Below are 113,313 nucleotides of genomic sequence, written 5' to 3' on the forward strand. Positions count from 1 at the left end.
GCGCGGGCGTTTTTTTGTGGGTCGAGCTGCTCACTCGTGCCAGTGCTCGGCCACCCAGGTGGCAGGCCGGATATAGCGAAAGCGCCGATTGCGCCGGCCGGCCAACGCGTCAGGCGGGTTGCATTCGCCGTGGAAGATCACCACGCGCGCACCATCCGGCACGAAGGGCGGCTTCCAGTAGTTCGTCGGCCATGCGGGAATGCAGTGGTACTTGAAGCTGGGGCACCAAGCCTGCGGCCAGTACTTGAGCTTGCCCTGCTTGTGCAGCATGTCGGACAGATAGGCCTGCTCATTGCGAAAGTTGCGGCGTATCTCTTCGAAATGCGTGCGGAAGTAGTCCAGCACCTCGGGGTGGGCACCCAGCTCGAAGCGGTACACCGAGGAATTGCCCGTGATGCGCCACGGACGCTTGTAGTCGTGGATGATCAGGAACTCGCCGGGCTCGGTGAAAAAATCGTCCAGCGGCCCGGTGATGACCACGTCCACGTCAAGAAACAGCGCCGTGCCGCGCAGGCCGTGCAGGTCGGCACTGAAGGTGGCGAGCTTGTTCCAGCCGCGTTCCGGAATGCCCGCGGGCAGGTTCAGCGGAGGAATCGGCAGGCATTCGACCTCGTCGCGAATCCCCACGCCGTCATCGGTCAGGCAGACAAGGCGAAAATCGCCCTTCAGATGCCGACGCACCATGGCGTAGAGCCTGTTGACATACTCCGGACCGTACTTCTTGCCCCACTTCATGCAGATCACGAAGCGCTGCTGCGCAGAGGGGGAGGCGGAGGGCGGTTGCGCGGCCTGGGCCACGCTGGCGGCATGGGATGCTACGGTCATGGATGCGGCGGACTCAGTCTGCCTGACGCTTCTTGACCGACTTCTGCTTGGGCTTGGCGCGCTTGACCTGGCCACCTGCCGTCAGGCGCTGGTTGCCCAGCACGCGGATCTGCTTGACCTCGGGCTTCTGGCCCGAGCGCTTGCTGAACTTGAGCATCTTGACATCGCGAGGGCCGGGCATGCGGTTCTCGTCGATGGCTTTTTCCTTTTCCGGCATGGGGCGCCAGAGCACCAGCAGCTTGCCGATGTGCTGAATGGGTGCAGCGCCAAGCTCGTCGCACAGCTGCAGATACATCTGCTCGCGTGCGGCGCGGTCGTCGTTGAAGACACGGACCTTGATCAGGCCATGTGCGTTAAGGCCGGCGTTGACCTCCTTTTGCACGGCAGCCGTCAGGCCGTCACCCCCGATGAGGACCACGGGGTCCAGGTGGTGTGCGTTGGCGCGGTGTTCCCGGCGCTCGGCGGGAGTCAATTGAATTTGGGGCATGGCCGTATTATCGAGGCTGAAAGAATCCAGCATGAAAGTCAATAGTAGTAGCCGTCACAGATGGCGACTACTCGTCGAGGTACTTGCGCAACACCGGCAGCTTGCCGGTGTTTCTTTTCCCGCTCGCTTCGTCCGAGATGCGGCGAACGACGATCACGGACACGTCGAAATGGCGCGCTGTTGCTGACTTGGTCCAGCCCTCGGCCAGCATGCGCAGAACCTGCGCTTCTTGCTCATCATCCAGCTTCTTCGGTCGGCCGAATACGCGCCCGCGCTTGATCGCCGCGACCTGTCCAGCAACCGTGCGTTCGCGAATGATGCCGCGCTCCAGTTGGGCCACCGCGCCGAGAATCTGAACCATAAAGACGCCCAGCGGCCCGGTTGTATCCAGCGGCTCGGTGAGGGAGCGCACTGCAGCACCAGAGGCTTTGATCCGGTCGAGGATCATCAGAAGATCGAGCAGCGATCTGGCGATGCGGTCCATCTTGTAGACCACCAGAGTATCGCCCGACTGCAGCGCTGCAAGACAGCGTTGCAACTCCGGGCGCGCGCTCACTGAACTGGTTTTCTCTTGATAGATCTTTGTGACGCCTGCGCGGTTCAGCGCGTCGAGCTGGAGGTGTGTCTCTTGGTCCCGTGTCGAGACACGAGCGTAACCAATCAGCATGTTCTGTTTCCGTTATTGCGACCGGCCAGATGCTATTGAGCTGGGGTGTGGCCGTGCGTGTGTGTTTGAGTGAGAGAGCAGGGCACAGGGCGTTCGCAATGTGAGCCAGGGCTGCACACGGCAGCCGAGGCGCTACGCGCAACAGCCGTTGTCTTTTAGGGCGGCGGTTTGCGGCCCGCTGAGTCCAGGCGCTGCGCTTCGCGGACCTGGGCCGGCGCGGCCGTGGATGCAACGACGCGGCAGTGTTCGACCTGGTCGAGCTGGAAGCTCGCGCAGGCGCGCTGGGAAGATCGTGAGCACATCGCCGGGTACGTCGCGCGGGACAAGTTGATCATCAGGGGCTTCGCCCCCGATACCCCCGTGCTACCCGTGCAGAGATAGTGCCCAGCTCCCGCGCTGCGGTTTCCCAGTGAAGACTGTTCCAGTCTCCCCTGTGAAATCCTCTCGCTCCCGCAAAAATGCCGTGATACCGCCTCTCGGCAAAATGCCGTCCGTGCCCTGCTGCGCCCTGCGGTTTCAACGTGAAAAACTACGTTTTCCTCGTCGAAATCCTCTGGCTTCGCTAAGAACCAGGGGTTATAGAAATTGCTCTGCATTCATTGGTCATGTCATTCAGCCAGCGTGGCCAGGCCGCTCCTGCCCTGCGGTTTGCCCGTGAAAACCTGGCGGTTTCCCCGTGCAAATCCTCTGGCCTGCGCTCAGTTGAGCAGCGTCGATCGCACCTGCGCATTGCGCCGCGCCAGGCTCTGCAGGTAGCCCTCGGGCTCGGGCTGCTGCTGGGCCAACTGCTGCACCTGGTGCTGCAGCGACGGCGCCGGCACGAGCTGGACCATGGGCAGTGCCGGCACCGGCTGTGCGCCATGCGCTGGCTGCTCGGCCCTGGCCTGGCGCTGCGATGGCTGCTCGCGCTGCGGCATGCGCCAGTCAACGAAATAGCCTTTGCGCACGATCTGCAGGCAGACGTCCTTAGGCACCGTCATCTGCGTGGCCTGCTGGGTGTAGCAGTCGCAGCGCTTGCCCATGGCAACGCACGCAGCCGGGTACGGTGCTTCGACCGGCTGCGTGACCTGGTCGTAGGCCGGGGCGCTGTGTGGGAAGCCCGGGATGCGGGGCTTGTAGTCTGCGACGTACTGCGCGGGGGTCTTGGGCTCCCGTGCCCCCGAGCCTCCAGGACCTGCCCCGCCGCTGGCGGCCGCGGAGCTTGGCGGCTGCGCGCCAGGCGCGGTGGCCGCGGCGGAGGCGGAGGCGGCACCGCCTCGGGCCTTGTCCAGCACGCCGCCGAACAGCTTGATGCCGCCCCAAATCGCCAGCACAGCCAGTAGCGCAGCGCCCGGAATTGCCCAGACCTTCAGCGGGATCTGGCGCTTGATGTTGTGCACGTCGGCGCTTTTGTACCAGGGCTTGGTGATCCAATTGCCAGCCTTGTCCTTCTTGCCGAACGCTTGTTTGGGATAACGCCAGGGCAGCTTTTCGGACTTGCTTTTGACCTTCTCTGGGTCGGTCTGCATGCGCGGCCACTTGTGCACCATCGCGTTCTCGCTGCCGAAGGCGCGGACGACGTGGTAGTGGGTCTCACAGAGCTTGCGCGGGGTCTGGTGCACCAACGTCGGGTCCTGCGTGATGAAGTAGAAGTCGATGCCGCGCTTGCCGTGCTTGGACAGCTCCAGGATGGGGAGCGGCACCCGCGCGCCGCTGCTGGCCATGCCCCAGAAGTCCTGCAGCTCGTCCACGACGATGATCGAATCGTTGGGCAACTCCATCCACTTATCGGGGTGATCGATCTCCTGCCAACCCTCTATCGTGACCTCGGGGATGTTGCATGTGTAGACGGTACGGCTCTCGGCCTTGGCGCGGTCCTGGACGTGCTGCAGCGTCCAGAGCGTCTTGCCCTGGCGCGGCAGGCCGGTGACGAAGTTGATGGGCATGCCGGCCTCCTATCGCTGCACCAGGCGGCGCACCTTGTCGCCGCCGAGCGCGTTGAGCATGACCTTGACGCCGATGGCGCTCAGGATGATCGACAGGTGGACGTCGATGCGAAAGAACCCGGCCCACTCGGCCAAGCTGGATGTGCCCACGGCGCCGATCAGGCCTGTGGCCTGCTGCTTCACATTGTCGAGCAATGTGCTGATGCCAACGTACTCGACAAAGCCAAAGCCCAGGGCAAGCAGGACGCGGCCGACCAGGCTGCCTGCGATCTGCAGGAGGCCACCCAGGAGATAGGAAACGATCAATGGCATGAGGACCCCTTATGCAGATGACTTTTTGCCGCCCAGCACCCACACCATGCAACCGAGCAAGGTGATGCCGACGCCGGCCGAGGACAGGATGCTCAGCGGCCCACAGATGCGGCTGAAGGGAATCTTGAATTCGGAGCTCGTGCCGCCGAAATTCAGAGGAATGGATGGGTCCGCTGGGCAACTGCTAGACCAACCAAGCCCGGCCTGGTCGAAAGTGCCTACGCTGACCTGCTGCGCACGATCCCTCATGGCATCGGCGCTCTTGTCATCGCTGCCGTTGATGGCCCGGTTGGTCAGACTGTTGGCGTCGGTGTCCTTTTCGAACAGCTCGCAGTTGCGCCTGTGCTGCTCGCGCGCCATGGCGCACTGCAGTGCGTCCCCCTCGCACGTAAAGCCTGCCTGGCAGCTACCGCCAAAACTGCTCTTGTCACCGTCGTCTTCGCCGTTCCCATTGCCGCCAGTACCGTTCCCGCCGCCCGTGCCACCCGTGCCGCCTGTGCCTGTGCCGTTACCCGATCCCTTGTCGTTCGGGTTGAGCCCTTTGCACACGGCACTGGCCGTGTTGCGCGCGCAGTATTCATCCTTCGGAGCGTTCACGACGGTTGTGCTTGTGCCCGTGGTGTTGCCGTTCTTGTCCTTGTCTACCACCTTCGTCTCTGTGGTGCATTGGCTGTACGTGCATGTGGTCTTCGTCGTGGTTTCCTTCTTGGAGCCATCGGCGCCGGTCTCCGTTTTCGACTTGTCGTCGCCGGTAACCTTCTCGTATGGCAAGCAAACCTCAACGCCGTTGTAGGTGCCCTGCTGCCCGTTGCACTTACCAGGTGGTTTCGTGCTCGGCGGCTTGACTTCCTTTTCCTCGGGCGTGCCCTCATTGAGCTTGTTGATGACGTCAGGATCGCAGGTCGAACCAACGAATTTACCCGAGCCCTTGGTCCACCACTGGCCCGAGTTGTCCTGTGCCGATATTGTGGTGCTCCCCGAACTGATCATGCAGCCCTTACTGCAGCCCGGAAACTCTGGCTCCCACGACGACCCTCCACCGCCAGCGCCCGCGATGAATTTCTCAGCGGCATGGCAGAAGAAATCTGCCCCCTGGCCGCGTCCCTCGAACTCGGTGGGGAATCCTTTCTTATCGCTGCACCATTGGGGTAGCCCACTACATTTATCGTCAGGATTAGGTTGGCAAACCCCGTCTTTTTCCTTAAAACCTAACTTGCATTGACAAGAGTTATTAACCCTCTCCGCGTTCATGCCGCACTGAGGCTCTGCGAAACACATACGCTGGAAATACCCACTACTTCCTGCGGAGCCCCCTATATATTCCCAGCCACATGCATCGCCAAAGCAGCGCCACGACTTAGATACCTGCGGTTCGTTAGCGTGATTCGTGGATGGATAGTTTCCTGGGCTGCAGAAAGGCGCAGCTATAGAGGCAGACTGTAGAAAAGAAAGAAAAAATGTGAGCGCAATTACGCGGTAAATATGAGCCATAGCACCCTCACGGCCAAAAGATGATGCCGCCACAGAGCAGCATCGTCAGAAGCACCCAGAAACCGTTCATTGCGTTCTCCATCCATGCATAAAAAAAGGGCGCTCACACAGCCGCATGAGCGCCCCTAACCAGCTGGCCGTCAGGGCCTGCTGCACGCGCTTACAGCACGCGTTGAACCCACTTGTAGAGCTTGATCACGACCACCAGCGAGATCACGGCCACTCCGATAGCGGAGATGGCCGTCACGCCGCCCGTGATGGTCGACACGATGTCAGTCGTGTCGATCGTCACGCCAGCGGCATGCGCACCAGAGGCCAATGCCAAGGTCGAGCCAGCGACCAGCACTTTTGCAGCGGTTGCCACATCGGAGCCAGCGGCTTGGGCGCGGCGCTTCACAGCGTTGATGAGGTTCATTCTTCTTCCTTCGATTCCAGGTATTTACGGACCTGGCGGAGCACAAACGCCACCGCCATAGCCATCAGCATGGCCCCTGAGATTTCCACCGCCGATTCGAGATCCAGGTAGAACGGCGACAGCTGCGCCAGTTCCAGCCTGGTGATGACCAGCAGCGCGCCGGGCGTGTCGCATGACACCTCGATTTGCTGCTGGGCACCGGGTTGTATGCAGTACATCAGGCACCTGCGCCGGCGTCGCCGCCGCGCTCGCAGGCTCGCGCCACAGCGCCGCCAGCGGGAGCGCCCTGTGCTTGCTCCTGCGCTGCCTGCAGCTTGTCGAGCTCGGCCTGCGCGCCACGTGCCAGGCGCGAGAACAGCGCTGCACGCTTGCGGGCATGGGCGATGCGGTTGCGCCGGGCCAGGAAGTCGCCCACAACCTGGAACACAACGGCCAGGGCGCCGAAGAAGGCGTGGTACAACGCCGCGCCCATGACGCCGCCGCCGATGGCCAGCAGGACGATGGTTTCGCTGAAGCGCTCAGGCTGCGTTGCAAGCTGCTGCCACATGTCAGGCCTCGATCGCGTCCAGCGTGAGATCCACCGGTGTGACCATCACCGTCTCGCCAGTCTCTTGGTTCGTGCTGCGGAACGGCTTGCGCGTGAAGCCGCCCAGCTGGGCCACCACGGTGATTTCGTCACCCTGGGAACCCAGAGACTGCTTGCTGCGGATTTCGACCGTCTGGGGGCGGCTGTAGGGGTCGGGAGCGGGCGTCACGATGCGCGTATAGCGTGTCTTGTCGTGCTTGCGCGATGCGTCGATGCGGCCGCGCACGACCACCTGCATCACATTGAGTTTTCCGGAAGCGGGGGATGCGCCTGGCGCGGTCTGTGTCGTCATGATTTCAGCCTTTCCATCTGGGCCTGCAGCTCGGGCCATGCGAGTCCGGCAACAACGCCGGAAGGTTCAACCTTCTTGGGGATGCCCACCACGCGCACCTCTTCGACCAGGTCAGCGATGCTGCAACTGGTGGTCTCTATGGCCTGGTGGATGTATTTGCCGTAGCAGCGCTGCAGGTGATGCAGGCCGTGGGCCAAACTGCCCTTGACCTCTTCGCGCACGGTCGGGATTTCCTCCGCCGCCGCTTCGAGCATGTGGGCCAGGGCCGGGTATGCGCCCGCGAAGTACTTGTCCGGGTTCGTGAGCACGTCCAGCGGAATCACGCGGTCGCGGTTGCCCAGGCGGACTTCGTAGCGGGTCCAGTCGCTGTCCGGCATGTTGAGCTGCCGGCCCTTCTCGTAGACGCACAGCGTCTTGCCGTTCTTGAGCTTGCCCACGTACATCGTGCGTCCCTTCGTGCCTGATTCGTGCCAAGCGCCCTGCGTGTCAAGCTCAGGGTTTCGCCCACGATTGATGAATGCGCCCTGATCCCAGAGCGTCAATGCGTCATCGACGGTGTATTCGCCATCGAGGAAGTCCACGGCCAGGTCCACGCGGCTGATCGTCGCGTCCAGGCCCTCCAGCAGCTCCTGCAGGCTGGCCCAATCCGTGACCAGGCCGCAGCCCTTGCCGTTGAGCTGCAGCAGCCAGCGGCCCTTTTGCGACTCGCCGCCCAAGGCGATGGAGCCAATCTCTACCTTGGCGCCATCGTCCAAGCGCGCCGTGACCCTGTGGCGCTCCGTGAAGCCGAACAAACCGCCGTCGAGCTGGGCCGTCAGCGGCCGGCCCATGAGCTGCCCGACAAAGCTGATGAGCCCGTGAACGCTCATTGCGGGCTGATCGAACGTGGCATTGAGCCAGTCGATCTTTGCGGCGCGCGAGCGCGCCTCAGGGGATTCCGAAGTGGACGTGGTGGAAGAACTTTCCACCCGTGTTACAGCACGGGCGGAAGGCGCTGCCGCGCCAATAGTGCGCAGACGCCAGCTAACACCCCGTGCGGATGAGGGGGAGTCGATCAATGCGATGCTCATGCGGGAATCTCCCCAGCTTGGGGAATGCGATGAGGTGCATAGCGAAGGCGGTACACCTCAGGACTGACGAAGAGCACATTGCGACTGCCGGAGTCCCCAACTTGGGGACTGAAGCTCAGACGCATCTGACGCTCCATGAAGGCCACTTGCTCGCCAGACGGGGCCATGTGATCGGCGCAGATACCGCCACTCGTGACCTCCAGGTCATGCCGCGTGCATGCCGTGCGGGGGGCAATCACCGGCGAGTCATGGCGCGTGACTTCGAAGTGCACGCAATTGCGGCAGCCAGGCCGCTGGCCCGGCGTCTGGTAGCCCACCTGGGTATGTTTGGCGACGAGCCTCATGCGACACTCCCCAAGATAGGGAAAGGAGAGTCGCAATGCTGCAAAGAACCGTGCTGGCCGTGCTCATATGTGTCGGAGCCGGCGTATCCGCCCAAACTGTTTATCGATGCGGAAACGCGTACAGCGACGAGCCCTGTAAGGGCGGAGCAGTCGTTGATGTGCGGCCAACCGAGGGGGCCCATAGCATGAGTGGCCAGAAACGCGTGAGCAATGAGGCCACGACGCGCCAAATGTGGCGCAACGTTGATAAGGCGTTGCAGCCGCTCACTGGCATCTCTCCTGAAGAGGGTGAGCGGCAGCGTGAAGAACGTCGCTACAAATCGATTCCCAGAATCAAGATTGATCCTTGAACTGGTGCCCACCCCCTGCCCGGCGGCTGGAGCCGGCAAGCTGGCCGCCGTTTGTGCGACAGGGGATGGACGTTCGAAAAAGGGGGGCATGCCGGCTCCTGTGTGAAAATTAGCATCGATGTACAGATGTACAACGGTGTAAACATGCCGCGAAGTGTACATCAATGTAAAACACAACACCAGGAGTGCGCCGTGTCGATGTACGACCTCAAAGAAACGATTGAAATGGCCGCAGCCCAAGTGGGGAGCCAGCGAGCGCTAGCAAAACTGCTCGGAGAGCAGGATTCAACGATCAGCGCCTTCAAGAATGGCCGAGCGTGCAGCTATCAGAAACATGCGCAGATCGCGGCTGCAGCGGGCTTGCAAGACCGTGCCGTTCGCATCCTCTTGGAAGGTATGGCTTCCACATTGAGCGATGATCTCGCCCATGAGGCTCAGGCCAAGGCGGGCATGCTGGCCATGCTGAGCGCCTTCCCGCCGGAAGAAGCCCCCACTTCGGAATCAGAAGAAATGAAAGTCAACACAAAAAGCAAGAAGGTCAACAAGGCTTGGCTCAACAGCCACGTCAACGATCCTTACGTCAAGGCCGCCCAGAAGGACGGCTACCGCGCGCGCGCGGCCTACAAACTCAAGGAGATCGACGAGCAGCTCAAGCTCATCCGGCCGGGTGCCACGGTGGTGGACCTGGGCTGCGCACCCGGGGCTTGGAGCCAGTATGTGCGCCGTTGCCTGTCGCCCAACGGGGCGGCCGTCGGCGCTCTCAACGGCCGCATCATCTCGCTGGATCTGCTGCCCATGGAGCCCATTGAGGGCGTGCAGTACATCCAGGGCGATTTCCGCGAGGAGCCGGTTCTGGCCCAGCTCCAGGAGGCCCTGGGCGGGGGCAAGGCCGACGTGGTGGTCTCCGACATGGCTCCCAACCTGTCGGGCAACGGCACGACGGATGCGGCGCGCATTGCGCTGCTGGTCGAACTGGCGGTTGATTTTTCCATCCACCATATGAAACCTGAAGGGGCCTTGGTCGTGAAGCTCTTCCACGGCGGGGCCTACGACGACCTGGTGGCGCTGTTCCGGCAGACCTTCAAGGTGGTCAAGCCGATCAAGCCCAAGTCCTCGCGTGACAAGTCTTCGGAGACGTTTTTGGTGGGCATGGGGCTCAAGTAGGCCTGTGCAGCCGCCCGGCGCTGCCCTGACCCGGGTCAAGACCGTATTCAAGCTATGGCTGCTATAGAGGGATATAGGCGACCAGCCAGCTTGAAACACCTAAAATGGACCGCAAATACGCTTCGAGCACGCTGGAAGTCGTTTTATCTGTATCCCCCATTGGAGCCCCGCTTGAACAATCAGTGGTTTTCAAAAATTGCCGTCTGGCTGGTCATCGCCATGGTGCTGTTTACGGTGTTCAAGCAATTTGACACCCGTGGCGGCGCTGGCGCGTCCCATGTCGGTTACTCCGAGTTCCTGGAAGAGGTGCGAAGCAATCGCATCAAGAGCGCCACCATCCAGGAAAGCCCCGGCGGCACCGAGATCGTGGCCACGACCAACGATGACCGCAAGGTGCGCACCACCGCCACCTACCTGGATCGCGGGCTCGTGGGTGACCTGATCAACAACAACGTCAAGTTCGACGTCAAGCCCCGCGAAGAAGGCTCGGTCCTCATGACCCTGCTCGTCAGCTGGGGGCCCATGCTGCTGTTGATCGGCGTGTGGGTGTACTTCATGCGCCAGATGCAGGGCGGCGGCAAGGGCGGTGCCTTCAGCTTCGGCAAGAGCAAGGCCCGCATGCTGGACGAGAACAACAACACCGTGACCTTTGCCGACGTCGCAGGCTGCGACGAAGCCAAGGAAGAGGTCAAGGAAGTCGTGGACTTCCTCAAGGACCCCAACAAGTTCCAGAAGCTCGGCGGGCGCATTCCGCGCGGCCTGCTGCTGGTCGGTCCTCCGGGTACCGGCAAGACGCTGCTGGCCAAGTCCATCGCTGGTGAAGCCAAGGTTCCGTTCTTCAGCATCTCGGGCTCCGACTTCGTGGAAATGTTCGTCGGCGTGGGCGCGGCCCGCGTGCGCGACATGTTCGAGAACGCCAAGAAGAATGCACCCTGCATCATCTTCATCGATGAAATCGATGCCGTGGGCCGCCAGCGTGGCGCAGGCCTGGGCGGTGGCAACGATGAGCGTGAACAGACCCTGAACCAGATGCTGGTCGAGATGGACGGCTTCGAGACCAACCTCGGCGTGATCGTCGTGGCTGCAACCAACCGTCCCGACATCCTGGATGCGGCGCTGCTGCGCCCCGGCCGTTTCGACCGCCAAGTGTATGTGACGCTGCCCGACATCCGTGGCCGCGAGCAGATCCTCAATGTGCACATGCGCAAGATCCCTGTAGGCCAGGACGTGAACCCGGGCGTGATCGCGCGCGGCACGCCCGGCATGTCGGGCGCCGATCTGGCCAACCTCTGCAACGAAGCAGCCCTGATGGCCGCGCGCCGCAATGCGCGCACCGTCGAGATGCAGGACTTCGAGAAGGCCAAGGACAAGATCATCATGGGCCCCGAGCGCAAGAGCATGGTCATGCCCGAGGAAGAGCGCCGCAACACGGCCTACCACGAGGCAGGCCACGCGCTGATCGGTAAGCTGTTGCCCAAGTGCGATCCCGTGCACAAGGTCACCATCATCCCGCGCGGCCGTGCGCTGGGCGTGACCATGAGCCTGCCCGAGAAGGACCGCTACTCCTACGACAAGGAGTTCATGCTCAACCAGATCGCCATGCTGTTCGGTGGACGCATTGCCGAAGAAGTGTTCATGAACCAGATGACCACGGGCGCGAGCAACGACTTCGAGCGGGCCACGCAGATCGCACGCGACATGGTCACCCGCTACGGCATGACCGACGCGCTGGGTCCCATGGTCTATGCGGAACAGGAAGGCGAGCCTTTCCTGGGCCGCTCGATGAGCAAGACCAACAGCATGAGCGAGCAGACGATGCAGAAGGTGGACCAGGAGGTTCGCCGCATCATCGACGAGCAGTACGGACTGGCGCGCAAGCTGATCGAGGACAACTCCGACAAGATGCATGCCATGGCCAAGGCCATGCTCGACTGGGAAACCATCGACGCCGAGCAGCTCGATGACATCATGGCCGGCCGTGAGCCGCGTCCTCCCAAGGACTGGGTGCCGCGCAACCCGCCGTCGTCCGACGGTGGCAATTCGTCCGGCGGCACGCCGGCAGTGGATGCCGACCCTGCGCCCACCACGGCCTGAGCTGCTTGCCGCAGAATCGGTCAATCCCATGCAAAGGGCCCTGAGGGGCCCTTTTGCTTTGCTTGCAGGATGTGTTCAATTGCCCGCAACGGCCAGCGATGAACCCGGTCCGGCAGGCGCCTACCTTCAGGAAATCCCATGCCGCATCAATGGCAGACTTCGCGCTTTGTTCTAGACCTTCAGCGTCCACTGGTCATGGGCATCGTCAATGTGACGCCCGACTCGTTTTCCGACGGCGGGCGGCACAACACGGTGGAGCAGGCCTTGCGGCATGCAGAGCAACTGGTCAGTGAGGGCACGCACATCCTCGATATTGGCGGCGAGTCCACCAGGCCCGGCTCACCGGCTGTTCCGCTGGATGAGGAGTTGCGGCGCGTGCTGCCTGTTGTGCAGGGCGCAGTGCAACTGGGCGTGCCTGTCTCCGTCGATACCTACAAGCCCGAGGTCATGCAGGCCGTGCTCGATCTGGGGGCTGACATCGTCAACGACATCTGGGCGTTGCGCCAGCCGGGCGCGCAGCAGGTGGTGGCCGCGCACCCGAGCTGCGGCATCTGTCTCATGCACATGCATGGCACGCCGCAGGACATGCAGACCACGCCCATGCAAGGCGATGCCGTGCCCGCCGTGCGCGATTTCCTGCAGTTGCACAGCGATGCCCTGCTGGCCCGGGGCGTGGCGCGGGAGCGCATCGTCTGGGACTATGGCATCGGCTTCGGCAAAAGCGTGGCACAGAATTTTTCCCTGCTTGCACGCCAGCATGAATTGCTGGGCCTAGACTTCCCGCTGCTGGCCGGCTGGTCGCGCAAGGGCTCGCTCGGGCAGGTCAGTGGCCGTCCACAGGGCCAGCGCATGGTGCCCAGCGTGGCGGCGGCACTGCTGGCGGTGGAGCGTGGCGCGCGCGTGGTGCGCGTGCACGACGTGGCCGATACGGTGGCGGCATTGACGGTCTGGCAGACCATGCACGACAACGACTGAACAACAAAGGAGCACTATGGCACGCACATATTTTGGTACCGATGGAATTCGCGGCCTGGTGGGCCGTTCGCCCATCACCCCCGACTTCGCGCTGCGTCTGGCGCATGCCGTGGGCCGTGTGCTGCGGCGCAAGGAAGCCCGTCCCATGGTGCTGATCGGCAAGGACACGCGGATCTCGGGCTACATGCTGGAGAGCGCGCTGGAGTCCGGGTTCAACTCTGCCGGCGTGGACGTGATGCTGCTGGGCCCCCTGCCCACGCCGGGCGTGGCCTATCTGACGCGAGCCCAGCGCGCCAGCCTGGGCGTGGTCATCAGCGCCAGCCACAACCCTTATTACGACAACGGCATCAAGTTCTTCAGCGCACAGGGCACCAAGCTGCCCGATGCCTGGGAGGAAGAGGTCGAGCAGGCCTTGACCGAAGATCCCGTATGGGTCGACTCTGCCGCTCTGGGAAAGGCCCGGCGCCTTGAAGACGCGGCAGGGCGCTACATCGAGTTCTGCAAGAGCACCTTCGACCATGCGCTCACGCTCAAGGGTGTGAAGATCGTGGTCGATGCGGCCCATGGCGCGGCCTACCAGATCGCCCCCAAGGTCTTCCATGAACTGGGGGCCGATGTGGTGGCCATTGGCTGTGCGCCCGATGGACTGAACATCAACGAAGGCGTGGGTGCCACCCATCCCGAGGCCCTGGTGCTGGCCGTGCGAGCGAACAAGGCCGACTTCGGTGTGGCGCTGGATGGTGATGCCGACCGGCTGCTGCTGGTCGATGCGGCAGGCCGGCTCTACAACGGCGACGAACTGCTGTACCTGATGGCGGCCGATCGGCTGGCGCGTGGCGAGGCCGTGCCGGGCGCCGTGGGCACACTGATGACCAATATGGCCGTGGAGGTGGCGCTGAAGTCCCAGGGTGTGGGCTTTGTGCGCGCCAAGGTCGGCGACCGCTATGTGCTGGAGGAGCTGCACCGCCAGGGCTGGACCCTGGGGGGCGAGGGCTCGGGCCATCTGCTGGCGCTGGACAAGCACACCACGGGCGATGGCCTGGTCAGCGCGCTGCAGGTGCTGCAGGCCTGCGTGCGTTCGGGCAAGAGCCTGTCGCAGTGGCTGTCTTCGGTCCAGCTGTTTCCCCAGGTATTGCTCAACGTGCGGCTGCAGCCGGGCCAGGACTGGAAGCGCAACACCCAGCTGGAGGAAGCCACCGAGGCCGTCAAGGCCGAATTGGGTGATACGGGGCGCGTGCTTATCCGCGCCAGCGGCACCGAGCCTTTGCTGCGCGTGATGGTGGAGGCACGCGATGGCGACCAGGCCAGCCGCTGCGCCGAGCGCCTGGCCAGCGTGGCGAAGAATTCACCCATGCCCTGAGCGGCGGGCGGCACGTTCCCGGCCATGGAAAGCCGACGCTGCAGGCTTCGGCTTTTTCGTCTGCAGACCGTGGCGCGGTGAGCTGTTCAGCCCTGGCTGCGCAGAAAGGCCTCCAGCGCCTGGGGCGGCAGCGGGCGGCTGAAATGGTAGCCCTGGGCTTCATCGCAGCCTTGCTCGCGCAGGAACTCCAGCTGTGCCTCCGTTTCCACGCCTTCGGCCGTGGTCTGCATGCCCAGGGCCTGGGCCATGCGGATGATGGCGCTGACTATGGCGCGGTCATTGCTGTCGTGGTCCAGGTCCTGGATGAAGGACTGGTCGATCTTGAGTTTGTAGATCTGAAAGCGCTTGAGCTGGCTCAGGGATGAATAGCCGGTGCCGAAGTCATCCATGGCCAGGCGCACGCCATGCTCGCGCAGCCGGTCCATGGTGGCCGTGGCCTGGCGCGGATCATGGATGGCCACGCCCTCGGTCAGCTCCAGCTCCAGAGAATCTGCCGGCAGGTCGCTGTCGAGCAGGATGCGGTTGATGATTTCGGGCAGTTGCTGCTGGTGGAACTGGATGGCCGACAGGTTCACGGCCACCTTCAGGTCCCGCAGCCCCGCATTGCGCCAGGCCTGCAGTTGCTGCATGGCGCTGCGCAGCACCCATTCGCCGATCTGCAGGATCTGGCCGCTGTCCTCGGCGACGGGGATGAACTCCGCGGGCGAGACCGAGCCCAGCTCGGGGTGCTCCCATCGCAGCAGTGCCTCCACGCTGCGCACGCGCCCGGTGCTCAGGGTGATCTGCGGCTGGTAGTGCAGATACAGCTGATTGCGCTCCAGCGCCCGCCGCAAGGCGTTCTCCAGCTGCAGGGCGCGCAGGGACTGGGCCTGCATCTGCGGAGTGAAGAAGCGGTAGGTGTTGCGGCCGGCCTGCTTGGCGTGGTACATGGCCGCATCGGCGGCCTGTGTCAGCGAGTCGATGTCGTGGCCGTCGCGCGGGTACAGCGCGATGCCCATGGACGGCGCAATGGTCAGTTCGTGGCGGTCGATCTGGTAGGCCTGGCGCGACGCCTCCTGCAGCTTGCCTGCCACGCGGGCCGCACCCTGGGCATTGGCGCCGGGCAGCAGCAGCACGAATTCGTCGCCGCCGATGCGGGCCACCGTATCGCGGTCACGCACGACGGCACGCAGGCGGCGGGCAATCTCCACCAGCAGGGCATCGCCCACGCGATGGCCCAGCGAATCATTGACATGCTTGAAATGGTCCAGGTCCAGGAACATCACGGCCAATGGCGTGTCGTTGACCTTGGCCAGCTCGATGGCGCGGGCGCTGCGCTCGGCCAGCAGCGTGCGATTGGGCAGGCCGGTGAGCGCGTCGTAGTGCGCCATCCAGTAGATGCGTTCCTGGTCCAGCTTGCGGTCGGCGATCTCGCGGTGCAGGTTCTCCACCGTGGCGCTGAGTTCGCGTGTACGGTCGCGCACCTGCTGCTCCAGCAGTTCGTGGGCCTGGCTCAGGGCCTGCTGGGCGCGCAGACGGTCGTCGATGTCGCTGACGATCCAGATGGAGCCTTCGCGTGCATCGCCCGGATTGATGAGCCGGCCCGTCAGTTCACCCCAGAACAGGCTGCCATCCTTGCGGCGCAGGCGGCGCTGCGTGCGAAAGGACAGGCCCGCGCTCAGCGTGCGATAGGCCTCGCGCCCCAGACTGCGCAGCTCGTCGCGGCTGGGGTGCAGGTGCTCGCTGTTGATGCCGACCAGCGCATGCTCGCCCGCGTAGCCGAAGATGTCGGCATAGCACTGGTTGCATCGGACGATGACGCGCTGGCGGATGAAGACGATGCCCACGCCGGCATTGTCGAGCAGTGCCTGCTGCTCGCGCAGGCTGCGCTGCAGCGACGCCGCCATCATCGAAGACGGACGTTCGAGTACAGGGTCGTACGCAATCGTCGGCGCGGACATGGCGAAGCGTTAGGGCGGTGGTAAAGGGATGAGGGGGAACTTACAAAGTGTAGCACTTGCGCGCAAAACAGCATTTTGTCGTTCCCTGGCGAGGGCAGGGCCTTGGTTTTCAGGTGCCGGTGGACTGTCGTTGCCGGCCCTTGGCCTGCGCATCGAGCTTGTGGGCCAATTCATAGAGCACGCCATGGCGCAGGGCGCCGTGCGTGACGCGCATGCGCTCGATGCCCAGGCTGGAGAAGATGCCCCGCATCACGCTCATACCGCCGCCGATCATGGGGCGCAACTCTTCCTTGAGTCCGTCCATGTTCACACGGTCGACATGGCCTGCGCGCAGCAACTGCGCATGCAGCCAGTCCAGTCCCTGCCGCGTGATCCAGCCGGCCGTGCCCCCGGGCGCATGGGCCAGGACCTTGACAATGGCACCGGCCGTGCCCGAGGAGCCATAGGCATGGCTCCATTGCCCGGCAGCGAAAAGTCCTGCTTCGGGCGCAATGATGTCGGCCACGGCTGCTTCGGCCTGGGACAGGGCCTGGGCCGACAGCTCGCCATCGGGGAAGTGGCGCAAGGCCCAGGTCACGCTGCCGAAGGCGAAGGAGCGTGCCTGCAGTACTTGCCGCTGCTGACCCAGGCACAGCTCGGTCGAGCGGCCGCCGATGTCCACCACCAGCCTCCGCTGGGCGCCGGGCGGCAGCAACTGGGCGACGCCGCGATAGATCAGGCGTGCTTCCTCCTCGCCGTCAATGACCTCGATGGGGCAGCCCAGGATGCGCTGGCCTTCGTCCAGGAAGATCTGGCGATTCGATGCCTCTCTCAGCGTCTGCGTGGCCACTGCACGTACGCGGTGGCGGGGCAAATCACCCAGCACCTGCGCATAGCGCTCCAGGCAGGCCCAGCCGCGCTGCATGGCCTCCAGGCTCAAGGCGCCCTGGGCGTCGAGGGCGCTGCCCAGGCGTATGGCTTCCTTGCGATGGCTGAGCAGCTGTACCTTTGCGCCGTCGCTGCGGGCCATGGCCAGCAGGCAGCTGTTGGAGCCAATGTCGATGGCGGCCAGGCGGCTTTCGGGGGGATTGGAAGAGGACATGCGCGAAAGGCGGACGACGGCACGGCTGCGGCAGGTTTGCAGCAGCCAACGGCATCCAGGGGAAGGCGGCTAGCTTAGCACCCCGGCGATGTCGCGTCGCTCTCGTGCCGGTGTGACTGGGTCATGACCTTTGCGTGACGGTTTCTGCGCCGTTGCTTGCGCCTGGCTTGGCTTGTATGACAGATGTCATGAACAGAGGAATGTATGTCATGAACATGTCACAAATCCGGGGCAGACTGCCCGAATCCCCGGCTAGCGGGGTGACTACCGGGTCCTGCCCAGGCCGGGCCCCTGCATCCATGCCCCAGACATTCACGCCGATTCCCGGTGGCGCCTCTGCCGCACCTGCCGAACCAGAACATGAACAGGGAGCGCGTGCCGTGCCCGCAGGGCCGGCTTCGCTGGGCATGGCCCGCCAGACAGCTCCCATACCCGTCTCTGCACCCCTGAATGTCCCGATGATGCCTCTGGCGAAAAGCCTCTCCACCGCCTTGTCGGAGCTGCAGGGCCAGGCCATTGCGGCTTCTGCCTCTGCTTCTTCTGCAAGGCTTCCCGCCCCCGAATACACTGGACTGCACGCCACAGCCGAAAGCGGTGAAGTGCAAGAGCAGCAGCAACAGTTTCTTGACCGTGACCATTGCATCCTGGCCTTCAATGAGCGCGTGCTGGACTGGGCCGTGCGTGAAGATGTGCCGCTGCTGGAGCGTTTGCGCTATCTGTGCATCGTCTCCTCGAATCTCGACGAATGGTTCGAGGTGCGTTGCGCCCCGCATGTGACGGCCGCCAAGGCCGGCGACGCCAAGGGCCTGTACACCCTGCAGAGCTTCCGCTCGCTGATGGACAAGGCGCATGAGCTGGTATTGCGCCAATACACGCTGTACAACCAGTCGCTGATTCCCGCCTTTGCGGGGCAGGGCATACGCGTGGTATCCCATGGCGAGCGCAGCAGCGCCCAGCGCAAATGGGTGCGCGAGTACTTCCTGCGCGAAGTCCAGCCGCTGCTCATGCCCGTGGGCCTGGACCCATCCCATCCATTCCCCCAGGTGGCCAACAAGGCGCTGAACTTCATCGTGCGCCTCAAAGGTGTCGATGCCTTTGGCCGTGCCAACGAGGTGGCCATCGTCAAGGTGCCGCGTGTCTTGCCGCGCCTGGTGCGCCTGCCCGAGAAGATCGCGGGCAAGCAGCGCCTGTTCGTGAGCATCTCCAGCATCGTGCGTGCTCATCTCGTCGAGTTGTTCCCGGGGCGTGAGGTGGCGGAGTTTGCGCAATTCCGTGTCACGCGCCATTCGGACCTGGCAGTGGATGAGGAAGACGTCAGCGACCTGCGCACGGCCCTGCGCCAGGGTCTGCACCATCGCCACTACGGCCAGGCGGTGAGGCTGGAGGTGTCCTTTGCCTGCTCGCCCATGCTGTCCGACCTGCTGCTGGGCCAGTTCGGCCTGCCGACCGAGGCACTGTTCCGCGTCAAGGGGCCCGTGAACCTGGTGCGCCAGTCGCAGCTGGTGGATCTGGTCGATGACCCCGCGCTGCTGTTTCCGCCTTGGCGTCCGGCATGGCCGCGCCAGCTGCAGCCGGGCCGCTCGGTGATGGCCCAGATCCGCAAGCGTGATGTGCTGATCCACCAGCCCTTCGAGAGCTTCGACGGCGTGCTGGAGCTGCTGCGCGAGGCCGTCAACGACCCCGAGGTGCTGGCCATCAAGCAGACCATCTACCGCACGGGATCGGACTCCGAGATCATGCAGTTGCTGGCCGAGGCGGTTCGCCGCGGCAAGGAAGTGCTGGCCGTGCTGGAACTCAAGGCCCGCTTTGACGAAGAGGCCAACATCAACTCCGCCGAAAAGCTGGAGGCCTTGGGCGCCCAGGTGGTCTACGGCGTGCTGGGCCTGAAGACGCACGCCAAGATGCTGCTGATTACCCGGCGCGAAAAGCGCAGCGGCCAGCTCAAGCGCTACGGCCACCTGTCCACCGGCAATTACAACGTGCGCACGGCGCGCCTGTACACGGACATCAGCCAGCTGACCTGCGATGCGCAGATCACGGCCGACATGGATGCCGTGTTCAGCCACCTGTCCAGCCACAACCGCTTGCCCAAGCTGCACCAGCTTGTGATTGCGCCGTTCCAGCTGCACGATCGCATGCTGGCGCTGATTGCCCAGGTGGGCGAGGCCGCACAGCGCGGCGAAGAGGCGCGGATTGTGCTGAAGATGAATGCGCTGACTGACGAGCTGCTCATGCAGGCCCTGGTGCGTGCCGGTCAGCAGGGCGCACGCATCGATCTCATCGTGCGCAGCGCCTGCATGCTGCCGCCGCAGCGCAAGGGCTGGACGGACAACATCCGCGTGCGCTCCATCATCGGCCGCTTCCTGGAGCATTCGCGCGTCTTCTACTTCGCCTGGGGCAATCAGCAGGAGTTGCTGCTGTCCAGTGCGGACTGGATGAACCGCAACATGATGCGCCGGGTGGAGCTGGCCTGGCCTGTGCGCGATCCGGCGTTGCGCCAGCAGGTGATAGACGAATGTCTTGTCGCCAGCCTGCATGACAACCGCGACGCCTGGACGCTGGAAGCCAATGGCGCCTACCAGCGCGCACCCTATCCGACCACGGGCCTGGGGGCGCAGAACGCCTTGATGGAGCGTTACGGCTCTCGGGCCTGAGCCGTATCCTGTCAGGGCGCCGCGCGCCTGCCCTGTGCAATCGAAAAAGCCCCGCCAACGCATTGCGCTGGCAGGGCTTTTTGCTTGTCGCTGCGGCAGCCGGAGACGTTCGGTGTTCAGTGCAGATGCAACTGCAGCGTCCAGGGCGTCTTCTGCCAGGCCACGGCTTCGGTGCGCAGCAACTGGGCGGACTGGGGGTAGCTCCTGGTCCAGCCTTCCGGCACGGTCAGGTGAAAGACGCTGTCCGAGCGGTGCAGGCGCATGCCCTGCAGATCGGGATCGCGCCGGGCGTGGCACAGCTGCACGGCCAGGCGCAGCGCCAGCAATGGCCAGGCCACGGCCCGGTCCTCGATGGCAGCCTCGAGCTTGCGCAGCTTGCCCTGGTGGCCAAGCACCAGCTGGGTGATGCGTTCGCGCAGCTCCACGGGCCAGGTGGCGGCACTGCAGTGTTCGGTGATGTAGGCGCCGTGGCGGTGGTAGGCGCTCAGAGAGATGCGCATGCCGATCTCATGCAGGCTGGCAGCCGTGTCCAGTGCGTGCGTGGCCAGTGCATCGGGCGGCTGCTGCGCCTGCAGCGATTGCCAGGCCCAGCGTGCCACCTTGCGAACACGCAGTGCGTGGGATGCGTCAATGCCGAAGTCCTGTTGCAGCGCCGCGATCTCGGCGGCTTCGCGGTCAGCAGGCGGCTCGTGTTCCAGCAGATCGTGCAGCACGCCCTGGCGCAGCGCGCCCTGTGCAACCTCCAATTCGTCGATGCCCAGCAGGCCCAGGGCGGCCATCAGAATGCTCAGGCCGCCGGCGATGACGGCTCGCCGGTCTTCCTTGAGTCCGGCCAGGCGGATGCGGTCCACGTGGCCGGCGTCCATCAACTGCTCATGCAGCCAGCGCAGGCTGTCGGGCGTGATCAGCCGCCCGGAGTAGCCGTTGGCCGCCAGGATGTCGCCCACGGCGTTGGCCGTGCCTGACGATGCATAGGCGCAGTCCCAGGCGGTGGCTGGATAGGCCGATACGGTCTGGGTGAGGGCTGCCTGCGCCGCCTTGATGGCGGCCGAGAAGTGCGCGCGCGACAGCGTGCCCTCGCCAAAGAACTGCGTGCTCCAGGCCACGCTGCCTATGGGGTAGGAGGCCACCTGGCGCGCTTCGCCATGCTGGCCGATGATGACTTCGGTGGAGCGCCCGCCAATGTCCACCACCAGACGCCGTTGAGACGATGGCGGCAGCAGGCTGGAGACGCCGCGATAGATCAGCCGGGCCTCTTCCTCGCCCGAGATGACTTCGATGGGAAAGCCCAGCAGGGTGCTGCCTCGCGCGATGAAGACATCGCGGTTGCGGGCCTCGCGCAGGGTCTGTGTGGCCACGGCGCGGACCTGGTCGGCCGCAAAGCCGGCCAGCCGTTCGCCAAAGCGTGCCAGGCAGTCCCAGCCGCGTTGCATGGCTTCGTCAGTCAGTTCATGGCGCTCGTTGAGTCCATTGCCCTGGCGCACGGTTTCCTTGAGGTATTCCACGCGCTCTATGCGCTGGTGGCTGCCGACGCGGCCTATTTCGAGGCGAAAGCTGTTGGACCCGAGGTCAACGGCAGCGAGCAGGGATTCTGGTGCCATGAAAGAAACGCCAATCAAGATTCGTCGAGCACGATTGCACAGCGATGTCCGAGGGGGCAGGGCTGCACCTGTCTGGTGCCTGCTCGTGCGACACACAAGACTAAGACGGAATTGTGACATCGCGATGACCGGGTTCTTACATGGGAAGGCCTGCTGTTTGTGACGCCTTTTTTCCATGTCACATCAATGTCACAAAGCCTTCTTACAGTCCAGCCATCGCATCTTTCAACCCCTAAGAGGTCTGTACATGAAGTTGTCTGTGATTCACATTCTGGTGGCTGGTGCTCTGTCTGCGGGCGGCGTGGGCCAGGCCCTGGCTCAGCAGGAAGCCACCGGTGCAGGCGCCAGCTTCCCGGCTCCGCTGTACTCCAAGTGGGCTGCGGACTACAACAAGGCCACCGGCGTGAAGATCAACTACCAGTCCGTGGGCTCCAGCGCCGGCATCAAGCAGATCGAAGCCAAGACCGTGGACTTCGGCGCCTCCGACGAGCCGCTCAAGGATGAAGAACTGGCCAAGAAGGGTCTGGTGCAATTTCCCACCGTGATCGGCGGCATCGTGCCCGTGGTCAACATCAAGGGCATCCAGCCCGGCCAGCTCAAGCTGACCGGCCAGGTGCTGGGCGACATCTACCTGGGCAAGATCAGCAAGTGGAATGACGAGGCCATCAAGGCCCTGAATCCGGGCGTGAACCTGCCTGATGCCACCATCGCTCCCGTGCGCCGCGCTGACGGCTCGGGCACCACCTTCGGCTTCACCAACTACCTGTCCAAGGTCAATGCCGAGTGGAAGGAAAAGGTTGGCGAAGGCAAGGCCGTGAACTGGCCCACGGGCGCAGGCGGCAAGGGCAACGAAGGCGTGGCCGCCTTCGTGGGTCGCCTGCCCAACTCCATCGGCTACGTCGAGTACGCCTACGTCAAGCAAAACAAGCTGACCTACACCCAGCTGCAGACCGCAGGCGGCACCTTCGTGTCCCCTGATGACGCCACCTTCAAGGCCGCTGCTGCCGGTGCCGACTGGGCCAAGAGCTTCTACCAGATCCTGACCAACCAGCCTGGCAAGGAGGCATGGCCCATCACCTCGGCCACCTTCATCATCATGCACAAGGCCCAGGACAAGCCTGCACAGGCCGCTGCCTCGCTGAAGTTCTTCGAGTGGGCCTACAAGTCCGGCGACAAGACCGCCACCGACCTGGACTACGTGCCCATGCCTGACGCCGTCAAGAACGTGATCTTCCAATCCTGGGGCCAGATCAAGGACACCTCCGGCACTGCCATTTCCCTGAAGTAAACCCTGAAAAGGGGGCCATGGCGCACCGCCGGCAGGTGCATCATGGCTCCCCTGATCCCTTCACAAACCGCGAATAAAGGCGCCTCACGTGTCCACAACGTCGCCCTCGAACTCGCTGGCCGCCTCTGCACAGGCTTCCCAGCGACGCACACCTTCTCCGCTACGCCCCCCGATGCTGTCGGGGCGCGTGGCGGATCGCTTGTTTGGCGCTCTCGCGCGTCTGGCCGCGCTGCTGACGCTGGGCCTGCTGCTGGCCATCCTGGCCTCGCTGCTGGTCGGTGCCTGGCCCGCCATCTATGAATACGGCCTGAGTTTCCTCGGCCGCAGTGTCTGGGACCCCGTTCGCAACGAATTCGGCGGCCTGGTCATGATCTACGGCACGCTGGCCACCTCGGCCATCGCATTGCTGATTGCGGTGCCCGTGAGCTTCGGCATCGCGCTGTTCCTCACCGAGCTGTCGCCGGCCTGGCTCAAGCGCCCGCTGGGCACGGCCGTGGAGCTGCTGGCCGCCGTGCCTTCCATCGTCTACGGCATGTGGGGCCTGATGGTGTTCGGCCCCGTGCTGTCCACCTATGTGCAGCAGCCCCTGCAAAAGCTGTTCCAGGGCGTTCCCTATCTGGAGGCCTTCGTGTCCGGCCCGCCGGTGGGCATCGGCATCCTGTCGGCCGGCATCATCCTGGCCATCATGATCATTCCCTTCATCGCCTCCGTGATGCGCGATGTGTTCGAGGTCACTCCGGCCCTGCTCAAGGAGTCCGCCTATGGCCTGGGTTCCACGACCTGGGAAGTGGTCTGGAAGGTGGTTCTGCCCTACACCAAGACCGGCGTGCTCGGCGGCGTGATGCTGGGCCTGGGCCGTGCATTGGGCGAGACCATGGCCGTGACCTTCGTGATCGGCAACATGAACCAGCTCAACTCGCTGTCGGTCTTCGAGGCTGCCAACAGCATCACCTCGGCCCTGGCCAACGAGTTCGCCGAAGCGGGCGAGGGCTTGCACCAGGCTTCGCTGATCTATCTGGGTCTGGTGCTGTTCTTCATCACCTTCGTGGTGCTGGCTTGCTCCAAGGTCCTGCTCAACCGCCTGCAAAAGAATGAAGGAGCACGCTCGTGAGCAGCACCTCCACCAAGATGATCAATGCCGCCGAGCTGTCGCGCGTGCGCCAGGCCAAGTATGCCCAGCGCAAGCGTGTAAACCAGGTGGCGCTGACCCTGTCCCTGGCTGCCATGGCCTTCGGCGTGTTCTGGCTGATCTGGATTCTGTGGGAGACCATCACCCTGGGCATCGGCGGCCTGAGCCTGGCACTGTTCAGCGAGATGACGCCTCCGCCCAATGAGGCCGGTGGCATTGCCAACGCCATCTTCGGCTCGCTGATCATGGTGGCGCTGGCCACGTTCGTGGGCACGCCCATCGGCGTGATGGCCGGTGTCTACCTGGCTGAATACGATGCGCGTGGCTGGCTGGCCAATACCACACGCTTCGTCAACGACATCCTGCTGTCGGCGCCGTCCATCGTGATCGGCCTGTTCGTCTACACCGTGGTCGTGGCGCGCTTCAAGAGCTTTTCCGGCTATGCGGGCGTGGTGGCGCTGGCGCTGATCGTGATTCCCGTGGTCATCCGCACCACCGAGAACATGCTGGTGCTGGTGCCTGCCAGCCTGCGCGAAGCCGCCTACGCGCTGGGCACGCCCAAGTGGAAGGTCATCATCATGGTGACGCTGCGTGCAGCGCGCGCCGGCGTGATCACCGGCGTGCTGCTGGCCGTGGCCCGCATTGCCGGCGAGACCGCCCCGCTGCTGTTCACGGCGCTGAACAACCAGTTCTGGAATGCCGACCTGTCCAAACCCATGGCCAGCCTGCCGGTGACCATCTTCAAGTTCGCGATGAGCCCTTACGAGAATTGGCAGCAACTGGCCTGGGCCGGTGTGTTCCTGATCACCGTGGCGGTGCTCGGTCTCAATATCCTGGCGCGTTTCCTGACACGCCAGAAGTAATGCAGCAACAAGCAATCAACCAGGACAAGGATTCCGCAATGACTGCGACCTCTTCCAGCGCGCTGACCTCTTCCAAGCTGACGGTGCGCGACCTGAACTTCTACTACGGCAAGTTCCACGCCTTGAAGGGCATCAACCTGGACATTCCCGAAAAGAAGGTCACGGCTTTCATCGGCCCGTCGGGCTGCGGCAAGTCCACGCTGCTGCGCACCTTCAACCGCATGTTCGAGCTGTATCCCGAGCAGCGCGCCGAAGGCCAGATCTTGCTGGACGGCGAGAACCTGCTGACCAGCAAGCAGGACGTGGCGCTGATCCGTGCCAAGGTCGGCATGGTGTTCCAGAAGCCCACGCCGTTTCCCATGTCCATCTACGACAACATCGCCTTCGGCGTGAAGCTGTTTGAAAACCTCAGCTCCTCCGACATGGACGACCGTGTGGAATGGGCACTGCGCAAGGCGGCCCTGTGGGGCGAGGTCAAGGACAAGCTGCAGCAAAGCGGCTCGGGCCTGTCCGGCGGCCAGCAGCAGCGCCTGTGCATTGCACGCGGCATTGCCATCAAGCCCGAAGTGCTGCTGCTCGACGAGCCCTGCTCGGCCCTGGACCCGATCTCCACGGCCAAGATCGAGGAGCTGATTGCCGAACTGAAGAACGACTACACCGTCGTCATCGTCACGCACAACATGCAGCAGGCGGCCCGCTGCAGCGACTACACGGCCTACATGTACCTGGGCGACCTGGTGGAATTCGGAGACACCGAGCAGATGTTCTTCAAGCCCCAGCGCAAGGAAACGGAAGACTACATCACCGGCCGCTTCGGCTGAGCAGGAGCCATCGATGACCGAAAAACACCTTTCCAGCCAGTTCGACAGCGAACTCAACCGCGTCTCGGCGCGCGTCATGGAACTCGGCGGCCTGGTCGAGTCCCAGATCCGCCAGGCCGTCTATGCGCTGTCGCGCTTCAGCATCGAGGCCGTGGAGCAGGTCGATGCCGCAGAAAAGCGCGTCAATGCCATGGAAGTGGAGATCGACCACGAACTGTCGTCCATCATTGCCCGGCGCCAGCCCACGGCGCGCGATCTGCGCCTGCTGATCGCCTTCTCCAAGGCCACGGCCAACCTGGAGCGCATGGGCGACGAAGCGCACAAGATGGCGCGCATGGTCAAGTCCATCATCGAAAGCGGCGCCGCACGCTCCCTGCCCACGGGCGACCTGCGCACTGCGGCCGAGATGGCCTCGGGCCTGCTGCGCAAGACGCTGGACGCCTTTGCGCGCCTGGACACCAAGGCGGCCGTGGCCATCCTCAAGGAAGATGACCTGATCGACCAGGAGTTCGACGGCTTCGTGCGCAAGCTCATCACCTACATGATGGAAGATCCGCGCACCATCTCGGCCAGCCTGGACCTGCTGTTCCTGGCCAAGGCCATCGAGCGCATCGGTGACCACTCCAAGAATGTGGCCGAGCTGATCATCTATCTGGTGGAGGGCAAGGATGTCCGCCACCAGACCATGGATGCCATCGAGTCGGCAGTGCTGTAAGTGCCGGAGGCGAACAACGGATGAAGAAGATGCCCATGGTCCTTATCGTCGAGGACGAGCCCGCCATCGCGGAGCTGATCGCTGTCAACCTGCGGCACAACGGCTTCCAGCCGGTCTGGGCCGAGGACGGCGTGACCGCGCAGCGCGAGCTCGATGCCGTGCTGCCCGACGTGATCCTGCTCGACTGGATGCTGCCCGGTGCCAGCGGTCTGGCCCTGGCGCGCAAGTGGCGCGCCGACAGCCGCACCAAGGCCGTGCCCATCCTGATGCTCACGGCGCGCGGCGATGAGCCGGACAAGGTGGCGGGGCTCGATGCGGGTGCCGATGACTACATCACCAAGCCCTTCTCGACCCAGGAGCTGCTGGCACGCATCCGTGCCGTGCTGCGGCGCCGCGCGCCCGAGCAGATCCAGGACAAGGTCAGCATCGGCGAGCTGGTGCTCGACGCCGCCGCGCACCGCGTGAGCTGGCAGGGCGACATGATCAAGGTGGGCCCCACCGAGTTCAAGCTGCTGCACTATCTGATGAAGCACCCCGAGCGTGTGCACAGCCGTGCCCAGTTGCTGGACAAGGTCTGGGGCGATCACGTCTTCATCGAGGAGCGCACGGTGGACGTCCACGTCAAGCGGCTGCGCGAGGCGCTGGGCATGGCCGGTGCATTGATCGAAACGGTGCGGGGCGCCGGCTACCGGCTCAGCGCGCAGGCGCTGGCCTGAGGCGGTCCTGCGTTCCAATGAATCCACGCATGGCCCCCGCAGGCCATGCCCGGGCGCCGCTGCCCCAGGCAGCGAATACAACGCAAAGAAGGCGCAAGTATGGGTTGGCGAGGTTTTCGCTTGTTGGCGTCCCAGATCGCGGGCGCATTGCTGGGATGGTGGCTGTGGGGCGCCATGGCGGCCTCCAGCCCCGGCATGGCGTCACAGGCCGTGGCGGCCCTGGCGGGTGCGTTGTGCGCGGGCTGGATCTGGTGGCTGGTGGACAGCTGGAACGCCATGCGCCTGCTGTCCTGGCTGCGCCAGTCGGAGCTGCGGGAGGCGCCTGAACTCAGCGGCATCTGGGGAGAAGCCAGCGTGCGCATGCGCCGCTGGCTGCGCCAGAGCGTGCAGCAGGTGCAGCAGGGCGACCAGCGGCTCAATGACATTCTTTCTGCCCTGCAGGCCAGTCCCAACGGCGTGGTCCTGCTGGATGCCGACGGCCGCATCGAATGGTGCAACCAGATCGCGGCGCGCCAGTTCGGCTTCGATGCCGAACGCGACCTGCTGCAAAGCATTGGCAACCTGGTGCGCGACCCCGAGTTCAGCGCCTATTTCGCCACCCAGGATTTCTCGCGCGATCTGGTCATGCAGGGCCGCGAAAGCACGGCCTCGCGCCCCGTCAAGCTGTCGGTGCAACTGTACGGCTATGGCGAAGGGCGCAAGCTGCTGCTGGCGCGCGATGTGACCGCGGTGGAGCAGGCCGAGGCCATGCGCCGTGACTTCGTGGCCAACGTCTCGCATGAAATCCGCACGCCGCTGACCGTGCTCGTGGGCTTTGTCGAGACGCTGCAGAACCTGCCGCTGGAGCCCGAGGAACGCAACCGCTACCTGGGCCTGATGGCCCAGCAGGCCGAGCGCATGCAGCATCTGGTGGAAGACCTGCTGGCGCTGTCGCGCCTGGAGGGCAGTCCGCTGCCCAGCAGCAACGAATGGGTGCCCGTGGCCCAGCTCATGCAGCGCTGCGAAAACGAGGCGCGCGGCCTGTCGTCCATGCTGACGCGCAAGCAATCCCTGCCGCATGCGCTGAGCTTTCCGTCGGCCGAGATGCTGGCGCAGGCCGGCGAGGTGGCCGGCGCCAGCGCCGAGCTGCAAAGCGCCTTCTCCAACCTGCTGGCCAACGCCATGCGCTACACACCGGCAGGCGGGCGCATCGACGTCACCTGGGAGACCTTGCCCGATGGATCGGCACGCTTTGCCGTGCAGGACTCCGGGCCAGGGATCGAGCCCAAGCACCTGGCGCGCCTGACTGAACGCTTTTACCGCGTGGACCGCAGCCGTTCGCGCGATACCGGCGGCACGGGCCTGGGCCTGGCCATCGTCAAGCATGTGCTGCAGCGCCATGGTGCCAAGCTGGGCATCACCAGCGCGCCGGGCCAGGGATCGGAGTTTTCGGTGACCTTTCCGGCCAGCCGGGTACGCATTCCTGCGCCCGAGGCCCGTGACAGCAGCGACAGCCGGGGCAGCCGCGCCGCATAGCGCGCTCTGACGGGTGGCCGCTACCCGCTCAGCGGTTTGTGGCCTTGCGTACGACCGCGCTGAACACCACGGCGGTCACCAGCAGCGCACAGGCGCTGCCGGCCCAGAAGGGGGCGGGCGTGCCCGGGTGCAGCCAGGCGGGCAGGACGCTGTCCGTGCCATAGGCCAGCCAGTATCCGCCGGCCAGACCGCCACCCCATAGCAGCAGGCAATAGATGACCAGCGGCGCCACGGTGATGCGGTAGCAGCGCAGCACGAAGATGCAGAAAGTCTGGATGGCGTCCGCCACATGGTAGGCAGCCACCCAGGCCAGCAGGCTGGCGGTGATGGCCACCACTTCGGGGTTGCCGCTGTAGATGCGGGCCAGGCCCTCGCGGGAAAGAAACAGTGCACAGGCCAGCACCAATCCGCCCATTGCCGCCAGTCGCCAGCCCATGGCGACCAGGCGCCGCGCCGTGACCTCGTCGCCGGCGCCGCGCCAGTAGCTGACCCGTGCGCTGGTGGCAATGGCCAGTGACAGAGGCACCATGTAGCACAGCGCCGCAAGGTTGGCGGCGATCTGGTGGCTGGCCGAGGCCAGCGTGCCCTGGCGCGCCACGAACAAGGCCATCAGCGTGAACGATGTCACCTCCACCAGAATCGCCAGTCCCGCAGGAATGCCCAGGCGCGCGAACTGCGCCAGCTGGGGCCAGTCCGGCGGCTCCATGCGCTGCCACAGCGCCAGCGGTGCGTACAGGCGTTGGCTGCGCATCAAAGACAAGGCCAGCGCGACCATGGCGTAGTTCACGATCAGCGTGGCCCAGGCGCAGCCTTCGGCGCCCAAGGCCGGCAGGCCGGCTCCGCCAAAGGCCAGCCAGATGGACAAAGGGATCTTGATCAGCAGCGACACCAGCTGCAGCCAGGTCACCAGCAAGGGGTGGCCCAGCGCCTGGTTGAGCGTGCTGTAGATGCGAAACAGCAGGGCGGCCGGCAGGCTCCAGGCCAGCACCGAGAGATAGGCCCGCACCTGCACCTGCAGCGGCAGCGGAACATCGGCCCAGCGCAGCAGTGCATCGGGAAACAGCAGCACGCCCATGCCCACGGTGCAGGCCGCCAGCAGCATGTACATGGCCTGCCGCAGCGTGCGGCCTATGTCCTGGGGCTGTCCGGCGCCGCGGTGCTCGGCCCACAGCGGCAGCAGGGCCTGGAAGATGCCCATCAGCGAGACGTAGACGCTCACGAAGATGGCCGATCCCACGGACAGCGCCGCCAGCGCCTCTTCTGAATAGCGGCCCGCCACGATGGTGTCGGTCACGCCGAAGGCCATCACGGCCAGCTGCCCGGCCAGCACGGTCAAGGCATGCTGGGCAATGGTGCGTCGCTCAGCGCTCAGGGGGGCGTGCGCTGGCAGGTTCATGGCTTGACCTGGACGGGCCTCGCCTCAGGCCTGCGTTTCAAGACCAGAAGGAAGTCCTTGCGGTCGGTGGGGCGTACCACGCGGGCCACGGTCTCCCAGGTGGCCTGCAGACGTGCGCTGTGAGGATCCAGCCAGGTTTCTTCCTCGGCCACCATCCAGTCGCAGCGCGCGGCACCGGCCATGCTCAGGCGCTGGGTATCGATGTCACCGTAGTAGCGCAGCGCGGCAATGTGGGCGCGCGGCAGGCCATAGGTTTGAACGCAGCTGCCGTCCCTGGGCAGTTCGGCCAGTACCAGGCGCATCTGTGGCTCGAAGCTGCGCGCATGGTCCATCAGCGGCAGCCACAGCGTCATCAGCAGCAGCCAGGCCAGCGTGGCGCCACTGGCGGGCAGCACCAGGCTCTTCCAGATGGCCGCACGGTTGCGCGAGGTGCGCCAGGCCACGAGCACACACCAGGCCAGGGTGGCGGCCACCGCCACGGCGAAGGACAGCACCGAGAATTCCGGCGTGAACTGCGGGGCCAGCCTTGCCACATTGGCGGCGGGCTTGGCGGGAATGCCGGTCTGCAGCGAAAGCCAGATCACCCAGATGGCAATGGCCGCGGCGCTGAAGAACAGCAGGGTGAACCAGTCGATCAGGGCGCTGATGCTGCGGCGCAGCGTGGGCAGGGCAAAGGCCGCCAGCGTGGCGATGGCGGGCAGGCCCAGCAGCAGGGCGCGGTCTGCTGGCAGCGTGCTCAACGAAGCGATCACCGGAATGATGGCAAACCACAGCGGCAGCGCCAGATGGGGATAGCGCCGGGGCGTGGCGATCTGGCGACGCCAGACCCACAGCGTCCACAGTGCCAGCGGCCAGGCGGGCCAGCTGAACCACAGCAGCAGCCTGACCAGGCTTTGCCATTCCTTGGCAGTGCCGCTGTCCACCACGCGCCAGGCCCACTGGTCCAGCCACCAGGACAGTGCGGCCGCCAAGATCGTCACCGCCAGCCACAGCACGGTCCACAGGCGTGATGCGCGTGGGGCGGGCGTGGCTTCGTCGCCCCAGGTGCGCGAGAAGAAAGCCATGGCGGTACCGCCCAGGCCGAACAGCGTGGCCACGGTCGGCGCGCCGCTCAGTGCCAGGCCGGGCAGGCCCAGCAGCAATGCCAGCGTGGCCGTGCGGCCGTGGTAGGGCATGGCGGCGGCGGCAAAGAACAGCAGGGCCGCGCAGCCCAGCTGGGTCATGTAGCTGGTGGTTTCGTGGGAGAGCTGGGCCAGGCCCAGGCAGGCCACCAGGGCCAGCAACCCTCCGTCGGCCATGGCGCGCGCATAGTCGGTAGGCTGGGCCTCACCGCCAAAGGCAAAGGCCACGGGGCGTGCGCCCGGTGTGCGCGCCAGGTAGTACACGCCCCACCAGGTGGCCGCCAGCGTGATCACCAGCATGGCGATGAAGGGCAGGCGTGCCGCCATCTCCGGGTGCAGCCAGGAAGGTGCTCCCTGCATGGCCAGCGCACCGAGCCAGTACGAGAGCAGGCCTTCGGATTCGGGCAGCAGCCCCGCCATGCGCGGTGCCAGCCAGGAGGTATGGCCCAGGGCCAGCTCCCGCATGTAGCCGAAGGCCTCCATGTCGGCCATGCGCCAGGGGCTGCGCCCCACATATCCGGGCACGACATAGGCCAGGCACAGCAGCAGCAGCGACCAGCGCGGCAGGCGGCGCACGGCGCTTTGGGCAACGATGGCAGGGGTGGGCTGGTTCACTCACAGGACTTTCTGCAACGGAGGGCGCAAGAATACGCGAAGCAAGGGCCTCGAAAAGAATGGGGCATGCCTGGCCGGCATGGATTGGCCGGACTGCGAAAAACAAAAGGGCAGCGCGGTTGCCCGTGCTGCCCTTCTGGCCGGAGAAGCAGGATTTACTTCTTGCCGAAACGGTTGCGGAAGCGCTCCACACGGCCGCCCATGTTGTCCACCGACTTTTGCGTGCCGGTGTAGAAGGGGTGCGACTCGGACGAGGTGTCCAGCTTGAACAGGGGGTAGTCCTTGCCTTCGAAGGTTTCGGTTTCCTTCGTGTTCACGCAGGAGCGGGTCACGAACTTGAAGCCGTTGGACAGGTCCACGAACAGCACTTCGCGGTAGTTGGGGTGGATGCCTTCTTTCATGATCTTTCCTTCTGATGCAAGTGCGGTAGCCGTGCCTGACCCGCTGCAACCTTTGTAGCGGTTCAAATCAAGCGTACTTTCCGCAAGAAAAAGCCCTGCATTATCGCATAGTGCTCAGTTCCGTGCCAAACCCGCAGGCCTGGGGCCCGTGTACGCCGCGCGCGGACGGATGATTTGCCGGGTGGCGCGCTGCTCCAGCGCCTGCGCCAGCCAGCCGGCGCAGCGGCCCAGCGCGAACAGGCCGAAGGCGCTGCCCGGCGGCAGCTGCAGATGCCGTCGCAGGGCCACCAGCGCGAAATCGACCGAAGGCGCCTGCCCCGTCAGCGCCATCACCTCCTTGGCCAGCATCGTTGCCGGGCCATGCGCCGGCAGCATGTCAAGCAGCAGGGCGGCACGCACGTCGCCATCAGGGTAGAGGTGGTGGCCGAAGCCGGGCAGGGATTCGCCGCGCGCCAGACGCTGGCGCAGGCGGGTGGCGATCTGCTGCTCGCCCACCTCGTCCCACAGCGCTTCCACGCGCGCGGTCGTGCCGCCGTGGCGCCCGCCTGTCAAAGCGGCAAGGCCTCCCACCACGGCAGCGCGCAGGCTTGCGCCCGTGGAGGCCACGCAGCGCGCCGTGAAGCCTGATGCGTTGAGTTCATGGTCGGCGCACAGCACCAGAGCCATGCGCACGAGGTCCGCGCCTGGCGCATCCAGCTTCCAGGCCCGTGCGCATTGCAGATGGATGGCGGCCTTGTCCGGCACGGTGCCCAGCAGGCAGGCAGCCAGCAGGCGCAACAGCGCACCGCAGCCTGCCGCCAGCCGTTCGGGTGATTGCTGCCAGGCAGCGGTGGCCGTGTCATCGCTGGCGACGGTGAACAGGGGCAGCAATGTGTTTTCGCACGGTTGGCCTGCCATGCGCTGCTGCAGGTCGGACAGCAAAGGCGCGGCCTCCACGGCGTTTGCAGCGAAGGCTGCCTGGGTCGGGCATTGCCACAGGAGGGCGGCTGTCTCCTCCAGCGTGCGGGTTCGCGCCCAGTGCACGGCGTCCTCGCCCCGGTAGTACAGGCGGCCCTTTTCTATCAATGTGATCGAGGACTCCAGCACCGGCAGGCCCCAGCTGAGCGCGGCCTGCGCCACTTCGCGCGGCTTGCGGCCCTGGCCGCGCTGGCGTGCGAGCTGCTCGACCTCTTCGCGCAGATAGCGGCTTTGGCGCGGCGTGTCTGCCGCGTGGGCCTGCAGCAGGCCTCGGCTGACATAGGCGTACAGCGTGGCACGGCTCACGCCCAGCAGCGCGGTGGCCTCGGTGGAGTTCAGGTAGTCGGGCATGGGTCGATCATATGTTGATTAATTGAATCAATATTGACAATATTTACCAGGAACCTATGGTGCGAGCTCCAAGCCTTGTTTCAGCTGCCAGGAGTGCTCCATGTCCCGTCTCCCTTTTCCCTGCGCTTTCGACCATTGCACCGGCCAGATCTGGGAGGCGCTGGATGGTGATCCGGCGGCGCTCCAACGTCTGGAGCAGCGAGGTCGTGGGTCCTTGGCCTCCGTGTTCCCGGTCTCCGATCTGGCGGCCGCCAGCCTGGGGGTGGCAGGCCTTTGCCTATCCGAGTTGATCGCGCAGCTCGACGCTGCAGCGCCGCGTGTGGTGGTGGATCGCAGGCTTGCCTCCTTGTGGTTTGGCCATAGCCTGCATCCGCAGGGCTGGGAGATGCCCGCGCTGTGGGATTCCGTGGCCGGCGACTACCGCACGGCGGACGGCTGGATTCGCCTGCATACCAATGCGCCCCATCACCGTGCAGCGGCACTGGCCGTTCTGGATGCGCCCGCCGAACGCGAGGCCGTGGCTGCCGCGGTCGAGCGCTGGGCAGCACAAGAGCTGGAGTCGGCCGTTGTGGCGCAAGGCGGCTGTGCTGCAGCCATGCGCGGGCTGTCTGAATGGGCCGCGCACCCGCAGGGTCGCGCAGTGCAGCGGGAGCCCTTGCTGGCGTGGCAGATGCATCCACATCCGCATCCGCAATCGAGCCGGCATGCGGGTGCCTGGCAGCCATCGGCCAGGCGGCCGCTGCAGGGGCTGCGCGTGCTGGACCTGACGCGCATTCTGGCCGGCCCCGCTGCCACGCGATGGCTGGCGGGTCACGGCGCCGAGGTATTGCGCATCGATCCGCCGGGCTGGGAGGAGCCCGGCACGGTGCCCGAGGTCACGCTGGGCAAGCGCTGTGCCCGGCTGGATCTGCGGGCGCCACAGCATCGTGCCGTGTTCGAGCAACTGCTGGCCGGGGCCGATGCGCTGGTCCATGGCTACCGGGACGGCGCGCTGGAAGGCCTGGGATTCGATGCCGCGTGGCGTCGGCAGGTGAATCCTTTGCTCATCGACGTGTCGCTCAATGCCTATGGCTGGAGCGGGCCCTGGCAGCAGCGGCGCGGTTTCGACAGTCTGGTGCAGATGAGCGCCGGCATTGCCGATGCGGGCATGCACCGGCTGGGCCGCGACCGGCCCATGCCGTTGCCGCTGCAGGCGTTGGATCATGCAACGGGTTATCTGATGGCGGCCGCCGTGGTGATGGCGCTGGTGCGGCGCAGCCAGGGGCTGGGCGGAAGCACGGTGCGCGCCTCGCTGGCGCGCACGGCCCATCTCCTGGCGGGGCAGGGCGTCGGTGATCCGGACCCCTGCACGCTGGCGCCGGTGGACGGTTGTGCGGATTTCGGCGCGGCCGTCGAGGCCACTTCCTGGGGGCCCGCGCGGCGCCTGCGGGCGCCGGTGGAGGTGGCGGGCGCCCCCATGCACTGGGAGCGTGCGGCTTGCGCCCTGGGTACGGCTGCCGCTGCATGGTGAGTTGAATGCAAAACGCCCCGCGTGAGCGAGGCGTTCGCAGGTGCCGTGGGCTGGATCTCTGAGATCAGCCGCCGCGGCGCATCATGTCGAAGAAGTCCACGTTGGTCTTGGTGGCCCGCATGTTCTTGATCATCAGCTCCATGGCCTCGATCTCGTCCATGTTGTACATGAACTGGCGCAGGATGCGCGTCTTCTGCAGGATCTCGGGAGCCAGCAGCAGTTCTTCGCGGCGCGTGCCGCTCTTGTTGAGTTCGATGGCGGGGAACACGCGCTTTTCGTAGAGGCGGCGGTTCAGGGCCAGTTCGCTGTTGCCCGTGCCCTTGAACTCTTCGAAGATCACTTCGTCCATGCGGCTGCCGGTATCGACCAGGGCCGTGGCGATGATGGTCAGCGAGCCGCCTTCTTCCACATTGCGCGCCGCGCCGAAGAAGCGCTTGGGGCGCTGCAGCGCGTTGGAGTCCACGCCGCCCGACAGCACCTTGCCCGACGAGGGCACGACGTTGTTGTAGGCGCGGGCCAGGCGGGTGATGGAGTCCAGCAGGATGACCACGTCCTTCTTGAGTTCGACCAGGCGCTTGGCGCGCTCGATCACCATCTCGGCCACGTGCACGTGGCGCGTGGCGGGCTCGTCGAAGGTGGAGGCGATGATCTCGCCCTTGACCGAGCGCTGCATCTCGGTCACTTCTTCGGGGCGCTCATCGACCAGCAGCACCATCAGGTGAACGTCGGGATGGTTGGCCGTGATGGCGTGGGCGATGCTCTGCATCATCATGGTCTTGCCGCTCTTGGGCGGCGCGACGATCAGCGCGCGCTGGCCGCGGCCGATGGGGGCGATGATGTCGATGATGCGGCCGGTGATGTTCTCCTCGCCCTTGATCTCGCGCTCCAGGCGCAGCTGCTGGGTGGGGAACAGGGGGGTCAGATTCTCGAACAGCACCTTGTGCTTGTTCTGCTCGGGCGAGCCGCCATTGACGGAGTCGAGCTTGGTCAGGGCAAAGTAGCGCTCGCCATCCTTGGGCGTGCGCACTTCGCCTTCAATCATGTCGCCGGTGTGCAGGTTGAAGCGGCGGACCTGGCTGGGCGAGATGTAGATGTCGTCGGTGCTGGCCGTGTAGCTGGTGTCGGGGCTGCGCAGGAAGCCGAAACCATCCGGCAGGATTTCCAGCACGCCGTCGGCGAACACTTGTTCCCCGGCCTTGGCGCGCTTTTTGATGATGGCGAACATCAACTCTTGCTTGCGCATGCGACCGACGTTTTCGATCTCAAGCGCTTCGGCCTGCTTCAGGACTTCAGACACGTGCAGTGCCTTGAGTTCATTAAGGTGCATGGAGAGACTCCAGAACGGAGTGGAAAGAAACCAGGGGGAGGCGTTGAGCCAAGCGAAACACTGTGGAAGTGGGCTGGCTTGCCTGAGGGTCTCAGCGCGGCCTTCGATGCATAAGGCCGGTGATGAAGGGCATTATGACAGGAAAAAATCCGCAGGTCATAGGGAAATTTGCGCTGGCGCAGGGTTTGTGCGCCAGTGCGATGCGGTGCAGCGGTCAGCGCCGGGCCGCATGTTTGGCTGCCCCGGTGTAGGGGGCAGCCAGGAGAATCAGGCCAGGTGCTGGTCCAGGAAAGCAGACAGCTGTGCCTTGTTGAGGGCGCCGACCTTGGTGGCAGCCAGCTGGCCGTCCTTGAACAGCATCAGCGTGGGGATGCCGCGGATGCCGAACTTGGCCGGGATCTCGCGGTTCTCGTCCACATTCATCTTGGCGATGGACAGCTTGTCCTTGTAGGTCTGGGCTGCTTCGTCGAGGATGGGGGCGATCATCTTGCAGGGACCGCACCATTCGGCCCAGTAATCGACCAGCACCGTGGAGCCGGGTTGCAAGACGTCAGCTTCAAAGCTTGCGTCGGAGATGTGTTTGATCAGTTCGCTGGCCATGGGTGATGTCCTTGATTTTTCGCAATGAGGAAGGCGCAGGAAAATCCGCACCGCGAAATGATTGTGACAGAAACCTATCACCTGCTGCACCGTATGGGCGGTAGCTGGATGCTATGACTGTCATAGCTGTTTACGGGGCGGCAGCAGGGTTGCGGGGTCATCGGGAATTAGTGGCGCCTGCGCGCAGGACGGCCTGCGGCAGGGTATTCTGCGCGCCCGCGCTGCAGGCATATGAGTCTGCCGGCAGCGCAAAGTTGAATGCGAGCTTGGAATGGGAACTGATGTGATGGATGCTTTTGAACACAGCGCGGCGGCGCGCACAATGGACTGCGATGTGGCGGTGATCGGCGCCGGGCCTGCGGGCCTGATGGCGGCCGAAGGGCTGGCCGGCAAGGGGCTGACTGTCCATGTGTTCGAGGCCAAGTCCTCCGCAGGACGCAAGTTCCTCATGGCCGGCAAGGGCGGGCTCAACCTGACCCATTCCGAAAACCTGCCCGCCTTTGTCTCCCGCTATGGCGAGCGCAGTGCCGAGGTGTCGCGCTGGCTGGAGCTGCTGCCCCCGGATCAGCTGCGTGCCTGGGCCGGCGAGCTGGGCGTGGAAACCTTTGTGGGCAGTTCGGGCCGCGTATTCCCCAAGGACATGAAGGCTGCGCCCTTGCTGCGTGCCTGGCTGGTGCGTCTGCAGACCCAGGGCGTGGTCCTGCACACGCGCCACCGCTGGCTGGGTTGGGAGGATGGCGATGCGCTGGGCTTTGATACCCCCGAAGGGCGGCTGCAGGTGCACGCGAAGGCCGTGGTGCTGGCGCTGGGCGGCGGCAGCTGGGCGCGGCTGGGCTCGGATGGCGCCTGGATGCCCTGGCTGGAGCAGCGCGGCGTGGAAGTCGCTGCGTTGAAGCCCTCCAACTGCGGGTTCGATGTGGGCCTGGGCGGTGCGGCGCCGGGCGGGCAGATCGATCGCAGGGAATTCATGGCCGAGCTGCTGGGGGCCAGCCCCCAGCCTGCGCGCGGCTGGAGCCCCTATTTCACCGAGCGCTTTGCCGGCCAGCCTTTCAAGTCGGTGGCGCTGTCCTTTGATGATGGCCAGGGCAACGTTTTCTCGCGCAAGGGCGAATTCGTGGCCACGACCACGGGCGTGGAGGGCAGCCTGGTCTATGCCGTCTCTGCCGCGCTGCGCGAAGCCATTGCGCGCGACGGGCATGCCACCGTCCATCTCGACCTGCTGCCCCAGTTGACACCCGAACGCGTGCTGGCGGAGGTGCTCCATCCGCGTGGCTCACGCAGCCTGGCCAGCCATCTGAAGGGGCGCCTGGGCCTGGACGGCATCAAGGCCGCCGTGCTGCATGAGGTGCTGGGCAAGGACGGCGTGGCCGATCCCGCGCGGCTGGCCCAGGCCATCAAGGCCCTGCCCATCACCTTGGTGGCGTCCCGGCCCATCGACGAGGCCATCAGCACCGCAGGTGGCGTGCGGCTGCAGGCGCTGGATGCCAATGGCATGTGCGTGGCTGCGCCCGGCGTTTTCTGTGCCGGCGAAATGCTGGACTGGGAGGCTCCCACGGGTGGCTACCTGCTGACGGCATGCATGGCCAGCGGCGTGCACGCGGCACAGGGCGTCGCCCGCTATCTGAAGGTGGATGGCGAGACGCGTTGAGGAGAGAAGGGGCCGCTGCGGGCGTGGACGGGGCAGGCGCCCGCAGGGCCTGCTGTTCAATGGAAGGTGACGAGCCTTGCCCTCGGCACTGGTTTCACGGTTAGGGCTGCTTGGTTCCCCACCTGACCCGGTTGGCCGCTTCCCCATGCGAGGAGGCCCGTCACTCTCGATTATAGGGGCAAACACCGGGCTGCCCGGGCGACAAGGCCGCTCAAACCCGGGGCGCACCGGGCGAGGGTGCTCAGCCCCGTAGAATCGCGGGATGTCTTATCTTGTGCTGGCCCGCAAATACCGCCCCCGCAATTTCTCCGAAATGGTGGGGCAGGAGCATGTCGTTCAGGCGCTCACCAATGCCCTGACGCAGCAGCGCCTGCACCATGCCTATCTGTTCACCGGCACGCGCGGCGTGGGCAAGACCACGGTCTCGCGCATTCTGGCCAAGTCGCTCAACTGCCAGGGCGCCGATGGCCAGGGCGGCATCACGGCAACGCCCTGCGGCGTCTGTGCGGCCTGTACCGAAATCGACAGCGGCCGCTTTCCCGATTACACCGAGCTGGACGCCGCCTCCAACCGCGGGGTGGACGAGGTGCAAAGCCTGCTGGAGCAGGCCGTCTACAAGCCGGTGCAGGGACGCTTCAAGGTCTTCATGATCGACGAAGTGCACATGCTCACGAACACGGCCTTCAACGCCATGCTCAAGACGCTGGAGGAGCCGCCCGAATACCTGAAGTTCGTGCTGGCCACCACCGATCCGCAGAAGGTGCCCGTGACCGTGCTCAGCCGCTGCCTGCAGTTCAACCTGCGGCCCATGGCGCCCGAGACCGTGCTGGAGCATCTGGGCCAGGTGCTCGGCCAGGAAGGCGTGGCTTCCGAACCCCAGGCCCTGCGCCTGCTGTCTCGCGCCGCGCGCGGCTCCATGCGCGATGCGCTGTCGCTGACCGACCAGGCCATTGCCTTTGGCAGCGGCCAGCTGCAGGAGTCCATGGTGCGCCAGATGCTGGGCAGCGTGGACCGCAGCCATGTGTTCCGCCTGATCGAGGCACTCGCCCAGGCCGATGGCCAGGTGGTGGTGGAAACCTCCGAGGCGCTGCGCCGCAATGGCCTGTCTGCAGCCTCCACGCTGGAGGAAATGTGCGCCGTGCTGCAACGCATGGCTGTGGCGCAGGCTGTGCCACAGATGGCCGCCGACGCCAGCGATCCGGAGGCCGCTGAAATTGCCCGTCTTGCGCTGCTGATGCCGCGCGACGAAACCCAGCTGCTCTACAGCATCTGCCTGCACGGCCGGGCCGAACTGGGCCTGGCACCCGACGAGTACGCGGCGCTGACCATGGCGCTGCTGCGGCTGCTGGCGTTCAAGCCGCAATCTGCAGAGCCCGCCCCGGGCGCGGCTGAAAAAAAAACTCCAGCGCTGACCCCCTCCACGGCGAAGCCTGAATCTCCCGCGCCCGTTGCGCAGACGCGGCCTGCACAGCCCGCTGTGCCCGAGGCCCCCGCTGTCCCAGCCAAGGCGGCCATGCCCGTCCCGGTCGCGCCTCCTGCTCCTGTCGCGCCTGTCGCATCTCCCGTGACCGCTGCGCCCGCCGTGGTCGCTCCCGTGGTGCAAGCCGTTGCGGCTCCAGCGCCTGTTCAGGCGCCCGTGGCCGTGGCCGCAGTTGCCAGGCCGGAACCTGTGCTTGCGCCTGTCCAAGAGGCCAGGCCTTCCGCTGCTCCAGAGGTGAAGCCGGCCGCCGGTGTCGCCCAAGAGCCCCTGGACGAGCCTGTGGATGAGCCCGTGGACGATGTGCAGGAAGACGCAGACTCTTCTGCCGATGAGGCGCCGCAGGTGCAGGATGCCGATGCGCCGGACGAGGGTGCCTGGGCCGGGATGCCCGATGAGGGCTGGGCCGACGAAGGCCGCTGGAGCGATGACGGAGATCTGGCCCTGGAGCCGCCTGCCGCTGCCGTGGCACGGCAGGCCGAACCGCAGATCGACACTCAGATCGATGTGCAGGACTTCGCTCCCGAACGTGGCCGCCAGTCCCCGGATGCGCCTCCCGCGCCGACCGTGGAGCGCACGGCCGAGGGCGATGTCTGGCACGCTGCCGTCCAGCAACTGGTGCAGGCCGAGGCCGTCACTGCGCTGGCGCGCCAGCTGGCGCTGCAGTCGCAGCTGGTGGCGCGCGAGGGCGATACTTGGACGCTGCGTGTGGAAAGCAGCTCGCTGGCCCAGCCCGCCACGCGCGAGCGCCTGCGTGCGGCGCTGGAGGCTGCCGGCCTGGCCCGGCAACTGCATGTCGAGCAGGGCGCCGTGGTGGACAGCCCCGCGCGGCGCAATGCGGTGGCCAGCCATGAGCGCCAGCGCATTGCCGAAGACATCGTGATGAATCATTCTCTGGTGCAGACCCTGATCCGCAGCCATGGCGCGAAAATCGTGCCTGGCAGTATCAAGCCCGTATCCATTCAGCCCTGACACGCTCTAGAGCGTTTCGTTTTTACCCTACAGAAGAAGGAACTCACATGTTCAACAAAGGACAACTGGCCGGCCTGATGAAGCAAGCCCAGGCCATGCAGGACAACCTCAAGAAGGCCCAGGATGAACTGGGCAACATCGAGGTGGAAGGCGAGTCCGGCGCGGGCCTGGTGAAGGTGGTCATGACCTGCAAGCACGACGTCAAGCGCATCACCATCGACCCCAGCCTGCTGGCCGAAGACAAGGACATGCTGGAAGACCTGGTGGCTGCCGCCTTCAACGCTGCCGTGCGCAAGGCAGAAGAAACCTCCAACGAAAAGATGGGCAAGCTCACGGCCGGCATGCCCGGCCTGCCGGGCGGCATGAAGTTCCCTTTCTGAGGCTGGCCCCGAGAGGTTGTGCCGAACAGCCAGGAGAGGCTGTGACGGTTTCCCCAGCCACTCAATTGCGTTGAGCGGCCATCGAGCGATCTGCCCTTGCAGGTCGCTTTTTTTCTGAGAATCTTCTTCATTGAAAGGAAGCCGCCATGTCGGATGTGCAATCGCTCGATGGTCTGATCGAAGCCCTGCGCAGGCTCCCGGGCGTGGGCATCAAGTCTGCGCAGCGCATGGCCTTTCACCTGCTGCAGCGCGACCAGGACGGCGCGCGGCAGCTGGCCCGTGCCCTGACCACGGCCGTGGAGTCGGTAAGCCATTGCGAGCGCTGCCATACCTTCACCGAAGGCCGCATCTGCTCCATCTGCCAGGACGAAGGGCGCGACTCGGCCCGGCTGTGCGTGGTGGAGGCGCCTGCCGACATGGGGGCCATGGAACGCACGGGGGCCTACAACGGCTACTACTACGTGCTGATGGGGCGGCTGTCGCCGCTCGACGGCATAGGTCCGCGCGACCTGAATCTGTCATCCCTGCTGGAGCGCGCCGGCGACGGCAAGGTGCAGGAGGTGATCCTGGCCACCAGTTTCACGGCCGAGGGCGAGGCCACGGCCCATGCGATCAGCGAGGCGCTGAAAGCGCGCGGCATCCATGTGACGCGGCTGGCGCGCGGCGTGCCCATCGGCAGCGAACTCGAGTACGTGGACCTGGGTACGATCGCCCATGCGCTGGTGGATCGCCGGTAGTGGTGGAGGCGGCCAGCATTCCTTGTCTTTTCATCAGGAGCCCGTATGCCGACCTCTGTCGTCCTGCCGCCCGGCGGTTTTTCCCTTGCCCATTGGTGCCTGCTGGTGGCGGCCCTGCTGCCGCTGGCCTGCGCCTACATCGCCAAGGCGCCCGGAATGAAGCACCGGCCGGGGCAGCGCGGCTTCGACAACCACGACCCCCGCGCCTGGCTCGCCCAGCAGACCGGCTACCAGGCGCGGGCGAATGCGGCGCAGGCCAACAGTTTCGAGTGCCTGCCGTTCTTCATTGGCGCCTTGCTGGTTGCCTGGCAACTGGGCGCGCCAGCTGCGCGGGTCGATGGCCTTGCCGTGGCCTTCGTGGTGTTGCGCATCGCCTACATCGCCTTCTATGTGATGGACCGCGCCACGCTGCGCAGTCTGGCCTGGGCCCTGGCCCTGGTGGTGAATCTGCTGCTGTTTTTCGCAGGCTACCGCTGAGGCCTGCGGCCGCATCCGGCGCCCTCGTCCCGCGCAGGGCCTGCACCACAGGCCCTGCGGTGTTTCACGTACGGGCAAGCACCGATGCTGCGTATGCGGGCTCTGGGCATGATCGTGTTGCACTGCAGCAAAATAACCATCATGTCTTCCCACGTGCTTGATCGCCGAACCTTGTTGAGCCTTCTGGGGCTGGCTCCTCTTTGGTCGCTCCCTGTGCTCGGCTCGGCCGAGCTGCTGACGATTGCCGTGGGCGGCCAGGGCCTGCTGTACTACCTGCCACTGGTGATTGCGCAGCAGCTGGGTTATTTCGAGGCCGAAGGCCTGGCCGTGCGCATTGAGGACTATCCAGGCGGATCGCAGTCGCTGCAGGCCCTGGAGTCGGGCGCCGCCGATGTCTGCGCGGGCGCCTATGAACACACGCTTCTTGCCCAGCAGCGCGGCAGCCAGCTGCGGGCCTTCGTCGTGCAGGGGCGTGCACCCCAGATCGCGCTGGGCGTGGCTGCGCGCTGGATGCCGCGCTACCAGACGCTGGCCGATCTGCGCGGGCGGCGCGTGGGTGTTTCCTCGCTGGGCGCATCCACGGCCCGGGCCATGCAGCTGATGCTGCTGGGCGATGGCCTGGATCCCGCTGCGGTGCAACTGGTGGGCGTGGGCTCTGGGCCCGATGCCATGGAGGCGCTGCGCACCGGGCGTGTGCATGCGCTGTGCCATGCGGACCCGCTGATGAGCGTGCTGGAGGACAAGGGCGCCGTGCGCATCGTGCGGGACCTGCGTGATCTGCGCAGCAGCGCGCAGTTGTACGGCGGCTCCATGCCCTCGGGCACGCTGTATGCGACACAGGCCTTCTTGCGCAGGAACCCGGCCAAGGCGCAGGCGCTCAGCAACGCCATGGTGCGCTCGCTCAAGTGGCTGCAGACTGCCGCGCCCATGGATGTGCTGCGGGCCGTGCCTGCGCCCTATCTGCTGGGCTCCCGGCGCGCCTATCTGTCGGCATTCGAGCACATGCGCACCACGATTTCGCCCGATGGGATGATGCCCGATGACGGCCCCGCCACGGCCCTGCGTGCGCTGGTCCGGCTCGACCCTGCGCTGGCGCGCGGCGGCATTGACCTGGAGCGCTCGTACACCAACGAATTCGTGCGCCAGTCCCGCCAGCGCTTTCACACCTGAGCCCGGCGGCCGCACGCAAAAAAGCCCGCGAAAGCGGGCTCCGTGACGCGGGTGCCAGAGGGATTCCTCAGCGCTTTTTCACCTTGGATGGCTTGCCTCCGCGCTGTGCCGTGGTGACGGCCGTCTTGGCGTTGCGGCTTTGCGGCTGAACGGCCACCTTGCGTGCGGTTCCCGTGGACTTGGCTGCGCGGGCGTTGCCGCCGCTGCTGGCGCGTACCGGCAGATAGGCCACCAGCGACTGGCCTGCATGCAGCGTGGCCGAGGACTTCAGGTCATTCCAGTCCGCCAGGTTGGACACGCTGACGCCGTAGCGGTTGGCCACGCTGATCAGCGTGTCGCGCTTGCGTGCCTTGATGGTGGTGCGGCGCGTGATGATCTCGGGGGCAAAGCTGATCTGGCCGTTGTCGGCCACGTGGCCGGCCACGTCGGCACGCACGTTGGCGCCGCGCGGCACCATGAGTGCGGAGCCGGCCTTGATCAGCATGCGCGGCGGAATGTTGTTGAGGGCGCGCAGGTCGGACTCGCCCAGGCCCACGCGCTGGGCCGCCTCGGCCACGCTGATGGTGGAGGGCACGGTCCAGACGGTCCAGCTCGCGTACTGGCCTTCGTCGAAGGCCTGCATGTTGCGGCGAAACACCTTGGCGTTGTCCCAGGGCAGCAGGATCTCCGGCGTGCCGGCCGCAAAGATCACCGGCTTGCGAAAGCTGGGATTCAGCGCCTTGAAGTCCTCGGTCGATACGTCGGCCAGCTTGGCCACCAGTTCCACGTCGATGTCGCGGGTGATGGTGACGGTCTGGAAGTAGGGGTGGTTTTCGATCACCGGCAGCTCGGTGTTGAACGCATCGGGGTTGGCCACGATGTTCTTGACGGCCTGCAGCTTGGGCACGTACATGCGGGTCTCGGCCGGCATCTGCAGGTCGGTGTAGCCCGTGGGCAGCCCCAGCTTCTCGTTGCGCTTGATGGCGCGGCCCACGCTGCCTTCGCCCCAGTTGTAGGCGGCCAGGGCCAGGTGCCAGTCGCCGAACATGTCATAGAGCTTTTGCAGGTAGTCCAGCGCGGCGCGCGTGGAGGCCAGCACGTCGCGGCGGTCGTCGCGGAAGGCGTTCTGCTTGAGGTCGAAATAGGTGCCGGTGGCCGGCATGAACTGCCACATGCCGGCCGCCTTGGCGGTGGAGACGGCCTGCGGGTTGAAGGCACTCTCGATATAGGGCAGCAGCGCCAGCTCGGTGGGCATGTTGCGCCGCTCCAGTTCCTCGACGATGTGGAACAGGTATTTGCTGGAGCGCTCGGTCATGCGCTGTATGTAGTCGGGACGGCTGGCGTACCACTGCTCGCGGTCCTTGACCAGATCCTGGTCCAGGTCGGGCATGGCAAAGCCCTGGCGGATGCGTACCCACAGATCGCCCGTGGTCTCCAGCGAGGCCACGTCTCCGTTGCTGGCACTGCCTGTGCCCAGCGGGCTCAGCGGCCCTTTGGGATACATGGGGGAGTGGGGTGCGGGGCTGGGGGAGGGATCCGTCGTACCGGCCAAGTCCGGGCCGCTGGTGGTGGCGCAGCCGGCAAGAACCAGCAGGCTGCCCAGCAGCAGGGTGTGTAGCAGTTTCATCAGAAGACGTTTTTCCATTGGCGCAGGCCGGCCAGCACGCTGGCAGGGTCCTGCTGTCTCACCTGTGCGTCGAAGCCTGCGGCGGCCGCGGCCACCGCGGATTCGCGCGTTCTCAGAAAGGGATTGATGGAGCGCTCGGTCTCCATCAGGGATGGCAGCGTGGGCCGACCGGCCTCGCGCAACGCCTGACAATGCCGCTGGTAGTGAGCCAGGGTTTCGTTGTTTGGTTCCACGGCCTGAGCAAAGCGCAGGTTGGACATTGTGTACTCATGTGCGCAGCACACCAGTGTATTGCCCGGCAGCGAGGCCAGATCGTCCAGCGATTGCTGCATCTGCTGCGCAGTGCCCTCGAACAGGCGGCCGCATCCCCCGGAAAACAGCGTGTCGCCGCAAAACAGCACGGGCTGTGCCTGTGCCGCCGTGCTGTAGAAGGCAATGTGGCCGCTGGTATGGCCTGGCACATCGATGACCTGCCAGGGGCCGCCCAGCGCCTGCACGGCATCGCCTCCCTGCACGCGCTGAACGGGTTCGGGCAACTGCTCGTAGGCAGGACCCCAGACCTGGGCGCCCGTGGCCTGGTGCAGCTGGGCCACGCCACCGACATGATCGGCATGGTGGTGGGTGACTAAAATGCCCTGCAGCTGCAGGCCCAGCCGGTGCAACGTGGCGAGCACGGGCGCTGCATCGCCGGGATCGACGACCAGGGCCTGCCCGGCGTCATGCAGCAGCCAGATGTAGTTGTCGGAAAAAGCAGGAATGGGCAACAGGTTCATGAGCAGCAAAATTATAGGGATGCATCACTGGACGCAATCTGCCCTCGGCCACTACCTGCTGGAATGGGAGCAGCAGCGCTGCGACGAGGCGGTGGCCGATATTTTCGGCTATCACAGCCTGCAGCTGGGCATGCCCATGCTCCAGGGGCTGCGTGCCAACCGCATGCCGCACCGCTGGCTGGCGCTGGATTCCACGCAGGATGCGGCGCCAGCGGACGGCGCCGCCCCGCTGGAGGTTCCCGTGGCGCTGCTGGCCGATCCCGCCGCGCTGCCATTTCCCGAGGCCAGCCTCGACCTGGTCGTGATGCCCCATACGCTGGAGACCTCGCCGGACCCGCATGCCGTGCTGCGCGAGGCGGCCAGGGTGCTGATGCCTGAAGGCCGCATCGTGGTGTGCGGACTCAACCCTGCCAGTTTGCTGGGCGTGCAGCGGCGTGCCGAGCGTGGCGTGTACCTGCCCGATGTGGGCTGGGGCGTGGGTTACTGGCGGCTGCGCGACTGGCTGCGATTGCTGGCCTTCGAGATCGAGGCCGTGCAATTCGGCTGTTATCGTCCCGCCGTGCAGACGGATCGCTGGCTGCGCCGCTGGCAGTTCATGGACCGCGTGGGACGGCTGGGCTGGCCCATGCTGGGCGGCGTGTACTGCGTGGTGGCCGTCAAGCGTGTGCCGGGTGCGCGCATGCTGGAGCCTGCCTGGCGCGGCCGCGCGGTCGTGTCGGGCGCCACGGTGCCGGTCGCCCGTCGCATGCCGGCACAGGCCGCGCCGGACGGTGATCTGCATTCCAACCGGCCTGACGGCCGGGCCATTCATATCAAGGATTTTTTTTGAATCAAGTTGTTATCTATACGGACGGTGCCTGCAAGGGCAATCCGGGTCCTGGCGGCTGGGGCGTGGTGCTGGAGGCTGGCAGCGCCAGGAAGGAGCTGTTCGGCGGCGAGCTGAACACCACCAACAATCGCATGGAGATGATGGCCGTGATCGAGGCGCTGTCTGCGCTCAGGCGGCCCTGCGACGTGGTGCTCTACATCGACAGCCAGTACGTGCTCAAGGGCATCACCGAGTGGATCCACGGCTGGAAGGCCAAGGGCTGGAAGACGGCCTCCAAGGAGCCCGTCAAGAACGTGGAGCTGTGGCAGCGGCTGGACGCCCTGGTGCAGGGTGGCGGGCACCGCATCGACTGGCGCTGGGTCAAGGGCCATGCGGGCGATCCCGGCAACGAGCGCGCCGACGCGCTGGCCAACATGGGCGTGGATCAGGCGCTGGGACGCTGAACGCCTTGTGCGGGACAGGTGCAATGCCTGTCCCTTGCTCCTCTTCCCGAGGACTACCTCAAACGCGGTAGATGAAAACCCCAGACACAGGACTCGATGGGTGCAGCTAATATTTCCATAAGTGGAAATTAATGCGCGCCCTGCCAGGCATCTTCCGTGGCGTGGTGTTTGAAATTGCCACTTGTGGAATTTTTAAACCATCTCACGATGAAAGAGCCTTGCGATGAATTATGTGGAATGCCGTCAGTCGTCAACAGCACATCATTGCTATCAGCAGAACATGCAGCCGAAGTTGGCTTGAAGTCAATCAATACGTCCTGGACGGCTGAGCGGTGAGACTCGTGTAGCCCCTGTCCGCACGCGATGCCGGCGCTAGTTTGGGCTTGAAGCTCATGTTTATGTGCTTTAATCACATTAAATTATGAGTCAACTGCGGCATGACCTACGAAGATTTTCTTGGTGAGCTGAACAAGGCTGGCCTTAGTGTCAAGCGTTTCGCTGACTTGATCGGCATGCAGCCCAACTCGGTTTCCAACAACAAGAAGAGGGGCGAGGTCCCCATCCATCTCGCATTGATCGCCAGTCTCCTCGCTGAAATGTCCACCCGTCAGATAGATTACGAACCCGTCATGGCACGGGTACAGCCGATAAAGAAGCGGCCACGCGGTGCTGCAGTGGAAGGGCGGTTTGCAAGCGACAAGCAGAACACGCTGGGGGTTGTCAATGAATGAGCGTCGAAGTGCGCGCGCGCCGGGCCGCATGAAAACCTCGGCGCAACCAGGACGGCACGGCTCATGAGTGCAGTGATCGAATCCCGCTGGGTCAGCGCCCTGGCACTAGACCGACGTCGGCCCCCCGAGTTCTATGCGGCGGGCAGCAGCGTCGCTGCAGGCGCGCATGCCGACGCGATTCGCTTCGCGCTGGGCGAGTTGGGGCTGTCGGCTGTTAGCTGCATCAACGGCGTTCCCACGATTGGATTTCTAAGCGATCCGAACGTTTCCGTGGAGCGTGTCAATGAGCTCCATCGAATCCTTTGGAACCAGGGATTGATGAGCTTGCTGCTCGTCATTCGCGATGACGAGCTGACGGCGTATTCACTGGTCCAGCGGCCGTTGTACCGCGACGAGAGCCGGGGCAAGGATCCGCGGCTGGTCAAGACACTCAGCCTTTTGACCGACGCGCTTGCGCTGCGCGAACTGCTCGATGCCACGGAGTCTGGACGGTTCTGGTTCGAGAACGACGGCTACTTCAATCCAGAAAATCGGGTCGACACCGTTCTGTTGGTCAATCTGCTGACAGCGTTTCAAGGGCTCAAGGACGAACTGGGTGCAGAACCGACCCAGGCTCTGCTGATGCAGACGATGTTCGTGGCCTACCTGGAAGACCGGCAGATCATCGGAGAGGCGGTCTTCCGTGCCGCTTCGCAGGATAGCTACGGAAATCTCCAGGAACTGCTCGACGCAGGAAAGCCAGCGCCTTTTGAGAAGCTGTTTGTTTGGCTGCATGAGGCGTTCAACGGCAACCTCTTCAAGGCGCCGTGTGCCTTCGAAACAGGGGACGGGTCCCCGCCTAAGCTGAAGCCCGCTCACTTGGCCGTACTCGCACGGTTCCGTCATGGCCGCGAGGACATGGCCACCCGGCAGCTTCGGTTCTGGGGGTACGACTTCCGGTACATGTCGATCGGGCTGATCAGTGCGGTCTACGACCGATTCCTGAAGGAGGAGGCCGCCAAGAAGAACGCGGATGGAGCGTTCTACACCCCGATGTTCTTGGCTGACATCGTCGTCAACCAGATCTGGGACGAACTGACCGACGATCAGAGGGCCACCGGAATCTATTGCGATCCAGCATGCGGCTCCGGCATCTTCCTGGTGCGGTTGTTCCAGCGCCTGGTTGCGCACCACTGTCACGTCAAGGGCAAGCGACATGCCACCTGGACAGAGCTCAAGGGCTTCGCCAGTCGGCTGCATGGCGGCGACATCAACTCATCTGCCGTGCGTGTTGCGGCATTTTCGCTCTACATCGCGCTTCTTGAACTTTCCAGCCCTTCTGATCTACCCAGGCTCATCAAGGCCGGGAAATTGCTGCCACCGCTGTACGGCGAGACGCTGCAGCCGGGAGCAGACTTCTTCAGCCTCAAAGAGGTGCCGACGTATGACGTGATCATTGGCAATCCTCCCTGGAAGGGGCGCGCAGGAATGGAGACGACCGCTCAGAACTGGGCCAAGGTCAAGGGATATCTCCTACCGGCTAAAGACATCGCATGGGGTTTTGTGTGGAAAGCGCTGGCGAGCGTAAAGACCACCGGGCTCGTGGCGTTCCTGCTACCGGCCATGGGCACTCTGCACAACACCGACAGCCAAGCCGCACGAAAGATGCTGCTGGAGCGGTCCAGGATCCGGCGGATCATCAATCTGTCGGATTTGTGCTTCCAGCTTTTCGATGGAGCAGCACGACCAACCGCCTTTGTGCTGTACAGCCCACAACAGCAGAAGACCCCCTACCGGTTCGAGTACTGGGTTCCCAAGGCTGACCTCAACCTTCGACTCAAGCGGCTGGTGACGCTGTCTCGAGCGGATCGCCTGACGTTCCGCTCCGACCTGGTCGCAAGTGATCCGACCGCGTTCAAGCGTCGGTTGTGGGCGCGGGCTCCGGAGGAGCGGTTGCTGCAATACCTTCGGACGATCCCATCCTTGGCATCGTTCGTTCACGAGTTCAAGGCGTTCAAACGTGCCAAGCTTGAATTCAACCGTGACGAGCATTGGGTGATCGGGCAGGGCTTTAAACCTGCGCAGGAAGATCGCCTGGATGATGATGACTACCAGACGAGTACGGCCGAGATCGTGACCCGTCTGCCGTATCTGCACGCGAGCCAGTTTCAGTCCGTCGCGCTGCCGAAGGTAGAAAGCCCACCATGGCCGAGTTCTCTCGTGCATCGGGCAGGCTTCGAAGAGGGGTTTGGCGGACCTCACATCATGATTCCGCAAGGGGTGGAGCGCGCCGTGGGTCGAGTGCGCGCAGCGTTCAGCGATCAGGATTTCGTGTTTCAGCACTCGCTTCAGGCCCTGACAGTGCCACCAGCGCAACGGCGATTGGGCATGGTGCTTACTGCTGTGCTGAACAGCAGTTTGGCAGCCTGGTTTTATTTCCATGACACGGCAAACTTCGGCGCCGATCGAGCCAAGGTGCATCAGGGTGAACTGCTGAAGCTTCCATTCGACGTCCCAGAGAACATGCCGGATCCGGAGAAAGCCCTGAAGGCGGAAAAGGAGCTCGCCGCGCTGATCAAGCGGGAGATGGCGAACGCGCAGAAGCTGCTTGTTGCCCAAGATGACGTCTTGAGCAAAGTCGACCGCCTAGTGTTCGATTACTACGGCCTCGACGCCAGCGACGTGGCCATCGTCGAGGACACGGTCAGCGCAGTCATACCTGCCATGCAGCCCAGGCGCAGCGCCGGATTGCAACCCATCTGGGCTGCAGCTTCCCCGGTCCAGCGCGAGGCCTATGCGACCATGCTGTGCAAAGCCCTCTCACCACACTTCCGCGCCCCCGTCAGCGCCTCGTTAGCGGCACTCGCCACGGACGTTGCCGTACTGAAACTGACGATTGGTGATGCGGTTACGCCGTACGCGGAGAACACCTCGAGCGAGTTCAACGAATTTCTCATACCGATCACCGCGAAGCTTTCGATGGAGATGCCTGGCAACGTGCAACTGATACCTGATCTGCGCATCGTCGACGGCCGCGACATGTATCTCGTGAAGCCCGCAGCGGTCCGGCACTGGCTTCGGTCCACTGCACTGGCGGATGCAGAGCAAATCGCCGCGGAGCTGGCGGCGGCCGCTGCCCGCGATGGACAGGAAGGGTTGGTTCATGCTCGCGGGTAGCCCTGGAGTCTGGCTCGCGCATTTCCGAGACCTTGGCGAGCAGATGGCCGAAGCGATCGAGGACGCATGGCCGGTCTGCATCAAGCCCTTGCAATCCAGGAAGGGGGCGATGACGCATGAGGATCACATAACCGTGCATCTCGTAAATGCCCTCAGAAGGACTAAGAAGGTGCCTGGTCGCATTGAATACCAGTATTCACTGCAGGAAGAGCACACCGACGGCTACGTGACGACGCCGAGCAGCATCGACTTCGTGCTAACGGTGGGGGACGATGAAGAGGTCTATCTGGCCTACGAATGCAAGCGGCTGAACGTGACCTATGGGACTCGAGTCCGCAACTATTGCGGGCCGTACGTCGACGACGGCCTGATGCGTTTCGTATCGGGTCAATACGCCAAAGGGCTCCCGATGGCGACGATGATCGGCTATGTCATGAACGGCGACAACACCACCGCGCGCCGAGGACTGCGCCGGGTGATGAAGTTGCGCACTGCTGCCCTGCGACTGACCGCTGAGCAGGATAGTCTCTCGACAGCAGGGCGTCCCACGCGATTCACTTCCACGCACGATTGCGGTTCCGGGGGGCACAGCATGAGCGTCGAGCACCATCTCCTGCCTTGGCCGTGATCGTTCACGAAACCTCTGAGCCCAACCTAAACGATCTTCATGAGTTCTGTGACTCCCCTTGACATTTGGCGAGGAGGGCAGCGAAAGCTAAGGACTGCTTGGCGCGAGCTAGTGTGAGCTCGGCTCGTAAAAGCGACGGTCTGCAACCGCTGCAAAGGCGCCCCCTGCGGGTGAACGTTGAAAGTTTGAATTCACCATCGCAAGCAGCCACTCGGGCTATGCTGCTTGAACCGCGCAGTCACTTGAGACCACCGACAGCTTGTCTGCTATGACCGCCGGTACCCCCGCACCGGTCACGGGCAGACCGGCCTTGATGCGGGCAGCCACAGTTGCATTTAAGGCAAGGAGCTGGGCTACCACGTCCTTCTTGCTGTCAAACCCGTAGACCGCCATCACAGCCTTGTCGAGAGCATCGTGAGCATCTCGCAGCGGGTTTCTCCCTGGCAGCGCCAGGGTGTCATAGAGCATTCGCAGTCCAGCCTTCGCCGTCTTGAGAGCGGTGGTCCGGACGGCTTGAAGTTTGCGCGACGCTTCGACGACTACTTTGACTTGCGCTGCCGTGGGGCTCTGCGGCCAAGGGAATGTGCCAAAAACGTTGGTTGAGGAGTAACGAGGGTCCGACTTCATGTTCGAGCGCTTGCTCATGAACCACTCGATGTGCACCTTCGACTGCAATACACCAAAGCTGTAGTCGTCATCAAAGGCAAACACCTGCAACGCGTCGCCAGGCTTCACTCCCGAGTTCACGAAGAACAAGATGGGTCGAGAGGTCACTCGAGAGCAGGCGAGGTACCGCGGCAAACCCGCAATGGCCTTAAGCAAGTCGGTGCGGCGGTAGGACAGCTGCCACCATTTCTCCAGGAACTGCACATGATGGGAGCGCTCTTTCTCGTCGCCCTCTCCCTTCTCGGCTGCTTGCTGCCGCTTTGGCAGAACGTTTTCTTTGACGAGAGAGAGGGCCTTGGGAAACTGCTGTGCTGCGAGCAAGTCTCGCTCGCCGAAGTCCAAGATCATGCGGCTTGGTTTCGTGGCGCCTCCAAGCACTTCCTTGCCGACCACGTACGGCGTCAGGAGCTGAGCGGCGTCTGCCTCCTTGGCGACAAGCGCCTGAGCTGCGTCGAGCTTGAGAACGAAGTCTTCGTGACCCGGAGTTACACCTTGGAAGGTGCGCTTGGGCTTGGTGTTGCAGGCAAGGGTGACTGCGGTCTTCGTGTCGGTCTTATCCGAGAGAGATGAGCTAATGTAGGACACCGCTCGCATATCCAAGTCGTACTCTTTTGCAGCCCGAACCGTTCCTTTGGCGCTCTTGGGCTTGCGCAAGGCCTTCTTTGTCTTGAACCAAAGCCGCTTGAGGGGAGGCAGCACCGCATCTTCTTGGGACTTTACCCAGTTGACTATAGAGACGTGGACGTTGGCGTCGCCAGACCAGGGCTGGTTGTCGACCGCCTCGATAACGGTGCCGCTGAGGGTCACGTGATCGAGGCCGCCTATACGTGATTCGTTGCTGCGGATGTTCTGGGTGCCGACAAGACCAGCGCGGCCCTGTAGCGGTTCTGCTGGCGTGCAGGGTGGAAGTGCGTCATGTGCCCGCCTTATCCAGTAGACGCAAAAGTCGGCCATCCCAGGCACTTCAGGGTAGGCCTTGCGGATCCGCTCGATGTAGGCTTGGCCTAGCTCGGGCTTCATCTTTTTCACCCCGAGGAAGGGTGGATTGCCGATGATGACGTCAGCCGTGGGCCAGTCAGTCCTCGCACCAGTATCGGAGACCAAGGCATCTCGGTGCACGAAGTTGCCGTCCAAGTTGTCCAGCGGCAGGGCTGACTCCGAGACGTGGAGCTCGTCGATGCTGAGCTTGTGGGCCAGCATCATCGTGACCTTAGCAATCTCCACCGCAAACGGATTGACGTCCATGCCGTAGAAGTTGGTCGTCGTTACGAAGCCGAGGGTGCGCTGATTGACGTCTACGGACCTTGGAAAGCGCTCTGCCATCCGGTTGTAGAGCTGGGCTTCGAGGCGCTTGAGCTCGCGGTATGCTGTGAAGAGGAAATTGCCGCTGCCGCACGCAGGGTCCAGGACCTTGAAGGTCTGCATGCGGTGCGCCAACGCCTGCATCTCAGTGAGGCTCTTGGTTCCCTCAATGGCTGCTCGCCAGGGCTCAACTATGGTCGGGCCAACAATCTTCATGATGTCAACGGGCGACGTGAAGTGCGCTCCCTGAGCGTGTCGCTCCGCTTTGCCAAGCGAGTGCTCGAACAGGGTGCCGAAGATTTCCGGACGAACCTTGGACCAGTCAAAGTTGCAGGCCTCCTTCAGCATGACCCGCTCCTCGTCGACCAGTTCAACTTTGGCAGGGTTGGCGTACAGGCCGCCATTGAAGTAGGCCACGCCCTTGTATCGGCCGCCCGGGTTACCTGATGCACGGTTCATCGCTTCGAACAGCCCGCCCAGAATGTCATACGTATCCTCAGGCGACTTGCACTCATCGAGCAGCCGCTTCACCAGGTACTTCTCCAGCAGCCCAATGTCTTCTGCAAAGAAGGCCATCAAGATTTGCAGGATGAAGCGCTGGGCCAGCGGACGCTCGATGCCGCGCTTTACCAAGGCGTTGAAGCACCTGGCGAGCTTGTTGGCGGCTTCCCGAGTGACCTCTTCGTGATGGTTGCCGAAAACCGGAGCGACGTCGCCCGGGAAAAGGAAGTTCAGTGCACCATAGCGGTACGGGAGGTCAGCGAGCTTGATCGTCTCGACCGGCGTGTCCATCTGGGTCTCGAAGTCGTAGACCCAGAACTCGTCGAAGTTGCACAAAACCGCATATCTGGGACGGTTGGGCACCAGGTACGTCCAGTACTCAAAGGCCTGTCGGTAGTGCTTCCTGAGGTCAATACCCCGCTTCTTCATCTCGACGAGAACGCGGGGCTTCCAAACCAAATCCGCAAATGAGGTACCACCGGTGTCTTTCTTCTTCACGCGCTCTTCGCAAGTCGCGCCCGCCTCCAGCAATCCCTTGTGGCCAAAGGCTTGGAAGAGATAGTTCAGAAAGATCTGGGCCTCGCCCTTTTCATCTCCCTTGATGTGCCCGCCGACCCAAGCAACGAACTCTTCAAACTTCTTCGCCTTCTCGCTCATGCGCGTGTCTTCCCTCTGCTTCGTCTATTCACTGCATCGTAAAGCAACCGGTGGTGGATCTCGCTTAGACCCGCCGGAGTGCTGATGGTAGGGTATCGCGACCCGTAGGATGAAATGCGGCTGAGTTCCTCAGTCGGCTGACCGTGCACCAGATGTGTCGCCGTCGCGGCGAGCGACCGCTTCGAGCCATCAGCGTGAGTTCGCCCAGCCGGGTTCGCCGGCTGTAACCGCTGCAGTGCGGGCCTTGACCGAGGTCCTACGAACGACCGCAATGGGTCGCCAGCCGACTGCTTGCCGATAGAGTCCATCGCAGCGTGCGGCAGTTATGAGTTCAAATGCAACGCTCATTTATCACCGCAATGCATTCGTTGCCACCCAACAGCAGCGAGTTCTCCAGGTGTTCGCCCGTCAGGTGTGGGGGTATTGCGCAGGCTGTTCGCCAGCTTGGCCATGGCCTCAATGCCATCCTCCACTGCTGCCCGCTCCCCGTCCTGCAACGGGATCTCTTGAAGCATGCGGGATAGGTTGGCACTCGCCTCCAGCGCTTGAGCTTTGGACGATTCTTTGGGCAGGTAAAACGAGCACTTGGCGCAGGCCATGCGGTGCGGGCATTGGTCGAAGAAATCGTAGGTGCACAGCCCATGCCCAAGGTCGTAGTAGCGCCAGGGCTCTCCGCGTGCAGCACTCCCGTCGCACACCGCGTCTTTGTCAACGAGCACTGCAATGGTCCGCATATTGCGTGCGAAGTAGCCAGCCCGCTCGATCGCACCGGCCAGCTTCGTCGGCGTCACGTTGACGTAGTGGCGGGTCGATTCAACTGATCGATGCCCAAGCCATGCCTGAAGCTCGAACAGGCTCAGTGGTTCCCTGGCGTTGAACAACTGGCTGGCGATCGTTACACGGGCGCGATGACTGGTGATACGACCACGTGCGTCCTGGAGCGGCACGCCAGCTTTCCTGCACAGGAGCGGAATGACGGTCTTATTGAGATAGGCCAGCCCTACACGTCGGCCGCGGTGAACAAAAAGGTAATCAACCAGGCCCCCTGTCTTGGTATCGGGCATACCTGGGTGCTGCAGACGTTGCCGCTCCCAAGCTTCGACCGCCTGCCCAATCACAGCGTCAACAGGTTTGGTGAAAGCCGTTGATGTCTTGTTGACCGGCACGTCGAGCAGGCAGGACGGGGCGGCGGCAACATCGCCTGCATGCGGTTGCCATCGGATGCAGCCGACCGGCAACCGCAATAGTTCGTCGCGACGCAAGCCTGCGAACAGCCAAAGCATTGCGACTGCCCGGACCATGGCAAGAGGGTAACGTGGAGGTTGCTTGGTACAGCCCTCATGACCAAGCGCAGGTTGCAGATCCTCGTCAGCCAGATTGAGACCGGCCCAAACCAGCTTCGCCCAAGCGTCGTCGGCAACCACCCGGGCGTTGGGGCCAATGCTCGCGCCAATAGTGCGAGGCAATCCGAGTGCCCGCGCTGGATCGAAGCGCAGCGGAATCCACTCCCACTCCTGCAAGTCACGGAAGAAGCTGCGAATGCTGCGCAAGTGTGCCGCCTTGGAGGCAGGCTTGAGGGAACAGCCGTGTTTGCCCAGGTACATACCACCGGGATGCGACCACTGGCCAATCGTCATGCGGGCGACGGCCGCAGCGTATTCGAGCGCCGTCGCACGGCTCCAGTCCGCGGGACTCTCGAGTTCGGGATGCATTGTCGCCAGCCAGCGGCCGCACTTCAGGAGAGCGTAGTAGCTTGTGATGATCGATGATGCCGCGCCCACCGAGGTCGCTCTCCAGCGCTCGCACCAGTCCAGCCAATGCGCAGAAATGCCAACAATCGCCCGATACTCACCCTCGGGGCGGCGACGGCCGTGACGGCGGTGATCGAGAGCATGGTCGAGCAAGCCCACCCGCACCAGCGCGCCTGACAAGGTCGCTGCCCCGCCGCGAACGTATGCCGTTCCACTGACGGCAACGTGCTGCAGCGTGTTCAGGGTCAGATCTTCGAGACGCGCGCTGCGCTGCACTAGTAGCGCCATGCAGAGCGCATTCGAGACATCGGACCGATCGGTGAGACTGAAGCCGACCTTTGTCATGTCGTCGAAAACGACGCTGAGTGCATGGTCCACGGCCTCACGGCCGAACACCTTGATGGCCAACCGGTACTGAAAGTAGCGGCCGATCTCCGCGAGTCGGTCAAAGCCGCACAAGAGATAAGCCACCGCAATGACGTACTGTCGGCAGTTGCCACTGCCGCCATACCTCTCCTTGAAAGCGCCCTCGCTGCCGCACAGTACCTCGAGCCACTGATCTCTCGACCATCCCCAGTAGGCAAGGCGGAGACGGTCCATCTCGGCAACGACGATGTGAACGACAGCGTTGCGTGGCACATGGGCCGCATGCATCCAGTCGAGCATGGTGCAGAGAGGCTGTATCAGACGGTCTAGTGCCACACGAGATCCGGCCGGCCACTGGCGCTGATGATTGGAGAAGCGCGTGCCCAGGATTTGGAGCGTTGCATACTCGATTGCGGAAAGATCAGGCGCGCGATTCCACTCCGGAAAGGGTACAAGCGGTGAGGCATTCGCTGGTGCGACGGTATAGGCCACCATGCTCATGGCGCACTTCCTCGAAGCTGATGCAATCGTTCTTCATGTACAGCCGCCATGCTGCGAGCGAACCTGTCCGCGAGATCCTGAGCACTCAAGTGGATGTAGAGCAGGGTCGACTGAATGCTTCGATGACCGGCGAAGCTCGCGATCTCCTCAATGTCCCACCCGGCGCGGGCCAGATCGGTGAGGCACAGATGTCGAAAGCTGTGCGTCGTCAGCTTTGGAACCCCTGCGCGCAACGCCAGCCTTCGGACAACCTTCGACCAAGTCCACTTGGTCATCGGTGCTGCGCGATTGCGTGTGGATTCCGACAGGAACAGGGGTCCGCGCGCACTGCCCAAACGACGGCGCTCCGCGAGGTAGGCTATGTAGAGATCGGAGCTCACAACCGAGTAGGGCACGACACGGTCCCGCTTGGTCTTGGTTGTCTCTGCGCGCACCCGAAGCAGGCGTCGTGCTGGATCGATATCGCCGGTGGCCAGCGAACACAGTTCTTCCCGGCGCAACGCACAGTCGTATGCGAAAGCAAGCATCAAACGGTTGCGTACGGGCTCGCGGGCGGCTGCGCTCAACAGTGCGCGCCACTGCGCATCGTCCGGAATCCAGGGCAGTCTGCGTTGCACGGGGATCAGCCCTCGCTCTCCGACACCTCGACCGCCGACAACCGCACCGCGACGTCCACGGGCCACCGGATTCGTCGTCCTAACACCCTCTTCGATCAGATAGTCGTAGAACAACCGGACGATGGTGAGTCGATGACGTATCGAGGCGTTGGACAGGCCTGCGATGCCTGCTGCGGTGGATTGTGGCTGAACCAATGCACGTGTGTAACTGGCAATCTGCGCCCGGCCGGCGTTCGTCATAGTGATGTCAGTGCGACAACAAAAACCGAGATAGTGGTCGAGGCCTCGGGCGTATGCATTGACGGTGTTCGAAGCAAGCAACAGGTCCGCCTGCAATGACACCCACGCGCGCGCATGGGCGTCATTGCAGATGTTGCTCAGCGCCTGCCACGGTGGTACTGAAAGCATCAGTGCGTCTCCTGACCGAGATACACACACTACTCCGATCAGACGCGATCGTCAGCAGTGCATTCCACGTAACTGATAATACAAAGCAATTGCCGCATTGGCGATGCTGGGCGGCGCGGGAGCGGCGCTTGCCCAGAGTTCGGTGACGCTGTACGGCAGCATGGACCTGACCATGCCCTGGATCAGCGATGTGCGAGGGAGCCGGCTCACGCGCATGGATTCGGCAATCTCCCAGCCTGACCTCTGGGGCCTGCGCGGCTCCGAGGACCTGGGGGGCGGCCTGAAGGCCTCGTTCCAGCTGGAAAACGGATTCCTCACGGACATCGGCTCGCCGATCTCGCCCACCAGCTACTTCAACCGGGCTTCCTGGGTGGGCCTGGACAGTGCTTCGCTGGGCACGCTGCGGCTGGGGCGCCAGGTCGATTTCACGGCCGGCACGCTGAGCCAATGGGGCAATGGCTACCAGCTCTACAACTTCTATCTGTACCACCCGGGCAACCTGGACGGCCTGTCCAGCCAGTTCCCCGTGGACAACTCCGTGGTCTACCTGACGCCGCGCATGGGCGGGATGCAGTTCGGCGCGCAGTATGGATTTGGCGAGGTGCCGGGCCGCTCGCAGGCCAACCGCACCTACAGCGTCATGGGCAGCTATTCCAGTGCCAAGCTCAATCTGGCCGTGGCCTACACCGATGCGCGTGGCCGTGCCTTCGATATCGCCGGGCGCACGGGCCTGGCGAACGCGCTGGGCCAGGACCTGGTGGCGGGCCGGCCGCTGGTGCTCGATACCTTCCAGGTGCTGGGCATCGGCGGCGGTTACCAGCTCGATGCGCTTCCGGTACGGCTCAACGCGCTGCTGACGCGCTCCACGCTCAAGTATGGCGCAGCCTCCAGCCACATGAGCGCGCTCGACCTGGGCCTTGCCTGGCAGACCAGCCAGGCGGTGACCATCAACACCGGCTACTCCTTCAGCCGTTTCGAGCAGACGAAGTGGAACCAGGTCCACCTGGGCGCGCGCTACGCCTTCTCCAAGCGCACGCAGCTGCATGCCTCGGTCACGCACCAGCGCGCCTCCGATGGCGTGGCGGCGATGAATTCCGTGGGCGTTGCCAGCGGGCGCACGCAGACCGTGATTGCAGCAGGCATACACCACTCGTTCTGAGAGGCATGAGACATGCAGCCCGGTCGATGCGGGCGCATTGGAGACCCCACGATGAAATTCACCCTCAATTCCCGAAGCGTGGCCTTTGACGGCGACGGGCAGACCCCCTTGCTGTGGGTGCTGCGCGACCACTTCAAGCTGCCGGGCACCAAGTTCGGCTGCGGCATCAGCATGTGCGGGGCCTGCACGGTCCATGTCGATGGCGAGCCCGTGCGTTCCTGCGTGCTGCCCGTCTCGACGGTGGGCGGCAAGGCGGTCACGACCATCGAAGGACTGTCCAGCAACCGCTCCCACCCCATCCAGAAGGCCTGGATGGACAAGGACGTGCCGCAGTGCGGCTACTGCCAGTCCGGCATGGTCATGGCCGCTGCCGCACTGCTCAAGGCCCATCCGCAGCCCACCGATGCGCAGATCGACGAGGCCATGACCAATCTGTGCCGCTGCGCCACCTACCACCGTATCCGGGAGGCCATCCATGCCGCAGCGTCCAAGCAATGAACGGGGCCGCGTGGCCGATTCGGCCATCTCGCTGCGGCGCAGGCACCTGCTCCAGAGCGCTGCTGCGCTGCTGGTGGCGCCTGCTGCAGGCAGCCTGCTGATTCCGCTGGCGCAGGCCGCGCCAGCGGAGGCCGGTGCAGCGGCAGCAACGGCCTCCTCCATCGGCGACTGGGTCTGGATCGAGCCTTCGGGCCAGGTGGTGATCGGCGTTTCGCAGTGCGAGGTCGGCCAGGGTATCTACACAGGCCTGCCCCAGGTGCTGGCCGATGAACTGGATGCCGACTGGGCCAGCGTGACCGTGCGCTTCGTCACGGGGCGCGACGCCTACCGCAACGATGCGGGCGAGATGCCGTTCCAGCAGTTCGTGGGTGCGTCGATGTCGATGAACTATTTCTATGAACGCATGCGCCTGGCCGGCGCCCAGGCGCGCGATGTGCTGCTGCGCGCCGGCGCAAGCCGCCTGGGTGTGCGTGCCTCCCAGTGCATGACGCGTGCCGGCCGCGTGCTGCACCCCGCGACGGGCCGCAGCGTGGGGTATGGCGAGATCGTGGCCGATGCCTCCAGGCTGCCCCTGGCCGCGCGGCCGCGCATGAAGTCGGCTTCCGAGCAGGGCCTGATCGGCCGCAACCTGCGCCGTGTGGATACGCCTTCCAAGGTCGACGGCAGCGCGGTGTTCGGCATCGATGTCGAGGTGCCCGGCATGCTGATCGGCGCCGTGCGCATGGCGCCCAGCGTGACGGGGCGCATCGTGCGCATCCGCAACGAGGCAGAGGTGCGCGCGCGCCCCGGCGTGCATGCCGTCGTGCGCACCACGCAGTGGCCCGACCCCGAGCCCAGCACCGTGGTCGTGGTGGCCGATTCGTACTGGATTGCCAAGCAGGCTGCCGATGCGCTGGACATCGAATTCGACGCCGGCGCGGCGGCCGGTGTGGACAGCGAGCGCATCCATGCGCAGTTCGTCGCAGGCTTGTCGAACGACAAGGCCGTCGTGGCCCGCAGCCTGGGCAAGCCGCGTGAAGTGCTGGCGGCCGGCAAGACCATCACGGCCGACTACCACTCGCCCTACATCACGCACGCCACCATGGAGCCGCTGGCCGCCACTGTCCATGTGCGCGACGCCGAGGTCGAGACCTGGGGCCCCTACCAGGGCCAGGACTTCCTGCGCGGCGAACTCGGCAAGGCCTGCGGCGTGCCTGCAGACAAGGTGATCGTGCACACCACGTTCCTGGGCGGCAGCTTCGGGCGCAAGTACATGCCCGACTTCGCCTTGCATGCGGCAGCGGCATCCAAGGCCGTGGGCCGGCCCGTCAAGGTCATCCGCTCGCGTGAGGACGACATACGGCATTCCTACTACCGGCCCGGTGCCTCGGGGCGGCTGAGTGCCGTGCTGGGCGCCGACGGCCTGCCTGCCGCGCTGCATGCACGCATCTCGGGCCAGTCGCTGTACGGGGCCATCAACCCCAAGAAGATGGCCGATGCAGGCGGCTGGGACGAGACCATGGTCGAGTCCATCTACGACCTGATCTACGGCGTGCCCAACCTGCTGGTGGATGCCGTGGACGTGCAGCAGCCCATACCGCTGAGCTATCTGCGCAGCGTGGGCACCACGTCCAGCGTGTTCTTCCTGGAAAGCTTCATCAGCGAGCTGGCCCACACCGCAGGCGTGGACGACTACCAGTACCGGCGCCGCCTGCTGGCCGGCCAGCCGCTGGCGCTGGGCGTGCTGGATGCGGCGGCGCGCGCCGCGCGCTGGGAGCAGCCCGCGCCGGCAGGCCTGCACCGCGCCATGACCTTCAACGTCTACACGGGGCGGGGCGAGAGCTTCCAGACCTTCGTCGCACTGGTCATGGAATTGCGTGTTGTGCAAGGCCGCGTGCGGCTGGAGCGTGCCATCTGCGCGATTGATGCGGGCCGCGTGGTCAATCCGGGCCTGGTCAAGGCCAATGTGGAAGGCGGCATCGGCTTTGCGCTGACCAACACCTTCAAGAGCCGGCTGGACTTCGACAAGGGCGCGGTACAGCAAAGCAACTTCCACGACTACCCGCTGCTGCAACTGTCCGAAATGCCCCGCGTGGAGGTGGTCCTGGTCGAAAGCGACCGGCCGCCCCAGGGCTGCGGCGAAGTGGCCCTGGGCCCCACGGCGCCTGCCGTGGCCACGGCCATGTTCCATGCCACGGGCCGCCGGTTCCGCTCCATGCCGCTGCCGCAGGACATCGCGTCCACCTGATCACCACCCCAACCCCGGCTTTTTTTGAGAAAAGGAATTTCATGCAAGTCGAACACATCACCCCGTGCATAGGATCGGAGATATACGGCATCGATCTCTCGGACCCGGCGCAGGTGCATGACCATGCGGACGCGCTGCGCAAGCTGCTGGCCGAGCGCCAGGTCATCTTCTTCCGCGACCAGACGCTGGACCCTGCGCAGCAGGTGCGCGTGGCCCAGGTGTTCGGCAAGGTCGAGCCCGTGTCCTCCACCTTTCCCTCGCACCCGGACGATCCCCATGTCGAGCTGCTGATCAGCCAGGGCACGCGCACCGGCACCGACATCTGGCATGCCGACCTGACCTGGCAGACCAAGCCGCCCGCCGGTGCCTGCCTCTACGCCGTGGACGTGCCGCCCACGGGCGGCGACACCATGTGGGCCAGCATGACCACGGCCTTCGCCTCGCTGGCGCCCGAGCTGCAGGCCTATCTGCGCACGCTGCGCGCCACCCACAACTGGGAGGCGCCGGCCCTGAGGCAAAGCCTGATGCGCCGCAATCCCTCGGGCGAGGCCTATCGGGCCACGCGCCTCAAGCATCCGCCGCTTGAGCAGCCCGTGGTCCTGGAGCACCCGGTCACCGGGCTGCCCGTGGCCTTTGTGAACTCGCTCTACACCACGCACATAGAAGGCGTGACCAGCGACGAGAGCGCGGCCCTGATCGCCATGCTCAGCGGCCTGGCCAAGGTGCCTGAATGGCAGGTGCGCTTTCGCTGGCGCAAGGGCTCGGTGGCCATCTGGGACAACCTGGCCACGCAGCATTACGCGGTCAACGACTACCACCCCGCAGCGCGGCGCATGCACCGTGTGGCGATACGCCAGGCGTGAGCCCGGCCCCGGCCTTTGCTGAAAATGACAAAACCCACGATGAAAGCCCACCCCATGAAAGCGAAACGCAAAACGCTTGCCCTAGGCATGGCCCTGGCCATGGCCCTGCTGGCCGGTCCTGCCCAGGCGCAGGCCTATCCCCACAAGCCCGTCACCATCGTCGTGGCCTATCCCGCAGGCGGTGACACCGATGCGCTGGCGCGCCTGCTGGGCGAGAAGCTGTCGGCCCGCATCGGACAGTCGGTGCTTGTGGACAACCGCGCGGGCGCCAGCGGCACCATCGGCAGCAGCTATGTGGCCAAGGCGCCGGCCGATGGCTATACGCTGCTGCTGGCGCCCAATACCTTTGCCATGGCCCAGCTGGTGCTCAAGCTGGGCGCAGGCCACGGATATGACGTGCTCAACGGATTCACGCCCGTGATCGAGGTCGGCTCCACATCGCTGTTCCTTGTCGCCGGACCCGGCGCGGGCGTGCGCACGCTCAAGGAGGCCGTGTCCGCGAGCCAGGGCCGTTCGCTGGGCTACGCCACCCCTGGCAATGGCTCGCCCATGCACTTTCTGGGCGAGATGGTCCGGCGCGCCACGGGCGCCCGCTTCGAGTCCATTCCCTACAAGGGCGTGGCGCCGGCCGTCACCGATGTGGTGGGCGGCCATGTGCCCTTCACCTACAGCACGCTGGGCTCCATTGCTCCCTACCTGCCCGGCGGCAAGCTGGTGGCGCTGGCCGTGGCCGATGCCCAGCGCTCACCGCTGGCGCCCGACGTGCCCACGCTGGCCGAGCTGGGCTACAAGGACGTGGAGCTGACCGCCTGGTATGGCCTGTTCGGCCCCAGGAACATGCCCACCGAGGTGGTCAAGCTGCTGAACACGCAGCTCAACGAGATCCTCAGGATGCCCGACGTGGTGGCACGCATGGCCACGCTGGGAACCGTCCCTGTGGGCGGCCCGCCGCAGCGCCTGGGCAAGACCAATGCCAGCGACTTCGAGCGCTTCGGGCGGCTGGTCAAGGAGCTGGGCATACAGTCCGACTGAGGGCGGCGCACCGGACGAAAGGAGGGAGCAGCGGGCGCCGGCGCAAGTCAATCCGGGTGGTGGCCCGGGTGTGGTGGGTGGTCTTGCGCCGGCGCATCCTGCCTGATGCGCTCGGCCAGCAGGTGGGACATGAAGCGCAGATAGTGCTCGACCTGCTGGTCTGCCTGCGGCCCTTCCCCGAACAGTTCGGCCAGCAGCGGCCGTGCCGTGGGCAGGAAGGCCGAAATGCTGAGGATGGCCAGGTGGATGAAGCGCGGGTCCACCTGTGCCGGGTGGCTGGCCTGCGCTCCGTCCATCAGCATGGTCGAGGTCAGCTCCAGCCCGCGCCGCGTGATGCGCTGCAGCGGCGTGCCCGAGGGCGGAGGCTCTTCTTCGCTTTCATAGTGGTAGATCTCGGACAGCGCCAGCCGCTCGAACTGCGGGTGCTCGCGCATGAAATCCAGCCGCAGCAGCAGGCGCTGGTAGACGCGCTCTTCCACCGTGCCCTGCGTCCTGAGCGCCACTTCCATGCGGTTTTGCAGCTCCTGCATCAGGGACTCCGTCACTTCCTGCAGCAGTCCCTTGAGGCTGCTGAAGTAGTAGCGCACCAGCGCCCGCGTGACGCCCGCCGCCGCCGCGATTTCCAGAATGCTCAGTTGCTCCGGCGTGCGGGTCTTGAGCAGGTTGACCGTGGTCTGCAGGATGATGTCCCGGCCGACGGCATCGTCAGCCAGCGGGCGGCCGCTGTTGCGGCGGGGCTTCTTGGGCGCGGAATCGGCAGGCTTCTTTTGGGACGGCATGCGGGCCATTGTCGGCGATACACAGGCAGCGGCTGCGCCGCAAGTGTCAGGGTTGGGCGGTGATGCGGGCCAGCGCGTCCTCGATCTCGCGGGCCTGCTGGGGCCGCACCAGCCTTTGCATCTCCTGCCCGTCACGCAGAAAGACCAGGGTGGGCCAGAGCTTGACGCGGTAGCTGCGTCCCAGGGCCCTGCCGGGGCCGTCTTCCACCTTGATGTGGGCCACCTGCGGGGCGGCATCCAGCGCCTGGGCAATCAGCGGTTGCGCGCGCTGGCAGTGGCCGCACCAGGCGGTGCCGAACTCCAGCAAGGTAGCGCCGGGCAGCGTATCGACGGTGCTGCGATCGGGGGCGTCGGTCAGGTGCTTGGACTGGAAGGGCATGGGGCAATCTCCTGTCAGGGAAAGGCCTGCAGCGGCAGGATGGACACGGTTTCGCCGGCTTGCACGGCAGCGCGCTCATGTTCGAGCACGATGAGGCAGTCGGCCTCGGCCATGGAACTGAGTACGCCCGAGCCCTGCGGCCCCGTGGTGCGCACCATGCAGCGGCCATCGGCGCCCTTGGACAGAATGCCGCGCTGGTACTCGGTGCGGCCGGGCCGCTTGGACAGGGCCTGCGCAGCCACAGCCTGGGGCAGGGCGGCCGATTCACCGTCCACGGCGGCGGCGCCCATGAGCTGCAGCAGCGCCGGCCGTACAAAGACCAGAAAGCTCACCATGGCAGCCACGGGATTGCCGGGCAGGCCGATCAGTACCGTGGTGCGTGCCGGTGGCCGGCTGGCGGCAAATGGCGTGCCTGCATCGGGCTGCAACAGGCCCACGGCCAGCGGCCGGCCCGGCCGCATGGCCAGGCGCCAGAAATGAACGCTGCCCATGCGTTGCAGCATGGCGCGCGTATGGTCGGCCTCGCCCGCGCTGATGCCGCCGCTGGTCAGCACCACGTCGGCCAGGGAGGCGGCTTCGCGCAGGCGCTCCTGCAAGGCTTCGGGCTGGTCGGCCACCACGCCCAGGTCCAGCACCTTGACGCCCATGCGCTGCAGCAGGCCGATGAGGCTGAAGCGGTTGCTGTCGTAGACCGCCCCTTCGCGCAGCGCCGTGCCGGGGTGCAGGATTTCATCGCCCGTGGAGAAATAGGCCACGCGCAGCCGCCTGCGAACATGCACCTGAGACTGGCCCAGGCTGGCGATCAGGCCCAGGGCTGCCGGATGCAGGCGCTGGCCCGCCGCCAGCGCCACGCAGCCCTGGCTCAGATCCTCGCCGCGCCTGCGGCGGTTGTCTCCGGTGCGCACGCTGCCGGCGGGGATGCGTACATGGTCGGGCGAGGCCGCATCGGCGGGCTCGGTGCGTTCGTGCGCGATCACCGTGTCCAGACCGGGCGGCAGCACGGCACCCGTCATGATCTTGATGCACTCGCCCGCCCGCACCGTGCCATGCCAGGGCTTGCCGGCCAGGGCCTGGCCGACCACGCGCAGCACCAGCGGGGCGCCGGCCTGCAGCTGGCTGCCGTCGAAGGCATAGCCATCCATGGCGGCGTTGTCATGTGCGGGCACGTCGATGGGGGAGACGATGTCTTCGGCCAGCATGCGGTCCAGCGCGTCGGCCAGCGCCAGTGTTTCCACATCCGCCACCGGGCCCAGGGGCTGCAGCAGGCTGGCCAGCTGGGACAGTGCCTGATCAACGCTCAGGTCCTGGGCGGAGGCGATGGGGGCGGAGGCGGGCTGGAAGGTGGCGGTCATCAGAACGGAATCCGGTGGGGCAAGGCCGGTCACGGCGGCGTCACGGGCACACAGGCCGCGGCCTGCGCCAGGGCCTGCAGCTCCTGCTGCGTGTTGGCGTTGGCAAAGGCCAGCGGGCTGTCGTCCGCGCGATCGAAGAGGGCGGTGGCGCAGCGGTGCTGGCCCGTCCAGGCATCGATCTTGCGGCCGCCCGAACGTATGAAGGACTGCAGGCTATCACGCAGCGATGACCGCATCAGGCAGAACACGGGCTGGGCACGCAGCCTGGATTGATCTGTATCAAGCGAGCGTTCCCAGCCATGGGCGACGACGATGTCGGCCGCAGGCTGCTGCGCCAGCGCAGCCTGCGCGAGCCGCTGTACAAGGTCCTGGGGGAACAGCGGCGTGTCGCAGGGCACGCAGACCAGCCAGGGTGTCTGGCAATGGGTGAGGCCGCTCAGAAAGCCGGCCAGCGGGCCGGGGTAGTCGGGTTCGGCATCGGGCCAGACCGGGGCGCCATAGGGGGCGCCCAGTTGCGCATAGGCCTCGGCATGGCGATTGGCGTTGAGCATCAGATGCCCGACCTGGGGCGCAAGGCGGTCCAGCGCATGGGCTGCCAGCGGCTGGCCCAGAAAGGGCTGCAGGCCCTTGTCGATGCCGCCCATGCGCATGCCGCGCCCGCCTGCCAGCACGCAGCCCGTGATGTCGCTCAAGGGCAGGGTGTCGGGCAGGGAGGAAACGGGCATGTGTGGCTTGTGATGGAGAAACCGAGGGGAAGGGGAAAGGGAGCCGCGCGCGACGCGCGGGCTCAGCCGCCGATGTAGCTCATCTCTATGCGCCTGCGCTGCGTGTCCGTGCTGGACGGCAGGCTGGCGCGCAGTTCGGAATAGCGGTCGGTGCGCTGCTGCCAGATGGGGGCCAGCGCGGCTGCCACTTCCTCGTCGCTGGCGCCGCTGCGCAGCAGGCTGCGCAGGTCCCAGCCTTCGGAGGCGAACAGGCACAGGTACAGCCGGCCCTCGGTGGACAGGCGCGCACGGTTGCAGTCGCCGCAAAAGGCGTGGGTGACGCTGCTGATCACGCCGACCTCGCCCAGCGAGGGATCGTGCAGGCCCTGCGCATCGGCATATCCCCAGCGCACGGCGGTCTCGCCCAGGCTGCTGGCCTGCAGCGGCACCAGGGGCAGCTCGGCGCGCAGCCGGGCGATGACTTCGTCGGAGGGCAGGACCTCGTTCATGCGCCAGCCGTTGGTCGCGCCCACGTCCATGTATTCGATGAAGCGCAAGGTCACGCCCGTGCCCTGGAAGTGGCGCGCCATGGGCAGGATCTGGTCCTCGTTGGTGCCGCGCTTGACCACCATGTTGACCTTGATGTTGCCCAGGCCTGCCGCCTGGGCCGCCTCGATGCCGGCCAGCACGTCGGAGACCGGAAAGTCCACGTCGTTCATGCTGCGGAACACCGCGTCGTCCAGCCCGTCCAGGCTGACGGTGACGCGGTTCAGGCCGGCCGCCTTGAGCGCCCGGGCCTTGCGCGCCAGCAGCGAGCCGTTGGTGGTCAGCGTCAGGTCCAGCGGATGGCCGTCGGGCGTGCGCAGGGCAGACAGCTGCTCCACCAGCGTTTCCACGTTCTTGCGCAGCAGCGGCTCGCCGCCGGTCAGGCGGATCTTGCGCACGCCATGCTGCACGAACAGGCGGGCCGTGCGCGTGATCTCCTCGAAGCTCAGCAGCGAGCCGTGCGGCAGGTAGCGGTAGTTCTTGTCGAAGACTTCCTTGGGCATGCAGTAGCTGCAGCGGAAATTGCAGCGGTCGGTGATGCTGATGCGCAGGTCGCGCAGCGGCCGGCCAAGCCTGTCACGCAGATCGCCGGTGGGCGCCTGCAGCAGTCTTGGCACGGTGGCCGGGCGCGTCGGGGCGCGCTCGTCGACCAGGGGGATCACTCGTTCTGCCATGCCCGCGATTTTGCCCGAATGCCTATGTCCAGGCTCTGCGCAAGCCTGCAGATCTTGATCTGCGTCTAGACGCAGCGCGCTCCGTCCACCTCGATGCAGGTGCCGCTGATGAAGGCCGCCTCGTCGCTGGTCAGATACAGCGCGGCATTGGCCACGTCCAGCGCCGTGGAAAAGCGGCCCAGCGGAATCGTCGCGCGAAAGCGCGCGCGGCGCTCCTCGTCCACGGGGCCGCCGGCAAACTCGGCGGCCAGGCCTGTGTCGGGGTTGAAGACGGGGTTGATGCAGTTGACGCGGATGTTCTCCGGGCCCAGTTCTGCGGCCATGGACTTGCTGGTCACGATGACGGCGCCCTTGGAGCCGTTGTACCAGGTCAGCCCCGGGCGCGGGCGCAGGCCTGCCGTGGAGGCGATGTTGATGAAGCTGCCGCCGCCGGGGCGGCCATCGGCCATCGGCGGATTGGCGCGCATGGCCGGCACGCCGTGGATGGCCGAGAGATAAATGCTCTTGACGTTGATGGCATAGACCCGGTCGAACTCGGCCTCGCTGACTTCGAGCATGGGACGGTTGCGGTGCGTCCAGCCCGCGTTGTTGACGAAGACATCGAGCCGGCCGTGGGCCTGCAGTGTGGCGGCCACCAGGGCCTTGACCTGTTCGCCCTGCGTCATGTCCGCCTGCACATAGAGCGCGCGGCCGCCCACGGCGTTGATGGCCTGTGCCACGCGCGTGCCGGCCTCGCGGTCGATGTCGTTGACGACGATATGCGCGCCTTCGGCGGCCAGCCGCATGGCGATGCCGGCTCCTATGCCGCTGCCGGCGCCTGTGACGATGATGGATTTGTCCTGGACACGCATCGGGCTTTGCTCCTCGGTCGGGGGTCAGGCCCCCTGGGTTTCGGTGGTTGCTGTGGTCGCCGGGGTCGGGGCCACGCCGCCTGTGCCGGGCTGCCAGCTCACGAACTGCGGGTAGTAGCGCGCCACGCCGGGGCCATTGAAGTCCCAGCCCAGGCACTGGCCCAGGTGGCGTGGCGGCTGGCTGGGGTCGGCATCGCCAAAGACGCCGGGCACGGACTGGAAGGCTGCCGTGGCCATGTTGAACAGCAGTTCGCGCAGATGCGTGCAGCTGGCCACGCCGCCCAGGTTCTCGTTGATGGCCTTGCGCCATCCGCGCGCCATGCTGCAGCCGACCATTTTCTGCAGGGCCCGCATGGCCTCGGGGCAGTGGCCCAGCGGATGGGAGTCCATGACGACCTCGATGGCCTGCACCGCCAGGCGGGCATCGACCGTGGTGCGTATCCACATGTGGTGTATGGCCGTGCCGGCCGGCATGTGGCGGCCGCCGCTCAGTTCGATGTCATGGGTCTTGCTGTCGCGCAGCTCGCCTTCGATGTCCCAGAGGCCATCGGCGCGGGCGTAGCTGCGGTAGCGCACGTCGCGTTCATGCTGGGGCGTGCGGTCGGGAACGGGAGACAAGGGCATGGGGAATTCTTCTTTCTGTCGCGTGCGGCCGGCTGGCGCCGGGCACCTTGCGATTTTCCGTCATGCGCCAGGATCAGCCATGCCGTATGGCGACGGTCTTCAGCGTGGTGAAGCCATAGAGCGCCTCGAAGCCCTTTTCGCGGCCATGGCCGCTGGACTTGACGCCGCCGAAGGGCAGCTCCACGCCGCCACCCGCCCCGTAGTTGTTGACGAAGACCTGGCCGCAGCGCAGGCGCCGCGCCAGGCGCAGCTGGCGCGCGCCGTCACGGGTCCACAGGCCGGCCACCAGGCCGTAGGCCGTGCCGTTGGCCAGTTGCACGGCATGGTCCTCGTCATGGAAGGGCATGGCGCAGAGCACGGGGCCGAAGATCTCTTCCTGCGCCAGCCGGTGCTCGGGTGGCACGTCGCGCAGCAGGGTGGGCGCCTGGTAGAAGCCGCTGTCGGGCGCATGCTCCACGATCTGGCCCTGCGCCACCACGGCAATGCCTGCCACCTGGGCGTCGGACAGGAAATCCCAGACACGCTGCTGCTGGCTGGCGCGGATCAGCGGACCCAGGTCCAGGTCCATGGCGGCCGGACCCACGCGCAGCGCCTCGAAGGCCTGGCCCAGGCGTTCGAGCAGCGGCTCGTAGATCAGCGAGTCGATCAGCACGCGCGAGCCTGCCGAGCAGGTCTGGCCGGCGTTCTGCACGATGGCGTTGACGATGGCCGGCACGGCGGCGTCCAGGTCCGCATCCGCGAACACGATCTGCGGACTCTTGCCGCCCAGCTCCAGCGTGACGGGGCAGTGCCGTTCGGCCGCAGCCTGCTGGATCAGCGTGCCCACGCCGGGGCTGCCCGTGAAGCTCAGGTGGTCCACTCCTGGATGGCGCGCCAGGGCCTCGCCCACCTCGTGCCCCAGGCCGGTGACCACGTTGAAGGCGCCTGCCGGAAAGCCGACCTCGGTGGCCAGCCGCGCCACGCGCAGCACGGACAGGCAGGCGTCTTCCGAGGGCTTGACCACGCAGGTATTGCCCGCGGCCAGCGCCGCGCCCACGCTGCGGCCCAGGATTTGCATGGGGTAGTTCCAGGGGACGATATGGCCGGTCACTCCGTGGGGTTCGCGCCAGGTCAGGGCGCTGTAGCCTTGCTGGTAGGGCAGGGTCTCGCCGTGCAGCTTGTCGCAGGCGCCTGCATAGAACTCGAAGTAGCGCGCCAGCGCCAGCGCATCGGCGCGGGCCTGGCGCGTGGGCTTGCCGCAGTCGCGCTGCTCGATGGCCGTGAGTTCATCGGCATGCTGCAGCACGCTGCCCGACAGGCGCATCAGCAGGCGCCCGCGTTCGGCGGCCGAGAGCTTGCTCCAGACGCTGTCCTGGCATTCGCGCGCAGAGCGCACGGCCAGGTCGATGTCCTGGGGCGAGCCGCGTTGGAGCTCGTCGAAAGCCTGCCCGTCCGACGGGTCCAGCACGGGGATCGTGCGTCCCGATTCCGTAGGCACGGACGCATTGCCGATGTGGTGGTATTGCATGGAGCCCGATTGTGGGGCGCCCGGGACGCTTGTCCAGTCCCGGGCGTTGCAGCGCGCCTGCCTACTGCGCAGGCCAGCCCGCGTCGCGCAGGCCTTGACGGTCCAGCACCTCCATCTTGCCGCGCCGCAACTGCAGGCAGCCGGCCAGTTGCAGCTCCTGCAGGATCTGGTTGGTGGTCTGGCGTGACAGGCCCAGCATGCGCGCCAGCTGCTCCTGGGATACATCCAGCTCGCGCCGCCAACGCTGGCGGCCCTGGCCGTCGGGCTGCCACTGGTCAAAGCCTTCGGCCATGCGCACCAGGCGCCGCGCCAGGCGCTGGGGGGCCGGCAGCAGCGTGTGCTCTTCCAGCGCCACCAGGCACACGCGCAGCTTGTCCGTCAGCAGCAACGCCAGCGCTTGCCAGTGTCCGGGGTGGGCGGCCAGCCACTCCATCAGCGGTGCCTGGGGCACGTGAAGCACGATGCAGTCCGTGGCGGCCTGGGCATCGTGCGTGCGTTGTGCGCCATCGAACAGGGCAATCTCTCCCAGCCACATCGGCGGCTCCACCAGGGCCAGCAGCGCCGTGCGGGCCTGCTCGCCGCAGGCGGCCGTGCCCGAAATGCTGAGGGCGCCACGCGCCACCGCGTACAGGCCACAGGGCGGGTCGCCCCGGCGAAACAGCCAGTCGCCTGCGGCCAGCGTGCGGGGCTGGGCCAGTGCCTTGAGCTGCGCGGCCAGCTCTGGCGGCAGGGCGTGGAACCAGCGGCCTGCCTCGACGGTGGCCCAGAGATCGGCCATGCCCGGCGGACCGGCCACTGCGCGGCGCCGTACGCCGCGCGTGGCGGCGGCAGTTGCCGTGGCTGCCGGAGCTGCCGGTGCGGGTAAGCCCGAGGTGTGCGATGAGGCTTGTGTCGGATCCATGACAGACGCCAATCCTTGATGACACCACCATGGTTGCGCAACATCCACTGCCGGTGCAGCCTATGAAAACCCTCATCGACCAACTGTCCCAGTACGCGGACTATCACCGTGATCCACGCAACATCCTCACGCACTTCTTTGGCGTGCCGCTGATCATGTGGGCCGTGGTGATCCTGCTGGCACGTCTGCAATGGGCGATGCCATTGGGCGACGGCCTGCCTGCCCTGCCGCTGAGCCTGGCCTTGCTGGCGGCGCTGGCGGCAGGCATCTACTACTGTTTGCTGGACCTGCGCTACGGCATTGCCATGGCTGTGGTGCTTGCCCTGATGCTGGCCTTGGCACAGCCCATCGCCATGCTGCCATTGGGGGCTTGGCTGGGATGGGGGCTGGGCATCTTTGCCGTGGGCTGGGTGATCCAGTTCGTGGGCCACTACTACGAGGGCCGCAAGCCAGCCTTCCTGGACGACATCCTGGGCCTGGTCATCGGACCCCTGTTCGTGCTGGCCGAGCTGGGCTTTGCATTGGGCCTGCGCCGCGAAGTGCAGCATGCGGTGGAGCAGCGCAGCGGCCCCGTGCGCCGGCGCGCGGGCGGGGCACACGCCTGAGACCGGGCGCTGCAAGCTTGGCGCAGGCTTGCGCCCTTAGCATGGCGGGCGTTCCTGCGGAGCCATCCGTGGGGGCGTGTGCCTGCGCCTAAAATCACGCTGCTATCCCCTGCTGGGGCTCTTTCGTTTCAACTCTGCTTATCCATCATGTCTTTCGACAAAGTCACACCGGGCAAGAACGCTCCTGAATCCTTCAACGTCGTGATCGAGATCTCGGCCAACTCCGATCCCATCAAGTACGAAGTGGACAAGGAAAGCGGCGCCGTCTTCGTGGACCGCTTCATGGGCACGGCCATGCACTACCCGGCCAACTACGGCTATGTGCCCCAGACGCTGTCCGGCGACGGCGATCCGGTGGACGTGCTGGTGATGACGCCCTTCCCGCTGCCCCCGGGCGTGGTCGTGGCCTGCCGCCCCATCGGCATCCTGCTCATGGAAGACGAGTCCGGCGTGGATGGCAAGGTCCTGGCCGTGCCCACGCAAAAGCTGCTGCCCGCCTACGACAAGATCAACACGCTGGAAGACATCCACGAGATCACCCTCAAGCAGATCCAGCATTTCTTCGAGCACTACAAGGACCTGGAAAAGGGCAAGTGGGTCAAGGTTCTGGGCTGGAAGGGCGTGGACGAGGCCAAGAAGGAAGTCGTGGACGGCATCGCCAACTACAAGGGCTGATCCCTTTCACTCCCGTCGAGGGAGTCTCAACTGCGCTGAGGTAAATGCCCGCTTCGCAGTTGATACAATTTGAAACGCACCCGGTGCCTAGGCGCCGGGTGCGTTTTTTGTTTTGTCATGGATCAGGGTTTGGACAGATCAATCAGGCGCTGATGGGGACATCGGCCCGGGAGCGAGCAAATGAAGGTGGCAGATTGGCGCATGGGCACGAAGCTGGGCATGGGATTCCTCGTCATGGTCCTGTTCTCGGCGGTTCTGGGGGCGGTAGCCTGGTTGCAACTGGCGCAGATGCACCGCAACGCATTGCATTTGTCGGATGTGGCCCTGCCCAGCATGTTCCATGCGGGCGCCATGCGATCCGAATACAACCGCCTGCGCCGCCACGAGGCCGGCATTGCCTCCGCGCGCAGCCTGGCCGAGGTCGATGGCTTTGCCAAGCAGGTGCAGGACCGGCTGCAGACCATTGGCGAGCATGAGACGGCCCTGCGTTCGCTGATCGACCAGCAGGCCCTGCGCGCGGCCTTCGACGACTACCTCGGCTTCAAGCAACAGTTCCTGGCCATGCATGCGCGATTGCTGGAGCGTGCGCGCGCCGGCAACTATTCCACCACCGAGGAGCAGGCCTTCATGGCCGACGAGATGGGGTTGATGTTCGCCGGCGAGTCCGAGGCGCAGTTCGGCAAGCTGGCCGAAAGCGCCGGCCGCCTGCTGACCCTGCAGCGCGAGGCGGGCGAGCAGGCGCGGCAGCAGGCGCAGGCAGGCTTTGACCTGGCCCGCATCTGGGTGCTGGGCACGCTGGCCGCGGTGGTGGCGATTGCGGCCCTGGTGGGCTGGGCCATCACGCGTGCTGTCACCGGCCCGGTGGCCCAGGCCGTGGCCGTGGCGCGCAATGTGGCGGCCGGCCATCTGGAAAAGCCGGTCACCAGCCGGCGCCGGGATGAAATGGGCCAGCTCATCAACGCACAGGAGGACATGCGCCGCAAGCTCGCCGAGCTGGTGGGCGATGTGCGCGGCAATGCGCACGGCGTGGCGCTGGCCGCTGGCGAGATCGCCCAGGGCAATGCGGACCTGTCGGCGCGCACCGAAAGCCAGGCCAGTGCTCTGGAAGAAACCGCAGCCTCCATGGAGCAGCTGGGCGCCACCGTGCGCCAGAACGCGGACAACGCGCGCCAGGCCAACCAGATGGCAGCCTCCGCCTCGGGCATTGCCGCGCGTGGCGGCGAGGTTGTGGCCCAGGTGGTGGACACCATGAAGGGCATCAACGACAGCAGCCGCCAGATCGCCGACATCATCGGCGTGATCGACGGCATTGCCTTCCAGACCAATATCCTGGCGCTGAACGCCGCCGTGGAGGCGGCCCGCGCTGGCGAGCAGGGCCGGGGCTTTGCCGTGGTGGCCGGCGAGGTGCGCACGCTGGCCCAGCGCAGTGCCGAGGCGGCCAAGGAGATCAAGGCCTTGATCCAGGCCAGCGAGCAGCGTGTGGAGCAGGGCACGCAGCTGGTGGACAAGGCCGGCGAGACCATGTCCGAAATCGTCGCCGCCATCCGGCGCGTGACCGACATCATGGGCGAGATCAGCGCCGCCAGCAGCGAGCAGAGCGCGGGCGTGGCCCAGGTGGGCGATGCCATCACGCAAATGGACCAGGCCACCCAGCAGAACGCCGCCCTGGTCGAGCAAAGTGCGGCCGCTGCCCAGTCGCTGCAGCAGCAGGCGCGGGCCATGGTGGCATCGGTATCGGTGTTTCGCACGGCGCCGGGAGACTCGACAGCGGTCCCCGAGGCGGCTGAGGCCGCCAAGGCGGCCGTGGCGGCGCCGCGCGCAACGGCGGCCGCCCCTTTGGCATCACCGCCGGTCCTGGCGCCCATCGCAGCCCGGCCAGCGAAACATGCCACGCCAGCCCAGGTCAGCAGGACCGCGACCGCCGACGACGAGGAGTGGGCCGCGTTCTGAGGCCTTGCCCGCAGCTGCGCCCCATCCTCTGGCGGCCCCATGCCCTGCATGGGGCCGCTTTCTTTTTGCGTGCTGCGTTGAGCTTGCGCACGCCGGGTGGCAGGAGGCTGTGGCGCAAATCCTCCAGTGAAGGTTTCTGCCTACTGCAAGTACCTGAACTTGTCCTGAACAATTCTTGGATACTGGCAGAATGTAAATAGATGTAGTCCTATTCTTACAGATTGAGGAACGGCCGCTCCTGGCCTCGTTCGCTCGGAACGAAGGGATATCCCATGATTACCTTGTTCTCATGGCCGCCTGGCCTGGCGGCCATCGGCCATCCAGCAGACCACGCTCCCGCGGGGTCCCGTCCTCCCCCTCTCCAAGCCTTGCCTGCCAGCTGCCATCGGCCGGTGCGGCTGGCCTGTTTCTGCAAGGTTCGCGCCGGGCCTGGCTGATAGCCTGCCCATGGCGCGAGACAGAGCAAGACGCAACAAGATGACGGGACCTCTACAAGAGAGATGAATGTGAAAAACCTCAAGATTTCAACGCGCATGCTGGGCACCTTCGGCCTGCTGGTGCTGCTGCTGCTGGCCGTGGTGGCCGCGGCCCTGGTGCAACTGCGCTCCATGCGCACCAGCATGGAAGTCATTGCCGGCAATGTCGTGCCCAGCGTGGAAGTGATCAATCAGATAGGCACCGATGTCGTGCGTGCCCGTTTGCTGGAGGTGCGCCACGTCAACAATGATGATGCTGCCTACAAGACCGATTCGGAAAAGCAGCTGGAGCAACTGCAGCGCCGCCTGGCCGAGCGCAAGAAGGTCTATGAGCCGCTGCTGTCCTCCGACGAAGAGCGAAGGCTCTACGCCCAACTGCTCCAGGAACGCGAGCGCTACCAGCAACTGAGCCAGCAGGTGCTGGCGCTGTCACGCCAGGGCGAAAAGGAAAAGGCCCAGGCCGTGCTGGGCGGCGAGTCGCTGAAGCTCTACAACGATTCGTCGAACACGCTGGACCTGCTGGTCAAGCTCAACAGCGATGCGGCCGTGCAGGAAAGCCGCAATGCCGAGGCTGTCTATGGGCGCTCGGTCGTCGTCCTCAGCGTGGCGGCGCTGGCCGCCGTGCTGCTGGCCGTGCTGGCCGGCCTGTGGCTGACGCGCTCCATCCGCACGCCGCTGGCCCATGCGGTCGATGCCGCAGACCGCGTGGCCAATGGCGATCTGGGCGGGACCATTCACATCGACCGCCATGACGAAACCGGCCTGCTGCTGGGCGCGCTGCAGCGCATGCAATCGAGCCTGGTGCAGACCGTGCGCAGCGTGCGCCAGAACGCCGAAGGCGTGGCCTCGGCCAGTGCGCAGATTGCCTCCGGCAATGCCGACCTGTCCAGCCGCACGGAAGAGCAGGCCAGCGCGCTGGAGCAGACGGCGGCATCCATGGAAGAGCTGGGCTCCACCGTGCGCCAGAACGCCGACAACGCACGCCAGGCCAATCAGCTGGCGCTCAATGCATCGAGCGTTGCGCGCCGCGGCGGCGACGTGGTGGCCGAGGCCGTGGAAACCATGAAGGGCATCAATGACAGCAGCCGGCGCATCGGCGACATCATCGGCGTGATCGACGGCATTGCCTTTCAGACCAACATCCTCGCGCTCAATGCCGCGGTGGAGGCTGCGCGTGCCGGTGAGCAGGGCCGGGGCTTTGCCGTGGTCGCGGGCGAGGTGCGCTCGCTGGCGCAGCGCAGCGCCGAGGCGGCCAAGGAAATCAAGGCGCTGATCACGGCCAGCGTGGAGCGTGTGGAGCAGGGCTCGCAACTGGTGGACCGCGCAGGCACGACCATGACCGAAGTGGTGGCTGCCATCGGCCAGGTCACCGACATCATGGGCGAGATCAGCGCGGCCAGTACCGAGCAGAGCTCCGGCGTCGCCCAGGTCAGCGAAGCCGTCACGCAAATGGACCAGACCACGCAGCAAAACGCTGCCCTGGTCGAGGAAAGCGCGGCCGCCGCTGCCTCGCTGCGCAAGCAGGCGCAGGACCTGGTCGAGGCCGTGGCCGTGTTCCAGCTGCCGCGCGGTGCCATGGACAGCCATGCGCATGTGCCCAACAGGATGGTGGCGCAGGCCGGCGCCGCGCCACGCGCCGCAGCGCAGCCTGTCCGGCCGAACCCGCCGGCCAGCCCCGCACGGCCTGCGGCCTTGGGGGGCGGCGGTGCTGCAGCGGGTGGCGAGACACTGGCCCGCCGGCTTGAACGCGATGCCACGCCTCCCATCCAGCCACGCCCTGGGCCCGCAGCAACAGGCAAGCCGGCTCCGCGCCAGCCCGGTCAGGGCGATGACGACTGGGAAACCTTCTGAGCCTCAGTCCTGGCGCAGCGGGCTGTGCGCCTGCAGCTCCTGCAGGTAGCCGGCCATGCCTTCGCCCTCGCGGTCCAGAAAGCGCGAGATGGCGTCGGCGAAGGACGGGTGGGCAATCCAGTGGGCGCTGGGCGTCACCACGGGCAGCAGCGCCCGCGCCATCTTGTGTTCGCCCTGGGCGCCTCCCTCGAAGTGCGCAATCCCGCGTTCTATGCACCAGGCGATAGGCTGGTAGTAGCAGGCCTCGAAATGCAGGCAGTCCACGCGCTCCAGCGCGCCCCAGTAGCGGCCGTAGGCCGTGCCCTGCGGGATGTGCGGGATCTGCGGCGTGTCGCGGTCGCAACTGCCGGCCGAAAGCCGTGCGGCTGCCGCATCGAGTGCGATCAGGCTGCAGGCCATGGGTTGGCCGTCGCGCTCGGCGACGAACATCAGCCAGTTCTCGGGCATCTGGTGCGCCATGGCCTCGAAGAAGGCCGGCTGGAGGTACGGGGCGTTGCCGTGTTCCAGATAGGTGCGTTCGTGGCAGCGATAGAAGAAGGCCCAGTCCTGGGCGCTCATGTCGGGGCCGTGCACTGCTCGAAAGCGCACGCCGGCCTCGTGCACCTTGCGCCGTTCCTGGCGAATCTTCTTGCGCTTTTCCTGGTTCAGCGTGGACAGAAAGTGGTCGAAGTCCCGGTGGCCCGCGCCCCCGGCGTTCTGGTTGCTCCAGTGGAACTGCACGGTGCTGCGCTGCATCCAGCCGTCGGCGTCGCAGGCTGCCAGATCCTCGGCATCGCTGAACAGCAAATGCAGGGAAGACAGCTGCTGCGCCTGGGCCCATTCGCGCACGGCGCGCACCAGGGCCGCACGCAGCAGCGGCGTGCGTGCCAGCAGCCGGCTGCCCGGCACAGGCGTGAAAGGCACGGCGAGCACGCCCTTGGGGTAGTAATCCAGCCCATGCTGGGCGTAGGCGCGCGCCCAGGCAAAGTCGAACACGTACTCGCCATAGGAATGCGCCTTGGCGTAGACCGGGCAGGCGGCGACCAGCTCGCCGCCCTGCCAGAGCGTGACCACGCGGGCGGCCCAGCCGGTTTGCGGCACGGCGCTGCCGCTGGATTCCAGCGCGCTCAGGTACTCGTGGCGCATGAAGGGGGTGGGCGCAGCCTGCGATGCCAGCAGCGCATTCCAGGCCTGGGCATCGAGCTGCTGCACGCTGTCCAGCACGCGGGTGATAATTGCGGTTTCAGCCATGCCATTCCTTGCAGGCCCGTGTGACGCGCGCTGCCGCCTTGCGCTGTGGGGTGGCCTTGTCGGCCCTGTTGGCTCCATTGCATTCCATGACGCTCTCCATCTGCACTGCCCAGCTCAACTTTGTCGTGGGCGATCTGCCCGGCAATGTCCAGAAAATCATTGCCGCAGCCCGTGAAGCTTATGCCACGGGAGCGCGCTTGCTGCTGACTCCCGAGCTTGCCCTGTGCGGCTATGCGGCCGAAGACCTCTATCTGCGTCCCGCCTTTCTGGACGCCTGCGATCAGGCCGTGCAGCAGCTGGCGCTGGAGACCGCGCAATGGCCGGGCCTGGCGCTGGTGCTGGGCCATCCCTGGCGCGACCCCGGCGCTGGTGGCGCGTTGCGCAATGCAGCCAGCGTGCTGCGCGACGGGCGCGTGGAATGCAGCTACGCCAAGCAATGCCTGCCCAACTACGGCGTGTTCGACGAGCAGCGCTACTTTGTGGCCGGCCAGTCGCCTTGCGTGGTCGAGGTCCAGGCAGTTCGCGTGGGCTTGCTGATCTGCGAGGACGCCTGGCATCCCGGGCCGGCAAGCGCGGCTGCCGCGGCGGGTGCGCAATTGCTGGCCGTGATCAATGCTTCACCCTTTCATGAGGGCAAGCAGGCCGAACGTGAAGCCACGCTGGCTGCACGTGCGCGTGAGACCGGCCTGCCCCTGGTCTACGCACATCTGGTCGGTGGCCAGGATGAAATTGTCTTCGATGGCAGCTCCTTTGCCGTACACGCCGACGGCAGCATTGCCGCACGCGCGGCGGCCTTTGCCGAGGCGCTGCCGTTGGTGGAAGTGCGTGCCGGCGCGCAGGAATTGACGCTGGCCGCCGATGTGCAGCCACCGGTGGAGCACCTGCCGGCGCTGTGGTCCGCCCTGGTGCTGGCCGTGCGCGACTACGTGGGCAAGAACCGTTTCCCCGGCGCGCTGCTGGGCCTGTCGGGCGGGATCGACTCTGCGCTGGTGCTGGCGATTGCGGTCGATGCGCTGGGCGCGGACAAGGTGCACACGGTGATGATGCCTTCGCCCTATACGGCGGACATCAGCTGGATCGATGCGCGCGACATGGCCGAGCGTGTGGGCGTGCGCTATGACGAAATCTCCATCGCGCCCCAGTTCGAGGCCTTCAAGGCCGCCCTGGCTCCGGCCTTTGCGGGCCGCGCCGAGGACACGACCGAAGAGAACCTGCAGGCCCGCATCCGCGGCACCTTGCTGATGGGCCTGTCCAACAAGTTCGGCTCCGTGGTGCTGACCACCGGCAACAAGAGCGAGATGTCCACCGGCTACTGCACGCTCTATGGCGACATGGCCGGCGGCTTTGCCGTGATCAAGGACGTGCTCAAGACCGAGGTTTTTGCGCTGGCGCGCTGGCGCAATGCCAACGATCCGTTCGGCACGGGGCTGGACCCCATTCCGGATCGCATCATCACGCGCCCGCCCAGCGCCGAACTGCGCCCGGACCAGAAAGACCAGGACAGCCTGCCCGCTTATGAGGTGCTCGACGCCATCGTGCGCCGATACATGGAAAATAACGAAAGCATCGCCTCCATCGTGGCCGACGGATATGCCGGCGCCGATGTGGAGCGAGTGACGCGCCTCATCCAGATCAACGAATACAAACGCCGCCAGGCGCCCGTGGGGCCGCGGCTGACGCGCCGCAGCTTCGGCAAGGACTGGCGCTACCCGATCACCAACCGCTTTCGCGCTTGAAGCACCTGAGGCGGCGGGGTTTCCTGGCCGGCCGTCTTGCCCCGTATTGCATGCACTGAGGAGTTCACCCCATGAAAATGATCACCGCCATCATCAAGCCGTTCAAGCTGGAAGAGGTCCGCGAGGCACTGGCCGACTGCGGCGTCAACGGCCTGACCGTCACCGAGGTCAAGGGCTTTGGTCGCCAGAAGGGCCATACCGAGCTCTACCGTGGCGCCGAGTACGTGGTGGACTTCCTGCCCAAGGTGAAGATCGAGGTGGTGGTCCGCACGGAAGACGTGGACCGCTGCGTGGATGCCATCGTCAACGTGGCCCGCACGGGCAAGATCGGTGACGGGAAGATCTTCGTCACCGCCGTGGAGCGCGTGGTGCGCATCCGTACTGGCGAACTCGACGACGGAGCCATCTGAACCCGGCAGCAGTGCAGGGCGCACGCGGCGCCCTGGGCTCGACATCCGGATTCCAGCGGCCACCCCTGAACGGGTGGCCGTTTCCGTTTCAGATCACGGCGCGCAAGGGGGCCGTTTCCAGGCCCGTGCCGGCGTTCTGCACCAGGGATTGCAGCAGTGCGGGGATGTCGCTGCCGCTTTCTATCAGTCCCATCTGCCACTCGCCCATGAAGCCATGGCCCACGCAGGTCTGCAGGAACTGCAGCATGCTGTCGTAGTAGCCGTCCACATTGAGCAGGCCGATGGGCTTGTCGTGGTAGCGCAGCTGGCGCCAGGTCCAGACCTCGAACAATTCCTCGAAGGTGCCTATGCCGCCGGGCAGGGCGACGAAGGCATCGCTGCGCTCGGCCATCATGGCCTTGCGCTCGTGCATGGTCTGGACGATGTGCAGTTCGTCGCAGGCATGGTTGGCCAGCTCCTTGTCCACCAGCGCCTGCGGGATCACTCCCACGACGCGGCCACCGGCCTGCCGCGTGGCCTCGGCCACCTCGCCCATCAGGCCGCTGCGCCCGCCGCCGTAGACCAACTGGCCGCCGTGCTCGCCAATCCAGCGGCCGGTGGCGCGGGCGGCCTCGATGAATCCGGGCTGGTCGCCTGGGCGCGAGCCGCAATACACACAAATGGAAAACGTGGGATTTGTCATGCAATGAACCGTTGATAGAGAGCCGCCAGCCAGACGCCCGTGCACAGCAGCAGCGCCAGCAGCACGGCGGCGCTGCCCATGTCCTTGGCTTGCTTGGACAGGGCGTGCCATTCGGGGCCTATGCGATCGACCACGGCCTCGATGCCGCTGTTGAGCAATTCCACGATCAGCACCAGCAAGACCGTGCCCGCCAGCAGCGAGACCTCGATCCAGCTGCGTCCCAGCCAGAAAGCGGCAGGGATCAGCACGATGGCGGCCAGCGCTTCCTGGCGGAAGGCTTTCTCATTCCATCCGGCACGAAGGCCGGACAGCGAATAACCCGCAGCGTGCCAGACACGGTTCAGGCCCGTGCGGCTTTTCTGGGGATTGACAGGCGTGCTGTCGTTGGACTTTGGTGAAGCGGCGGGCATGCTGGGGAGTGTAGGAGATGCGATGCTGCCTTTGCCGCTCAGCGTTTTTTCCTGGGCGGCGGGGCCTGGTGGATCAGCTGTGTGCCGGCCCAGGCGTCATGCCAGAACTGGCGGCGCGGATGAAGGCGGCTGAGCAGGGCCCAAAGTGCCACCCACAGCACCAGCAGCACCAAGGTGGTCAAGGCCGGCACGCCGGTGGAGTAGGCCGCCAGCGGTGGCAGCAGCCAGATCCAGCTCAGCACATAGCGCCGCAGGGCGCGCAGCTGGCTGACGGGCTGGCCTGCAGCATCCACCAGGCGGATGTGCCAGGTCTTCATGGCCAATGTCTGCCCCTTGGACCAGAACCAGACGAAATAGATGCCCAGCACCACGAACATGAAGGCCTGCAGCGCATGGCGGTTGTCCATGGCGTTGCGCGTCTGAGACAAGGTGCCAAACAGATATCCGGCGATGAAGACCACGCCGAACAGCAGCATGCCCTCATATAGCCAGCAGGCCATGCGCCGGGCCAGGCGCGGGGCCATCCGTGGATCGGCGGCGGAGCCGGCTGCCGTGGAGGCGGGGGAGGTGGCGTTCGTCATGCGGGCGTGTCGGGGCGCTGCATCAATGCGAAGGGGCTGCTTCGCCGTGCGAGGGCTGTGGGGTGGCCTCGGCGCCGTCATGCAGTTCCATGGGCGGCAAGGGCATGGGTGTGGCCGAAGGCACTTCCACCGGGGCTGTCTCCACCAGCGCAGGCGGGCGCACGGGATGGGTTTCCACGGCCGAAGGCGGCGCGACCGGTGGAACCGGAGGCGGCGGATTGTAGATGGTGGCTGGTGGAATCTTGGGGGGATTCGGAATGGTGGCCGGTGCCACCGAGGCCGCAGGAATCCGCGCCAGACGCTTGGGCGCCACGGGCTGTATGGCGTTGGCGGCGCCCTTGACCTTGGGCGCGGCGCGTGCAGCCAGAAGGCGTTTTTCTTCGTCGCTGAGCGCCTGGTAGGCCTCCCACTGGGCTCGCTTGTCCGTGGCAAGGCGGTTGGTCAGGGCGAAATTCAGGCGGGCCTGGCTGCGCTGCTGGGCGCTGAGGCTGGACCAGGTCTGCATGCGGTCGCGCAGCTTTTCCTGCTCCTTTTCGCTGAGCTTGTCCCAGCCTTCGGCCAATGCCATCCAGCGGCGCTTTTGCAGCGCGTCCATCATGGACCAGCGCTCGGAAAGGGGCTCGAGTACCCTGCTTTGCGCAGGCGTCAGCTCGGCCCAGCGCGGGCCGGAGGCCAGGGCCGTGGCGCGCTGGCGCGTGGCTGCGTCGCCATGCAGGGTCTTGGAGGCCGCAATGGTGGCCGGCGACACCGTGCTGGGCGCCAGCCGCACCTGTTGCACGACGCGCCAGCCGGTCCAGGCCAGCGCCATCAACAGCACCGCCGCCAGGATGGCGGCGGGTGATCGGTGGAACGCGGCGCGTGAATCAGTGGGCATGCAGGCAGGCAAGGCGGGTATCAGCGTTCCGTGTTGGTGGCCGAAGTCTTCAGGTACTGGATGAAACCGGGGTCGGCATAGGCGGCAGGGGGCAGGTCATCGGTCAGCAGGGCTGTATCGACCTCGGCAACCTCGGTCAGGCCAATCTGATCGGTCTGCACGTTGACGACCACCAGGCCAATGATGAGTGCCAGCACCGGCACGGCCGAGATCAGCGCGCGCCACCAGGTGCCGCCCTCGTCGCCAGAGCCCAGCGTCATGGCGCCACCCTGAGCCTGGGTTGCGCTGGCAGCCTGCACGGGCGCAGCGCGCAGTTCGCGCCGGCGAACGGACAGGGCGCGCTCGCGCCCAGCGCGCAGCCGCTCGGTGATGTCGTATGGCAGCAACGCCTCGCCGTCACCCAGGCGCGCGGTGATCCGGCGTGCGATGCGGTCGGCCGCCATTTCGCTGTGGAGAGTGAGAGTGGGCGCAGTCTTCATAGCTCGATTCCTTTGGCCTTCAGTGCCTTGCTCAATGTCTGGATGGCGCGGAAACAATGTGTTTTTACACTTCCTTCGGAACACCCCATCGCGGCAGCGGTCTCCGCAACGTCCATCTCTTCCCAATAACGCATCAGGAATGCTTCGCGTTGACGCGCCGGCAGCTCCTGTATCTCTTTTTCAATGCTTTGCAAAATCTGCGCCCGCTCGGTCAGATCCTCGGCGCTGCGGGCGGTTTCGCCGTTCTGTGCGGAGTCGGCGTAGGTCTCGAGCCAGTCGAAGTCCGCATCGTCGCCGGCCGAGGCCTCCAGATCGCTCATGCGGGTGAAGAGGGCGTTCTGCGTCTTTTGCCTGCGAAACCAGTCCAGGGTGCTGTTGGACAGGATGCGCTGGAAGAGCATGGGCAGCTCGGTGATGGGCTTGTCGCCATAGTGCTGCGCCAGCTTGAGCATGCTGTCCTGCACGATGTCCAGCGCCGCCTCCTCGTCCCGGACGTGGAAAAAGCTGCGCTTGAAGGCACGCTTTTCTACGCTTTTGAGGAAGTCGGATAGTTCTTGCTCGGTTGCCAAAAGGAACGCAGGCCCGGATGAGGGGCTCGTTGAGGGGGCTGAACGGACGCGGGACCCGATTATCGCACCGCAGTGTCAATTTTTTTCGCACGATGGCGCACAGGCTTGTTGCAGTGCGATAATGTCTGCTGCAATTCAAAAAGGCAAACGGGTCACGGTCCGGCGTTTACTCACTCGCCCATGTCTGTTGGTCCTAAGTCCCGCACCGGCCTCACAAGGGCTTCAGGCAAGGGGCACCCAAGGTTTTTCGTTAGAGAAATTCACAAAGGTTGATCATGGAAATTTCCAAAGCCGAGTACTCCAGCGCGGCAGCAGCGGCGTCGCAGTCCCATGCATCCCAGGAGCTGATGGGCTCCGAGATCCTCGTCAAGTCCCTGCAGGCCGAAGGCGTCAAGCAGCTTTGGGGCTATCCGGGCGGTGCGGTCCTGTACATCTACGACGCCCTCTACAAGCAAGACACCATTCAGCATGTGCTGGTGCGCCACGAGCAGGCGGCTGTGCATGCGGCAGACGGTTTTGCCCGTGCCACGGGTGAAGTCGGCGTGGCCCTGGTGACCTCGGGTCCCGGCCTGACCAACGCCGTCACCGGCATTGCCACCGCCTACACCGATTCCATTCCCCTGGTCGTGATCAGCGGCCAGACCTCGACGGCCTACATCGGCACCGATGCATTCCAGGAGTGCGACACCGTCGGCATCACCCGCCCCATCGTCAAGCACAACTTCCTGGTCAAGGATGTGCGCGAGCTGGCGGACACCATGAAGAAGGCCTTCCACATCGCGCGCACCGGCCGCCCCGGCCCCGTGGTGGTGGACATCCCCAAGGATGTGTCCTTCAAGAAGGCTCTCTACACCGGTTACCCCGAAAAGGTGGAGATGCGCTCCTACAACCCGGTGCGCAAGGGCCATGCCGGCCAGATCCGCAAGGCGCTGCAGTTGCTGCTGGCTGCCAAGCGTCCCTATATCTACACGGGTGGCGGCGTGCTGCTGGGCAATGCCTGCAACGAGCTGCGCACCCTGGTCGACATGCTGGGCTACCCGGTCACGCATACGCTGCTGGGCCTGGGTGCCTATCCGGCCAGCGACCGCAAGTTCCTGGGCATGCTGGGCATGCACGGCACCATCGAAGCCAACAACGCCATGCAGAACTGCGATGTGCTGCTGGCCGTGGGTGCGCGCTTTGACGACCGGGTGATCGGCAACCCCAAGCATTTCATGTCGGTGGAGCGCAAGATCATCCATATCGACATCGATCCCTCCTCCATCTCCAAGCGCGTGAAGGTGGACGTGCCCATCGTCGGCGACGTCAAGGAAGTGCTGACCGAGCTGATCTCCATGATCCGCGAGGCCAGCGCCCGTCCCGACGCTGCGGCCCTGGGCCAGTGGTGGGAGACCATCGAAGGCTGGCGCAGCCGCGACTGCCTGCAGTACAGCCGTGGCGACGGCTCGGTCATCAAGCCCCAGTACGTGGTGGAGACGCTGTGGAACATGACCCGCGACGCCGATGCCTACATCACGTCCGACGTGGGCCAGCACCAGATGTGGGCTGCGCAGTACTATCGCTTTGACGAGCCGCGCCGCTGGATCAACTCCGGCGGCCTGGGCACCATGGGCGTGGGCCTGCCCTACGCCATGGGCATCAAGCTGGCCAAGCCTGAATCCGAGGTGTTCTGCATCACGGGCGAAGGTTCCATCCAGATGAACATCCAGGAGCTGGCCACCTGCCTGCAGTACAACACGCCGGTCAAGGTGGTGTCGCTTAACAACCGCTACCTGGGCATGGTGCGCCAGTGGCAGGAGATCGAGTACTCGGGCCGCTACAGCAGCAGCTACATGGACTCGCTGCCCAACTTCGTGAAGCTGGCCGAGGCCTATGGCCACGTGGGCATGCTGATCGAGCGCCCCGAGGACGTGGAGCCCGCCCTGCGCGAGGCCCGCAAGCTCAAGGATCGGACGGTGTTCATGGACTTCCGCACCGATCCCACCGAGAATGTGTTCCCCATGGTGCAGGCCGGCCGTGGGATCACCGAGATGCTGCTGGGAGCTGACGACCTCTGAGCGAGCCCTTGGCTGGGTTCGCCAGGGCCTGTTCCTGCCGCATCTTCTTCAGTAGCCGCCCTCAAGGCGGCAACCCCTTGACGAATCTATTGCCTGCCAAGCCCGACGTTTACCGGCGCCGGGGGAGGGCAGCGAAAAGAGGAATCTTTCTTTCATGAAACACATCATTGCCGTGCTGCTCGAAAACGAGCCGGGAGCCTTGTCGCGCGTGGTGGGCCTGTTCTCGGCCCGCGGCTACAACATCGAATCGCTGACCGTGGCTCCCACGGAAGACGCATCGCTGTCGCGCATGACCATTCAGACGAATGGCTCCGAAGACGTGATCGAGCAGATCACCAAGCACCTGAACCGCCTGATCGAGGTCGTCAAGGTCGTGGACCTGACGGAAGGCTCCTATACCGAGCGCGAGCTCATGATGGTCAAGGTCCGCGCCGTGGGCAAGGAACGCGAGGAGATGAAGCGCATGGCCGACATCTTCCGCGGCCGCATCATCGACGTGACCGAAAAGAGCTACACGGTCGAGCTGACCGGCGACCAATCCAAGAACGACGCCTTCCTGCAGGCGCTGGACCGCACGGCCATTCTTGAAACCGTGCGTACCGGCTCCTGCGGCATCGGCCGCGGTGAGCGCATCCTGCGCGTTTGATGCGCTGCCAAGCGTCTGAACCTGAAACCTGTCCCCTTCCCCTTTCAACCCCTACACACACGAAGCCTGGAGCCAACATGAAAGTTTTCTACGACAAGGACTGTGACCTGAGCCTGATCAAGGGCAAGACCGTTGCCATCATCGGCTACGGCAGCCAGGGCCACGCACACGCTCAAAACCTGAACGAAAGCGGCGTGAAGGTCGTGGTCGGCCTGCGCAAGGGCGGCGCTTCCTGGGACAAGGTCGCCAAGGCTGGCCTGACCGTCGCTGAAGTCGACGACGCCGTGAAGGCCGCCGATCTGGTCATGATCCTGCTGCCGGATGAGAACATCCCCGAGGTCTACAACAACAACGTGGCCCCCAACATCAAGCAAGGCGCCACGCTGGCCTTTGCCCACGGCTTCAACATCCACTACAACCAGGTTGTGCCGCGCGCCGATCTGGACGTGATCATGGTCGCCCCCAAGGGCCCTGGCCACACCGTGCGCTCCGAATACCTCAAGGGCGGCGGCGTGCCTTCGCTGATCGCCGTGTACCAGGACAAGTCCGGCAAGGCCCGTGACCTGGCCCTGTCCTATGCCATGGCCAACGGTGGCGGCAAGGGCGGCATCATCGAAACCAACTTCAAGGAAGAAACCGAGACCGACCTGTTCGGCGAGCAGGCCGTTCTGTGCGGCGGCGCGGTGGAACTGGTGAAGATGGGCTTCGAGACCCTGACCGAAGCCGGCTACGCTCCCGAAATGGCCTACTTCGAGTGCCTGCATGAGCTCAAGCTCATCGTGGACCTGATGTACGAAGGCGGCATCGCCAACATGAACTACTCGATCTCGAACAACGCCGAATACGGCGAGTACGTGACGGGTACAGAAGTCATCAACGACAAGTCGCGCGAAGCCATGCGTGCTGCCCTCAAGCGCATCCAGACCGGCGAATACGCCAAGATGTTCATTCAGGAAGGCCGCACCAACTACCCGAGCATGACGGCCCGCCGCCGCATGAACGCCGAACACGCCATCGAAAAGGTGGGCGGCCAGCTGCGCGCCATGATGCCCTGGATCTCCAAGAACAAGCTGGTTGACCAGAGCCGCAACTGAGATTGCTGCATTCCATCTTGCATGGGTCGCGCATGCGGCCTACGCAAGGTGCAGGACAAGGCCACCCCGACGGGTGGCCTTTTTCGTGCAGAGAAGGGGGGCGGTGCGCAGGTACACTGACCCTTTCGGGGCGGCACTGTCCGCTCCCTTAGAATACTATCGTTTTAATAGCTGCTCACGCTTGCGTGCGCTGTGCTGGAGGCCGGATTGATGCAAAACCACAATGAGTCCAACGAAATCGAAGGCGTGGTGGTGCGCAAGCGCCGCAAGGGTATCTACATCCTGCCCAACCTGTTCACGCTGGCTGCGCTGTTCGGTGGCTTCTACGCCATCGTGATGGCCATGAACGGCCGCTTCGAACTGGCTGCTGCAGGCGTGTTCTGCGCCATGGTGCTCGACAGCCTTGACGGCCGTGTGGCGCGCATGACCAATACGCAGAGCGCTTTCGGGGAGCAGATGGATTCGCTGTCAGACATGGTGTCCTTCGGCGCCGCTCCCGCCTTGATCGCCTATGAGTGGGCGCTCAAGGGCATTGGCCGCTGGGGCTGGATTGCAGCCTTCGTCTATTGCGCCTGCGCTGCGCTGCGGCTGGCGCGCTTCAACGTCAACACCGGCACCGTGGACAAGCGCTGGTTCCAGGGCCTGCCTTCGCCCGCCGCTGCAGCGCTGGTCACCGGCTTCATCTGGCTGCTGGACGAGGCGGGCCTGCTGCGCGGCCAGGATGCCTGGCTGAGCTGGACGCAGATCACCTGGATCATGTTCTTCCTGACGCTGTACGCGGGCCTGACCATGGTCACCAACGTGCCTTTCTACAGCTTCAAGGACGTGCATTTCAAGAAGAGCGTGCCCTTTGCGGCCATCGTACTGATCGCCCTGGGCATCGCCATCATCAATATCCATCCGCCCATCGTGCTGTTCGGCGTGTTCCTGCTCTACGGTTTCTCGGGCTACGGCGTCTATGCATGGCGCAAGGCCAAGGGCCAGCGCACCAGCGTCATCAGCACCTCGACCGATGAGCCTGAAGAGCGCGGCCTGCACAAATGATGCGCCGCAGCATCTTCACAGCGCCTGAGAACCTGTGCTAAAGTGACCCGCATGCAATACCTGTCGCTAGCTCTACTACTGATGTCCCACGGGCAGAGACAGTAGCGCGCGCGTACATTCCTACTTTCACGGCCCGTTTGCACCAGCGACGGGCCGTTTTGCGTTTGTGGGGTCGCTGGAGCAGGTGGGTCTTGTTTTTACCTAGACGATAGAAAGCACTTCAGCCATGTTGCAAAACCCTTCGACCAAGTACCGTCCGTTCGCTCCGGTCCGCCTGCAAGACCGCCGCTGGCCCGATGCGGTGATCACCCAGGCCCCGGTCTGGTGCAGCGTGGACCTGCGCGATGGCAACCAGGCGCTGATCGAGCCCATGGACATCGATCGCAAGATGCGCATGTTCGAGCAGCTGGTGAAGATCGGCTTCAAGGAAATCGAGGTCGGCTTTCCTTCCGCGTCCCAGGTCGAGTTCGACTTCATGCGCAAGCTCATCGAGGAAAACCGCATTCCCGATGACGTGACCGTCCAGGTGCTGACCCAGGCGCGCGAGCACCTCATCCGCCGTACCTTCGAGGCGCTCGAAGGCGTGCCCCGGGCCATCGTCCACCTCTACAACGCCACCGCGCCCGTGATGCGCCGCGTGGTATTGAACATGAGCGAGGACGAGATCGTCGAGCTGGCCACCACCAATGCCCGCATGTTCAACGAGATCGCTGCCGGCTATCCCCAGACGCAGTGGACCTTCCAGTACTCGCCCGAGATGTATTCGGACACCGAGCTGGAGTTTTCCAAGCGCGTCATCGATGCCGTCACCGATGTATGGCAGCCCACGCCCGAGCGCAAGTGCATCATCAACCTGCCCACCACCGTGGAGCACTCCACGCCCAACATCTTCGCCGACATGGTGGAGTGGACGCATCGCCACATCCAGCGCCGCGACTCCATCGTGCTGTCCGTGCATCCGCACAATGACCGCGGCACGGGCACGGCCACAGCCGAGCTGGCGTTGATGGCCGGTGCGGACCGCCTTGAAGGCTGCCTGTTCGGCAATGGCGAGCGCACGGGCAACCTCGATGTGGTCAACGTGGCGTTGAACATGTACATCCAGGGCGTGTCGCCTGGCCTGGATTTCTCCGATATCGACGGCATCCGCAGCACGGTCGAGCATTGCAACCAGCTGCCCGTGCATCCGCGCCATCCCTATGTGGGCGATCTGGTCTACACCTCGTTCTCGGGCTCGCACCAGGACGCCATCAAGAAGGCCTTCGCCGATCGCAAGGACGGCGACATCTGGGACATGCCCTATCTGCCCATCGACCCCAAGGACCTGGGCCGCAGCTACGAGGCCGTGATCCGCGTCAACAGCCAGTCCGGCAAGGGCGGCATCGCCTATCTGCTTGAAAGCGAGTATGGCCTCCAGTTGCCGCGTCGCCTGCAGATCGAGTTCAGCCAGGTGGTGCAGCGCGAGATGGACGCCAGCGGCAAGGAGCTGGCCGCGGCCGACCTGTGGGCGCTGTTCCAGCGCGAGTACGGCCTGCAATCCGTGCAGGCACCGCATTACCGCCTGAGCGAGAACGACGGCGTGGTCAGCCTGTCGGCCGATCTGTCCGTTGGCGGCGGCAAGCGCACGGTCGAGGCGCAAGGCACGGGGCCCATCGATGCCTTCGTGCAGGCGCTGAGCGAGCACAGCGGCCGGGCCGTGCGCGTGCTGGACTACAACGAGCATGCCATCGGCGAGGGGGCCAATGCCAAGGCCATTGCCTACGTGGAACTGCGCGTGGACGAGTTGCACGTGTGCTACGGCGTCGGGGTTGATGCGAATATCGTCTCCGCTTCGTTCCGGGCCATCATGTCGGGCTTGCAGCGCGTGCCCTCTGCCGAGAAGGTGACGGTGCAGGAGGCGGTTGCCGCTTAAATTCCATTGCCTAGCCGGTGCAGCCACAAGCGCACCGGCTTTTTTCATCACCTGCCCGTGGGCAGGAGATTCGCATCCACAAGAAAGACGAGACTCCCATGACCGACCAATTGATCATTTTCGACACCACCTTGCGTGACGGCGAGCAGTCGCCCGGTGCCTCCATGACCCGCGACGAAAAGCTGCGCATCGCGCGCCAGCTCGAGCGGCTGAAGGTCGATGTGATCGAGGCCGGTTTTGCGGCGAGTTCCAATGGCGACTTCGAGTCGGTGCAGGCCATTGCGCGCGCCATCAAGGACTCCACCATCTGCTCGCTGGCCCGTGCCAATGACCGCGACATCGCCCGTGCGGCCGAGGCTCTGAAGGACGCCAGCCGCGCGCGCATCCACACCTTCATCGCCACCAGTGCGCTGCACATGGAGAAAAAGCTGCGCATGACGCCCGAGCAGGTGCTGGAGCAGGCGCGCCAGTCGGTGCGATTTGCGCGCAACCTGATCGCCGACATCGAGTTCAGCCCCGAAGACGGCTACCGCAGCGACCCGGACTTTCTGTGCCGCGTCATCGAGACAGTGATTGCCGAAGGTGCGACCACCATCAACGTGCCCGACACCGTGGGCTACGCCATTCCGGAGCTGTACGGCGCCTTCATCAAGAACCTGCGCGAGCGCGTGCCCAACAGCGACAAGGCCGTCTGGAGCGTGCATTGCCACAACGACCTGGGCATGGCCGTGGCCAACTCGCTGGCCGGCGTCAAGCTTGGCGGGGCGCGCCAGATCGAGTGCACCATCAACGGCCTGGGCGAACGCGCGGGCAACTGCTCGCTCGAGGAGGTGGTGATGGCCATCAAGACGCGCAAGGACTACTTTGGCCTTGACGTCAACATCGACGCCCAGCACATCGTGGCCGCCAGCCGCATGGTCAGCCAGACCACGGGCTTCGTGGTGCAGCCCAACAAGGCCGTCGTGGGCGCCAACGCCTTCGCCCACGCCTCGGGCATCCATCAGGATGGCGTGCTCAAGGCGCGCGACACCTACGAAATCATGCGTGCCGAGGATGTGGGCTGGAGCGCCAACAAGATCGTGCTGGGCAAGCTCAGCGGCCGCAATGCCTTCAAGCAGCGCCTGCAGGAGCTGGGCGTGGAACTCGACAGCGAAGCCGCGATCAACACTGCCTTTGCGGCCTTCAAGGAACTGGCCGACCGCAAGAGTGAAATCTTCGACGAGGACATCCTGGCCCTGGTGACCGAGCAGGATGCGCATCAGCAGGCCGATTCCTTCCAGTTCATCTCGCTGGCCCAGCAAAGCGAAACGGGTGAGCGCCCACACGCGTCGGTGGTGTTCAGCCGCGATGGCCGTGAGATCAAGGCCCAGTCCGACGGCAATGGCCCGGTCGATGCCTCGTTCAAGGCCATCGAGTCCGAGGTGAAGAGCGGTGCCGAGATGCTGCTGTACTCGGTCAACGCCATCAGCGGCTCCACCGAGAGCCAGGGCGAAGTGACCGTTCGCCTGCAGCGCAGCGGGCGCGTGGTCAACGGCGTGGGAGCGGACCCGGACATCGTCGTGGCCTCGGCCAAGGCCTATCTGAGCGCGTTGAACAAATTACACAGCAATGCAGAGGTCGTGGCTGCGCAGGGGTGAGCACTCGCCTTATAATTTCATTTAAATTATCGAAAAGTCGCACAAGTTATTGTCACAGTGCGACTTTTTCGATTAATGTAAGGTCTAGTCACAAATTCTTGCTGCTTGGAGCATTTCTCATGCCCACCCTACGCCGTGCCCGCCTCGGTCGATTTGCTCAGGTTCTCTCGTTGCTGGCCCTGAGTTGTGCTCTCACTGCCCCGGGCGCGCATGCCGCACCGGCCAAGAAAGTTGCCAAGAAACAGGTGGCCGTGGCCCCTGTCAAGAAGAAGGCCGTGAAGGAGCGCGCCACGGCGGCTCCCCAGGGCAAGCGCGTTGCCAAGAGCGCGCGCCAGCCCAGCCGCGTGGCCGCCCGCAGCGCTGCCAGCCCCATTCGTGCCGTTGCCTACGAGCCACGCCTGTCGTTCGGGCAGATGGCCGGGCTGCATGCAGTGGCCGATCCTCTTGATCTCAAGAGCAGCGTGGCCCTGGTCATGGACCAGGACACCCACGAAGTGCTGCTCAGCAAGAACGACCATGCCGTGTTGCCCATCGCCTCGCTGACCAAGCTGATGACGGGTCTGCTGATTTCCCAGGCCCATCTGCCCATGGATGAATCCATCACCATCACGCAGGATGATGTGGATACCGAAAAGGGCAGCAGTTCGCGCCTGGCCGTGGGCACCACGCTCACCCGTGCCGAAATGCTGCACCTGGCCCTGATGTCCAGCGAAAACCGTGCTGCCCATGCGCTGGGTCGCACCTTCCCAGGTGGCCTGGATGCCTTCGTCCAGCAGATGAATGCCAAGGCGCGCCTGCTGGGCATGACCGATACCCGTTACGTGGAGCCCACCGGGCTGTCCAGCCGCAACCAGTCCAGCGCCCGTGATCTGGCCGTGCTCGTGAATGTGGCGCACAGTGATCCACTGGTGCGCGAGTACACCACTTCGCCCGGCTATGAAGTGGCCGTGGGCCGCCGCACGCTGCAGTACAACAACACCAACCGCCTGGTGCTGAGCCCGACCTGGGATATCGGCCTGCAAAAGACCGGCTACATCTCCGAAGCGGGTCGCTGCCTGGTCATGCAGGCGCAGGTGGCTGGCCGCAAGATCATCATGGTCTTCCTGGACTCCGCCGGAAAGTTCAGCCGCCTGGGCGATGCCGAGCGCGTACGCCACTGGGTGGAATCCATGGGGCAGGTGGCCGGCGATTCCATGATCCACAAGGTCAAGGGCTGAGTTTCTTCCCCTCAACAACAAAGGCGCCCTGGGCGCCTTTGTTGTTTTTGATGACCGGTCTTGCTGCTTGCGGATGGCTGCTTGCAGATCAGTGGCTGCTGCGCGCGTAGGGATTGGGGGGCGGGGCTGCAGGGCGGACCGCATTGAAGCCCAGGGCGCCCGAGATCTCCTGCGCGGTGGCCTGGAGCTTGGACAACCAGCTTTCGTCCAGCCGGTCGGCGGGAGCGGAGATGGACAGGCCGGCCACCAGCTTGCCCTGGTCGTCATAGATGCCGGCGGCCATGCAGCGCACGCCCAGCTCCAGCTCCTCGTTGTCGCGGGCGACGCCATGGTGGCGTACCTTGTCCAGCTCGTTTTCCATGTCGGCAAGCCGCGTGATGCTGAAGTGCGTCTTGCCGGGAAGGCCGGTTCGTGTGGCGTAGGCGCGCACCTGCTGCGCATCATCGGCCGCCAGAAACAGCTTGCCATTGGATGTGAGGTGCAGCGGCGCATGGCCGCCGATGGCGCGCACCACCTGCATGCCCGAGCGCTCGCTGTAGGCGCGTTCCACATAGACGATTTCATCGCCCTGGCGCACGCTGAGGCTGACCGGCTGCTGGATCTGCTTGTGCAGCTGGCGCATGGGAATCAGGGCCGCTTCGCGCACGCTCAGGCGGGCCTTGACCAGGTTGCCCAGCTCCAGGAAACGCATGCCCAGCCGGTAGCTGCCCGATTCGGGGCGGTCGACAAAGCGGCCGATGGCCAGGTCGTTGAGAATGCGGTGCGTGGTGGAGGGGTGCAGGCCGGTGCGCTCGCTGATCTCCTTGAGCGATACCGCTTCCTCACGCGAGGCCAACACGTCGATCAACGTGAACATGCGTTCCAGGACCTGGACGCTGGGCTTGGGCGAGGCCGCGTTATCGTCTTTTTTCATGAGGCGCAAGGGGATTTCGGGATTCGGTCATTCTAGCGGCGGGCATGGCTTGGCGGCATATGTGCCGCCTGCAAACAGCGGCCATGTGCATAAGAAATGTCGCTGAAAAGGGCGCGGTGGCGCCATATCAGCGTGGGAGCTGATCCACGCGCTGCCAGCGCTCGTCCACGCGCACTTCATGGGGAAGAAAGCGCGCCTTGTAATTCATCTTCTGGCTGTCGGCGATCCAGTAGCCCAGATAGACATAGGGCAGGCTCATGGAGCGTGCCTGATCGATCTGCCACAGCACGTTGAACGTGCCGTAGCTGGCCTGGTCATCGGGCTCGTAGAAGGTGTAGACGGCGGACAGCCCGTCTTCCAGCACATCGAGGATGGAGACCATCTTCAGCCTGCCGACTGCGCCGTCGGCCGCCGGTGCGCGGAACTCCACAAGCCGTGAGTTGACGCGGCTTTGCAGCAGGAACTGCGTGTACTGGTCCACGCTGTCGTGGTCCATGCCGCCGCCGCTGTGACGGCTTTGCTGGTAGCGCAGGTACAGCTGGTAATGCTCGTTCGAGTAATGCAGGCGCTGGATCGATGCCGTGAGATCGGCGTGGCGCACGGCGGCACGGCGCTGGCTGCGGTCCGGGCGGAAATCGTGGACCAGGATGCGCATGGGCACGCAGGCCCGGCAACCATCGCAATACGGCCGGTAGGTGAACATTCCGCTGCGGCGAAACCCCAGGGAGACCAGCTCCGAATAGGCGCTGTTCTGGATCAGGTGGCTGGGCGTGGCCACTTGCGAACGCGCCAGCCGGCCATCCAGGTAGCTGCAGGGATAGGCGGCTGTGGCGTAGAACTGCAGGGCCTGCAGCGGAAGATCGTTCGGGTGCGTCATGGTGTGCTGGCGGCAGCCGGTGATGTGCTGCCGGCGTCACCGGACGGCGGCAGCAACTCGTTCCAGTATACGTTTTCGAATTGCCAGTGCATGGGCGGCAGCTGGCTTTGCTCTGCCACGGTGCGCAGGAACTGGGAGCGGGGCATCTCGCGCGCGCCCAGCGAAGCCAGGTGCTGCGTGGCCTGCTGGCAATCGATTTGCGCGGCGCCTTGGTGCCGGCACAGCGCCACCAGTGCCGACAGTGCGATCTTGGATGCGTCTGTGGCATGCGCGAACATGGACTCGCCGAATACGGCGCGGCCCAGCGCCACGCAGTACAGGCCGCCCACCAGGCGCCCGTCGATCCAGGTTTCCACGCTGTGGGCTGCACCCTGGCGGTGCAGTTCGGTATAGGCGTCAAGAATTTCCTGCACGATCCAGGTGCCATCCTGGTCACGGCGCACCGTTTGGGCGCAGTGCTGCATCACGGCCTCGAAAGCGCTGTCGATGCGGATCTCGCAGCCGGCGGTGGAGCGAAAGCGCTGCAATGTCTTGCGCAGGCTGCGGTGCAGCCGGAACTGCGATGTCTGCAGCACCATGCGTGGATCGGGCGACCACCATAGCGTGGGCTGGCCTTCGCTGAACCAGGGAAAAATGCCCTGGCTGTAGGCGATGCGCAGGTGCGCCGCATCCAGCGTGCCGCCTGCGGCCAGCAGGCCCGGAATCGGGTCGTTGGGGCCCCATGCCGTTTCCACAGGAGGGAAGGCCTGGTGGGGAATGAGCCATGGGAGGGGGTGGGACATGATCGGGTGCGGACTGAAAAATAATGGATTCGTGCTTCTCTGCAGCCGCAGTCTTGCACAAACCATGGTGAAGAGGGTTGCGTGGATGCGAGAGCATCGCCTGGCCGGGGTAAGTGAACCTCCTACGCGGCCTTGTCCCGCCAGGGGACAGCGCCGCCAGGCCGGGTTGGCTATCCTGGGCTTGTCTTCTTGCGGATGCATGGCTTTCGCTGCGAAGACATCGAAGGAGGATGAGCGATGTTTTTCAGCAAAATCTTTGGCGCAAGCCTTGCCGAGCCGCGCTATATCCGTCGCACCCGGGCCTACCTGCAGGAGGCACGCATGGCGATGCTGGAGCACACCATTGCTGCCGAATACTACAAGTCCTCTGCGGACATGTATGCGGAGCGGGCTGCGCGGCTGGAAGAAGAGCTGCGTGCATGGGAAGAGGGCGTGGAGCAAGCGCGCGCTGCGCACGGTGCGCGTCGCGCACATGCCAAGCACGGCAAGCCTGTCACCGTGGAGTCGGCCGCCCCTGCCGCAGCGCCGAGCACGCCGACTGTCGGCATGGTGCGCGCAGCCTGAGCAAACAAAAAAGCCCGCATGCGCTGGCATGCGGGCTTTTCATCTGGCTCCTCAACCTGGGCTCGAACCAGGGACCTACGGATTAACAGTCCGGCGCTCTACCAACTGAGCTATTGAGGAATATGTTGGTGCTGGGCCCTGTGCGATTGCAAGGCCGCTGAAATTTGGCTCCTCAACCTGGGCTCGAACCAGGGACCTACGGATTAACAGTCCGGCGCTCTACCAACTGAGCTATTGAGGAATACGTGTCTATCGACAAAGATCCTGTGCGATTGCAGGGTCTTGAAATTCTTTGGCTCCTCAACCTGGGCTCGAACCAGGGACCTACGGATTAACAGTCCGGCGCTCTACCAACTGAGCTATTGAGGAACAAGACCTAGATTATATGACGTAAAAAACACGTCACAGAAAACTCGGGGAATTTTTTTCAGCAGGCCTGCCGCAGGCCTTCATTCTCAGGGCTCTGGCCTGAACCACAGCCACACCAGCACGCAGCCCATGGACGTCAGCGCCACGGCCTGTACCCAGGCGGGCGGGCGTGTCCACAGCAGGAGGACGGCGCACAGGCTCATCATGGCGCTGGCGCTCCATTTGGCGCGCCGGCTCACGCAGCCACCTCGCGCCCAATTGCGCAGCATGGGCCCGAACAGGCGATGGCGCCACAGCCAGGTGTGCATGCGATGCGAGCTGCGCGCCGCGGCCCATCCGGCCATGAGCACGAACACCGTGGTGGGCAATCCTGGAATGAAGATGCCGGCAATGCCCGTCGCCAGGCTCAGGCAGGCAAACAGCTGCAGCGCCCAGCGCAACGGCGCGGCCGGCATGCGGTGCAGGGGAGGGGGATCATCATCATTGAAGGCCTGCGCCTGCGCCATGCCTGCCTGCGCAGTGGCATCCGGCTGCCTGGCCTGTGCCGCGGGTGTTTGCTGCGCGCCTGTGTCACGGTCCTCTGAGGACGCGGCGGATGACTCTCTGGCGGTGCTGGGCATGCTGCGATTGTGCCAGCGCGGTGTAGCCATGGCGGCCAAGGGGGGCGAGAGGGGGGGATCGGGGGGCGAAGCAGGTGGGTGTGGTCACGGTGCGCGGTCGCCCGCTATGCTTGGCGACCCGCATTTCCTGCATCACCGTGCACTGCCATGACTGTACGCACCATATTGAAAATGGGTGATCCGCGCCTGCTGCGCGTCGCCCAGCCCGTGACCGAATTCGACACCGACGAACTGCACCTGCTGCTCAGCGACCTGCTGGACACCATGCATGCCGCCAATGGCGCGGGGCTGGCCGCGCCGCAGATTGGCGTGGACCTGCAGATGGTGGTGTTCGGCTCCGGCCTGCCCAATCCGCGCTACCCCGATGCACCGGTGGTGCCGCGCACCGTGCTCATCAATCCGGTCATCACGCCCATGGGCGAGGACGAGCAACTGGATTGGGAAGGCTGCCTGTCCGTACCCGGCATGCGTGGCATGGTGCCGCGCTGGAGCCGTATCCGCTACACGGGCTTCGATGTCTTTGGCGATGCGATCGATCGCACGGTGGATGGCTTTCATGCGCGGGTGGTCCAGCATGAGTGCGACCACCTCTGGGGAAAGCTCTATCCCATGCGCATGCGCGACTTCCGCCAGTTCGGCTTCACCGATGTGCTGTTCCCCGGCATCAGCGCTGCCGAGGATGACTGAGCGGACTTGCTTGCCGCTGTAATTCCAGGATCTGCGGTCAGGTCTTTGTATACAAATCGGTAGACAATTTTTCCATGCTGGCGCCGTACAGTGGCACTTCCCGCGAAGGCGGGGATTGTGTGCGTGCGCCCGCCAAGAGCTGCCAAGCAGCCACCGGGCTTCGCGATGCAGGATGCAGGAGAGCGCGGCCTATCGGGTCGGCGGCAAAGGGTGCGCGGGGGCGTGCCTGCCGCCATCCGGCTGCCGCGTACTTGTCCGGCGTTCTGTGAACAAGAGGACAAGGAGACAGCGATGGAAAAAAGTTCTGGCAATGCGCCGGCCCTGGGCGCAGACATCCGCCCGGAGGACGAGCAACTCGGCCTCACGGCCAACACCCTCTATGGTTTGCAGCATGTGCTGACCATGTACGGCGGCATCGTGGCCGTGCCCCTGGTCATGGCCAATGCGGCGGGCATGTCGGCGGCCGACACGGGCCTGCTGATCACGGCCTGCCTTTTCATGGGCGGGCTGGCCACGCTGCTGCAGACGCTGGGCATTCCGTTCTTCGGCTCGCGCCTGCCGCTGGTGCAGGGCGTGTCCTTCTCGGGCGTGGCCACCATGGTCAGCATCCTGCATACGGGCGGCGGCATGCAGGGGGTGCTGGGCGCCGTGCTCTTTGCCTCGGTGTTCGGCCTGATCATTGCGCCCATCTTCTCCAAGCTCACGCGCTTTTTTCCTCCGCTGGTCAATGGCTGCGTGATCACCATCATCGGCCTGTCGCTGATGCCGGTGGCCGCCCACTGGGCCATGGGTGGCAATCCCCAGGCGGCCGACTACGGAAGCATGGGCAACATCGGCCTGGCCGGGCTGTCCCTGGTCATCGTGCTGGCGCTGAGCAAGCTGGGCAACGCCATGATCTCGCGCCTGTCCATCCTGCTGGCCATCGTCATCGGCACGGCGGTGGCGGCCATGATCGGCAAGTCCGACTTTTCCGAGGTGGGCAGCGGTGCGTGGTTCGCCGTGCCCATGCCGCTGCACTTCGGCTGGCCGACCTTCAGCCTGGCGGCGACGCTTTCCATGTCCATCGTGATCCTGGTGACCTTGGTGGAGACCTCGGCCGACATCCTGGCCGTGGGCGACATCGTGGGCACCCGCGTGGATTCGCGCCGCCTGGCCGACGGCCTGCGTGCCGACATGCTGTCCAGCGTGGTGGCCCCGTTCTTCGGTTCGTTCACGCAGAGCGCCTTTGCCCAGAACGTGGGCCTGGTCGCGGTCACGGGCATCAAGAGCCGCTATGTGGTGGCCTTCAGCGGGCTGATCCTGATCGCCTTCGGACTGCTGCCCATCATGGGGCGCATCGTGGCCTGCGTGCCGCCCTCGGTGCTGGGCGGCGCGGGCCTGGTGCTCTTTGGCACGGTGGCAGCCAGCGGCATCCGCACGCTGGCCAAGGTGGACTATCACAACAACATGAACCTGATCATCGTGGCGGCGTCCATCGGCATGGGCGTGCTGCCCATGGTCAAGCCGGACTTCTATCACCACTTCCCGGACTGGTTCGCCACCATGTTCCATTCGGGCATCAGCTCCACTGCGGTGACCGTGCTGCTGCTGAACCTGGTCTTCAACCACTTCAAGCAGGGCAACCCCGAAGAGCCATCGGTGTTCGGCGCCGGATCGGAGCGCGTGCTCAGCGAGGCCGTGCTGTCTGCCCTGGCCGATGGCGACCGGGTGGTCGATGGCAAGCTCTATGACCGCGAGGGCAAGCAAGTGGCCACGGTGTCGGCGCCTGCGTCCGCCATGCACTGATGGCTGTATCCCCGCCTGCCAGCGCATGAACCCGACGAGCCCGCCCTGCACAACAGGGCGGGTTTTTTTTCGCAATCGGCTCAGACTGCCAGGGCCTGCAAAAGCTCGGTCTCTATGAGCAGCTGGCGCTGGTTGTTCTGCAGCTCGGCACCCTCGATGAGGAAGCTGTCCTCCACGCGCTCGCCCAGCGTGCTGACCTTGGCCAACTGCACGCTCAGGTGGTGCTGGGCCAGGATGCGCGCCACGGTGTAGAGCAGGCCGGCGCGGTCCGTGGCCGAGATGGACAGCAGCCAGTGCTGGGCCTTGTCGTCGGGTCGCAGCGTGACGCGCGGCGCGAAGGGGAAGCTCTTGACGCGGCGCGACAGGCGCCGGGGCGAGGGCTCGCGCAGCGGTCCGCCCTCCATCAGGGCGGCGACCAGGTCGTTCTCGACCATGTGCATGAGTTCGCGGTACTGCTCCTGCATGGCGGGCGCCACCACCTGGAAGGTGTCCAGCGCATAGCTGTTGTGGGCCGTGTGCACGCGCGCATCCAGGATGGAAAACGCTGCGCGGTCGAAGTAGCCGCAGATGCGCGCGAACAGATCGGGCTGGTCGGGTGCGTAGACCAGCACCTGCAGTCCCTCGCCCGCCAGTGAGCGGCGCGCACGCACCACGGGGCGGGTGGTGCCCACGTGGCGCGACAGGTGGCGTGTGTGCCAGGCGATGTCGGCCGCCTCGTGGCGCATGAAGTAGTCCACGCCCAGCGTGTCCCAGAGCTTCTTGTGGGACTCGAAGGGCTGGGCCGTCAGCGCCAGCTGCACCAGCGCCTCGCGCCGGCGCGCCTCGATCTCGGCGGCCGCGTCGGGCGCGCGGCCACCCATCACGCGCAGGGTCAGGCGATAGGTGTCCTCCAGCAGCTTGCCCTTCCAGGCGCTCCACACCTTGGGGCTGGTGCCACGGATGTCGGCCACGGTGAGCAGGTACAGCGCCGTAAGGTTGCGCTCGTTGCCCACGCGCTCGGCAAAGGCCTGGATCACCTCGGGGTCCGACAGATCCTGCTTTTGTGCGACCTGGCTCATGGTCAGGTGCTCGCGCACGAGGAACTCGATCAGCTCGGCGTCGGCGCGCGCAATGCCGTGGGCACGGCAAAAGCGCTTGGCCTCCACGGCGCCGATGATGGAGTGGTCGCCGCCGCGGCCCTTGCCGATGTCGTGGAACAGCGCGGCCACGTACAGCAGCCAGGGCTTGTCCCAGCCGCTGGCCAGCTGGGAGCAGAACGGGTACTCATGCGCATGCTCGGCCATGAAAAAGCGCCGCACATTGCGCAGCACCATGAGAATGTGCTGGTCCACCGTGTAGACGTGGAACAGGTCGTGCTGCATCTGGCCCACGATGCGCCGGAAGGGCCACAGGTAGCGCCCCAGCACCGAGGTCTGGTTCATCAGCCGCATGGCATGCGTGATGCCGCTGGGCTGCTGCAGGATCTTCATGAACGTGGCGCGGTTGACGGGGTCGCGCCGGAAGGCCGCATCCATCAGGTCCCGCGCGCCGTACAGCGCGCGCAGCGTGCGTGCCGACAGGTCGGTGAGGCCCACATGGGTCTCGTACATCAGGAAGGTTTCGAGGATGGCATGCGGCTCGCGCTCGTACAGATCGTCGCTGGCCACTTCGATGGTGCCGGCCTTCTCGTAGAAGCGCGAGTTCAGCCGGATCCGCGGCGTGGGGCGCGGGTTCAGGCGCTCCTCGATGTTCAGCCGCAGGATCTGGCACAGCTGGGTCACGGCCTTGGCTGCCCAGTAGTAGTGGCGCATCAGCGTCTCGCTGGCGCGCATGGCCAGCTTGCGGCCCTCGGCCGAGGTGGAGCGGTAGCCAAAGGCCTCGGCCACGGCGGTCTGCTGGTCGAAAACCAGGCGGTCCTCGTGCCGGCCCGCCACGGCGTGCAGGCGCGCGCGTATCAGGCTGAGCATGGCCTCGTTGTCTTCGAGCTGCTGGCGCTCGAAATCGGTGATCAGTCCCTTTTCCGCCAGGGCCTGCCAGCTGTGGCCCAGGCCTGCGGCGCGGGCCAGCCAGATCATGGTGTGCAGATCGCGCAGGCCGCCGGGCGATTCCTTGCAGTTGGGCTCCAGCGAGTAGGGCGTGCTCTCGTACTTGTTGTGGCGCTGGCGCATTTCCAGCAGCTTGCCGGACAGAAAGGCGCGCGCATTCATCTGTGCCTGGTAGCGCTGCTGGAACTCGCCGAACAGCGGCTCGTTTCCGCAGATGCGGCGCGACTCCAGCAAGGCGGTCTGCACGGTGAGGTCGCGCCCGGACTCTTGCAGGCATTCGGCCAGCGTGCGCACGCTGGAGCCGATCTCCAGGCCCGCGTCCCAGCAGCTGCCGATGAACTTTTCTATGCGCGAGGTCAGCTCAGGGTCTGCCGTGCCGGTGGCCGGCAGCAGCACCAGCACGTCGATGTCGGAGTAGGGAAACAGCTGGGCGCGGCCATAGCCTCCCACGGCGGCCAGGCAGGCCTCGGCAGGCATGCCGGCGCGGTGCCACAGCGCGCGCAGCAGCGTGTCGGCCAGATCGCTCAGGTGCTGCAGCACCAGGCGCACGCCGCGCCGGCCCATGGTGGGCGCCAGCAGCGAGCCTATCCAGCGTCCGCGATCGAGGGCGTACTGCGCGCGCAACTGCTCCAGCGAATCCGGGGCTGCGGGCGCAGAGTTGGAAGGAGTGTGGTCAGTGGTCTGTTTCATGCGCGGCCAGGGCAGGGGAGGCGCCTGGAGCGGGTGCCCCGGGCGCAGTGCCATTTTGCCTGCGCATCACGCAAGAAACATGCCGAGCCTCAGCAGCTCGTGGCGGTCACGAAGGGCGGGAGCGCGGGCGAGCCGGCCGACAGGGTCATGACTTCGTAGCCCGTCTTGGTGACCACCAGGGTGTGTTCCCACTGGGCCGAGAGGCTGTGGTCCTTGGTCACGATGGTCCAGCCATCCTTGCCCAGTTCCTTGATCTCGCGCCTGCCCAGGTTGAGCATGGGCTCGACGGTGAAGACCATGCCCTCTTCGAGAACGGTGCCCGTGCCGGGGCGGCCATAGTGCAGGATCTGCGGCTCTTCGTGGAACTTCTGGCCGATGCCGTGGCCGCAGAACTCGCGCACCACCGACAGGCCGTGGCCTTCGGCAAAGGTCTGGATGGCGTTGCCGATGTCGCCCAGCGTGGCGCCGGGCCTGACCTGCTGGATGCCCAGCCACATGGCGTCGAAGGTCAGCGCCGACAGGCGCTTGGCCGCGATGGAGCACTCGCCGATCAGGAACATGCGGCTGTTGTCGCCGTACCAGCCGTCCTTGGTGATGACCGTGACATCCACATTGACGATGTCGCCCTTCTTGAGCGGCTTGTCATTGGGGATGCCGTGGCAGACCACATGGTTGACCGAGGTGCACAGGTGCCCGGGATAGGGCGGGTATCCAGGCGGCTGGTAGCCGATGGTGGCGGAGACCGTGCCCTGCTGCGCCATGCATTCGGCGCCCAGCCGGTCGATCTCGGCCGTGGTGATGCCGGGCTTGATGTGGGGGGTGATGTAGTCCAGCACTTCCGAAGCCAGGCGGCATGCCACGCGCATGGCTGCGATGTCTTCGGCGCTCTTGATGGTGATGCTCATGCCCGCAATTATCCCATTGCGCCTTTGGACGTGCAGGGGTAAGGGGCGGCTGTCGCCACCGGGACGGCGCAGCCCGGTAAAATGGCGGCCTCACCGATTCAGCGCCTTGCGGCCTGCCCCCAGCCGGGCGGGGCCGCAGGGCGCTTTTCACAAGCCTCCTCACCCAACAGGCCGCCACGTGACCTTGCATCTGACACAGTTCGAGGGTGGAAACGCTCTCAGCTCGTTCCGCGCCCAGCAGCTTCTGACCGACCTGGTCGCCATCCATCCCAAAATCACCGGCATTGCCGCGCGCTTCGTGCACCTGGTGGCCACGGACGCCGCACCCACGCCCGCATTGCAAGAGCGCCTCCAGGCGCTCTTGACCTATGGAGATCCCTACGAAGGCCCGCAAGGCCCGGCCGATGGCACCGCCCTGGTGGTCACCCCGCGCCTGGGCACGATCTCGCCCTGGGCCTCCAAGGCCACCGATATCGCGCGCAACTGCGGCCTTGAAGTCTTCCGCGTCGAGCGCATCACCGAGTACCGCGTGATCCTCAAGAGCGGCCTGCTCGGTGGCAAGCCCGAGCTGTCGGCCGAGCAGACCGCGCAGATCGCGGCCCTGCTGCACGACCGCATGACCGAATCGGTCTTCGCCACGCGCGCCGAGGCCGAGCAGCTGTTCTCCGCCCTGGAAGCCGCTCCCATGGAGTTCGTCGATGTGCTGGGCGGCGGCCGCGCGGCGCTGGAGACTGCCAACCGCCAATGGGGCCTGGCACTGGCCGACGACGAGATCGACTACCTGGTCGACGCCTTCAAGGGCCTGCAGCGCAATCCCACGGACGTGGAACTGATGATGTTCGCGCAGGCCAACAGCGAGCACTGCCGCCACAAGATCTTCAACGCCCAGTTCACCATCGACGGCGTGGCCCAGGACAAGAGCCTGTTCGGCATGATCCGCCACACGCACCAGGTCTCGCCCCAGCACACGGTGGTCGCGTACTCGGACAACGCCTCCATCATGGAAGGCCATGAGGTCGAGCGCTTCGTCGCCACCTTCGAGGCGGCCCTGGACAAGATCAAGGCCCCCAGCTACCAGAAGAAGAAGGCCGTCAACCACGTCCTCATGAAGGTGGAGACGCACAACCACCCCACGGCCATCTCTCCCTTCCCCGGCGCATCGACCGGCGCGGGCGGCGAGATCCGCGACGAGGGCGCCACGGGCCGCGGCTCCAAGCCCAAGGCCGGCCTGTCGGGCTTCACGGTCTCCAAGCTGTGGGGCAGCGAAGTGGGCAAGCCCGAGCACATCGCCAGCCCGCTGCAGATCATGATCGAGGGCCCGCTCGGTGGCGCGGCCTTCAACAACGAGTTCGGCCGTCCCAACCTGACCGGCTATTTCCGCGAGTACGAGCAGCAGGTCGGCGTGGGTGCCGATGCCGTGATGCGCGGCTACCACAAGCCCATCATGATCGCGGGCGGCCTGGGCGTGATCGACTCCGAGCTGACGCGCAAGATCGAATTCCCCGCCGGCACCCTGCTGATCCAGCTGGGCGGCCCCGGCATGCGCATCGGCATGGGCGGCGGCGCTGCCAGCTCCATGGCCAGCGGCACGAACGCGGCCGAGCTGGACTTCGACTCCGTGCAGCGCGGCAACCCCGAGATCGAGCGCCGCGCCCAGGAAGTCATCAACCACTGCTGGGCCCAGGGTGACAAGAACCCCATCCTGGCCATCCACGACGTGGGTGCCGGCGGCCTGTCCAATGCCTTCCCCGAGCTGACCAACGATGCGGGCCGTGGCGCGCGCTTCGATCTGCGCGCCGTCAACCTGGAGGAATCCGGCCTGGCGCCCAAGGAAATCTGGTCCAACGAAAGCCAGGAACGCTATGTGCTGGCCATCGCGCCCGAATCGCTGGCCGAATTCACGGCCTTCTGCGAGCGCGAGCGTTGCCCGTTTGCCGTGATCGGCACGGCCACCGAGGAGCGCCAGCTGGTGCTGGAGGACACGGCTGTGGCCTCGGGCGACCAGAAGTTCCCCGTGGACATGCCCATGAACGTGCTGCTGGGCAAGCCGCCCAAGATGCACCGCGACGTGGCCACCGTGCAGCGCGAGCTGCCCCCCATGGACCTGACCGGCGTGCCCCTGGAAAAGGCCGTGATCGACGTGCTGGCCCACCCCACCGTGGCCTCCAAGCGCTTCCTGATCACCATCGGCGACCGCGCCGTGGGCGGCCTGACCCACCGCGACCAGATGGTCGGCCCCTGGCAGGTGCCCGTGGCCGACGTGGCCGTCACGCTGGCCGATTTCCAGGGCTTCAAGGGCGAGGCCATGGCCATGGGCGAGCGCACGCCGCTGGCGGCCATCAACGCGCCGGCGTCGGGCCGTATGGCCGTGGCCGAGGCCATCACCAACATGCTGGCCGCGCCCATCGAACTGTCCAGGGTCAAGATGTCGGCCAACTGGATGGCGGCCTGCGGCGAGCCCGGCGAAGACGCGGCGCTCTACGCCACCGTCAAGGCCGTGGGCATGGAGCTGTGCCCGCAGCTGGACATCTCGATCCCCGTGGGCAAGGACAGCCTGTCCATGCGCACCCAGTGGAACGAGGGCGGCCAGGTCAAGAAGGTGACCTCGCCGGTCAGCCTGATCATCACGGGCTTTGCCTCCATCGACGATGTGCGCGGCACGCTCACGCCCCAGCTGGACGCCTCGGAAGACGACAGCACCCTGGTGCTGGTGGACCTGGGTCGCGGCAAGATGCGCATGGGCGGCTCCATCCTGGGCCAGGTGCTGGGCCAGACCGGCAACGAGACGCCCGACCTCGATGACGCCAAGGACCTGATTGCCCTGGTCGATGCCGTCAACGACCTGCGCGCCAAGGGCCAGATCCTGGCCTACCACGACAAGGGCGACGGCGGCCTGCTGGCCACCGTGGCCGAGATGGCCTTTGCCGGCCATGTGGGCGTAGCCATCAACGTGGACATGCTGGTCACCGAAGGCGACGGCATCAGCGACAGCCGCATGGACTCGGGCGAAGGCAAGAACTGGGCCTCCCAGATCAGCGGCCGCCGCGACGACATGACGCTGCGCGCGCTGTTCAACGAAGAACTGGGCGCCGTGCTGCAGATCCGCACGGCCGACCGCGCCGCCGTGCTGCAGACCCTGCGCGAGCATGGCCTGTCCACCTGCAGCCACATCATCGGCAAGACGCGCCCCGTCTCGTCCAAGGTCGATGCGGGCAAGGGCGAGCTGCAGGTCTGGCGCGATGCCAAATCCGTCTTCGGCGCCTCGCTCAGCGACCTGCACCAGGTCTGGGATGCCGTCAGCTGGAAGATCGCCCAGCAGCGCGACAACCCGGCCTGCGCCGACAGCGAGCACGCCGCAGCCGGCGAGCCTGCCGACCCCGGCATGCACCTGCACCTGACGTTCGACCCGGCCGAGAACCCGGCCGCACCCTTCCTGAACCTGGGCGCGCGGCCCCGCGTGGCCGTGCTGCGCGAGCAGGGCGTGAACTCCCATGTGGAAATGGCCTACGCCTTCACCGAGGCCGGCTTCGACGCCGTGGACGTGCACATGACCGACCTGCAAAGCGGCCGCGCGCAGCTGCAGGACTTCGCCGGCGTGGTGGCCTGCGGCGGCTTCAGCTACGGCGACACGCTGGGCGCCGGCATCGGCTGGGCGCGCTCCATCACCTTCAACGACAGCCTGTCCGCGCAGTTCCAGCAGTTCTTCGGCCGCAGCGACACCTTCGGCCTGGGCGTGTGCAACGGCTGCCAGATGTTTGCCGAGCTGGCCGACATCATTCCCGGTGCCCAGGACTGGCCGCGTTTCACGCAGAACCAGAGCAACCGCTTCGAGGCGCGCCTGTCCATGGTGGAAGTGCTGGAGTCGCCCAGCCTGTTCCTGCAGGGCATGGCCGGCAGCCGCCTGCCCATCGCCGTGGCCCACGGCGAAGGCTTTGCCAACTTCCGCTTCCGCGGCAATGCGGACAAGGCCATCGCCTCCATGCGCTATGTGGACAACCACGGCAAGGCCACCGAGCAGTACCCGTTCAATCCCAACGGATCGGCCGGCGGCCTGACGGCAGTGACCACGGCCGATGGCCGCTTCACGGCCATGATGCCCCACCCCGAGCGCGTGTTCCGCAACGTGCAGATGAGCTGGACCAACGGCGACAAGTCGGAATTCAGCCCCTGGATGCGCGTGTGGCGCAACGCCCGCAAGTGGCTGGGCTGATGCACTGAGCGACGCTGCAAAGCAGACAAAGGCCCTTCGGGGCCTTTTCTTTTTTCTGTTTCTTTTTGGCGGCTGCCGTTACGGCGCCAGCATCTGCGCCGTGCGCGCGCGGGCCTGCTGGACCAGGGTGGAGATCAGCACCGTCTCGGGCAGGTTGTGCCAGTAGCGGCGCGGCATCTCGCGCAGCATGGCCTGCTCCTTCAGGCGTGCCGGATTGAAGGTGCTGGCGTAGTAGGTCAGCCACAGGGCCTCGCCCGCGTCGGCTGGCGGGGCATCGCTGCGGCGCGCGCCGGGCGCCAGGCGCAGCGCATGGCCGTCCCAGTGCGCGCTGCATTGCGGCGTGAGGATGGCCCAGTGCATGTTGGCAAAGCGCTTGCAGAAGAAGGGCGCCGCCGCGCGCACGATGTGGTGCTCGGGCTCGAACCAGGCGATGTGCAGCTCGGGCAGGTTCTGCCGCTGTGTCGTCCGAAAGCGCACGAAGGCGTGCATCTTGTGGATCTCGCGCGAGACGGGGCGGGCCAGGGCCTCGATGGCGCGCCAGTCCGCATCCAGCGCATCCAGCCGCAGTTCGGGCCAGGCCTGCATGCGCGCCAGCCAGCGGTGGCACAGCTCGAAGCGGCCTGCCGCGCGGTGCATGCAGGCATGGCGCAGGGCGGACATCTGGGTGTCAGACAGGGACAGCCCTGCCTCGCCGGGGCCGGCCAGCCCGGCAAGCGCCGAGGCGGGCATGGCCTGCTGCGGCGCGCTGGAAAACAGGTCCACCCCCGCGCCGAGTGGCTGCGCACCCCGCGTGTCGGGCCACCGCCAGCGCACCGCAGCGGGGTCGGCGCCGTGGGCCAGCAGCGCCCGGCAGGCTGCGCGAAAGCCGGGCCAGTCGTCGGGGCTGTCGAGTTCGATGGTGAGGGCCTGTCCGTGCATGGCGTGCTCCAGGTTCTAGAACAGGCTGGCCTGCAGTGCGCTTTGCACGCGCATGCCGCTGTGCCGCGCCTGGGCTTGGCTGGCCTGCGACTGCGCGATCAGCCGCGTGCGCAGCGCGGCCGAGTCGGTCTCGCCCAGCAGGGGGCGGTGGCCGTCGATCAGCACGAAGGGCAGGGCCTTTTGCACGGGGGCGCGCAGCCGCAGCAGGTCGTCCAGCCGCAGCCGGCGCACGCGGCGCGCCGCCAGCAGGCGCTCCACCGTCTGCGTGCCCAGGCCCGGCACGCGCAGCAGCAGGCTGCGCGGAGCACGGTTGAGGTCCACGGGGAACTGCTGGCGGTTGGCCAGTGCCCAGGCCAGCTTGGGGTCGATCTCCAGGTCCAGCATGCCGTGGCGGCTGGCCGCCGCGATCTCGCCCGCCCCGTAGCCGTAAAAGCGCATGAGCCAGTCGGCCTGGTAGAGCCGGTGCTCGCGCATGAGGGGCGGCGCCTGCGGCGGCAGGTCGCGCGAGGCATCGGGAATGGGGCTGAAGGCCGAGTAGTACACGCGGCGCAGGCCGTAGCCCGCATACAGCGTATGGCTGGATTCGAGGATGTCGGCATCGGTTGCGCGGTCGGCGCCCACGATCATCTGCGTGCTCTGCCCGCCCGGCGCAAAGCGCGGCACGGCGGCGCGCTGCGCGGGCGCGCCGGGCAGGGACTGCGCCTGGCGCTGCTCGCGCGTGGCCGCGCGCCAGGCCTGCACATGCCGGTCCACGCCCTGCATGGCCTGGCGTATGCGCCGGCCGTCCTTTTCAGGCGCGAACTGCGCCAGGCCGCTGGCCGTGGGCAGTTCCACATTGATGCTCAGGCGGTCGGCATGGCGGCCTGCCTGGGCCAGCAATTCAGGGGCGGCATCCGGGATGGTCTTGAGGTGTATGTAGCCGCGAAAGTCATGCTCCTCGCGCAGGCGGCGGGCCACTTCCACCAACTGCTCCATGGTGTAGTCGCTGGAGCGGATGATGCCGCTGGACAGGAACAGCCCCTCGATGCAGTTGCGCCGGTAGAAGTCCAGCGTCAGCTGCACCACCTCGGCCACCGTGAAGCGGGCGCGCTGCACGTTGGAGCTCTTGCGGTTGATGCAGTAGCGGCAGTCGAAGATGCAGACATTGGTCAGCAGGATCTTGAGCAGCGAGATGCAGCGCCCGTCGGGCGCATAGCTGTGGCAGATGCCCATGCCGGTGACCGAGCCCATGCCCTTGCCGTCCAGCGAGTCGCGCCCCTGCGATCCGCTGGAGGCGCAGCTGGCGTCGTACTTGGCGGCGTCGGCGAGGATGAAAAGTTTGCGTTGCAGCTCCATGGCTGTATGAATATACAGTATATTTGCCTGGCACATCCGGTTTTTCGAGAGCCCATCCCCCAGCCAGGGTCTGGTCCGGCCTTGCCTGGCTCCGGTTTGAACGCACTGTCGGCTATCGCAATGGCCAGCGGATTGCAATGGTTGCCAGTGCAATGGAATGAAACCGTTTTCAGTGCGGAATGAGTGCTTGCTTTCAATGGGTGGCGATGTGCATCGCAGGAAATGGTGAATGCGTGTTTCCTGCGTCTTTTTGCAATGCATGAAGGCTGGTACGGCTTGGTGCCATCAATGCATGCGCTGATATAGCGCAGCTGGCTGCGCGCCATGGGGTTCCCGGTTCATGGGAGAGAGGTTTGACGTTGTTGTGATTTGTTTCAAATTGCCGATAACTATTGCTGATAGGCTTTCGGGCTTGCCGGGCGCGGTCGTTTCTTCATTCAATGCGCCTGGCGATGACAAACACTTGGAGAGGGAGCTTCGGTGTCGCGTGTATTAGGAACAGAGAGCGAAGTGCTGGCGCTATCGCCGGACGCTTCCTCCAGCAAGGCCGCCAAGGGGCTGCAATCGCCCGCCAAATGGCCCACCATGGGTGCCAACGATGTGGCGGTGTGGGGCGAGTGCCAGGGCAGCGGCAGCAAGCCCTACCAGACCCAGGTGGACCTGTCGGGCCCCTCCTTCAAATGCTCTTGCCCCAGCCGCAAGTTCCCCTGCAAGCATGGGCTGGCGCTGATGCTGATGCGTGCGGGCGGCCAGGTCACCGAGGGTGGCGATCCACCGGCCTGGGTGCAGACCTGGCTGGACAGCCGCCAGGAAAAGGCCGAGAAGAAGGAGGCCAAGGCAGCCGCCGCGGCGGCCGAGCCGCCACCCGATCCCGAGGTTGCGGCCAGGCAGCAGGCCAGGCGCGAAGACAAGCGCTGGGACAAGGTCGAGGCGGGCCTGCAGGAACTGTCGCTGTGGATGCAGGACATGGTGCGCGCGGGCCTGGCCAACCAGGCCGGCGACTCCCAGATGCGCCAGCGCTGGAACACCATGGCCGCGCGCATGGTCGATGCGCAGGCCACGGGCATGGCGGCACGCATCAAGGACTGCCGGGATCTGGTGGACAGCCACCGCGACTGGCCGCGCGACATGCTGGTGCAGCTGGGCCACTGGCAGCTGATCATCGACGCCGTGCGCCGCCGTGAATCGCTCAGCCCCGAGGTCAAGGCCGACGTGATGGCCGCGCTGGGCTGGCCCATGGACAAGGCCGAGGTGCAGGCCCGCGGCCAGCTGGTCGAGGACGAATGGCTGGTGGCCGGCCTGCGCATGATCGAGCGCGAAGGCCGGCTCATGGAGCGCCGCGTCTGGCTGCACGGGCAGCGCACGGGCCGCATGGCCCTGGTGCTGGACTATGCGCAGGGCGGGCGCGGCTTCGAATCGGCCTGGGTGCCTGGCCATCGCTACGGATGCGCGCTGAATTTCTACCCGGGCCATGCGCCGCTGCGCGCCATTGCCGCCAACGGCAACGGGCCTGCGCTGCCTGCCGAGGGCGCCAGCCCGCTGGACACCTCGGCCGTGGGCGACGTCCTGCAGCAGATGGGCCGGCGCATTGCCGCCAACCCGCTGCAGGCCACGCAGCCGTTGTGCCAGGACGGGTTGCGCCTGGTGCC

At 65.3% G+C, this 113,313-nt stretch carries 98 protein-coding genes, 3 tRNA genes and 1 other RNA gene (1 of these 102 only partly in view); 48 read left to right on the forward strand and 54 right to left on the reverse strand.

Annotated features, from left to right (window positions below; genetic code table 11):
* Positions 1-30: 30 nt before the first annotated feature.
* From ACF8ME_RS21960 to ACF8ME_RS22015, 12 genes are all read right to left on the reverse strand, one after another.
* On the reverse strand, positions 31-825 hold the full coding sequence (locus tag ACF8ME_RS21960; protein WP_016447471.1) for a hypothetical protein: 795 nt from the start codon (positions 823-825) through the stop codon (positions 31-33).
* Positions 826-838: 13 nt separating this feature from the next.
* On the reverse strand, positions 839-1,312 hold the full coding sequence (locus ACF8ME_RS21965) for a YhbY family RNA-binding protein (RefSeq protein WP_392418207.1): 474 nt from the start codon (positions 1,310-1,312) through the stop codon (positions 839-841).
* A gap of 67 nt (positions 1,313-1,379) precedes the next feature.
* The gene (locus ACF8ME_RS21970; protein WP_392418209.1) at positions 1,380-1,979 is read right to left on the reverse strand and encodes a recombinase family protein; all 600 of its coding nucleotides are present in this window, start codon (positions 1,977-1,979) and stop codon (positions 1,380-1,382) included.
* A gap of 698 nt (positions 1,980-2,677) precedes the next feature.
* On the reverse strand, positions 2,678-3,904 hold the full coding sequence (locus tag ACF8ME_RS21975; protein WP_392418211.1) for a zonular occludens toxin domain-containing protein: 1,227 nt from the start codon (positions 3,902-3,904) through the stop codon (positions 2,678-2,680).
* A gap of 9 nt (positions 3,905-3,913) precedes the next feature.
* Positions 3,914-4,216 carry a DUF2523 domain-containing protein gene (locus ACF8ME_RS21980; protein WP_047326729.1) on the reverse strand — a complete coding sequence of 101 codons (303 nt, stop codon included), beginning with the start codon at positions 4,214-4,216 and terminating at the stop codon, positions 3,914-3,916.
* A 9-nt stretch (positions 4,217-4,225) separates the two neighbouring features.
* Complete coding sequence (locus ACF8ME_RS21985; protein ID WP_047326730.1) at positions 4,226-5,206, reverse strand: hypothetical protein; 981 nt, start codon at positions 5,204-5,206, stop codon at positions 4,226-4,228.
* A 661-nt stretch (positions 5,207-5,867) separates the two neighbouring features.
* Positions 5,868-6,122 carry a major capsid protein gene (locus tag ACF8ME_RS21990; RefSeq protein WP_043792033.1) on the reverse strand — a complete coding sequence of 85 codons (255 nt, stop codon included), beginning with the start codon at positions 6,120-6,122 and terminating at the stop codon, positions 5,868-5,870.
* Positions 6,119-6,340 (reverse strand): hypothetical protein, encoded by a 222-nt coding sequence (locus tag ACF8ME_RS21995; protein ID WP_047326731.1) that lies wholly within the window; start codon positions 6,338-6,340, stop codon positions 6,119-6,121. The genes ACF8ME_RS21990 and ACF8ME_RS21995 overlap by 4 nt, the downstream gene beginning before the upstream one ends.
* On the reverse strand, positions 6,340-6,669 hold the full coding sequence (locus tag ACF8ME_RS22000) for a hypothetical protein (protein WP_047326732.1): 330 nt from the start codon (positions 6,667-6,669) through the stop codon (positions 6,340-6,342). The genes ACF8ME_RS21995 and ACF8ME_RS22000 overlap by 1 nt, the downstream gene beginning before the upstream one ends.
* A 1-nt stretch (position 6,670) precedes the next feature.
* On the reverse strand, positions 6,671-7,000 hold the full coding sequence (locus tag ACF8ME_RS22005; protein WP_043792039.1) for a hypothetical protein: 330 nt from the start codon (positions 6,998-7,000) through the stop codon (positions 6,671-6,673).
* On the reverse strand, positions 6,997-8,070 hold the full coding sequence (locus ACF8ME_RS22010) for a replication initiation factor domain-containing protein (RefSeq protein WP_392418215.1): 1,074 nt from the start codon (positions 8,068-8,070) through the stop codon (positions 6,997-6,999). Before ACF8ME_RS22010 ends, ACF8ME_RS22005 begins: the two co-directional genes overlap by 4 nt.
* On the reverse strand, positions 8,067-8,414 hold the full coding sequence (locus tag ACF8ME_RS22015; protein ID WP_047326733.1) for a hypothetical protein: 348 nt from the start codon (positions 8,412-8,414) through the stop codon (positions 8,067-8,069). The genes ACF8ME_RS22010 and ACF8ME_RS22015 overlap by 4 nt, the downstream gene beginning before the upstream one ends.
* 35 nt (positions 8,415-8,449) lie before the next feature.
* Here ACF8ME_RS22015 and ACF8ME_RS22020 point away from each other — a divergent pair, with 35 nt between their 5' ends.
* The 5 genes from ACF8ME_RS22020 (at position 8,450) to glmM (ending at position 14,357) form a co-directional block, all read left to right on the forward strand.
* The gene (locus tag ACF8ME_RS22020) at positions 8,450-8,764 is read left to right on the forward strand and encodes a hypothetical protein (protein WP_152683536.1); all 315 of its coding nucleotides are present in this window, start codon (positions 8,450-8,452) and stop codon (positions 8,762-8,764) included.
* A gap of 510 nt (positions 8,765-9,274) precedes the next feature.
* The gene (locus tag ACF8ME_RS22025; protein ID WP_016447470.1) at positions 9,275-9,928 is read left to right on the forward strand and encodes an RlmE family RNA methyltransferase; all 654 of its coding nucleotides are present in this window, start codon (positions 9,275-9,277) and stop codon (positions 9,926-9,928) included.
* 171 nt (positions 9,929-10,099) lie between these two features.
* Positions 10,100-12,022, forward strand: a complete 1,923-nt coding sequence (gene ftsH / locus ACF8ME_RS22030; RefSeq protein WP_016447469.1) for an ATP-dependent zinc metalloprotease FtsH — start codon at positions 10,100-10,102, stop codon at positions 12,020-12,022.
* 138 nt (positions 12,023-12,160) lie between these two features.
* The gene (gene folP, locus ACF8ME_RS22035; protein ID WP_047326734.1) at positions 12,161-12,997 is read left to right on the forward strand and encodes a dihydropteroate synthase; all 837 of its coding nucleotides are present in this window, start codon (positions 12,161-12,163) and stop codon (positions 12,995-12,997) included.
* A gap of 16 nt (positions 12,998-13,013) precedes the next feature.
* Positions 13,014-14,357 carry a phosphoglucosamine mutase gene (gene glmM / locus ACF8ME_RS22040; protein ID WP_016447467.1) on the forward strand — a complete coding sequence of 448 codons (1,344 nt, stop codon included), beginning with the start codon at positions 13,014-13,016 and terminating at the stop codon, positions 14,355-14,357.
* Positions 14,358-14,443: 86 nt separating this feature from the next.
* Here the strand turns inward: glmM and ACF8ME_RS22045 are convergent, their stop codons facing one another.
* Both ACF8ME_RS22045 and ACF8ME_RS22050 read right to left on the reverse strand, forming a co-directional pair.
* On the reverse strand, positions 14,444-16,297 hold the full coding sequence (locus tag ACF8ME_RS22045) for an EAL domain-containing protein (RefSeq protein WP_016447466.1): 1,854 nt from the start codon (positions 16,295-16,297) through the stop codon (positions 14,444-14,446).
* A 109-nt stretch (positions 16,298-16,406) separates the two neighbouring features.
* A complete protein-coding gene (locus tag ACF8ME_RS22050; protein WP_016447465.1) occupies positions 16,407-17,378 on the reverse strand; it encodes a Ppx/GppA family phosphatase in 972 nt (323 codons plus the stop codon).
* A 209-nt stretch (positions 17,379-17,587) separates the two neighbouring features.
* Between ACF8ME_RS22050 and ppk1 the strand changes: the two genes are divergently transcribed.
* Positions 17,588-20,032, forward strand: a complete 2,445-nt coding sequence (gene ppk1 / locus ACF8ME_RS22055; RefSeq protein ID WP_392418217.1) for a polyphosphate kinase 1 — start codon at positions 17,588-17,590, stop codon at positions 20,030-20,032.
* A gap of 116 nt (positions 20,033-20,148) precedes the next feature.
* Here the strand turns inward: ppk1 and ACF8ME_RS22060 are convergent, their stop codons facing one another.
* Positions 20,149-21,633, reverse strand: coding sequence for a Ppx/GppA phosphatase family protein (locus ACF8ME_RS22060; RefSeq protein ID WP_046238476.1), 1,485 nt, complete (start codon positions 21,631-21,633; stop codon positions 20,149-20,151).
* Between the two features lie 247 nt (positions 21,634-21,880).
* Here ACF8ME_RS22060 and pstS point away from each other — a divergent pair, with 247 nt between their 5' ends.
* The 7 genes from pstS to phoR all read left to right on the forward strand — a co-directional run bounded on the left by pstS (position 21,881) and on the right by phoR (position 28,680).
* Positions 21,881-22,921: a phosphate ABC transporter substrate-binding protein PstS gene (gene pstS / locus ACF8ME_RS22065; protein WP_016447462.1), complete on the forward strand. Its 1,041-nt coding sequence runs from the start codon at positions 21,881-21,883 to the stop codon at positions 22,919-22,921.
* 172 nt (positions 22,922-23,093) lie between these two features.
* Positions 23,094-24,032 carry a phosphate ABC transporter permease subunit PstC gene (gene pstC / locus ACF8ME_RS22070; RefSeq protein WP_016447461.1) on the forward strand — a complete coding sequence of 313 codons (939 nt, stop codon included), beginning with the start codon at positions 23,094-23,096 and terminating at the stop codon, positions 24,030-24,032.
* A 17-nt stretch (positions 24,033-24,049) separates the two neighbouring features.
* A complete protein-coding gene (gene pstA / locus ACF8ME_RS22075; protein WP_034347746.1) occupies positions 24,050-24,913 on the forward strand; it encodes a phosphate ABC transporter permease PstA in 864 nt (287 codons plus the stop codon).
* 38 nt (positions 24,914-24,951) lie between these two features.
* Entirely contained in the window at positions 24,952-25,734 is a 783-nt protein-coding gene (gene pstB, locus ACF8ME_RS22080; RefSeq protein ID WP_016447459.1) for a phosphate ABC transporter ATP-binding protein PstB, read from the forward strand.
* 13 nt (positions 25,735-25,747) lie between these two features.
* Positions 25,748-26,449: a phosphate signaling complex protein PhoU gene (phoU, locus tag ACF8ME_RS22085; protein ID WP_016447458.1), complete on the forward strand. Its 702-nt coding sequence runs from the start codon at positions 25,748-25,750 to the stop codon at positions 26,447-26,449.
* Between the two features lie 20 nt (positions 26,450-26,469).
* Positions 26,470-27,165: a phosphate regulon transcriptional regulator PhoB gene (gene phoB, locus ACF8ME_RS22090; RefSeq protein ID WP_016447457.1), complete on the forward strand. Its 696-nt coding sequence runs from the start codon at positions 26,470-26,472 to the stop codon at positions 27,163-27,165.
* Between the two features lie 120 nt (positions 27,166-27,285).
* A complete protein-coding gene (gene phoR / locus ACF8ME_RS22095; protein WP_016447456.1) occupies positions 27,286-28,680 on the forward strand; it encodes a phosphate regulon sensor histidine kinase PhoR in 1,395 nt (464 codons plus the stop codon).
* A gap of 28 nt (positions 28,681-28,708) precedes the next feature.
* Here the strand turns inward: phoR and ACF8ME_RS22100 are convergent, their stop codons facing one another.
* The 4 genes from ACF8ME_RS22100 to ACF8ME_RS22115 all read right to left on the reverse strand — a co-directional run bounded on the left by ACF8ME_RS22100 (position 28,709) and on the right by ACF8ME_RS22115 (position 33,521).
* Entirely contained in the window at positions 28,709-30,076 is a 1,368-nt protein-coding gene (locus ACF8ME_RS22100) for an MATE family efflux transporter (RefSeq protein WP_392418219.1), read from the reverse strand.
* Positions 30,073-31,812, reverse strand: coding sequence for a hypothetical protein (locus tag ACF8ME_RS22105; protein WP_016447454.1), 1,740 nt, complete (start codon positions 31,810-31,812; stop codon positions 30,073-30,075). The genes ACF8ME_RS22100 and ACF8ME_RS22105 overlap by 4 nt, the downstream gene beginning before the upstream one ends.
* A gap of 155 nt (positions 31,813-31,967) precedes the next feature.
* Positions 31,968-32,213 (reverse strand): type B 50S ribosomal protein L31, encoded by a 246-nt coding sequence (locus ACF8ME_RS22110; protein WP_012206708.1) that lies wholly within the window; start codon positions 32,211-32,213, stop codon positions 31,968-31,970.
* A gap of 114 nt (positions 32,214-32,327) precedes the next feature.
* A complete protein-coding gene (locus ACF8ME_RS22115) occupies positions 32,328-33,521 on the reverse strand; it encodes a citrate synthase family protein (RefSeq protein WP_016451343.1) in 1,194 nt (397 codons plus the stop codon).
* Between the two features lie 100 nt (positions 33,522-33,621).
* Between ACF8ME_RS22115 and ACF8ME_RS22120 the strand changes: the two genes are divergently transcribed.
* Complete coding sequence (locus ACF8ME_RS22120) at positions 33,622-35,031, forward strand: CoA transferase (protein ID WP_392418221.1); 1,410 nt, start codon at positions 33,622-33,624, stop codon at positions 35,029-35,031.
* A gap of 64 nt (positions 35,032-35,095) precedes the next feature.
* Here the strand turns inward: ACF8ME_RS22120 and rho are convergent, their stop codons facing one another.
* Positions 35,096-36,358 carry a transcription termination factor Rho gene (gene rho / locus ACF8ME_RS22125; protein ID WP_016447451.1) on the reverse strand — a complete coding sequence of 421 codons (1,263 nt, stop codon included), beginning with the start codon at positions 36,356-36,358 and terminating at the stop codon, positions 35,096-35,098.
* A gap of 267 nt (positions 36,359-36,625) precedes the next feature.
* Positions 36,626-36,958, reverse strand: a complete 333-nt coding sequence (trxA, locus tag ACF8ME_RS22130; RefSeq protein WP_016447450.1) for a thioredoxin TrxA — start codon at positions 36,956-36,958, stop codon at positions 36,626-36,628.
* 271 nt (positions 36,959-37,229) lie between these two features.
* Between trxA and ACF8ME_RS22135 the strand changes: the two genes are divergently transcribed.
* Positions 37,230-38,606, forward strand: coding sequence for a TIGR03862 family flavoprotein (locus ACF8ME_RS22135; protein WP_392418222.1), 1,377 nt, complete (start codon positions 37,230-37,232; stop codon positions 38,604-38,606).
* 65 nt (positions 38,607-38,671) lie between these two features.
* Here ACF8ME_RS22135 and ffs read toward each other — a convergent pair.
* Positions 38,672-38,768: signal recognition particle sRNA small type (gene ffs, locus ACF8ME_RS22140), an RNA gene on the reverse strand.
* 100 nt (positions 38,769-38,868) lie between these two features.
* On the opposite strand from ffs, the gene dnaX reads away from it, so the two are divergent.
* The 5 genes from dnaX to ACF8ME_RS22165 all read left to right on the forward strand — a co-directional run bounded on the left by dnaX (position 38,869) and on the right by ACF8ME_RS22165 (position 43,819).
* Complete coding sequence (gene dnaX / locus ACF8ME_RS22145) at positions 38,869-41,055, forward strand: DNA polymerase III subunit gamma/tau (protein ID WP_392418223.1); 2,187 nt, start codon at positions 38,869-38,871, stop codon at positions 41,053-41,055.
* A gap of 47 nt (positions 41,056-41,102) precedes the next feature.
* Complete coding sequence (locus ACF8ME_RS22150) at positions 41,103-41,435, forward strand: YbaB/EbfC family nucleoid-associated protein (RefSeq protein ID WP_012206701.1); 333 nt, start codon at positions 41,103-41,105, stop codon at positions 41,433-41,435.
* 146 nt (positions 41,436-41,581) lie between these two features.
* Entirely contained in the window at positions 41,582-42,172 is a 591-nt protein-coding gene (gene recR / locus ACF8ME_RS22155) for a recombination mediator RecR (protein ID WP_016451347.1), read from the forward strand.
* Positions 42,173-42,217: 45 nt separating this feature from the next.
* Positions 42,218-42,649, forward strand: a complete 432-nt coding sequence (locus tag ACF8ME_RS22160; RefSeq protein ID WP_047474730.1) for an MAPEG family protein — start codon at positions 42,218-42,220, stop codon at positions 42,647-42,649.
* 84 nt (positions 42,650-42,733) lie between these two features.
* A complete protein-coding gene (locus ACF8ME_RS22165; RefSeq protein WP_016447445.1) occupies positions 42,734-43,819 on the forward strand; it encodes an ABC transporter substrate-binding protein in 1,086 nt (361 codons plus the stop codon).
* A gap of 67 nt (positions 43,820-43,886) precedes the next feature.
* On the opposite strand, the gene ACF8ME_RS22170 is transcribed toward ACF8ME_RS22165, so the two are convergent.
* Positions 43,887-45,425: a transglycosylase SLT domain-containing protein gene (locus tag ACF8ME_RS22170; RefSeq protein ID WP_016451348.1), complete on the reverse strand. Its 1,539-nt coding sequence runs from the start codon at positions 45,423-45,425 to the stop codon at positions 43,887-43,889.
* On the reverse strand, positions 45,425-46,198 hold the full coding sequence (gene gloB, locus ACF8ME_RS22175; RefSeq protein WP_016447443.1) for a hydroxyacylglutathione hydrolase: 774 nt from the start codon (positions 46,196-46,198) through the stop codon (positions 45,425-45,427). The genes ACF8ME_RS22170 and gloB overlap by 1 nt, the downstream gene beginning before the upstream one ends.
* Before the next feature lie 19 nt (positions 46,199-46,217).
* Between gloB and ACF8ME_RS22180 the strand changes: the two genes are divergently transcribed.
* The 5 genes from ACF8ME_RS22180 (at position 46,218) to ACF8ME_RS22200 (ending at position 51,985) form a co-directional block, all read left to right on the forward strand.
* Complete coding sequence (locus ACF8ME_RS22180) at positions 46,218-47,027, forward strand: class I SAM-dependent methyltransferase (RefSeq protein WP_017404536.1); 810 nt, start codon at positions 46,218-46,220, stop codon at positions 47,025-47,027.
* Complete coding sequence (rnhA, locus tag ACF8ME_RS22185; protein ID WP_016447441.1) at positions 47,024-47,470, forward strand: ribonuclease HI; 447 nt, start codon at positions 47,024-47,026, stop codon at positions 47,468-47,470. Before ACF8ME_RS22180 ends, rnhA begins: the two co-directional genes overlap by 4 nt.
* A gap of 437 nt (positions 47,471-47,907) precedes the next feature.
* Positions 47,908-48,201, forward strand: coding sequence for an XRE family transcriptional regulator (locus tag ACF8ME_RS22190; protein WP_392418224.1), 294 nt, complete (start codon positions 47,908-47,910; stop codon positions 48,199-48,201).
* A gap of 63 nt (positions 48,202-48,264) precedes the next feature.
* Positions 48,265-51,357 carry a class I SAM-dependent DNA methyltransferase gene (locus ACF8ME_RS22195; protein WP_392418225.1) on the forward strand — a complete coding sequence of 1,031 codons (3,093 nt, stop codon included), beginning with the start codon at positions 48,265-48,267 and terminating at the stop codon, positions 51,355-51,357.
* Between the two features lie 43 nt (positions 51,358-51,400).
* On the forward strand, positions 51,401-51,985 hold the full coding sequence (locus ACF8ME_RS22200) for a hypothetical protein (RefSeq protein ID WP_392418227.1): 585 nt from the start codon (positions 51,401-51,403) through the stop codon (positions 51,983-51,985).
* A gap of 216 nt (positions 51,986-52,201) precedes the next feature.
* Here the strand turns inward: ACF8ME_RS22200 and ACF8ME_RS22205 are convergent, their stop codons facing one another.
* The 3 genes from ACF8ME_RS22205 to ACF8ME_RS22215 form a co-directional block, all read right to left on the reverse strand.
* Positions 52,202-55,111: a DNA methyltransferase gene (locus tag ACF8ME_RS22205; RefSeq protein WP_392418229.1), complete on the reverse strand. Its 2,910-nt coding sequence runs from the start codon at positions 55,109-55,111 to the stop codon at positions 52,202-52,204.
* A gap of 344 nt (positions 55,112-55,455) precedes the next feature.
* A complete protein-coding gene (locus ACF8ME_RS22210) occupies positions 55,456-57,729 on the reverse strand; it encodes a tyrosine-type recombinase/integrase (RefSeq protein ID WP_392418230.1) in 2,274 nt (757 codons plus the stop codon).
* The gene (locus ACF8ME_RS22215) at positions 57,726-58,754 is read right to left on the reverse strand and encodes a tyrosine-type recombinase/integrase (protein ID WP_392418232.1); all 1,029 of its coding nucleotides are present in this window, start codon (positions 58,752-58,754) and stop codon (positions 57,726-57,728) included. The genes ACF8ME_RS22210 and ACF8ME_RS22215 overlap by 4 nt, the downstream gene beginning before the upstream one ends.
* 97 nt (positions 58,755-58,851) lie before the next feature.
* Here ACF8ME_RS22215 and ACF8ME_RS22220 point away from each other — a divergent pair, with 97 nt between their 5' ends.
* From ACF8ME_RS22220 to ACF8ME_RS22240, 5 genes are read left to right on the forward strand one after another with little or no spacing between them, the layout of a single operon-like run.
* Entirely contained in the window at positions 58,852-59,913 is a 1,062-nt protein-coding gene (locus tag ACF8ME_RS22220; protein WP_392418233.1) for a porin, read from the forward strand.
* A 51-nt stretch (positions 59,914-59,964) separates the two neighbouring features.
* Entirely contained in the window at positions 59,965-60,411 is a 447-nt protein-coding gene (locus tag ACF8ME_RS22225) for a (2Fe-2S)-binding protein (protein ID WP_017404538.1), read from the forward strand.
* Positions 60,389-62,638 (forward strand): molybdopterin cofactor-binding domain-containing protein, encoded by a 2,250-nt coding sequence (locus ACF8ME_RS22230; protein WP_392418235.1) that lies wholly within the window; start codon positions 60,389-60,391, stop codon positions 62,636-62,638. Before ACF8ME_RS22225 ends, ACF8ME_RS22230 begins: the two co-directional genes overlap by 23 nt.
* Positions 62,639-62,679: 41 nt before the next feature.
* The gene (locus tag ACF8ME_RS22235; RefSeq protein WP_392418237.1) at positions 62,680-63,501 is read left to right on the forward strand and encodes a TauD/TfdA dioxygenase family protein; all 822 of its coding nucleotides are present in this window, start codon (positions 62,680-62,682) and stop codon (positions 63,499-63,501) included.
* 54 nt (positions 63,502-63,555) lie between these two features.
* Complete coding sequence (locus ACF8ME_RS22240; RefSeq protein WP_392418239.1) at positions 63,556-64,533, forward strand: Bug family tripartite tricarboxylate transporter substrate binding protein; 978 nt, start codon at positions 63,556-63,558, stop codon at positions 64,531-64,533.
* A 47-nt stretch (positions 64,534-64,580) separates the two neighbouring features.
* Here the strand turns inward: ACF8ME_RS22240 and ACF8ME_RS22245 are convergent, their stop codons facing one another.
* The 9 genes from ACF8ME_RS22245 to ACF8ME_RS22285 form a co-directional block, all read right to left on the reverse strand.
* Positions 64,581-65,312: a TetR/AcrR family transcriptional regulator gene (locus tag ACF8ME_RS22245; protein ID WP_227472562.1), complete on the reverse strand. Its 732-nt coding sequence runs from the start codon at positions 65,310-65,312 to the stop codon at positions 64,581-64,583.
* Positions 65,313-65,358: 46 nt separating this feature from the next.
* Positions 65,359-65,691, reverse strand: coding sequence for a thioredoxin family protein (locus ACF8ME_RS22250; protein WP_392408029.1), 333 nt, complete (start codon positions 65,689-65,691; stop codon positions 65,359-65,361).
* A 14-nt stretch (positions 65,692-65,705) separates the two neighbouring features.
* On the reverse strand, positions 65,706-67,043 hold the full coding sequence (gene glp, locus ACF8ME_RS22255) for a gephyrin-like molybdotransferase Glp (protein ID WP_047326770.1): 1,338 nt from the start codon (positions 67,041-67,043) through the stop codon (positions 65,706-65,708).
* Positions 67,044-67,072: 29 nt separating this feature from the next.
* Positions 67,073-67,768, reverse strand: a complete 696-nt coding sequence (gene mobA, locus ACF8ME_RS22260; RefSeq protein ID WP_016451355.1) for a molybdenum cofactor guanylyltransferase MobA — start codon at positions 67,766-67,768, stop codon at positions 67,073-67,075.
* A 62-nt stretch (positions 67,769-67,830) separates the two neighbouring features.
* Positions 67,831-68,967, reverse strand: coding sequence for a GTP 3',8-cyclase MoaA (moaA, locus tag ACF8ME_RS22265; RefSeq protein WP_016447431.1), 1,137 nt, complete (start codon positions 68,965-68,967; stop codon positions 67,831-67,833).
* Between the two features lie 65 nt (positions 68,968-69,032).
* Positions 69,033-69,818 carry an SDR family oxidoreductase gene (locus ACF8ME_RS22270; RefSeq protein WP_392418242.1) on the reverse strand — a complete coding sequence of 262 codons (786 nt, stop codon included), beginning with the start codon at positions 69,816-69,818 and terminating at the stop codon, positions 69,033-69,035.
* A gap of 24 nt (positions 69,819-69,842) precedes the next feature.
* On the reverse strand, positions 69,843-70,442 hold the full coding sequence (locus tag ACF8ME_RS22275; RefSeq protein ID WP_392418244.1) for a DUF2889 domain-containing protein: 600 nt from the start codon (positions 70,440-70,442) through the stop codon (positions 69,843-69,845).
* 73 nt (positions 70,443-70,515) lie between these two features.
* Positions 70,516-71,949 carry an aldehyde dehydrogenase family protein gene (locus ACF8ME_RS22280; RefSeq protein ID WP_016447428.1) on the reverse strand — a complete coding sequence of 478 codons (1,434 nt, stop codon included), beginning with the start codon at positions 71,947-71,949 and terminating at the stop codon, positions 70,516-70,518.
* A gap of 61 nt (positions 71,950-72,010) precedes the next feature.
* Positions 72,011-72,850, reverse strand: a complete 840-nt coding sequence (locus ACF8ME_RS22285) for a Crp/Fnr family transcriptional regulator (protein WP_392418246.1) — start codon at positions 72,848-72,850, stop codon at positions 72,011-72,013.
* Between the two features lie 62 nt (positions 72,851-72,912).
* Between ACF8ME_RS22285 and ACF8ME_RS22290 the strand changes: the two genes are divergently transcribed.
* The 4 genes from ACF8ME_RS22290 (at position 72,913) to ACF8ME_RS22305 (ending at position 78,407) form a co-directional block, all read left to right on the forward strand.
* Positions 72,913-73,455, forward strand: coding sequence for a DUF962 domain-containing protein (locus ACF8ME_RS22290; protein ID WP_016451358.1), 543 nt, complete (start codon positions 72,913-72,915; stop codon positions 73,453-73,455).
* 147 nt (positions 73,456-73,602) lie between these two features.
* The gene (gene ppa, locus ACF8ME_RS22295; RefSeq protein WP_013801496.1) at positions 73,603-74,130 is read left to right on the forward strand and encodes an inorganic diphosphatase; all 528 of its coding nucleotides are present in this window, start codon (positions 73,603-73,605) and stop codon (positions 74,128-74,130) included.
* A gap of 180 nt (positions 74,131-74,310) precedes the next feature.
* On the forward strand, positions 74,311-76,080 hold the full coding sequence (locus ACF8ME_RS22300; RefSeq protein ID WP_392418248.1) for a methyl-accepting chemotaxis protein: 1,770 nt from the start codon (positions 74,311-74,313) through the stop codon (positions 76,078-76,080).
* A 500-nt stretch (positions 76,081-76,580) separates the two neighbouring features.
* Entirely contained in the window at positions 76,581-78,407 is a 1,827-nt protein-coding gene (locus ACF8ME_RS22305) for a methyl-accepting chemotaxis protein (protein WP_160855581.1), read from the forward strand.
* A gap of 3 nt (positions 78,408-78,410) precedes the next feature.
* Here ACF8ME_RS22305 and ACF8ME_RS22310 read toward each other — a convergent pair whose 3' ends face one another.
* Entirely contained in the window at positions 78,411-79,637 is a 1,227-nt protein-coding gene (locus tag ACF8ME_RS22310; protein ID WP_047218371.1) for a GNAT family N-acetyltransferase, read from the reverse strand.
* An 86-nt stretch (positions 79,638-79,723) separates the two neighbouring features.
* Between ACF8ME_RS22310 and ACF8ME_RS22315 the strand changes: the two genes are divergently transcribed.
* Both ACF8ME_RS22315 and ACF8ME_RS22320 read left to right on the forward strand, forming a co-directional pair.
* Complete coding sequence (locus tag ACF8ME_RS22315; RefSeq protein ID WP_016451363.1) at positions 79,724-81,373, forward strand: NAD+ synthase; 1,650 nt, start codon at positions 79,724-79,726, stop codon at positions 81,371-81,373.
* 71 nt (positions 81,374-81,444) lie between these two features.
* On the forward strand, positions 81,445-81,783 hold the full coding sequence (locus tag ACF8ME_RS22320; protein ID WP_012206673.1) for a P-II family nitrogen regulator: 339 nt from the start codon (positions 81,445-81,447) through the stop codon (positions 81,781-81,783).
* Between the two features lie 88 nt (positions 81,784-81,871).
* Here ACF8ME_RS22320 and ACF8ME_RS22325 read toward each other — a convergent pair whose 3' ends face one another.
* The 6 genes from ACF8ME_RS22325 to ACF8ME_RS22350 are packed head-to-tail and all read right to left on the reverse strand — an operon-like array spanning position 81,872 to position 85,378.
* Positions 81,872-82,465, reverse strand: a complete 594-nt coding sequence (locus ACF8ME_RS22325; protein ID WP_016447421.1) for a TIGR00730 family Rossman fold protein — start codon at positions 82,463-82,465, stop codon at positions 81,872-81,874.
* Positions 82,462-82,875 (reverse strand): diacylglycerol kinase, encoded by a 414-nt coding sequence (locus ACF8ME_RS22330; protein WP_016447420.1) that lies wholly within the window; start codon positions 82,873-82,875, stop codon positions 82,462-82,464. Before ACF8ME_RS22330 ends, ACF8ME_RS22325 begins: the two co-directional genes overlap by 4 nt.
* A 38-nt stretch (positions 82,876-82,913) precedes the next feature.
* A complete protein-coding gene (locus ACF8ME_RS22335) occupies positions 82,914-83,456 on the reverse strand; it encodes an RDD family protein (RefSeq protein WP_016447419.1) in 543 nt (180 codons plus the stop codon).
* A gap of 22 nt (positions 83,457-83,478) precedes the next feature.
* Entirely contained in the window at positions 83,479-84,330 is an 852-nt protein-coding gene (locus ACF8ME_RS22340; RefSeq protein WP_016451365.1) for a DUF3106 domain-containing protein, read from the reverse strand.
* A 20-nt stretch (positions 84,331-84,350) separates the two neighbouring features.
* Entirely contained in the window at positions 84,351-84,809 is a 459-nt protein-coding gene (locus tag ACF8ME_RS22345; RefSeq protein ID WP_016447417.1) for a DUF3619 family protein, read from the reverse strand.
* Entirely contained in the window at positions 84,806-85,378 is a 573-nt protein-coding gene (locus ACF8ME_RS22350; protein ID WP_016447416.1) for an RNA polymerase sigma factor, read from the reverse strand. Before ACF8ME_RS22350 ends, ACF8ME_RS22345 begins: the two co-directional genes overlap by 4 nt.
* Before the next feature lie 275 nt (positions 85,379-85,653).
* On the opposite strand from ACF8ME_RS22350, the gene ACF8ME_RS22355 reads away from it, so the two are divergent.
* The 7 genes from ACF8ME_RS22355 to ACF8ME_RS22385 all read left to right on the forward strand — a co-directional run bounded on the left by ACF8ME_RS22355 (position 85,654) and on the right by ACF8ME_RS22385 (position 94,985).
* On the forward strand, positions 85,654-87,435 hold the full coding sequence (locus tag ACF8ME_RS22355; RefSeq protein WP_016447415.1) for an acetolactate synthase 3 catalytic subunit: 1,782 nt from the start codon (positions 85,654-85,656) through the stop codon (positions 87,433-87,435).
* A gap of 154 nt (positions 87,436-87,589) precedes the next feature.
* Entirely contained in the window at positions 87,590-88,081 is a 492-nt protein-coding gene (gene ilvN / locus ACF8ME_RS22360; RefSeq protein WP_012206665.1) for an acetolactate synthase small subunit, read from the forward strand.
* Positions 88,082-88,158: 77 nt separating this feature from the next.
* Positions 88,159-89,175 (forward strand): ketol-acid reductoisomerase, encoded by a 1,017-nt coding sequence (gene ilvC, locus ACF8ME_RS22365; protein ID WP_034365514.1) that lies wholly within the window; start codon positions 88,159-88,161, stop codon positions 89,173-89,175.
* 210 nt (positions 89,176-89,385) lie between these two features.
* Entirely contained in the window at positions 89,386-90,219 is an 834-nt protein-coding gene (gene pssA, locus ACF8ME_RS22370; protein WP_012206663.1) for a CDP-diacylglycerol--serine O-phosphatidyltransferase, read from the forward strand.
* Between the two features lie 226 nt (positions 90,220-90,445).
* Entirely contained in the window at positions 90,446-92,131 is a 1,686-nt protein-coding gene (leuA, locus tag ACF8ME_RS22375) for a 2-isopropylmalate synthase (RefSeq protein WP_392418251.1), read from the forward strand.
* A gap of 98 nt (positions 92,132-92,229) precedes the next feature.
* Positions 92,230-93,768 carry a 2-isopropylmalate synthase gene (locus ACF8ME_RS22380; RefSeq protein WP_392418252.1) on the forward strand — a complete coding sequence of 513 codons (1,539 nt, stop codon included), beginning with the start codon at positions 92,230-92,232 and terminating at the stop codon, positions 93,766-93,768.
* Positions 93,769-93,887: 119 nt separating this feature from the next.
* Entirely contained in the window at positions 93,888-94,985 is a 1,098-nt protein-coding gene (locus ACF8ME_RS22385) for a serine hydrolase (RefSeq protein ID WP_016447411.1), read from the forward strand.
* Between the two features lie 88 nt (positions 94,986-95,073).
* Here the strand turns inward: ACF8ME_RS22385 and ACF8ME_RS22390 are convergent, their stop codons facing one another.
* The 3 genes from ACF8ME_RS22390 to aat form a co-directional block, all read right to left on the reverse strand.
* Entirely contained in the window at positions 95,074-95,898 is an 825-nt protein-coding gene (locus ACF8ME_RS22390; protein ID WP_016447410.1) for an IclR family transcriptional regulator, read from the reverse strand.
* 127 nt (positions 95,899-96,025) lie between these two features.
* Positions 96,026-96,775 carry an arginyltransferase gene (locus ACF8ME_RS22395; RefSeq protein WP_016451368.1) on the reverse strand — a complete coding sequence of 250 codons (750 nt, stop codon included), beginning with the start codon at positions 96,773-96,775 and terminating at the stop codon, positions 96,026-96,028.
* Positions 96,772-97,557 (reverse strand): leucyl/phenylalanyl-tRNA--protein transferase, encoded by a 786-nt coding sequence (aat, locus tag ACF8ME_RS22400; protein WP_016451369.1) that lies wholly within the window; start codon positions 97,555-97,557, stop codon positions 96,772-96,774. Before aat ends, ACF8ME_RS22395 begins: the two co-directional genes overlap by 4 nt.
* A 237-nt stretch (positions 97,558-97,794) precedes the next feature.
* On the opposite strand from aat, the gene ACF8ME_RS22405 reads away from it, so the two are divergent.
* Positions 97,795-98,121: a hypothetical protein gene (locus tag ACF8ME_RS22405; protein WP_016447407.1), complete on the forward strand. Its 327-nt coding sequence runs from the start codon at positions 97,795-97,797 to the stop codon at positions 98,119-98,121.
* A 44-nt stretch (positions 98,122-98,165) separates the two neighbouring features.
* On the opposite strand, the gene ACF8ME_RS22410 is transcribed toward ACF8ME_RS22405, so the two are convergent.
* The 4 genes from ACF8ME_RS22410 to ACF8ME_RS22425 form a co-directional block, all read right to left on the reverse strand.
* A tRNA-Asn gene (locus tag ACF8ME_RS22410) sits at positions 98,166-98,241 on the reverse strand.
* Positions 98,242-98,286: 45 nt separating this feature from the next.
* Positions 98,287-98,362, reverse strand: a tRNA-Asn gene (locus ACF8ME_RS22415).
* 52 nt (positions 98,363-98,414) lie between these two features.
* Positions 98,415-98,490 (reverse strand) — tRNA-Asn (locus ACF8ME_RS22420).
* An 86-nt stretch (positions 98,491-98,576) separates the two neighbouring features.
* The gene (locus ACF8ME_RS22425; RefSeq protein WP_016451371.1) at positions 98,577-98,996 is read right to left on the reverse strand and encodes a YbaN family protein; all 420 of its coding nucleotides are present in this window, start codon (positions 98,994-98,996) and stop codon (positions 98,577-98,579) included.
* A gap of 261 nt (positions 98,997-99,257) precedes the next feature.
* Here ACF8ME_RS22425 and def point away from each other — a divergent pair, with 261 nt between their 5' ends.
* A complete protein-coding gene (gene def, locus ACF8ME_RS22430; RefSeq protein WP_034368832.1) occupies positions 99,258-99,797 on the forward strand; it encodes a peptide deformylase in 540 nt (179 codons plus the stop codon).
* A 291-nt stretch (positions 99,798-100,088) separates the two neighbouring features.
* Positions 100,089-101,582, forward strand: coding sequence for a nucleobase:cation symporter-2 family protein (locus tag ACF8ME_RS22435; protein WP_016450767.1), 1,494 nt, complete (start codon positions 100,089-100,091; stop codon positions 101,580-101,582).
* 80 nt (positions 101,583-101,662) lie between these two features.
* Here ACF8ME_RS22435 and ACF8ME_RS22440 read toward each other — a convergent pair whose 3' ends face one another.
* Positions 101,663-104,296 carry a [protein-PII] uridylyltransferase gene (locus ACF8ME_RS22440; RefSeq protein ID WP_026062074.1) on the reverse strand — a complete coding sequence of 878 codons (2,634 nt, stop codon included), beginning with the start codon at positions 104,294-104,296 and terminating at the stop codon, positions 101,663-101,665.
* A gap of 89 nt (positions 104,297-104,385) precedes the next feature.
* A complete protein-coding gene (map, locus tag ACF8ME_RS22445; protein WP_016450769.1) occupies positions 104,386-105,201 on the reverse strand; it encodes a type I methionyl aminopeptidase in 816 nt (271 codons plus the stop codon).
* 178 nt (positions 105,202-105,379) lie between these two features.
* Between map and purL the strand changes: the two genes are divergently transcribed.
* On the forward strand, positions 105,380-109,411 hold the full coding sequence (gene purL, locus ACF8ME_RS22450) for a phosphoribosylformylglycinamidine synthase (protein WP_017404181.1): 4,032 nt from the start codon (positions 105,380-105,382) through the stop codon (positions 109,409-109,411).
* 78 nt (positions 109,412-109,489) lie between these two features.
* Here the strand turns inward: purL and ACF8ME_RS22455 are convergent, their stop codons facing one another.
* Both ACF8ME_RS22455 and ACF8ME_RS22460 read right to left on the reverse strand, forming a co-directional pair.
* Complete coding sequence (locus ACF8ME_RS22455; RefSeq protein ID WP_392418254.1) at positions 109,490-110,329, reverse strand: TIGR03915 family putative DNA repair protein; 840 nt, start codon at positions 110,327-110,329, stop codon at positions 109,490-109,492.
* 15 nt (positions 110,330-110,344) lie between these two features.
* Positions 110,345-111,664, reverse strand: a complete 1,320-nt coding sequence (locus tag ACF8ME_RS22460; RefSeq protein ID WP_016450772.1) for a putative DNA modification/repair radical SAM protein — start codon at positions 111,662-111,664, stop codon at positions 110,345-110,347.
* Positions 111,665-112,144: 480 nt separating this feature from the next.
* Between ACF8ME_RS22460 and ACF8ME_RS22465 the strand changes: the two genes are divergently transcribed.
* On the forward strand, positions 112,145-113,313 hold the 5' portion of the coding sequence (locus tag ACF8ME_RS22465) for an SWIM zinc finger family protein (protein WP_016450773.1). The gene runs 292 nt beyond the window's last position; only the first 1,169 of its 1,461 coding nucleotides appear in the window; the start codon lies at positions 112,145-112,147; its stop codon lies off the right edge, out of view.

This window comes from Delftia sp. WSY_7, assembly GCF_043104845.1.
GTDB lineage: Bacteria > Pseudomonadota > Gammaproteobacteria > Burkholderiales > Burkholderiaceae_C > Comamonas > Comamonas tsuruhatensis.

What these genes read in the sequence shown, in the direction of transcription:
- ACF8ME_RS21960 (WP_016447471.1), bottom strand. Translation starts at nt 825, where the DNA reads ATGACCGTAGCATCCCATGCCGCCAGCGTGGCCCAGGCCGCGCAACCG.
- ACF8ME_RS21965 (WP_392418207.1), bottom strand. Translation starts at nt 1,312, where the DNA reads ATGCCCCAAATTCAATTGACTCCCGCCGAGCGCCGGGAACACCGCGCC.
- ACF8ME_RS21970 (WP_392418209.1), bottom strand. Translation starts at nt 1,979, where the DNA reads ATGCTGATTGGTTACGCTCGTGTCTCGACACGGGACCAAGAGACACAC.
- ACF8ME_RS21975 (WP_392418211.1), bottom strand. Translation starts at nt 3,904, where the DNA reads ATGCCCATCAACTTCGTCACCGGCCTGCCGCGCCAGGGCAAGACGCTC.
- ACF8ME_RS21980 (WP_047326729.1), bottom strand. Translation starts at nt 4,216, where the DNA reads ATGCCATTGATCGTTTCCTATCTCCTGGGTGGCCTCCTGCAGATCGCA.
- ACF8ME_RS21985 (WP_047326730.1), bottom strand. Translation starts at nt 5,206, where the DNA reads ATGATCAGTTCGGGGAGCACCACAATATCGGCACAGGACAACTCGGGC.
- ACF8ME_RS21990 (WP_043792033.1), bottom strand. Translation starts at nt 6,122, where the DNA reads ATGAACCTCATCAACGCTGTGAAGCGCCGCGCCCAAGCCGCTGGCTCC.
- ACF8ME_RS21995 (WP_047326731.1), bottom strand. Translation starts at nt 6,340, where the DNA reads ATGTACTGCATACAACCCGGTGCCCAGCAGCAAATCGAGGTGTCATGC.
- ACF8ME_RS22000 (WP_047326732.1), bottom strand. Translation starts at nt 6,669, where the DNA reads ATGTGGCAGCAGCTTGCAACGCAGCCTGAGCGCTTCAGCGAAACCATC.
- ACF8ME_RS22005 (WP_043792039.1), bottom strand. Translation starts at nt 7,000, where the DNA reads ATGACGACACAGACCGCGCCAGGCGCATCCCCCGCTTCCGGAAAACTC.
- ACF8ME_RS22010 (WP_392418215.1), bottom strand. Translation starts at nt 8,070, where the DNA reads ATGAGCATCGCATTGATCGACTCCCCCTCATCCGCACGGGGTGTTAGC.
- ACF8ME_RS22015 (WP_047326733.1), bottom strand. Translation starts at nt 8,414, where the DNA reads ATGAGGCTCGTCGCCAAACATACCCAGGTGGGCTACCAGACGCCGGGC.
- ACF8ME_RS22020 (WP_152683536.1), top strand. Translation starts at nt 8,450, where the DNA reads ATGCTGCAAAGAACCGTGCTGGCCGTGCTCATATGTGTCGGAGCCGGC.
- ACF8ME_RS22025 (WP_016447470.1), top strand. Translation starts at nt 9,275, where the DNA reads ATGAAAGTCAACACAAAAAGCAAGAAGGTCAACAAGGCTTGGCTCAAC.
- folP (WP_047326734.1), top strand. Translation starts at nt 12,161, where the DNA reads ATGCCGCATCAATGGCAGACTTCGCGCTTTGTTCTAGACCTTCAGCGT.
- glmM (WP_016447467.1), top strand. Translation starts at nt 13,014, where the DNA reads ATGGCACGCACATATTTTGGTACCGATGGAATTCGCGGCCTGGTGGGC.
- ACF8ME_RS22045 (WP_016447466.1), bottom strand. Translation starts at nt 16,297, where the DNA reads ATGTCCGCGCCGACGATTGCGTACGACCCTGTACTCGAACGTCCGTCT.
- ACF8ME_RS22050 (WP_016447465.1), bottom strand. Translation starts at nt 17,378, where the DNA reads ATGTCCTCTTCCAATCCCCCCGAAAGCCGCCTGGCCGCCATCGACATT.
- ppk1 (WP_392418217.1), top strand. Translation starts at nt 17,588, where the DNA reads ATGAACATGTCACAAATCCGGGGCAGACTGCCCGAATCCCCGGCTAGC.
- ACF8ME_RS22060 (WP_046238476.1), bottom strand. Translation starts at nt 21,633, where the DNA reads ATGGCACCAGAATCCCTGCTCGCTGCCGTTGACCTCGGGTCCAACAGC.
- pstS (WP_016447462.1), top strand. Translation starts at nt 21,881, where the DNA reads ATGAAGTTGTCTGTGATTCACATTCTGGTGGCTGGTGCTCTGTCTGCG.
- pstC (WP_016447461.1), top strand. Translation starts at nt 23,094, where the DNA reads ATGCTGTCGGGGCGCGTGGCGGATCGCTTGTTTGGCGCTCTCGCGCGT.
- pstA (WP_034347746.1), top strand. Translation starts at nt 24,050, where the DNA reads ATGATCAATGCCGCCGAGCTGTCGCGCGTGCGCCAGGCCAAGTATGCC.
- pstB (WP_016447459.1), top strand. Translation starts at nt 24,952, where the DNA reads ATGACTGCGACCTCTTCCAGCGCGCTGACCTCTTCCAAGCTGACGGTG.
- phoU (WP_016447458.1), top strand. Translation starts at nt 25,748, where the DNA reads ATGACCGAAAAACACCTTTCCAGCCAGTTCGACAGCGAACTCAACCGC.
- phoB (WP_016447457.1), top strand. Translation starts at nt 26,470, where the DNA reads ATGAAGAAGATGCCCATGGTCCTTATCGTCGAGGACGAGCCCGCCATC.
- ACF8ME_RS22100 (WP_392418219.1), bottom strand. Translation starts at nt 30,076, where the DNA reads ATGAACCTGCCAGCGCACGCCCCCCTGAGCGCTGAGCGACGCACCATT.
- ACF8ME_RS22110 (WP_012206708.1), bottom strand. Translation starts at nt 32,213, where the DNA reads ATGAAAGAAGGCATCCACCCCAACTACCGCGAAGTGCTGTTCGTGGAC.
- ACF8ME_RS22115 (WP_016451343.1), bottom strand. Translation starts at nt 33,521, where the DNA reads ATGCCCGACTACCTGAACTCCACCGAGGCCACCGCGCTGCTGGGCGTG.
- ACF8ME_RS22120 (WP_392418221.1), top strand. Translation starts at nt 33,622, where the DNA reads ATGTCCCGTCTCCCTTTTCCCTGCGCTTTCGACCATTGCACCGGCCAG.
- rho (WP_016447451.1), bottom strand. Translation starts at nt 36,358, where the DNA reads ATGCACCTTAATGAACTCAAGGCACTGCACGTGTCTGAAGTCCTGAAG.
- trxA (WP_016447450.1), bottom strand. Translation starts at nt 36,958, where the DNA reads ATGGCCAGCGAACTGATCAAACACATCTCCGACGCAAGCTTTGAAGCT.
- ACF8ME_RS22135 (WP_392418222.1), top strand. Translation starts at nt 37,230, where the DNA reads ATGGGAACTGATGTGATGGATGCTTTTGAACACAGCGCGGCGGCGCGC.
- dnaX (WP_392418223.1), top strand. Translation starts at nt 38,869, where the DNA reads ATGTCTTATCTTGTGCTGGCCCGCAAATACCGCCCCCGCAATTTCTCC.
- ACF8ME_RS22150 (WP_012206701.1), top strand. Translation starts at nt 41,103, where the DNA reads ATGTTCAACAAAGGACAACTGGCCGGCCTGATGAAGCAAGCCCAGGCC.
- recR (WP_016451347.1), top strand. Translation starts at nt 41,582, where the DNA reads ATGTCGGATGTGCAATCGCTCGATGGTCTGATCGAAGCCCTGCGCAGG.
- ACF8ME_RS22160 (WP_047474730.1), top strand. Translation starts at nt 42,218, where the DNA reads ATGCCGACCTCTGTCGTCCTGCCGCCCGGCGGTTTTTCCCTTGCCCAT.
- ACF8ME_RS22165 (WP_016447445.1), top strand. Translation starts at nt 42,734, where the DNA reads ATGCTGCGTATGCGGGCTCTGGGCATGATCGTGTTGCACTGCAGCAAA.
- ACF8ME_RS22170 (WP_016451348.1), bottom strand. Translation starts at nt 45,425, where the DNA reads ATGAAACTGCTACACACCCTGCTGCTGGGCAGCCTGCTGGTTCTTGCC.
- gloB (WP_016447443.1), bottom strand. Translation starts at nt 46,198, where the DNA reads ATGAACCTGTTGCCCATTCCTGCTTTTTCCGACAACTACATCTGGCTG.
- ACF8ME_RS22180 (WP_017404536.1), top strand. Translation starts at nt 46,218, where the DNA reads ATGCATCACTGGACGCAATCTGCCCTCGGCCACTACCTGCTGGAATGG.
- ACF8ME_RS22190 (WP_392418224.1), top strand. Translation starts at nt 47,908, where the DNA reads ATGACCTACGAAGATTTTCTTGGTGAGCTGAACAAGGCTGGCCTTAGT.
- ACF8ME_RS22195 (WP_392418225.1), top strand. Translation starts at nt 48,265, where the DNA reads ATGAGTGCAGTGATCGAATCCCGCTGGGTCAGCGCCCTGGCACTAGAC.
- ACF8ME_RS22200 (WP_392418227.1), top strand. Translation starts at nt 51,401, where the DNA reads ATGGCCGAAGCGATCGAGGACGCATGGCCGGTCTGCATCAAGCCCTTG.
- ACF8ME_RS22205 (WP_392418229.1), bottom strand. Translation starts at nt 55,111, where the DNA reads ATGAGCGAGAAGGCGAAGAAGTTTGAAGAGTTCGTTGCTTGGGTCGGC.
- ACF8ME_RS22210 (WP_392418230.1), bottom strand. Translation starts at nt 57,729, where the DNA reads ATGAGCATGGTGGCCTATACCGTCGCACCAGCGAATGCCTCACCGCTT.
- ACF8ME_RS22215 (WP_392418232.1), bottom strand. Translation starts at nt 58,754, where the DNA reads ATGCTTTCAGTACCACCGTGGCAGGCGCTGAGCAACATCTGCAATGAC.
- ACF8ME_RS22225 (WP_017404538.1), top strand. Translation starts at nt 59,965, where the DNA reads ATGAAATTCACCCTCAATTCCCGAAGCGTGGCCTTTGACGGCGACGGG.
- ACF8ME_RS22230 (WP_392418235.1), top strand. Translation starts at nt 60,389, where the DNA reads ATGCCGCAGCGTCCAAGCAATGAACGGGGCCGCGTGGCCGATTCGGCC.
- ACF8ME_RS22235 (WP_392418237.1), top strand. Translation starts at nt 62,680, where the DNA reads ATGCAAGTCGAACACATCACCCCGTGCATAGGATCGGAGATATACGGC.
- ACF8ME_RS22240 (WP_392418239.1), top strand. Translation starts at nt 63,556, where the DNA reads ATGAAAGCGAAACGCAAAACGCTTGCCCTAGGCATGGCCCTGGCCATG.
- ACF8ME_RS22245 (WP_227472562.1), bottom strand. Translation starts at nt 65,312, where the DNA reads ATGCCGTCCCAAAAGAAGCCTGCCGATTCCGCGCCCAAGAAGCCCCGC.
- ACF8ME_RS22250 (WP_392408029.1), bottom strand. Translation starts at nt 65,691, where the DNA reads ATGCCCTTCCAGTCCAAGCACCTGACCGACGCCCCCGATCGCAGCACC.
- glp (WP_047326770.1), bottom strand. Translation starts at nt 67,043, where the DNA reads ATGACCGCCACCTTCCAGCCCGCCTCCGCCCCCATCGCCTCCGCCCAG.
- mobA (WP_016451355.1), bottom strand. Translation starts at nt 67,768, where the DNA reads ATGCCCGTTTCCTCCCTGCCCGACACCCTGCCCTTGAGCGACATCACG.
- moaA (WP_016447431.1), bottom strand. Translation starts at nt 68,967, where the DNA reads ATGGCAGAACGAGTGATCCCCCTGGTCGACGAGCGCGCCCCGACGCGC.
- ACF8ME_RS22270 (WP_392418242.1), bottom strand. Translation starts at nt 69,818, where the DNA reads ATGCGTGTCCAGGACAAATCCATCATCGTCACAGGCGCCGGCAGCGGC.
- ACF8ME_RS22275 (WP_392418244.1), bottom strand. Translation starts at nt 70,442, where the DNA reads ATGCCCTTGTCTCCCGTTCCCGACCGCACGCCCCAGCATGAACGCGAC.
- ACF8ME_RS22280 (WP_016447428.1), bottom strand. Translation starts at nt 71,949, where the DNA reads ATGCAATACCACCACATCGGCAATGCGTCCGTGCCTACGGAATCGGGA.
- ACF8ME_RS22285 (WP_392418246.1), bottom strand. Translation starts at nt 72,850, where the DNA reads ATGGATCCGACACAAGCCTCATCGCACACCTCGGGCTTACCCGCACCG.
- ACF8ME_RS22290 (WP_016451358.1), top strand. Translation starts at nt 72,913, where the DNA reads ATGAAAACCCTCATCGACCAACTGTCCCAGTACGCGGACTATCACCGT.
- ppa (WP_013801496.1), top strand. Translation starts at nt 73,603, where the DNA reads ATGTCTTTCGACAAAGTCACACCGGGCAAGAACGCTCCTGAATCCTTC.
- ACF8ME_RS22300 (WP_392418248.1), top strand. Translation starts at nt 74,311, where the DNA reads ATGAAGGTGGCAGATTGGCGCATGGGCACGAAGCTGGGCATGGGATTC.
- ACF8ME_RS22305 (WP_160855581.1), top strand. Translation starts at nt 76,581, where the DNA reads ATGAATGTGAAAAACCTCAAGATTTCAACGCGCATGCTGGGCACCTTC.
- ACF8ME_RS22310 (WP_047218371.1), bottom strand. Translation starts at nt 79,637, where the DNA reads ATGGCTGAAACCGCAATTATCACCCGCGTGCTGGACAGCGTGCAGCAG.
- ACF8ME_RS22315 (WP_016451363.1), top strand. Translation starts at nt 79,724, where the DNA reads ATGACGCTCTCCATCTGCACTGCCCAGCTCAACTTTGTCGTGGGCGAT.
- ACF8ME_RS22320 (WP_012206673.1), top strand. Translation starts at nt 81,445, where the DNA reads ATGAAAATGATCACCGCCATCATCAAGCCGTTCAAGCTGGAAGAGGTC.
- ACF8ME_RS22325 (WP_016447421.1), bottom strand. Translation starts at nt 82,465, where the DNA reads ATGACAAATCCCACGTTTTCCATTTGTGTGTATTGCGGCTCGCGCCCA.
- ACF8ME_RS22330 (WP_016447420.1), bottom strand. Translation starts at nt 82,875, where the DNA reads ATGCCCGCCGCTTCACCAAAGTCCAACGACAGCACGCCTGTCAATCCC.
- ACF8ME_RS22335 (WP_016447419.1), bottom strand. Translation starts at nt 83,456, where the DNA reads ATGACGAACGCCACCTCCCCCGCCTCCACGGCAGCCGGCTCCGCCGCC.
- ACF8ME_RS22340 (WP_016451365.1), bottom strand. Translation starts at nt 84,330, where the DNA reads ATGCCCACTGATTCACGCGCCGCGTTCCACCGATCACCCGCCGCCATC.
- ACF8ME_RS22345 (WP_016447417.1), bottom strand. Translation starts at nt 84,809, where the DNA reads ATGAAGACTGCGCCCACTCTCACTCTCCACAGCGAAATGGCGGCCGAC.
- ACF8ME_RS22355 (WP_016447415.1), top strand. Translation starts at nt 85,654, where the DNA reads ATGGAAATTTCCAAAGCCGAGTACTCCAGCGCGGCAGCAGCGGCGTCG.
- ilvN (WP_012206665.1), top strand. Translation starts at nt 87,590, where the DNA reads ATGAAACACATCATTGCCGTGCTGCTCGAAAACGAGCCGGGAGCCTTG.
- ilvC (WP_034365514.1), top strand. Translation starts at nt 88,159, where the DNA reads ATGAAAGTTTTCTACGACAAGGACTGTGACCTGAGCCTGATCAAGGGC.
- pssA (WP_012206663.1), top strand. Translation starts at nt 89,386, where the DNA reads ATGCAAAACCACAATGAGTCCAACGAAATCGAAGGCGTGGTGGTGCGC.
- leuA (WP_392418251.1), top strand. Translation starts at nt 90,446, where the DNA reads ATGTTGCAAAACCCTTCGACCAAGTACCGTCCGTTCGCTCCGGTCCGC.
- ACF8ME_RS22380 (WP_392418252.1), top strand. Translation starts at nt 92,230, where the DNA reads ATGACCGACCAATTGATCATTTTCGACACCACCTTGCGTGACGGCGAG.
- ACF8ME_RS22385 (WP_016447411.1), top strand. Translation starts at nt 93,888, where the DNA reads ATGCCCACCCTACGCCGTGCCCGCCTCGGTCGATTTGCTCAGGTTCTC.
- ACF8ME_RS22390 (WP_016447410.1), bottom strand. Translation starts at nt 95,898, where the DNA reads ATGAAAAAAGACGATAACGCGGCCTCGCCCAAGCCCAGCGTCCAGGTC.
- ACF8ME_RS22395 (WP_016451368.1), bottom strand. Translation starts at nt 96,775, where the DNA reads ATGACGCACCCGAACGATCTTCCGCTGCAGGCCCTGCAGTTCTACGCC.
- aat (WP_016451369.1), bottom strand. Translation starts at nt 97,557, where the DNA reads ATGTCCCACCCCCTCCCATGGCTCATTCCCCACCAGGCCTTCCCTCCT.
- ACF8ME_RS22405 (WP_016447407.1), top strand. Translation starts at nt 97,795, where the DNA reads ATGTTTTTCAGCAAAATCTTTGGCGCAAGCCTTGCCGAGCCGCGCTAT.
- ACF8ME_RS22425 (WP_016451371.1), bottom strand. Translation starts at nt 98,996, where the DNA reads ATGGCGCAGGCGCAGGCCTTCAATGATGATGATCCCCCTCCCCTGCAC.
- def (WP_034368832.1), top strand. Translation starts at nt 99,258, where the DNA reads ATGACTGTACGCACCATATTGAAAATGGGTGATCCGCGCCTGCTGCGC.
- ACF8ME_RS22435 (WP_016450767.1), top strand. Translation starts at nt 100,089, where the DNA reads ATGGAAAAAAGTTCTGGCAATGCGCCGGCCCTGGGCGCAGACATCCGC.
- ACF8ME_RS22440 (WP_026062074.1), bottom strand. Translation starts at nt 104,296, where the DNA reads ATGAAACAGACCACTGACCACACTCCTTCCAACTCTGCGCCCGCAGCC.
- map (WP_016450769.1), bottom strand. Translation starts at nt 105,201, where the DNA reads ATGAGCATCACCATCAAGAGCGCCGAAGACATCGCAGCCATGCGCGTG.
- ACF8ME_RS22455 (WP_392418254.1), bottom strand. Translation starts at nt 110,329, where the DNA reads ATGCACGGACAGGCCCTCACCATCGAACTCGACAGCCCCGACGACTGG.
- ACF8ME_RS22460 (WP_016450772.1), bottom strand. Translation starts at nt 111,664, where the DNA reads ATGGAGCTGCAACGCAAACTTTTCATCCTCGCCGACGCCGCCAAGTAC.